At 28.2% G+C, this 115,343-nt stretch carries 100 protein-coding genes, 1 other RNA gene, 2 pseudogenes and 2 riboswitches (1 of these 105 running past the window's edge); of the genes and pseudogenes, 87 read left to right on the top strand and 16 right to left on the bottom strand.

From position 1 onward, the window contains the following. The first annotated feature begins 172 nt into the window (after nt 1–172). Complete coding sequence (locus I4V51_RS06645; protein WP_195987545.1) at nt 173–1,852, top strand: cell shape-determining protein; 1,680 nt, start codon at nt 173–175, stop codon at nt 1,850–1,852. Between the two features lie 31 nt (nt 1,853–1,883). Here the strand turns inward: I4V51_RS06645 and I4V51_RS06650 are convergent, their stop codons facing one another. Then, nucleotides 1,884–2,510, bottom strand: a complete 627-nt coding sequence (locus I4V51_RS06650; RefSeq protein ID WP_195987546.1) for a CoA pyrophosphatase — start codon at nt 2,508–2,510, stop codon at nt 1,884–1,886. A gap of 109 nt (nt 2,511–2,619) precedes the next feature. Between I4V51_RS06650 and I4V51_RS06655 the strand changes: the two genes are divergently transcribed. From I4V51_RS06655 to I4V51_RS06685, 7 genes are all read left to right on the top strand, one after another. Beyond that, entirely contained in the window at nt 2,620–3,135 is a 516-nt protein-coding gene (locus I4V51_RS06655; protein WP_195987547.1) for a SprT-like domain-containing protein, read from the top strand. 47 nt (nt 3,136–3,182) lie between these two features. Beyond that, nucleotides 3,183–3,455, top strand: coding sequence for a DUF1292 domain-containing protein (locus tag I4V51_RS06660; protein ID WP_195987548.1), 273 nt, complete (start codon nt 3,183–3,185; stop codon nt 3,453–3,455). A 17-nt stretch (nt 3,456–3,472) separates the two neighbouring features. Further along, nucleotides 3,473–3,874: a hypothetical protein gene (locus tag I4V51_RS06665; RefSeq protein WP_195987549.1), complete on the top strand. Its 402-nt coding sequence runs from the start codon at nt 3,473–3,475 to the stop codon at nt 3,872–3,874. Nucleotides 3,875–3,936: 62 nt separating this feature from the next. Continuing rightward, a non-coding RNA gene (gene ssrS / locus I4V51_RS06670) (6S RNA) lies at nt 3,937–4,115 on the top strand. A gap of 626 nt (nt 4,116–4,741) precedes the next feature. Next, nucleotides 4,742–4,933, top strand: a complete 192-nt coding sequence (locus I4V51_RS06675) for a DUF896 domain-containing protein (RefSeq protein WP_195987550.1) — start codon at nt 4,742–4,744, stop codon at nt 4,931–4,933. A gap of 16 nt (nt 4,934–4,949) precedes the next feature. Further along, nucleotides 4,950–5,864 (top strand): HPr(Ser) kinase/phosphatase, encoded by a 915-nt coding sequence (gene hprK, locus I4V51_RS06680; RefSeq protein WP_195987551.1) that lies wholly within the window; start codon nt 4,950–4,952, stop codon nt 5,862–5,864. Between the two features lie 13 nt (nt 5,865–5,877). Continuing rightward, on the top strand, nt 5,878–7,266 hold the full coding sequence (locus I4V51_RS06685; RefSeq protein ID WP_195987552.1) for an aminopeptidase: 1,389 nt from the start codon (nt 5,878–5,880) through the stop codon (nt 7,264–7,266). Between the two features lie 44 nt (nt 7,267–7,310). Here the strand turns inward: I4V51_RS06685 and I4V51_RS06690 are convergent, their stop codons facing one another. After that, nucleotides 7,311–8,141 carry a PHP domain-containing protein gene (locus tag I4V51_RS06690; RefSeq protein ID WP_195987553.1) on the bottom strand — a complete coding sequence of 277 codons (831 nt, stop codon included), beginning with the start codon at nt 8,139–8,141 and terminating at the stop codon, nt 7,311–7,313. Between the two features lie 214 nt (nt 8,142–8,355). Between I4V51_RS06690 and I4V51_RS06695 the strand changes: the two genes are divergently transcribed. From I4V51_RS06695 to folK, 7 genes are read left to right on the top strand one after another with little or no spacing between them, the layout of a single operon-like run. Next, on the top strand, nt 8,356–8,946 hold the full coding sequence (locus tag I4V51_RS06695) for an aminodeoxychorismate/anthranilate synthase component II (protein ID WP_195987554.1): 591 nt from the start codon (nt 8,356–8,358) through the stop codon (nt 8,944–8,946). Nucleotides 8,947–8,979: 33 nt separating this feature from the next. Beyond that, nucleotides 8,980–10,323 carry an aminodeoxychorismate synthase component I gene (pabB, locus tag I4V51_RS06700; RefSeq protein WP_195987555.1) on the top strand — a complete coding sequence of 448 codons (1,344 nt, stop codon included), beginning with the start codon at nt 8,980–8,982 and terminating at the stop codon, nt 10,321–10,323. Nucleotides 10,324–10,333: 10 nt separating this feature from the next. Beyond that, the gene (locus I4V51_RS06705) at nt 10,334–11,089 is read left to right on the top strand and encodes an aminotransferase class IV (RefSeq protein ID WP_195987556.1); all 756 of its coding nucleotides are present in this window, start codon (nt 10,334–10,336) and stop codon (nt 11,087–11,089) included. After that, nucleotides 11,082–11,633: a GTP cyclohydrolase I FolE gene (gene folE / locus I4V51_RS06710; protein ID WP_195987557.1), complete on the top strand. Its 552-nt coding sequence runs from the start codon at nt 11,082–11,084 to the stop codon at nt 11,631–11,633. The genes I4V51_RS06705 and folE overlap by 8 nt, the downstream gene beginning before the upstream one ends. 36 nt (nt 11,634–11,669) lie before the next feature. Beyond that, nucleotides 11,670–12,143 carry an HD domain-containing protein gene (locus I4V51_RS06715; RefSeq protein ID WP_195987558.1) on the top strand — a complete coding sequence of 158 codons (474 nt, stop codon included), beginning with the start codon at nt 11,670–11,672 and terminating at the stop codon, nt 12,141–12,143. Between the two features lie 13 nt (nt 12,144–12,156). Next, complete coding sequence (gene folP / locus I4V51_RS06720; protein WP_195987559.1) at nt 12,157–12,966, top strand: dihydropteroate synthase; 810 nt, start codon at nt 12,157–12,159, stop codon at nt 12,964–12,966. Nucleotides 12,967–12,974: 8 nt separating this feature from the next. Next, nucleotides 12,975–13,778, top strand: a complete 804-nt coding sequence (folK, locus tag I4V51_RS06725; RefSeq protein ID WP_195987560.1) for a 2-amino-4-hydroxy-6-hydroxymethyldihydropteridine diphosphokinase — start codon at nt 12,975–12,977, stop codon at nt 13,776–13,778. A 68-nt stretch (nt 13,779–13,846) separates the two neighbouring features. Here the strand turns inward: folK and I4V51_RS06730 are convergent, their stop codons facing one another. After that, on the bottom strand, nt 13,847–14,335 hold the full coding sequence (locus I4V51_RS06730) for a DUF4883 family protein (protein WP_195987561.1): 489 nt from the start codon (nt 14,333–14,335) through the stop codon (nt 13,847–13,849). Nucleotides 14,336–14,557: 222 nt separating this feature from the next. Between I4V51_RS06730 and I4V51_RS06735 the strand changes: the two genes are divergently transcribed. The 6 genes from I4V51_RS06735 to I4V51_RS06760 all read left to right on the top strand — a co-directional run bounded on the left by I4V51_RS06735 (nt 14,558) and on the right by I4V51_RS06760 (nt 20,221). Further along, entirely contained in the window at nt 14,558–15,586 is a 1,029-nt protein-coding gene (locus tag I4V51_RS06735; RefSeq protein ID WP_195987562.1) for a pyruvate kinase, read from the top strand. A 66-nt stretch (nt 15,587–15,652) separates the two neighbouring features. Beyond that, nucleotides 15,653–17,113, top strand: coding sequence for an amino acid permease (locus I4V51_RS06740; RefSeq protein ID WP_195987563.1), 1,461 nt, complete (start codon nt 15,653–15,655; stop codon nt 17,111–17,113). A 145-nt stretch (nt 17,114–17,258) separates the two neighbouring features. Continuing rightward, nucleotides 17,259–17,534, top strand: a complete 276-nt coding sequence (locus I4V51_RS06745; protein ID WP_243281427.1) for a hypothetical protein — start codon at nt 17,259–17,261, stop codon at nt 17,532–17,534. A 237-nt stretch (nt 17,535–17,771) separates the two neighbouring features. After that, complete coding sequence (locus I4V51_RS06750) at nt 17,772–18,434, top strand: hypothetical protein (RefSeq protein ID WP_195987564.1); 663 nt, start codon at nt 17,772–17,774, stop codon at nt 18,432–18,434. Nucleotides 18,435–18,721: 287 nt separating this feature from the next. Continuing rightward, nucleotides 18,722–19,918 carry an NADP-dependent isocitrate dehydrogenase gene (locus tag I4V51_RS06755; protein ID WP_195987565.1) on the top strand — a complete coding sequence of 399 codons (1,197 nt, stop codon included), beginning with the start codon at nt 18,722–18,724 and terminating at the stop codon, nt 19,916–19,918. A gap of 126 nt (nt 19,919–20,044) precedes the next feature. Further along, nucleotides 20,045–20,221, top strand: coding sequence for a small, acid-soluble spore protein, alpha/beta type (locus I4V51_RS06760; protein WP_070098824.1), 177 nt, complete (start codon nt 20,045–20,047; stop codon nt 20,219–20,221). A 111-nt stretch (nt 20,222–20,332) separates the two neighbouring features. Here I4V51_RS06760 and I4V51_RS06765 read toward each other — a convergent pair whose 3' ends face one another. Further along, nucleotides 20,333–21,562, bottom strand: a complete 1,230-nt coding sequence (locus I4V51_RS06765; protein ID WP_195987566.1) for an aminopeptidase — start codon at nt 21,560–21,562, stop codon at nt 20,333–20,335. 239 nt (nt 21,563–21,801) lie between these two features. Here I4V51_RS06765 and glsA point away from each other — a divergent pair, with 239 nt between their 5' ends. From glsA to I4V51_RS06820, 11 genes are all read left to right on the top strand, one after another. Further along, nucleotides 21,802–22,722, top strand: coding sequence for a glutaminase A (gene glsA, locus I4V51_RS06770; RefSeq protein WP_195987567.1), 921 nt, complete (start codon nt 21,802–21,804; stop codon nt 22,720–22,722). A gap of 57 nt (nt 22,723–22,779) precedes the next feature. Continuing rightward, nucleotides 22,780–25,392: a DNA polymerase I gene (gene polA, locus I4V51_RS06775; RefSeq protein ID WP_195987568.1), complete on the top strand. Its 2,613-nt coding sequence runs from the start codon at nt 22,780–22,782 to the stop codon at nt 25,390–25,392. Between the two features lie 9 nt (nt 25,393–25,401). Continuing rightward, the gene (coaE, locus tag I4V51_RS06780; RefSeq protein ID WP_195987569.1) at nt 25,402–25,998 is read left to right on the top strand and encodes a dephospho-CoA kinase; all 597 of its coding nucleotides are present in this window, start codon (nt 25,402–25,404) and stop codon (nt 25,996–25,998) included. Between the two features lie 24 nt (nt 25,999–26,022). After that, on the top strand, nt 26,023–26,565 hold the full coding sequence (locus I4V51_RS06785; RefSeq protein ID WP_195987570.1) for a lytic transglycosylase domain-containing protein: 543 nt from the start codon (nt 26,023–26,025) through the stop codon (nt 26,563–26,565). 310 nt (nt 26,566–26,875) lie between these two features. Next, nucleotides 26,876–27,478, top strand: a complete 603-nt coding sequence (locus tag I4V51_RS06790) for a flavin reductase family protein (protein WP_195987571.1) — start codon at nt 26,876–26,878, stop codon at nt 27,476–27,478. A 326-nt stretch (nt 27,479–27,804) separates the two neighbouring features. Next, nucleotides 27,805–28,146, top strand: coding sequence for a hypothetical protein (locus I4V51_RS06795; RefSeq protein ID WP_195987572.1), 342 nt, complete (start codon nt 27,805–27,807; stop codon nt 28,144–28,146). Nucleotides 28,147–28,320: 174 nt separating this feature from the next. Further along, nucleotides 28,321–28,662, top strand: a complete 342-nt coding sequence (locus I4V51_RS06800; RefSeq protein WP_195987573.1) for a hypothetical protein — start codon at nt 28,321–28,323, stop codon at nt 28,660–28,662. A 185-nt stretch (nt 28,663–28,847) separates the two neighbouring features. Next, nucleotides 28,848–29,174, top strand: a complete 327-nt coding sequence (locus tag I4V51_RS06805) for a hypothetical protein (RefSeq protein WP_195987574.1) — start codon at nt 28,848–28,850, stop codon at nt 29,172–29,174. 241 nt (nt 29,175–29,415) lie between these two features. Next, nucleotides 29,416–29,940 carry a hypothetical protein gene (locus I4V51_RS06810; RefSeq protein ID WP_195987575.1) on the top strand — a complete coding sequence of 175 codons (525 nt, stop codon included), beginning with the start codon at nt 29,416–29,418 and terminating at the stop codon, nt 29,938–29,940. A 323-nt stretch (nt 29,941–30,263) separates the two neighbouring features. Further along, nucleotides 30,264–30,422 (top strand): hypothetical protein, encoded by a 159-nt coding sequence (locus I4V51_RS21120; protein ID WP_243281429.1) that lies wholly within the window; start codon nt 30,264–30,266, stop codon nt 30,420–30,422. Between the two features lie 78 nt (nt 30,423–30,500). Continuing rightward, nucleotides 30,501–31,361 carry a 50S ribosomal protein L11 methyltransferase gene (locus tag I4V51_RS06820; RefSeq protein ID WP_195987576.1) on the top strand — a complete coding sequence of 287 codons (861 nt, stop codon included), beginning with the start codon at nt 30,501–30,503 and terminating at the stop codon, nt 31,359–31,361. A 53-nt stretch (nt 31,362–31,414) separates the two neighbouring features. On the opposite strand, the gene I4V51_RS06825 is transcribed toward I4V51_RS06820, so the two are convergent. The 3 genes from I4V51_RS06825 to I4V51_RS06835 form a co-directional block, all read right to left on the bottom strand. Beyond that, nucleotides 31,415–32,698, bottom strand: coding sequence for a D-alanyl-D-alanine carboxypeptidase (locus tag I4V51_RS06825; protein ID WP_195987577.1), 1,284 nt, complete (start codon nt 32,696–32,698; stop codon nt 31,415–31,417). A gap of 76 nt (nt 32,699–32,774) precedes the next feature. Continuing rightward, on the bottom strand, nt 32,775–33,500 hold the full coding sequence (locus I4V51_RS06830) for a type 1 glutamine amidotransferase (RefSeq protein ID WP_195987578.1): 726 nt from the start codon (nt 33,498–33,500) through the stop codon (nt 32,775–32,777). Nucleotides 33,501–33,514: 14 nt separating this feature from the next. Further along, complete coding sequence (locus I4V51_RS06835; protein ID WP_195987579.1) at nt 33,515–34,873, bottom strand: Mur ligase family protein; 1,359 nt, start codon at nt 34,871–34,873, stop codon at nt 33,515–33,517. 311 nt (nt 34,874–35,184) lie between these two features. On the opposite strand from I4V51_RS06835, the gene I4V51_RS06840 reads away from it, so the two are divergent. The 4 genes from I4V51_RS06840 (at nt 35,185) to I4V51_RS06855 (ending at nt 40,049) form a co-directional block, all read left to right on the top strand. Beyond that, the gene (locus I4V51_RS06840; protein WP_195987580.1) at nt 35,185–36,108 is read left to right on the top strand and encodes an alpha/beta hydrolase; all 924 of its coding nucleotides are present in this window, start codon (nt 35,185–35,187) and stop codon (nt 36,106–36,108) included. A gap of 89 nt (nt 36,109–36,197) precedes the next feature. Further along, on the top strand, nt 36,198–36,758 hold the full coding sequence (locus tag I4V51_RS06845; protein ID WP_195987581.1) for a TspO/MBR family protein: 561 nt from the start codon (nt 36,198–36,200) through the stop codon (nt 36,756–36,758). An 87-nt stretch (nt 36,759–36,845) separates the two neighbouring features. Beyond that, nucleotides 36,846–39,038, top strand: coding sequence for a type IA DNA topoisomerase (locus tag I4V51_RS06850; protein ID WP_195987582.1), 2,193 nt, complete (start codon nt 36,846–36,848; stop codon nt 39,036–39,038). Between the two features lie 231 nt (nt 39,039–39,269). Continuing rightward, nucleotides 39,270–40,049, top strand: a complete 780-nt coding sequence (locus I4V51_RS06855) for a ZIP family metal transporter (RefSeq protein WP_195987583.1) — start codon at nt 39,270–39,272, stop codon at nt 40,047–40,049. Between the two features lie 98 nt (nt 40,050–40,147). Here I4V51_RS06855 and I4V51_RS06860 read toward each other — a convergent pair whose 3' ends face one another. Continuing rightward, nucleotides 40,148–40,849, bottom strand: a complete 702-nt coding sequence (locus I4V51_RS06860; protein ID WP_195987584.1) for an LrgB family protein — start codon at nt 40,847–40,849, stop codon at nt 40,148–40,150. Nucleotides 40,850–40,853: 4 nt separating this feature from the next. Then, a complete protein-coding gene (locus I4V51_RS06865) occupies nt 40,854–41,243 on the bottom strand; it encodes a CidA/LrgA family protein (RefSeq protein WP_195987585.1) in 390 nt (129 codons plus the stop codon). A 169-nt stretch (nt 41,244–41,412) separates the two neighbouring features. On the opposite strand from I4V51_RS06865, the pseudogene I4V51_RS06870 reads away from it, so the two are divergent. Beyond that, nucleotides 41,413–41,679 (top strand): annotated as a pseudogene (locus tag I4V51_RS06870) (ABC transporter substrate-binding protein); the annotation flags it as partial. A 51-nt stretch (nt 41,680–41,730) separates the two neighbouring features. Here the strand turns inward: I4V51_RS06870 and I4V51_RS06875 are convergent. Further along, nucleotides 41,731–43,293 (bottom strand): recombinase family protein, encoded by a 1,563-nt coding sequence (locus I4V51_RS06875; protein WP_195987587.1) that lies wholly within the window; start codon nt 43,291–43,293, stop codon nt 41,731–41,733. A 329-nt stretch (nt 43,294–43,622) separates the two neighbouring features. On the opposite strand from I4V51_RS06875, the gene I4V51_RS06880 reads away from it, so the two are divergent. The 6 genes from I4V51_RS06880 (at nt 43,623) to I4V51_RS06905 (ending at nt 46,224) form a co-directional block, all read left to right on the top strand. Beyond that, a complete protein-coding gene (locus I4V51_RS06880) occupies nt 43,623–43,874 on the top strand; it encodes a hypothetical protein (protein ID WP_195987588.1) in 252 nt (83 codons plus the stop codon). A gap of 100 nt (nt 43,875–43,974) precedes the next feature. After that, nucleotides 43,975–44,133: a hypothetical protein gene (locus tag I4V51_RS06885; protein WP_195987589.1), complete on the top strand. Its 159-nt coding sequence runs from the start codon at nt 43,975–43,977 to the stop codon at nt 44,131–44,133. 174 nt (nt 44,134–44,307) lie between these two features. After that, nucleotides 44,308–44,694: a YopX family protein gene (locus I4V51_RS06890; protein ID WP_195987590.1), complete on the top strand. Its 387-nt coding sequence runs from the start codon at nt 44,308–44,310 to the stop codon at nt 44,692–44,694. Further along, the gene (locus I4V51_RS06895) at nt 44,691–44,843 is read left to right on the top strand and encodes a hypothetical protein (RefSeq protein WP_195987591.1); all 153 of its coding nucleotides are present in this window, start codon (nt 44,691–44,693) and stop codon (nt 44,841–44,843) included. Before I4V51_RS06890 ends, I4V51_RS06895 begins: the two co-directional genes overlap by 4 nt. A gap of 96 nt (nt 44,844–44,939) precedes the next feature. Then, the gene (locus tag I4V51_RS06900) at nt 44,940–45,341 is read left to right on the top strand and encodes a hypothetical protein (protein WP_195987592.1); all 402 of its coding nucleotides are present in this window, start codon (nt 44,940–44,942) and stop codon (nt 45,339–45,341) included. Between the two features lie 631 nt (nt 45,342–45,972). Next, the gene (locus I4V51_RS06905) at nt 45,973–46,224 is read left to right on the top strand and encodes a hypothetical protein (protein WP_243281431.1); all 252 of its coding nucleotides are present in this window, start codon (nt 45,973–45,975) and stop codon (nt 46,222–46,224) included. A gap of 190 nt (nt 46,225–46,414) precedes the next feature. On the opposite strand, the gene I4V51_RS06910 is transcribed toward I4V51_RS06905, so the two are convergent. Both I4V51_RS06910 and I4V51_RS06915 read right to left on the bottom strand, forming a co-directional pair. After that, on the bottom strand, nt 46,415–46,645 hold the full coding sequence (locus tag I4V51_RS06910; protein ID WP_195987593.1) for a DUF4318 domain-containing protein: 231 nt from the start codon (nt 46,643–46,645) through the stop codon (nt 46,415–46,417). Between the two features lie 93 nt (nt 46,646–46,738). Beyond that, the gene (locus I4V51_RS06915) at nt 46,739–47,776 is read right to left on the bottom strand and encodes a transglutaminase domain-containing protein (RefSeq protein ID WP_195987594.1); all 1,038 of its coding nucleotides are present in this window, start codon (nt 47,774–47,776) and stop codon (nt 46,739–46,741) included. A 394-nt stretch (nt 47,777–48,170) separates the two neighbouring features. Between I4V51_RS06915 and I4V51_RS06920 the strand changes: the two genes are divergently transcribed. The 13 genes from I4V51_RS06920 to I4V51_RS06980 all read left to right on the top strand — a co-directional run bounded on the left by I4V51_RS06920 (nt 48,171) and on the right by I4V51_RS06980 (nt 60,826). Then, nucleotides 48,171–48,956 carry an ABC transporter substrate-binding protein gene (locus tag I4V51_RS06920; RefSeq protein ID WP_195987595.1) on the top strand — a complete coding sequence of 262 codons (786 nt, stop codon included), beginning with the start codon at nt 48,171–48,173 and terminating at the stop codon, nt 48,954–48,956. A 92-nt stretch (nt 48,957–49,048) separates the two neighbouring features. Next, the gene (locus I4V51_RS06925) at nt 49,049–49,816 is read left to right on the top strand and encodes an ABC transporter ATP-binding protein (RefSeq protein WP_195987596.1); all 768 of its coding nucleotides are present in this window, start codon (nt 49,049–49,051) and stop codon (nt 49,814–49,816) included. Further along, nucleotides 49,809–50,609 (top strand): ABC transporter permease, encoded by an 801-nt coding sequence (locus I4V51_RS06930; RefSeq protein WP_195987671.1) that lies wholly within the window; start codon nt 49,809–49,811, stop codon nt 50,607–50,609. The genes I4V51_RS06925 and I4V51_RS06930 overlap by 8 nt, the downstream gene beginning before the upstream one ends. Nucleotides 50,610–50,792: 183 nt before the next feature. Next, entirely contained in the window at nt 50,793–52,445 is a 1,653-nt protein-coding gene (locus I4V51_RS06935) for a tetratricopeptide repeat protein (protein WP_195987597.1), read from the top strand. Nucleotides 52,446–52,677: 232 nt separating this feature from the next. After that, a complete protein-coding gene (locus I4V51_RS06940) occupies nt 52,678–53,778 on the top strand; it encodes a 6-phosphofructokinase (protein ID WP_195987598.1) in 1,101 nt (366 codons plus the stop codon). Between the two features lie 219 nt (nt 53,779–53,997). Further along, the gene (locus tag I4V51_RS06945) at nt 53,998–54,777 is read left to right on the top strand and encodes a serine hydrolase (protein ID WP_195987599.1); all 780 of its coding nucleotides are present in this window, start codon (nt 53,998–54,000) and stop codon (nt 54,775–54,777) included. A gap of 189 nt (nt 54,778–54,966) precedes the next feature. Continuing rightward, the gene (pyrB, locus tag I4V51_RS06950) at nt 54,967–55,887 is read left to right on the top strand and encodes an aspartate carbamoyltransferase (protein WP_195987600.1); all 921 of its coding nucleotides are present in this window, start codon (nt 54,967–54,969) and stop codon (nt 55,885–55,887) included. Beyond that, a complete protein-coding gene (locus I4V51_RS06955) occupies nt 55,888–56,319 on the top strand; it encodes an aspartate carbamoyltransferase regulatory subunit (protein ID WP_195987601.1) in 432 nt (143 codons plus the stop codon). A gap of 4 nt (nt 56,320–56,323) precedes the next feature. Then, a complete protein-coding gene (locus I4V51_RS06960; protein WP_195987602.1) occupies nt 56,324–57,526 on the top strand; it encodes a dihydroorotase in 1,203 nt (400 codons plus the stop codon). A 38-nt stretch (nt 57,527–57,564) separates the two neighbouring features. After that, complete coding sequence (pyrF, locus tag I4V51_RS06965) at nt 57,565–58,437, top strand: orotidine-5'-phosphate decarboxylase (protein WP_195987603.1); 873 nt, start codon at nt 57,565–57,567, stop codon at nt 58,435–58,437. Nucleotides 58,438–58,451: 14 nt separating this feature from the next. Beyond that, a complete protein-coding gene (locus I4V51_RS06970; protein WP_195987604.1) occupies nt 58,452–59,189 on the top strand; it encodes a dihydroorotate dehydrogenase electron transfer subunit in 738 nt (245 codons plus the stop codon). A gap of 21 nt (nt 59,190–59,210) precedes the next feature. After that, a complete protein-coding gene (locus I4V51_RS06975) occupies nt 59,211–60,107 on the top strand; it encodes a dihydroorotate dehydrogenase (RefSeq protein WP_195987605.1) in 897 nt (298 codons plus the stop codon). Nucleotides 60,108–60,175: 68 nt separating this feature from the next. Further along, nucleotides 60,176–60,826: an HAD family hydrolase gene (locus I4V51_RS06980; RefSeq protein WP_195987606.1), complete on the top strand. Its 651-nt coding sequence runs from the start codon at nt 60,176–60,178 to the stop codon at nt 60,824–60,826. Nucleotides 60,827–60,958: 132 nt separating this feature from the next. Here I4V51_RS06980 and I4V51_RS06985 read toward each other — a convergent pair whose 3' ends face one another. Both I4V51_RS06985 and I4V51_RS06990 read right to left on the bottom strand, forming a co-directional pair. Continuing rightward, complete coding sequence (locus I4V51_RS06985; RefSeq protein WP_195987607.1) at nt 60,959–62,383, bottom strand: alanine/glycine:cation symporter family protein; 1,425 nt, start codon at nt 62,381–62,383, stop codon at nt 60,959–60,961. A 236-nt stretch (nt 62,384–62,619) separates the two neighbouring features. Then, a complete protein-coding gene (locus I4V51_RS06990; protein WP_195987608.1) occupies nt 62,620–65,310 on the bottom strand; it encodes a transglycosylase domain-containing protein in 2,691 nt (896 codons plus the stop codon). Nucleotides 65,311–65,403: 93 nt separating this feature from the next. Here I4V51_RS06990 and yunB point away from each other — a divergent pair, with 93 nt between their 5' ends. The 7 genes from yunB to I4V51_RS07025 all read left to right on the top strand — a co-directional run bounded on the left by yunB (nt 65,404) and on the right by I4V51_RS07025 (nt 72,416). Continuing rightward, nucleotides 65,404–66,078 (top strand): sporulation protein YunB, encoded by a 675-nt coding sequence (gene yunB / locus I4V51_RS06995; protein WP_195987609.1) that lies wholly within the window; start codon nt 65,404–65,406, stop codon nt 66,076–66,078. A gap of 157 nt (nt 66,079–66,235) precedes the next feature. Beyond that, entirely contained in the window at nt 66,236–68,020 is a 1,785-nt protein-coding gene (locus I4V51_RS07000) for a peptidoglycan-binding protein (RefSeq protein WP_195987610.1), read from the top strand. A gap of 245 nt (nt 68,021–68,265) precedes the next feature. Then, nucleotides 68,266–68,646 carry a thioesterase family protein gene (locus I4V51_RS07005; RefSeq protein WP_195987611.1) on the top strand — a complete coding sequence of 127 codons (381 nt, stop codon included), beginning with the start codon at nt 68,266–68,268 and terminating at the stop codon, nt 68,644–68,646. A 42-nt stretch (nt 68,647–68,688) separates the two neighbouring features. Further along, nucleotides 68,689–69,663: an HD domain-containing protein gene (locus tag I4V51_RS07010; RefSeq protein ID WP_195987612.1), complete on the top strand. Its 975-nt coding sequence runs from the start codon at nt 68,689–68,691 to the stop codon at nt 69,661–69,663. A 251-nt stretch (nt 69,664–69,914) separates the two neighbouring features. Then, entirely contained in the window at nt 69,915–70,229 is a 315-nt protein-coding gene (locus I4V51_RS07015) for a PadR family transcriptional regulator (protein ID WP_195987613.1), read from the top strand. Nucleotide 70,230: 1 nt separating this feature from the next. Then, nucleotides 70,231–71,541: a DUF2812 domain-containing protein gene (locus tag I4V51_RS07020; protein ID WP_195987614.1), complete on the top strand. Its 1,311-nt coding sequence runs from the start codon at nt 70,231–70,233 to the stop codon at nt 71,539–71,541. A gap of 83 nt (nt 71,542–71,624) precedes the next feature. Further along, nucleotides 71,625–72,416 (top strand): class I SAM-dependent methyltransferase, encoded by a 792-nt coding sequence (locus I4V51_RS07025; protein WP_195987615.1) that lies wholly within the window; start codon nt 71,625–71,627, stop codon nt 72,414–72,416. A gap of 108 nt (nt 72,417–72,524) precedes the next feature. Here I4V51_RS07025 and hpt read toward each other — a convergent pair whose 3' ends face one another. Next, on the bottom strand, nt 72,525–73,052 hold the full coding sequence (gene hpt, locus I4V51_RS07030) for a hypoxanthine phosphoribosyltransferase (protein ID WP_195987616.1): 528 nt from the start codon (nt 73,050–73,052) through the stop codon (nt 72,525–72,527). 534 nt (nt 73,053–73,586) lie between these two features. Between hpt and hflX the strand changes: the two genes are divergently transcribed. From hflX to I4V51_RS07085, 11 genes and pseudogenes are all read left to right on the top strand, one after another. Continuing rightward, nucleotides 73,587–75,383 carry a GTPase HflX gene (gene hflX / locus I4V51_RS07035; protein WP_195987617.1) on the top strand — a complete coding sequence of 599 codons (1,797 nt, stop codon included), beginning with the start codon at nt 73,587–73,589 and terminating at the stop codon, nt 75,381–75,383. A gap of 318 nt (nt 75,384–75,701) precedes the next feature. Further along, entirely contained in the window at nt 75,702–77,147 is a 1,446-nt protein-coding gene (locus I4V51_RS07040) for an alpha-amylase (protein WP_195987618.1), read from the top strand. A 146-nt stretch (nt 77,148–77,293) separates the two neighbouring features. Next, nucleotides 77,294–78,706, top strand: a complete 1,413-nt coding sequence (locus I4V51_RS07045; RefSeq protein WP_195987619.1) for a PLP-dependent aminotransferase family protein — start codon at nt 77,294–77,296, stop codon at nt 78,704–78,706. Further along, nucleotides 78,694–79,341 (top strand): YigZ family protein, encoded by a 648-nt coding sequence (locus I4V51_RS07050; RefSeq protein ID WP_195987620.1) that lies wholly within the window; start codon nt 78,694–78,696, stop codon nt 79,339–79,341. Before I4V51_RS07045 ends, I4V51_RS07050 begins: the two co-directional genes overlap by 13 nt. A gap of 163 nt (nt 79,342–79,504) precedes the next feature. Further along, nucleotides 79,505–80,245, top strand: coding sequence for a YebC/PmpR family DNA-binding transcriptional regulator (locus tag I4V51_RS07055; RefSeq protein WP_195987621.1), 741 nt, complete (start codon nt 79,505–79,507; stop codon nt 80,243–80,245). Nucleotides 80,246–80,519: 274 nt separating this feature from the next. Further along, nucleotides 80,520–80,759 (top strand): hypothetical protein, encoded by a 240-nt coding sequence (locus I4V51_RS07060; protein WP_195987622.1) that lies wholly within the window; start codon nt 80,520–80,522, stop codon nt 80,757–80,759. Nucleotides 80,760–82,023: 1,264 nt separating this feature from the next. Continuing rightward, nucleotides 82,024–82,108: riboswitch (cyclic di-GMP riboswitch) on the top strand. Between the two features lie 165 nt (nt 82,109–82,273). Further along, entirely contained in the window at nt 82,274–87,388 is a 5,115-nt protein-coding gene (locus I4V51_RS07065) for a discoidin domain-containing protein (protein ID WP_195987623.1), read from the top strand. A 240-nt stretch (nt 87,389–87,628) separates the two neighbouring features. After that, a pseudogene (locus I4V51_RS07070) lies at nt 87,629–87,978 on the top strand (recombinase family protein). A gap of 378 nt (nt 87,979–88,356) precedes the next feature. Next, nucleotides 88,357–90,516 (top strand): 5'-nucleotidase C-terminal domain-containing protein, encoded by a 2,160-nt coding sequence (locus I4V51_RS07075; protein ID WP_195987624.1) that lies wholly within the window; start codon nt 88,357–88,359, stop codon nt 90,514–90,516. Between the two features lie 191 nt (nt 90,517–90,707). After that, nucleotides 90,708–90,805, top strand: a riboswitch (purine riboswitch). 110 nt (nt 90,806–90,915) lie between these two features. Next, nucleotides 90,916–92,019, top strand: a complete 1,104-nt coding sequence (locus I4V51_RS07080; RefSeq protein WP_195987625.1) for a BMP family ABC transporter substrate-binding protein — start codon at nt 90,916–90,918, stop codon at nt 92,017–92,019. Between the two features lie 219 nt (nt 92,020–92,238). Then, complete coding sequence (locus tag I4V51_RS07085; RefSeq protein ID WP_207745914.1) at nt 92,239–93,240, top strand: TDT family transporter; 1,002 nt, start codon at nt 92,239–92,241, stop codon at nt 93,238–93,240. Between the two features lie 78 nt (nt 93,241–93,318). On the opposite strand, the gene I4V51_RS07090 is transcribed toward I4V51_RS07085, so the two are convergent. Beyond that, nucleotides 93,319–93,819, bottom strand: a complete 501-nt coding sequence (locus I4V51_RS07090) for a QueT transporter family protein (RefSeq protein ID WP_195987626.1) — start codon at nt 93,817–93,819, stop codon at nt 93,319–93,321. Nucleotides 93,820–94,267: 448 nt separating this feature from the next. Between I4V51_RS07090 and I4V51_RS07095 the strand changes: the two genes are divergently transcribed. From I4V51_RS07095 to I4V51_RS07155, 13 genes are all read left to right on the top strand, one after another. Further along, complete coding sequence (locus I4V51_RS07095; RefSeq protein ID WP_195987675.1) at nt 94,268–94,498, top strand: hypothetical protein; 231 nt, start codon at nt 94,268–94,270, stop codon at nt 94,496–94,498. Nucleotides 94,499–94,595: 97 nt separating this feature from the next. After that, nucleotides 94,596–95,216 (top strand): hypothetical protein, encoded by a 621-nt coding sequence (locus tag I4V51_RS07100; protein WP_195987627.1) that lies wholly within the window; start codon nt 94,596–94,598, stop codon nt 95,214–95,216. Nucleotides 95,217–95,414: 198 nt separating this feature from the next. Then, a complete protein-coding gene (locus tag I4V51_RS07105; RefSeq protein WP_195987628.1) occupies nt 95,415–95,834 on the top strand; it encodes a hypothetical protein in 420 nt (139 codons plus the stop codon). Between the two features lie 200 nt (nt 95,835–96,034). Next, nucleotides 96,035–96,640: a Holliday junction branch migration protein RuvA gene (ruvA, locus tag I4V51_RS07110; RefSeq protein WP_195987629.1), complete on the top strand. Its 606-nt coding sequence runs from the start codon at nt 96,035–96,037 to the stop codon at nt 96,638–96,640. A 12-nt stretch (nt 96,641–96,652) separates the two neighbouring features. Next, nucleotides 96,653–97,684 (top strand): Holliday junction branch migration DNA helicase RuvB, encoded by a 1,032-nt coding sequence (gene ruvB / locus I4V51_RS07115; protein WP_195987630.1) that lies wholly within the window; start codon nt 96,653–96,655, stop codon nt 97,682–97,684. Between the two features lie 9 nt (nt 97,685–97,693). Further along, on the top strand, nt 97,694–98,719 hold the full coding sequence (gene queA / locus I4V51_RS07120; RefSeq protein WP_195987631.1) for a tRNA preQ1(34) S-adenosylmethionine ribosyltransferase-isomerase QueA: 1,026 nt from the start codon (nt 97,694–97,696) through the stop codon (nt 98,717–98,719). 30 nt (nt 98,720–98,749) lie between these two features. Further along, nucleotides 98,750–99,889, top strand: a complete 1,140-nt coding sequence (gene tgt, locus I4V51_RS07125; protein WP_195987632.1) for a tRNA guanosine(34) transglycosylase Tgt — start codon at nt 98,750–98,752, stop codon at nt 99,887–99,889. 154 nt (nt 99,890–100,043) lie between these two features. Continuing rightward, nucleotides 100,044–100,319, top strand: coding sequence for a preprotein translocase subunit YajC (yajC, locus tag I4V51_RS07130; RefSeq protein ID WP_195987633.1), 276 nt, complete (start codon nt 100,044–100,046; stop codon nt 100,317–100,319). A 54-nt stretch (nt 100,320–100,373) separates the two neighbouring features. Beyond that, entirely contained in the window at nt 100,374–100,751 is a 378-nt protein-coding gene (locus I4V51_RS07135) for a TIGR04086 family membrane protein (RefSeq protein WP_195987634.1), read from the top strand. A gap of 301 nt (nt 100,752–101,052) precedes the next feature. Then, a complete protein-coding gene (locus I4V51_RS07140) occupies nt 101,053–106,983 on the top strand; it encodes an alpha-amylase family glycosyl hydrolase (protein ID WP_195987635.1) in 5,931 nt (1,976 codons plus the stop codon). Between the two features lie 292 nt (nt 106,984–107,275). Then, entirely contained in the window at nt 107,276–111,961 is a 4,686-nt protein-coding gene (locus I4V51_RS21355) for a S8 family serine peptidase (RefSeq protein WP_195987636.1), read from the top strand. Nucleotides 111,962–112,199: 238 nt separating this feature from the next. Next, complete coding sequence (locus tag I4V51_RS07150; RefSeq protein ID WP_195987637.1) at nt 112,200–113,342, top strand: YibE/F family protein; 1,143 nt, start codon at nt 112,200–112,202, stop codon at nt 113,340–113,342. A gap of 307 nt (nt 113,343–113,649) precedes the next feature. Then, a protein-coding gene (locus I4V51_RS07155; RefSeq protein ID WP_195987638.1) for a CehA/McbA family metallohydrolase crosses the window boundary here: on the top strand, nt 113,650–115,343 show its start. 3,001 nt of this gene lie beyond the right edge of the window; only the first 1,694 of its 4,695 coding nucleotides appear in the window; it begins with the start codon at nt 113,650–113,652; its stop codon lies beyond the right edge, outside the window.

The raw sequence follows: 115,343 nt of genomic DNA on the forward strand, positions 1-115,343 counted from the left end.
TATGAGTTTAATAAATGGAGTATTTACTAAAGCTTAATAAAAAAATTAACAAAATTTTTAAATAATATTAATAAGTTATTAAATAACTTATTATAGAATAGTGTAAAACTTTAAAAAAAGTATTGAATTCAATTAAATATGCCTTTATAATTAGTATTATGGAGGGATAAAAATGAGATTTCAAAGTAATTTTAAACAATATTTAAAGTGGTTAATAGGGAGTTATTTAGCAATAGGATTATTATTAGCATTTAATAGTAAGCTTATTTTAGATGTTTCACTAAGTGCATTTATTTTAGTGGGACCATTTGTATTATGTACAGTAGCATATGGAGCAATGACACTAAATAAAAAATATATAAGTAGTGGTGTTGCGGTTGGAGTATTATATGTTGTAGCATTAGTAGCATTTAGTCCAATATTTATGCCAAGCACTCATAGAAATTTAATAGGAAATGTAGAAGAAATAGAATTTTCAAGTAAAATTGAACATATGGATTTAAAACAATTACCTATTATTGATAAAGAGTTAGCTTATAAGTTAGCAGATAAAAAGTTAGGGGAAATACCAAGCTTAGGTAGCCAGGTAACAATAGGGGATTTATCACTGCAAAGTGTAGATGGACAACTATATTATGTAGGTCCATTAGAACATTCATCATTTTTTAAATGGTTTACTAATAGTGATGGAACAAAGGGATATATAAAGGTTAGTGCAACCAATCAAAATGATGTACAATTAGTTACAGAATTAAATGGAGAAGAGATACGTTTGAAATATATTCCATCAGCATATCTTTTTAGTGATTTAGATAGACATGCTTACTTTAAAGATATGAAATCAGGACATACTGATTATAATTTTGAACTAGATGATGATGGAAATCCTTATTGGGTTATTACTAGATATGACAATGCTATTGGAATAACAGAACAAAAAGCGATAGGAACTGAAATAATAAATGCACAAACAGGTGAAACTAATATATATGATATAGAAAACACACCAAAGTGGGTTGATAGAATACAACCATCAACATATATCAATAATTACTTAAATAAATGGGGAGAGTTAGTTCATGGTATCTTAAACTTTAGTGATAAAGATAAGTTAAAGCCAACTCAAGGAATGAATATAATTTTCAATGATGATTCATGCTATTATTATACAGGAATAACTTCTGTAGGTAATGATGAAGGTTTAGTTGGATTTATGTTAACCAATACTAGAACTGGCGAAACAACAATGTACAAGACTTCAGGAGCTACTGAAGAGGCAAGTATGAAATCAGCTCAAGGTAAAGTTCAACAATATGGATATACTGCTACATTCCCATATTTAATAAATATACAATCAGAACCAACATACTTTATGACATTAAAGGACTCTAATGGACTTGTTAAGCAATATGCTATGGTTAACGTTAAAAACTATAATACTGTTGCAGTTGGAGATACTCTTCAATCAACATTAAACAGATATTTAGAAGCTTTAACTAACACAAATATTTCATTAGAAGGAAGTAATAGTGAAGAATCATTAGTTGGAGAAGTAGAAAGAATTGGTTTAGTTGTTAAGGAAGGTTCAAGTATTTATGATATTAAGATAAAAGGTGAAGAAAGTTTCTTCTCTGTATCTACAGAAACTTCAAGAGAAGTGGCATTAACTAATGTTGGAGATACTGTTTCACTTAAGTTTATAAAAGTAGGAGATGGAGAATACATTATAACAAATTCTTTTGAAAATTTATCTTTAGAAAATAAATCGACAGATAATGTAAATTCGGGAGAACAAACTGAAACAAAAGAAACTACAGAACCTACAGAAGATGGAACTGCAGATACAAATTAACAATAGTAAAGCTTGAAAAAACTACCACAAATTAATAGTGGTAGTTTTTTTCCTTTAAATAAGATAAAAAGTTAAGGAGAATTTTAGCGGTAATTCCCCAAATAACATAATTGTTATAAATATAAAATGGAACTTCATAAGAACCTGTGGAGAACTTATAAGCGTGTTTTTGAGGAATTAATTCATAAGGAAAGTTATCAGTAGGAGTAATGTTAACTTTATTAATAAAAGTATCTACATTTGTATTTAGTAAATAATCTAGTGGTACAAAAAATACTTCTTGAACTTCATCATAATTAATTTTAAGAGAGTTAATATCATTAATAAAAATCAAATAAGGATGGATAAGAGTATTATATGGGGAAATAAAAATATCTAATGGGGATATAACTGTAACATTATCCTCACATATACCTATTTCTTCACAAGTTTCTCTTATAGCTGTAGTAAGTGGACTTTCATCTTCTTCTATTTTACCTCCTGGAAAACAAACTTCATTTGGTTGATTACGTAATGTTTTAGATCTAACCTCAAAAAGAATGTGCAAAGAGTTATTACAATTAACAAGAGGGATAGTAACAGAAGCTCTTTTAAAGCTTTCCCACCCATTGATATAAGGAGTATAATTTGAAAAAATATTATTTATATTATCAATCATAAAAATCACCTAATTATTTATATTAATAAAAAAAATCCAATATACATAATTTAAAAAACAATTTATAATAAAAACATTGCAATTTATTATTATAATTTAGGAGTAAATTATGTATAAGATTTGGTCTATATCAGATATAAAGATAATTATAAATGAAATATCAGAAAAATGGAATTACCCATGTAATATAAAAATAGAAATATCCAAAAGAGCAAAAAAAAGAATGGGTGCTTTTTTTTATAAAAAGTATAATAATAAAATAGTTCCCTTAAAGTTTGTGTTTGCTGAGAATTTAACTAATGGAAGATATAATGAAAAGGTAGTTAAAGAAGTAATAATCCATGAGTATTTACATTATTATTGCAATACTATAACTAATACTAATAATGGACATAATAAATTTTTTAAAGATTGCTGTATTAAAAGTGGTATATCTAGTAGTACTACATTTAAATACAATAATATAACAGAGATGGATTTATCTAAATATAAGTATAAAATATATTGTAGTAATTGCAAAAAACTTGTATGTATGCATATTAGAAAAGATGCAGCTGAAAGAAAATTAAGATTATATGTATCTAAATGTTGTAATGAAAAGCTGTTTTGTGATAAGCTTTTATAGTAAATTTTTATAATTGTATAACATTAGAAGAAAAGGAGAATAGATTAATGAGTGAAGATATAAAAGACGTTCAAAATGAAGAAACACAAGTAATGACTTTCTTAGATGAAAACGGAAATAAGGTTCAATTTGAAGCTGTTGCTAGAATTTATTTAGAAGAAAAGGAATATTTATTACTAGCACCAATGGAAGATAAAGAGAGCGAAGACATCTATGTATTTAGAATAGATGAAGTAGGAGGAAAGCAAGAGTTAAATCTTGTTGAAGACGATAAAGAATTTATAGCAGTAAAAAAAGAGTATAATAAGTTATTATATTAATTATAAGGAGAAAAAAAGTGCAAGAATCACAAATTATAAAAATATTAAATGAAAATGAATTATCAGATGTAGAAGTATTAAAAAAAGATGATGATTTTGTTTTAATAAACTTTTATTTTGATTTTGACAAAGATGTACTAGATGCAGCAAAAGCATATTCTAATGAGGAGAGCAGTTTAGAAGAGTACAGCAAAGATTGGTATAAAGAATATTACTTCCCTTATCTTTATGATTTTGCAAATGATGAAGTCTTAGAGATAATAGAAGAAATAATAGAAGAATTAGGTATTGAAGGCGAAATGATGGCTATTCAGATGACTGAAAAAACTAGCGATTATGTACAGTTTATGACGCTATTTACCGAAGAAGATAGCAATATATCAATAGAAGAAGTAGTAAAGGATTACATGTCTAAATAATTTTTATAAAATGGTATAGATTACTATTGAACTTTTTATTTAATTTGATATAATAAAAGCATGAAATCCTGAGATGTGCGCTTAGCTTATGATGTTCAACCTACATTATATTTACGGGATTTGCAACAGGTTTGTGGATGTCGGGCTTCATAAGATCAGAAGATGGCAGAAGCAAATTGAGCAGAACCCACCTGCGAGTTGCAGGTGTGAATATTTAAGCGACCGGCATGTTGGGAATTAATTAGGATAAAACACCTCAATTTTGAGGTGTTTTTTTCATGTCATGCAGCTTTAGATTTAGAAATTGAATATTTATTTAAATGTTTTCTCTTATATTTCTTATAAATAAGATGTTGATATCGCCATACATGCTTGTCCAAACTTTGCGATATGTATATTACGAATTTGTTTTGAGGAGATAGAAATTTCAAAAGTAAATTTAAAGTTATCTTTTGTAGAATAATTTTATTTTTAAGACTTTTTTTATTCATAAAGCACCTCCTTTTGATATTAATTAACATTATATGGATTATTATACCATATATGGTAGAAAAGTAAAATAATATAATATTACAAAAAAATACAAAAGGACTCTTGAAGAAACATAAGTATCTTTAAGAGTCCTTTTGTAAATAATATATGATAGAAAGAAATTAAATATAAGGAGGTATTTTGGCGAATTTATCAAAAAAATGAAATATAAAATATTTAAAGTTGATATATAAAAGAAATAAATGTAAAATAAGATTAAGTAGGATTCTAAAGTTTAACTTAAACTAAAATAAAGGCTTAAAATTAAAATCCTTATTAATTCTGTAAGTTAAACTTATATAGTTAAATATTTATATAAAGGAAAGGAAGTAAAAAATGGATTATACAAAAGCAAAAATAGATGATGTTATAAAAAGAATAAATGAGTTATATAAAAAGAGTAAAGAAGAAGGTTTAACAGAACAAGAAAAAGAAGAACAACAAATTCTAAGAAGAAGATATATAGATAGTGTAAAAGCAAACTTTAGAGTACAATTAGAGGGCGTTGAACTTAAGAATAGAAAGTAATAGAGGGTGATGAATATTGTCAGTTACTGTAGAAAAATTAATTACAGATTTTGAGTTAGAAGTTTTAGTTGAAGGTGAAAAGGATGTAAAGATATCTGTTAACGATATAAATAGACCGGGGTTACAGTTAGCTGGTTTTTATAATTATTTTGCGCCTGAAAGAATACAAGTTATCGGTAAAGCTGAATGGAGCTTTTTAGATGATATGGGAATAGAGTTAATGAGAAAAAGAATAAATAAGTATTTTAGCTTTGACTCTAAATGTATAATTATAAGTAGGGGATTAGAACCACATGCTGAATTTCTAAAAGCAGCGAAAAAGTCAAAATCATGGTTATTAAGAACTAATATGGTTACAACTAAGTTTATAAGCAAGTTAACTATGTACTTAGCAGGAAAACTTGCTCCAGAAACAAGATTACATGGAGTTTTAGTAGATGTATATGGTATAGGTATACTTATAACAGGAGAAAGCGGAATAGGAAAAAGTGAAACTGCATTAGAGCTTATAAAAAGGGGACATAGACTAGTATCGGATGATGCAGTTGACATTAAAGAAATAGATGGTAGTTTAATAGGTACATCACCTAAGATAACTATTGGGATGTTAGAAGTTAGAGGTATAGGTATTATTGATATATCTTCATTATATGGATTAAGTTCTATATTACCGTCAAAAGACATAAATTTATTAATGCATTTTGAACATTGGAAAGATGATGGAGATTATGATAGATTAGGTATTGATAAGGAAACACAAGATATACTTGGCGTAAATGTTAGAAGATTAAGAGTACCTGTAAGACCTGGAAGAAATATTGCGGTTATAATTGAAGCTGCTGCAGGGAATTATAGACACTCATTAATGTCTGATGTTACACCAGTAGATATAATAGAACAAAGAATGTGTGAAGTTAGTGAAGAAGAATAAGGAGGGCTATATTATGGGTAAAGATGCTAAAAAAAATGCATGGCTAAAATATGATGAAAATGGAAAACAAGAGGTTTTCAGTTTTTGTGAGGGATACAAGAATTATCTTTCAGTAGGAAAAACAGAAAGAGAATGTATTCATGAGGCTATAAGATTAGCAGAAGAAAAAGGATATAGAGATTTAAATGAGATAATACAAAATAATGAAACCTTAAAAGTTGGGGATAAGGTTTATGCTAATAATAAAGATAAAACTTTAGCCTTATATTTAATAGGAAAAGATTCAATTGAAAATGGAATGAGAATTATTGGTTCTCATGTTGACTCTCCTAGAATAGATATAAAAGCAAATCCATTATATGAAGATGGGGATTTAGCTTTGATGGATACTCATTACTATGGTGGAGTTAAAAAATATCAATGGGTTACACTACCATTAGCTTTACATGGAGTTGTAATTAAAAAAGATGGAACTAAAATTAATGTTGTTGTAGGTGAAGATGATACTGATCCTGTTCTTGGTATTTCAGACCTTTTAATACATCTTTCAGGAGAACAATTACAAAAGAAAGCAGCAGATGTTGTTGCAGGTGAAGATTTAAATGTATTAGTTGGTAATATTCCACTTGAAGGAGAGGAAAAAGAGGCTGTAAAAGCTAATATATTAAAGCTATTAAAAGAAAAATATGACTTTGAAGAAGAAGATTTTATATCAGCAGAACTAGAATTAGTGCCAGCAGGAAAAGCAAGAGACTTAGGGCTTGATAAGAGTATGGTAATGGGATATGGACAGGATGATAGAATCTGTGCATATACTTCGTTAATGGCATTATTAGAGGTTGAATCAGTAGATAAAACATCAGTAATTTTACTTGTTGATAAAGAAGAAGTAGGAAGTATTGGTGCCACAGGAATGCATTCTAAATTCTTTGAAAACACTGTAGCAGAAGTAATGGATAGAAAAGGCGAGTATTCTGAATTGAAATTAAAGAGAGCTCTTCAAAACTCAGCAATGCTATCTGCTGATGTTACTGCAGCATTTGATCCAAATTATCCAGGGGCTTGTGAAAAGAAAAATACAGCTTATTTTGGAAGAGGTTTAGTATTTAGTAAATATACTGGTGCAAGAGGAAAAAGTGGTTGTAATGATGCAAATCCAGAATTTGTTGCTTGGCTTAGAAAAATTATGGAAAAAAATAATGTTGCATATCAAACAGCAGAACTTGGTAAGGTTGATCAAGGAGGCGGTGGTACTATCGCTTATATTTTAGCTCAATATAACATGGAAGTTATAGATTGTGGTGTTGCACTACAAAATATGCATGCTCCATGGGAAGTAGCTAGCAAAGTAGATATATATGAAACTAAAAACGGATATAAAGCTTTCTTAATAGAAGAATAAATATAAAGCTAACTAAATAAATAAGAGTTGCCATAAGGCAACTCTTATTTATTTAGTTTATTTAAAAACTTTTCTAGTCTATGTTCTTCTATAGATTGTGATCCTAAAATTCCATGTTTTGAGTCGTCTTCTTCATGACCATGAGAGTCAGAACCGCACGAAGTTAATATATCCTTTTTATCTACAATCTTTAAGAATTTTTCAGTATCTTCTTGGGTATTTAGCCCATATATACCTTCAATTCCATCAAAATCAAGATGAAGGACATCAAGTACATGTAATTTTTTTAATAAAACTGGATGAGCTAAAATTACAATAGCATTATAATTTTTTAATAATTTAATACCTTCTTCTGCATCTAATTTATTTGCTGGTATATATGCAGGACAATGATCACCAATAAAGTTATCAAAGATATATTCTTTTGAATAATTATAGCCTGCATCTATTATAGCTTTAGCAATATGAGGTCTTGCAATAGTATCTTTACCATTTTTAAGAACTTCATTAACGTCTATTTCAATATCGTTAAATTTCTTTAATCTTCTAACAATTTCATGAGCACGTGCAATTCTTTTTGCTTTTAAATCTTCTAAAAAATGATTTAAATCTGGATTTTTATAATCATCACCTCTGAAATATCCTAAAATGTGGACAGTTTCTCCTTTATAAGTTGTAGATAATTCTACTCCAGGAATAAAATGCATGTCTAATTTTGCAGCTTCAGATTTTGCTTCATCTATACCTGATAAAGTATCATGATCAGTTAATGCTAAATATTTAACTCCTCTATCGTAAGCTCTTTTTACAACATCTTTAGGTGAATATTTACCATCTGATGCAGTAGAATGTGTATGTAAATCGCATATAATCATAATAAATTTAAACTCCCTTCAAGTAAATGTTTTGTAGTATATAAAGCTATGATATAATTTATTCATTAATAATGCAATAATAATAAAATAACTTTAATTATTATTAAAAAGTAATAAGGTATTAGTAATATATTATTAATAATTTGTGCTTAATTAAAAAAAATATAGCTTAAAATTTAATAAATAAAAATATGAATGAGGTTGGAGGGATATAATGCTTTTAATGATTGATAACTATGATTCTTTTGTATATAACTTAGTTAGATACTTTGAAGAATTAGGAGAAGAAATTATTATTTATAGAAATGATAAAATAACTATTGAAGAAATAGAAAAAATGAATATAGATGGGATAATAATTTCACCAGGACCAAAGTCGCCAAATGAGGCAGGATTAAGTTTAGATATTATTGATAAATTTAAAGGTAAGCTTCCAATACTGGGAATTTGTTTAGGACATCAATGTATAGGGCATTACTTCAATGCTATTGTAAAAAAAGGAAGAGAACCTGTTCATGGAAAAATGTTTAATATAACTCATAATAATAAAGGGGTATTTAACAATGTAAAAAATCCTTTAAGAGTTACAAGATATCATTCTTTAATAGTAAGTAAAGAAAATTTTCCAGATATCCTTGAAATAACTAGTGAAACAGATGATAAGATAATAATGGGCATTAGACATAAAGATTATGATATATATGGAGTTCAATTTCATCCAGAAGCGGAAATGACTGAAGAGGGGCATAAAATATTAGAAAATTTTATAAAAATAACAAAAGAATTTAATAAAAAAAGTAATTAATACTAATGAAAGTATTATTAGGAGTGGAGTTAAGTGGGGTTAATTAAAACAGAATTTAGTAGTAAATTAAATGCATTTGAAGTATATAATTTATTCAAAGAAGAAAAAAATACTATATTATTAGATAGTTCAAAAGAAGATGAAAGACTTTCTAAATATTCCTTTATTGGACTAAATCCATTTTTAATATTTGAATTAAAGAATAAAAAGACATATATTGATGGTAATGAGATTAAAGGAGAGCCATTTAAAATATTAGAAAATCTAGTGAATGAGTATAAAAATGATGTTCAAGATGATATTCCATTATTAAGCGGAGCTATGGGATATATTACTTATGATAGTGGAAGAATATTAGAAGAATTACCGGATATATCTGAAGAAGACTTTAATATTCCAGATATGAAGTTTATTTTTTATAAAAATATAATAATATTTGATTTAATAAATGATAAAAAGTACATAACTGACTTAGATGGAAGTACTGAAAAAATACATAAAATTTTAAATAAAATAGATAATGGACATAAAATTAATGATGAAATAGTAGCTGAAAAAAGTAATAATATTTTTCACTCAAATTTTATTAAAGAGGATTATAAAAATGCAGTATCTAAATTAAAGGATTATATAGTGTCAGGTGATGTTTATATTGCAAATATGACTCAAAGATTTTGGTGTAATAATGAAGAGGATTCATTTGATATATATAAGAAATTACGAAGTATAAATAAAGCGCCATTTTCAGCATACTTAAATTTTGGTGATTTTCAAGTAATAAGTTCATCGCCTGAAAGATTTATTCAAGTTGTTGATAATAAGGCACATACAAGACCTATAAAAGGTACAAGGCCTAGAGGAAAAACTTATGAAGAAGATGAGAAAAATAAATTAGAATTGATAAATAGTGAAAAAGATAAAGCAGAATTATTAATGGTTGTAGATTTAGAAAGAAATGACTTTAGTAAGGTTTGTAAGCCTCATTCTGTTAAAGTAAGGGAAAACTTTAAGTTAGAAGAATATGCTACGGTCTTTCATTTAGTTTCTACTGTAGAAGGAGAGCTAAAAGAAGGTGTTTCGTCAGTAAAGTGCATTAAGGAGTGTTTTCCAGGTGGGTCAATTACAGGAACTCCTAAAATAAGAGCTATGGAAATAATTGAAGAATTAGAAGGTTTAAAAAGAAATATTTACACAGGCTCTATAGGATACTTTGATTTTAGAGGTAATTGTGATTTTAATATAGTAATTAGAACTATATTAAAGAAGAATAATAGGGCTTATTTTGGTGTTGGTGGTGGAATTACTTATGATTCAATAGAAGAGGATGAGTATAATGAAACACTAGATAAAGCAAAAGCATTAATGAGAGTATTATAGAAGGTAAATTATGAGAAAAGTTATATATGAAGAAGATAATATACAAATAGATAGTGGTGTGTTTTTTGGCAGAGGTGTTTTTGAAACTATATTAATAAAAGAATTACCTATATTTTTAGAAGCACATATAAAAAGATTAAATAATTCAATTAGGGCAATGAAGCTAGGAGAATTAATAAATATAGATGATGTAAAAAAGTTTATAAAAGAAAATAAAATAAAAAATAAAGCTTTAAAAATTACTATTACTGAGAAAAATCTAATTTATTCTGTAAGAGAAATAAAATATAAAGATGAAGATTATCAAAGGGGCTTTAAGACTAGTATTTCTAAAGTATTAAGGAATTCAACATCTAGAATAATAAATTTTAAAACTTTAAATTACTTAGAAAATATTATAGAATATGAAATATGTCAAAGAAATGGACTTAATGAAGCTATTTTCTTTAATGAGCAAGGATATCTATGTGAAGGGTGTACAACCAATATTTTTATTGTTAAGAATAAAAAAATATATACACCCCAAATTGAATGTGGCTTATTACCTGGAGTAATTCGTCAATGGGTTATAGATAACTTTGATGTTATAGAAACTAAAATAACAAAAGATGAACTATTAAATAGCGATGAAGTTTTCTTGACTAATTCATTAGTTGGGGTAATTAAGGTTTCTAAAATAGAAAACAAGCTATTTGACAGTAAATTAGTTGTAAAAATAAAAGAGCAATATGATAAGGCAATAAATGGAGGCGAAAAGTATGAATAAAGAAAAGATAATGGAAGGTGTAAGGTTAATACTAGAAGGTGTAGGGGAAGAGGTTAATAGGGAAGGATTAATAGAAACACCTGATAGAATAGCAAGAATGTATATGGAGATTTTTGAAGGAATAGGTAAGGATGCTAAGGATATATTATCAAAGACCTTTTCTGTAGAAAATAATGATTTAGTACTAGAAAAGGATATAACATTCTTTTCTATGTGTGAGCATCATTTAGTACCATTCTTCGGAAAAGTACATATAGCATATATACCAAAAGGAAAGGTAGCGGGACTTTCTAAGCTTGCAAGAACAGTGGAAGTATATGCTAAGAAACCTCAATTACAAGAAAGATTAACAACAGAAATTGCAGATGCAATAATGGAATATTTAGATGCAGAAGGCGCTATGGTTGTTATTGAAGCAGAGCATACTTGTATGACTATGAGAGGGGTAAAAAAACCAGGCGCTAAAACTATAACTACTACATATAGAGGAGTTTTTAAAGAGGATATTGAGCTTAGAAGAGAAGTTATGAATTTTATAAGATAGGATTATTTTGCAACTATTAACTAACTTGGAGGTAAAATGAATAATATTGATATAATAATTAACAATAGTATCTACAAGGAGTCTTTAGAAAAGTTAAAAAAGTATGAGCAAAACAGAGAGTTTTGTAATCATACTATAGAGCATTTTATTGATGTAGCAAGAATTGCATATATAATGGTTTTAGAACAAGATTTGAAGGTGTCTAAAGAAGTAATTTATGCGATAGGATTATTACATGATATAGGTAGAGTAAAACAATATGAAGAAGGTATACATCATGATATCGCTAGTGTAGATATGAGTAGAAAAATTTTAAAAGAAACAAGCTTTACAGAAGAGGAACTTAATGTTATTTTAAATGGAATAGCTAATCATAGAAAAGAAAGTGATAATAAGTTAGAAGAGATAATATATAGGGCTGATAAACTATCTAGACAATGTTTTAGTTGCAAAGCAGAAAAGGAGTGTTATTGGAGTAAAGAAAAGAAGAATTTTAAAATAACATATTAAGGAGGAAAAGGCGTTGAAGATAGGAAATAAAGAGTATAAGTTAGGTGAAAGAACTTATATAATGGGAATATTAAATGTAACACCAGATTCGTTTTCAGATGGTGGAAAATATAATGAAGTAGAGGCAGCTGTAGCTCAAGCTAAGAAGTTAGTAGAAGATGGAGCTGATATTATAGATATTGGTGGAGAATCAACAAGACCAGGAGCAGAATATGTAACTGAAGAAGAAGAAATAAAAAGAGTAGTTCCTATAATTAATGCTATAAAGAAAGAGTTAGATGTTACTATATCTATAGACACATATAAGAGCAAAACAGCAGAAGCAGCTGTAAAGGCTGGAGCTGACATTATAAATGATATTTGGGGAGCTAAATATGATAAGGATATAGCTAAGGTAGCAGCAGAGTATAATGTGCCAATAATTTTAATGCATAATAGAGAAGCTAAACCTTATGAAAACTTAATGAAGGATGTAATAAGTGATTTACAGGAAAGTGTTGATATTGCAATTGAAGCGGGAGTGAAAAAAGAAAATATAATTTTAGATCCGGGTATAGGATTTGCTAAAACATATGAAGAAAATTTAATGGTAATGAATAATTGTGAAGTTATAAAAACTATGGGGTATCCTGTGCTTTTAGGAACATCAAGAAAGTCTATGATTGGATTAACTTTAAATTTACCAGTTAATGAGAGAGTAGAAGGAACACTTGCAACTACTGTTATGGGAATAACTAAAGGAATGGAATTTATTCGTGTTCATGATGTATTAGAAAATAAGAGAGTAGCTGTTATGACAGATACTATATTAAAGGCAAAGTAGGGAAGGTTATGGATAAAATATATTTAAAGGATATTGAAATTTTTGCAAACCATGGAGTGTTTCAAGAAGAAAAAATATTAGGTCAAAAATTTATACTATCATTAGAATTATCATTAGATATTAAAGAGGCGGGAACAACTTGCGATTTGACTAAATCTGTTCATTATGGAGAGTTATGCCATAAGGTTATAGACATTTTTCAAGATGAATCTTTAGATTTAATTGAAAGTGTTGTAAATAAGGTTGCATGCTTTGTATTAGATAATTATTCAATGGTTAAGGCTGTTAAAGTGTTATTAAAAAAGCCATGGGCGCCTATTGGAAGACATTTAGATTATGCAGCAGTTGAAATTACTAGAGAAAGACATAATGCTTATATAACTCTTGGAAGCAATATAGGAGATAGGCAAGAAAACTTTAAAAATGCTATATCAAAGATTGAAGAGGTTAATGGCATAAAAATTACTAAAATATCTTCTTTTATAGTAACAGAACCATGGGGAAATGAAGATCAAGAAGAATTTTTAAATGGTGCAATTAAAATAGAGACATATTTAACGCCAAGGGAACTTATGACTGAGCTTCTTAGAATAGAGTTAGAGCTAGGAAGAGTTAGAGAAATAAAGTGGGGACCAAGAATAATAGATTTAGATATTGTATTATATGATGATGTAATAAGCAATGATGAGTTTATTATTTTACCACATCCATTAATGCATTTAAGAGATTTTGTATTAAAGCCGCTAAATGAAATAGCTCCATATGCATTACATCCATTAAAGAATAAAAGAATTTTTGAATTATTAGATTAAAAATAATACACTCAAAATAACTATAATTTTTATAGTATATTTTGAGTGTATTTTTATATGGTATTAAATTAGTTATTAGAGGTGGTTTTATTAATTATATAAATACAAAATGAATAAATATTATTTCTTATAGGGACATCATTCATAGTTATCATATCTTCTTGTAAATTTCCATCCCATGGGAAAAGTGTTATAGAGTTTTTATCATAGACATTTATAACATATTTTGATTTATCATCAAACTCAATTATAAGTTTATATTTAACTTTTTCATCTTCTAAGGTTAGCTCACTTACATAGTTATCATTATTTAAAGATTCTAAAAAGCAAGGAAGAATGTCTTTATCTTCTTCTGAAACATCATGGTATTCATAAAAGTTTACATCGAATACTTTAAGTGAGTAATTCTCACTATTTTTTATTTTTTCGTAGATTTCATCTGAATAATAATAAAGATTAGGTTTACTTCTAAGGTTTATGTATTTAGGATCATTAAAAACACAGCCAGAGAGAAGAGTAACTAATAATAATATACAAATAAACTTTAAGTATTTCATTTTATCCTCCCAAAAATGATTATATAAATAATTATTCTGTAAAAGTATTATTTAGAACAAAGTTAGTAGAGAAATAGATTTTTATTATTTTATAAACAATTTAATTATTATGATGATATATATAAAATATATAATTTAATTAAATATAAAAGTAACAATATGTAATAAAAAGAAAAAAATTATAATAGTATAATTTATAAGTAATATGTAGGTAGGATATTAATGAAAATAATTGCAACTATTGGACCTAACTCATCAAATAGAAGGGTTTTAGAGGAGTTAATTAATAATGGTGTAGATATTTTGAGATTGAATTTTTCTCATTTCTATGAAAGTGAATTTTTAAAAATATTGAATGATTCTAGAAGTATAAAAAAAGATATAACTATTATGGCAGATTTATGTGGAAAAAAAGTTAGAGTATATGAAGGTTTAAAAAGCATTTTTAAAGTTTATCCTAGAGATATAGTATACTTTTGTAGTTATGATGTATATTCACTTATTATTAATAATAATGAAAAAATTAAAATTATTCCACTTAATATAAAATCAGAAGTAATAGAGAAAAATGATATTAAAAAAATATCTATGAAAGATGGGACTATGAATTTTAATATTATTGATAAAGATAAGGTGTTTTTAAAGGCAGAAGCAAATGATATTGGCGTAATTAGAGGGGGAAAGGGATGTAATATTCCAGGGGCTTATTTAGGAGAAAATTTATTGAATAATAAGGATAAAGAAAATTTAAAGTGGGCTATTAATAATAATATAAATATAATTGGACAATCTTATGCAGAAAGTGCTAGTGAAATATTATATTTAAGAGAATACATAAAGAAACATAAAGAAAATTCAGAGGATATTAAAATATTTTCAAAGATAGAAACTATGATGGGATTGAACAATTATAAGGAGATAATGAATTGTAGTGATGGGATTGTTATTGCAAGAGGTGATTTAGTACCAGAGTGTGGAATTGAAATTTCGGTAGAAGAAGAATTTGAATTATTAATGAAATTAAGAAATGATAGGTATGATAAGGAAATAATAATAGCCACTCATATATTAGATAGCATGAAAAATGGATTAAATGGTAGTATAAGTGAAATAGAAAGTATATATACCTTTATAAATAGTGGGGTAACAGGATTTTTATTAGCAGGAGAAACATCTGTTAGTAAATATCCGGTAAAAACAGCTAAATTGTTAAATGATTTAATAAAAAGGTATAAAAAACATAATTATTAAAGTATAGACAAACTATTTCCTCCTATGTATTATAAAAAGGTACATCTATACTAAGGAGGAAATTTAATGAGTGAACAAGAGAAGAATCTGCGTTGGTATAATTTAGCCATGATGGCATTTGTATCAGTGTGGGGATTTGGTAATGTTGTAAATAACTTTGCAAATCAAGGGTTAACAGTAGTTGTGTCATGGGTACTTATAATAGGATTATATTTTGTACCTTATGCATTAATGGTAGGAGAATTAGGATCTGTTTTTAAAGATAGTAAAGGTGGAGTAAGTTCTTGGATAAGGGGAACATTTGGAACTACACTAGCTTACTTTGCAGGATGGACTTATTGGGTTGTTCATATACCGTATTTAGCACAAAAGCCACAAGCTGCTTTAATAGCATTAGGTTGGACTGTAAAGCAAGATGGTAATTTTATAAAAGGAATGGACCCTCTAGTAGCTCAATTATTGACCCTAGCAGTATTTCTATTTTTCTTATGGGTTGCTTCAAGAGGTGTAACATCTCTTAAAATGATAGGAACAATAGCAGGTATGTCTGTATTTGTTATGTCACTGTTATATGTTATATTAATGTTAGCCGCCCCATCAATTAGAGGGATACAACCAGCAACAATAGATTTTAGTTTTAAAAATATGATGCCGAATTTTAATTTTTCATATTTTACAACCTTGTCTATGTTAGTATTTGCGGTTGGAGGAGCAGAAAAAATATCTCCATACGTAAATGATATGAAAAATCCAAGTAAAAACTTCCCAAAGGGAATGATTACATTAGCTATAATGGTCGCAGTATCAGCATTACTTGGTTCAATAGCTATGGCTATGATGTTTGATGCTAATAATATACCAGCAGATTTAAAAATGAATGGTCAATATTATGCATTCCAAATGTTAGGCGAATATTATGGTGTTGGAAAATTATTTATAGTAATTTATGCATTAGCTAATTTATTAGCTCAAATTTCTGCACTAGTATTTTCTATAGATGCTCCATTAAAGGTTCTTTTAGCTGATGGAGATAGAAAATTTATACCTAAGGCATTAACTAAGACTAATAAGCATGGTGCACCTATTAATGGTTATATAATGACAGCTATATTAGTTGGTATATTAATAATAGTACCAGCTCTTGGTATTGGAGATATGAACTCTTTATTTGACTGGTTACTTCAGTTAAATTCTGTGGTTATGCCAATGAGATATCTTTGGGTATTCTTAGCATTTATAGGGCTTAAAAAAGCTTCTGATAGATATAAGTCAGATTATAAGTTTGTAAAAAATGATAAATTCGCTATGGGAATAGGGATTTGGTGTTTTGTATTTACTGCATTTGCTTGTATTATGGGGATGTTCCCAAGTAGCATTGAAGCATTTACTGGTGCTTGGTGGTTCCAAGTATCATTAAATATTATTACTCCATTTGTATTAATTGGATTAGGATTTATATTACCTATGATAGCTAAAAAAACAAATGGTAGCATAAATGAGGAAAATAGTTCAAAAAATATTGCATAAAAATAAGTAAAACTATTAAGGAAATTATATAAAGTATTAATAACCTCTTAAGAAAATATTTAATAACTTATATTGCAAAAAGTAATAATTGATAGTATAATGAGAACATAAGTTAAATATTATAGTGTAAATGAGGTTGAGTTAAATGAATAATTTAAAATCTTTATTGTGGACAATAGTTGGAATAGTAATTTTTATAGCGATAATTAAATTTTTTATATATCTTTTACCTTTTGTATTAGTAATAGGATTAGTTGGTTACTTAGTATTTAAAGGTAAAAAGGCCTTTAAAAAGAAAAAATATGATGATGAAACTTTTAGTACTTATAATCAAAATCAGAATGTTTATGAAGAAAGTAGTATAGATGATGACAGTAATGGTGAAGTAATTGATGTAGATTATAAGGAAGTAGATAAATAACATTTAAAAGTATTGTTTATTTATCTATAATTAATAGAGAAACATAAAAAAAATATTCAATATAAGAATTCAGCAATATTAAATTGCTGAATTTTTTTGTGTAATTTTATAGTTTATTTTATTGATTAAATATTTTTATTGCGGAATTGATAGAAAAAAGTAACATATTGTAAAAATTTAAATAAAATATAGTATACCAATAAATCAAAAGAAAAGAAATAAGGGGAGGAACCAAAGATGCCTATTATTCAAACAAATGTTGTGCTAGGTGAAGCAAGTAAAGTGTTTTTCGAAGAAGTAGAATTTGATTTTACAAAAATTTATCCAAGAGGAATATTTATGGTTGAGAATGTTACAGAAAAAGTTGACGTTAAACCATATGTTGTTGCTGGAAATACAATAATGTTTAATGCTTGGATAACTAAAAATGTAGCATATAAAGTAGCTGAAGCTGCTTATGTAGATGAAAATGGAATTCCAACAGTTGTTGGACCAATAAGACACATGACAAAGGTTATTCAATTTGGAGGATCTATAAATTTAGATTTAGAAGATGGTATAATTTTAAGAAAATCTGATAAAGCTGAAGTTTTATCAGCAGAAGTTATTGGAAGTAATAATGAATTATTATGCCCTGCTGAAATAACTCCAGGATATTTTATGGGACAACAAGTTGAAGAAACACAACAAACTAGAAGAGCACCACAATGTCACCATACAGTATATTCTGATTTAGAAGTTGCACAACAAGGCGTTTTACCAAGTTGTTCAGGACATTTTGAACCAAACTTATACCAATATGGAAAACTACGTGAAAAAATGGCAATAGAAATTCTTGTAAAAGCTGTTAGAGTAGAGCATATTGATGTTGATGCAGTTGATGATGAATTTTTATGCTAGAAAAATTTTGAGGTTTTTTTAAAAGAAATAATTTTTTAGGTAGAAGGGTTTTGCTATATAGCAAGGCCTTTTTAGTTATATAAAAAATATAGATGAAGGTTTAAATGAAATGCAAGAAAAAATATTATTAATTCATAAAAAAGAATAAAGATTTATTAAAATATAAATTATACATATAAAAATGCAAGAATTAAAATAAAATCCATCAAAAAGGTCTTTGAATAAAAGGAGATATATGGTATAATTGCTTTGAGATGTAAATAAATTCAAAACAAGGGGGCATATTTATGGAAAAGATTAAAATGACAACGCCATTAGTTGAAATGGACGGAGATGAAATGACTAGAGTTATTTGGAATATGATAAAAGAGGAATTATTAAATCCTTTTATTGAATTGAAAACTGAATATTATGATTTGGGGATAGAATATAGAAATGAAACTGACGACGAAGTAACAGTAAAAGCTGCAGAAGCTATAAAAAAATATGGAGTGGGAGTTAAATGTGCAACTATTACTCCAAATGCTGATAGAATAAAAGAATATAATTTGAAAGAAATGTGGAAAAGCCCTAATGGGACTATAAGAGCAATATTAGATGGAACAGTTTTTAGAGCACCTATAACTGTTACTTCAATAAAGCCTTTTGTAAGAACATGGGAGGAACCAATCACAATAGCTAGACATGCTTATGGGGATATTTATAAGAATGTTGAAATGAAAATTGAAGGAAAAGGAAAAGCAGAATTAGTTTTTACTGATTCAGAAGGGAAAGTGACTAGAGAAACTATTCATGATTTTAATGATAGTGGAGTAGTAATGGGTATGCATAATACTAACAAATCTATATCTAGTTTTGCAAGAAGTTGTTTCAATTTTGCATTAGATACAAAGCAAGATATTTGGTTTGCGTCAAAAGATACAATATCTAAAAAATATGATCATACTTTTAAGGATATTTTTAATGAAATATTTGAACAAGAATATAAGGAAAAGTTTAAGGACGCTAACATTGAATATTTCTATACATTAATTGATGATGCAGTTGCAAGGGTTATTAAATCTAAGGGAGGCTTTATTTGGGCTTGTAAAAATTATGATGGAGATGTAATGAGTGATATGGTTGCTACAGCATTTGGTTCACTTGCAATGATGACATCAGTTCTAGTTTCTCCAGAAGGATATTATGAGTATGAAGCAGCTCATGGAACTGTTCAAAGACATTACTACAAACATCTAAATGGTGAAGAAACATCAACTAATTCTATGGCAACTATATTTGCGTGGACTGGAGCACTAAGAAAAAGAGGAGAATTAGATGGAAATAATGATTTGATTTCTTTTGCAGATAAGCTAGAAAAAGCTTCTATCCAAACTATAGAAGATGGAGTAATGACTAAAGATTTAGCAATGCTTACTGAATTAAAGGAAGTTAAAACTGTTAACACATATGAATTTATAAAAGAAATAAGAAATAGATTATAAAAAAATCTACCCCTGAGGTGAATCTATATTTTGGGTTCTCATCAGGGGTAGAACCATATATTGTAAAGTATAATTTGTTTTGTTAGACATAAAATAAAGATAAATGTAATAAAGGAGGTAAAAGTAATGTCACATAAGAATAATAAAAACTCTAAAGATAATAAAAAGTCAGGTCAAAAGACTAAGGCTGAATTGCAAAAAATGAGAGTAGAAACTGCAAATGAAGTTGGATATTCTAAAGAATCAAGAAAGCTTGGAAAAGACCAGCCAAGACCAGATAGTGCTCAAAAGATAGGACAATAGTACATAATTAAATTTTGGAATGATAATATTAAGCCTAAAAAAATATATAATGAATAGTAAAAAAGGAGCGCTAAGCAAGAAACGCTCCTTTTAAGTATAAATATTTAGGTATTAAAATGTCCAGTTACCATTAGAGAATATTTGTACAGTTTCTCCGTTTTTATTAATACCAGTGATTTCAAGATCACTAGTTCCAATCATAAAGTCAACATGAATAACTGAATTATTAACTCCAATTTTTTCAAGTTCTTCTTCTGAGTATTTATCAGCATCTTTTACACAAGATTCATAAGCCCTACCAAAAGCTAAATGACAAGCAGCATTTTCATCAAATAATGTATTAAAGAATATTAGCTTTGAATTAGAAATTGGTGAATCATAAGGAACAAAAGCAACTTCCCCTAAATATTTAGCACCTTCATCACTATCAAGCATTTGTTTTAGAACGTCATATCCAGTTTCAGCAGTAAAATCTACAGCCTTACCATCTTTAAATGTAATTGAAAAATTATCAATTAAGTTACCACCATAACTTAATGGTTTTGAAGAGTATACTATACCATTAACTCCTGTTTTTTTAGGTAAAGTAAATACTTCTTCTGTTGGCATATTTGCATTAAAGAATATACCATTAACATCATCATCAGATCCACCTGCCCAAAGGTGACCTTCAGGAAGTTCTATGTTTAAATCAGTTCCATTACTGCTTTTTAAATGAACACTTTTAAAGTTGTTGTCATTCATGAATTTAACTTTTTCATCTAAGTAAGCATTATGTTTTTCCCAAGCAGTTACTGGATTTTCAGTATCAACTCTTACTGTTTTAAAGATAACATTCCATAAGCTTTCCATAGCTTCTTCATCACTTACATTAGGGAACACCTTTTTAGCCCATGAAAGTGTAGGTACTGATAATACGCACCAACGACATTTATTAGACATTGAGTTATCATAATACTCTTTTAAAGCTGATGTTCTAGCTTTTTGAGATGCACCTATTTTATCAACAGAGACTCCTTTTAATCCATCAGGATCATTTGCAGATATTGAAATAAAGCAAGCACCTTGTCTAGCATAAGAATTATAGCTTTCTGCCATCCAAGTGGGATAGTCAGCAATAGTTTCTAATGAACTATTTTCTAATTTTATTTTAGTAAGTTTTTGATCACTATAATGTACAATTACATCTTTAGCTCCAGATTTGTAAGCTTCTTCTGCAATAAGTCTAGCAAATTCAGCAGTTTCTATTGGTGATGTAATAACTAATATGTTATCTTTTTGAATGTTAACCCCTGTATTTACAGCAAGGGAAGCATATTTTTTTAATAAATTTTTATCCATTGTATAGCCCTCCTAAATATTAGTAAAATAATTATATCATAGTTTATAGTTAAAATATAATTCAAAACTAAATGATGGAAATAAAAAAATAATATGATAAGCTTATTATGTTAAATTAATATAAAAATAATTCAGAGATATGGTAGTTAATACCTTGTAAGAAAACGATAATATAACTATAATTATTACTACAATAATAAAATGAAACTCATTCTATTAAAGAAAAGGAAGAAGAACAAATGAAAAATTTATTAATTAACTTAGTAGAAAAAAATAAAAAATATACAGATGAGGGAAAAATCGCTTCATATATACCAGCATTACTAAAAGCTAATAAAGAAGATTTAGGACTTTGTATATATGATATAAAAAATAATGAAGAATATTGGGCTGGAGAAAGTGATATTAAATTTACAATTCAAAGTATTTCAAAAGTAGTAAGTTTAATAATTGCACTAAATGATAATGGAAGAGAAAATGTATTTAAAAAAGTAAATGTTGAGCCTACTGGAATGGGATTTAATAGTATAGTAAACCTAGAGATTAGAAATCAAGACAGACCGTATAATCCTATGATAAATGCAGGTGCAATAGTAACAACTTCTCTTATATTTGGAGAAAATGAAGAACATAAGCTGCAAAGAATATTAAATTTCTTAAGAAGAGCAACTAATAATCCAACTATAGATATAAATAGAGAAATATACGAAAGTGAAAAAGCTACAGGAGATAGAAATAGATCGTTAGCTTACTTTATGAAAAGTTCAAATATATTAGAAGGAAATGTAGAAGATATATTAGATCTTTATTTTAAACAATGTTCTATAGAAGCAAGTGCTAAAGATTTAGCAAGATTTTCAGCTGTTATTGCAAATGATGGTATAGCACCATGGAATGATGAAGTTTTAATTTCAAGAGAAGTATGCAGAATAGTTAAAACTATAATGGTTACTTGTGGAATGTATGATGCATCAGGGGAATTTGCAGTTCATGTTGGTGTACCAGCTAAATCAGGAGTAGGTGGTGGAATAATAGCAACGGTTCCAAGAAGATTTGGAATAGGAATTTATGGGCCAGCACTAGATGAAAAGGGAAATAGTATAGGTGGAGTGCATATACTAAAAGATTTATCAGAAGAATTAGAACTTAGTATATTTTAATATAAATATGATATAATTACTAAATAATAGTTTAAAAATATAACACTGGAGGAAAGAATGGAAAGATTACTGATTTTAGATTCAAACAGTTTATTAAATAGGGCATTTTATGCAATACCACCATTAACAAATAGTGAAGGAATTCATACTAATGCTGTTTACGGATTTACAAATATGTTATTCAAAATGAAGGAAGAAATAAAGCCAGATTACATAGTTGCAGCTTTTGACAGAAAGGCACCAACATTCAGACATAAAGAGTATGAAGATTATAAAGCTGGTAGAAAAAAAATGCCTCCAGAATTAGCAGAGCAATTCCCGCTTATTAAAGAAGTGCTTAATTTATTAGCAATTAACATATATGAGATAGATGGATTTGAGGCAGATGATATAATAGGAACATTAGCTAAATTTGCAGAAAGTAACGGAATTGAAGTTTTCGTAGTAACTGGAGATAGAGATGCTCTTCAACTTGCTAGTGATAATATTAAAGTAGTTATTACTAAAAAAGGTGTTACAGAAACTGCAGTATATAATAGAGAAGCTTTTGAAGCAGAGTTTGGTGTTACTCCAACTCAATATATTGATGTAAAAGGTCTAATGGGAGATAAGTCAGATAATATTCCAGGGGTACCAGGTGTAGGAGAAAAGACAGCATTTAAGCTTATTTCTACTTATGGTTCTATGGAGGGGGTACTTTCACATATTGATGAAATAAGTGGTAAGAAGCTTAAAGAAAACTTAGAAACTTATAGTGAACAAGCAATTTTTAGTAAGAAGCTTGCTACAATTATGACAGAAGTGCCTATAGAGTTTGACTTAGAGGATATTAAGAGTCAGGAAAATTATAATAGAGAAGAACTTAAAAAACTATTCTTTAAACTTCAAATGAAATCTTTACTTGCAAAATTACCAGGGGAAGATACTGAGGAAGAAAAGGAACAGGCAAAGGTAGAAATAAATGAAGTAAATACAATAGAAGCTTTTAGAGAAGCACTTAGCCAAAAAGAAGATATAGCCTTTATTTCATATACTACTTCAAATGCGAATCTTTATTCTAAAATAGAATTAGATAAATTATATATAAGCTATGGAGAAAAAGTAAGCTTAGTAGATTTTAAATTAATAAGCATGGGAAAGACTGTTGAAGCAATTAATATTCTTAAAACTTTTATGGAAGATAAAAATATTGAGAAAGTAATTCAGGATGGAAAAAACTTAATTACAATATTAACAAAGCATGATATCCAAGTAGAAGGATTTATATTTGATACAGTAGTAGCAGCTTATCTTATAGATTCAGCCAAATCTAATTATCCTTTAGAGGTATTAATTAACGAATATTTAATGAAGGAAGTAAAAGGTGAAGGTGATGAATTAATTTGCAATGCTATGGCAAGTATGAAAGAACTTTATGAATATTTAAAAGAAAGAATTAATAAAGAAGGAATGGATGAACTTTATTACGAAGTTGAACATCCGCTTATAGCTATTTTATCAAGTATGGAGGCTATAGGATTTAATGTAAATAGAGAAAAGCTTGATGAACTTGCTATTAAATTTAAAGAAGAGATTTCTAGAACAGAAAAAGAGATATTTGAACTTTGTGAAGAAGAATTTAATATAAGTTCACCAAAGCAGTTAGGTAAAATTCTTTTTGAAAAATTAGATTTACCAGTAGTTAAAAAAACAAAAACAGGATATTCAACAAATGCAGAAGTACTAGAAAAATTAATGGATAAACATCCTGTTATAGAAAAGATTATTTACTATAGACAAATAACAAAGCTTAATTCTACATATGTTGAAGGGCTTAAAAATGTTATAGATGAAGATGGTGCAATTCACTCAAGCTTTAATCAAACTGTTACTACAACAGGTAGATTATCAAGCACAGAACCAAATCTTCAAAATATACCTGTTAAATATGAAATGGGTAGAGAAATAAGAAAGGTATTTATACCAAAAGAGTCTACTGATGTATTATTATCTTGTGACTACTCTCAAATAGAGCTTAGGGTTCTTGCTCATATGGCAGATGATAAAAATATGATAGATGCATTTAATCATCATAGTGATATTCATACTAAAACTGCATCAGAAGTATTTAAGGTGCCAGTAGAAGAGGTTACATCTTTAATGAGAAGTAGAGCAAAGGCTGTTAACTTTGGTATAGTTTATGGAATAAGTGACTTTAGTCTTTCTCAAGACTTAAAGATAACTAGAAAAGAAGCTTCTGAATATATGGAAATATATTTTGATAGATATCCCAAAATTAAAGGATATTTAGAAAGTATTAAGGAAGAGGCTAAGGAAAATGGGTATGTCTTAACTGTTTTAAATAGAAGAAGATTTATACCGGAAATAAAGTCTTCAAATAAAATTGTTAAAGCTCTTGGAGAAAGATTAGCAATGAATGCACCAATTCAAGGAAGTGCAGCTGATATTATAAAGCTTGCTATGGTTAAAGTTTATAATAGACTAAAGAAAGAAAATTTAAATAGCGAAATGATTCTTCAAGTACACGATGAACTTATTTTAAATGTTAAAGAAAATGAATTAGAAATTGTTAAAGCTTTAGTAAAAGAAGAGATGGAAAATGTACTAAAGATGTCAGTAAAATTAGAGATAGATGAAAATATAGGTAATACATGGTATGAAGCAAAGTAGGGGGTAAATATGATTAAAATAGGATTAACAGGAGGAATAGGGTCAGGAAAAAGTACAGTTTCATTTATGCTAAAAGAAGCAGGATTTAATATAATAGATGCAGATTTAATAGCTAGAGATGTACTTGCAAAGTACCCAGAAATATTAGAAAGAGTTAAAATAGAATTTGGAGCAGGTTTTTTTGACTGGAGAGGGGAATTCCGTAGAAAAGAATTTGGAAATCATATATTTAGGTTTCCTAAACAGAGAAAAAAATATGAGGAAATAATATTACCATATATAAAAAGAGAGATATATGAAAATATAGATAAATTAGAAAAGAAAAAAGCAGATTTTGTTATTGTAGATGCACCTACATTAATAGAGAATGATTTGCATAAAGATATGGATTATGTTATCTTAGTTTGGGTAGATAATAATACACAAATTCAAAGAGTAAGATCAAGGGATACGTTGTCAAGAGATGAAGCTATAAATAGAATAAATTCTCAAATGCCTTTAGATAGAAAGAGAGATTTCGCTAATATAATTATTGAGAATAATGATACATTAGCTAAAACTAAAGACCAAGTTGACTTACTAATAGAGTTTTTAAAATCTATTTAAGCTATTTTAAAGTAGGGAGAGGGAATGAAGTTTAAGAAGATTATAATATGGCTTATAGTTGCCATTGTGATTTTAGTTTGTGGAAAGTATTGTATTAAAAAATATCTATATCCATATAAATATAGTGAGATAGTAGATAAATATAGCTATGAATATAATTTAGATCCATATTTAGTTTTAGCAGTGATAAAAACAGAAAGTAATTTTAATTCAAATGCTGAATCTAATAAAGGGGCTAAAGGATTAATGCAGATTATGGATTCTACAGGTGAATGGATTGCAAGTAAGTTAGAAGTTGATAATTTTAATACTAATATGCTTTATGACCCTGAAGTTAATATTGAGTTTGGATGCTGGTATTTAAATAACTTGTTAAAAGAATTTGATGATTTAAGCTTAGCATTAGCAGCTTATAATGGAGGCAGTGGTAATGTAACAAAATGGCTTAATGATCCAGAATATTCAAATGACGGACAAAACTTAACATATATTCCGTTTAAGGAAACAAAGAAGTATGTTGATAAGGTTAGTACTAGATATAATGTTTATAAATTTCTTTATGAGTAAAAGGAAGCCATAAGGCTTCTTTTTTTTGTGGAAAGTTTAAAGTTAAAAAATAAATTTAGCTTGCTACTTGTCAATGTATAAATTGCTTCGCAATTTATACATAATTATGTTATAATCGTTAAGATAATTTTGAAAAGGTGTGAAATGTTATGAAAAAAATGGAGTTTAAAGGTAGCGTAGTTTTAAACTCTATATAATTTATTTTGATAACATCTAGAAATAAAGATGGGAAAAATAAAGTTTTTCCTGTGGTATGTATTTGAACTTCACGCCATATATAAATACAATATTTTTAGAGAGGATGTAGTATATGAATAAAGTTAATTTTAAGGGAAGCGTTATGTTAAATCCTACTCCTGTAGTATTAGTAACAAGCGTTAATAAAGAGGGAAAAACTAATGTATTTACTATAGGGTGGGTAAGTACTGTGTGCACTAAACCGCCTGTAGTAGCTGTAGGGATAAGACCCGAAAGATTATCTTATGAGTACATAAAAGAAAGTGAAGAATGTGTAATTAATCTTACAACTAGGGATATGGTTAAGATAACGGATTATTGTGGTGTTGTAAGTGGTAAAAGAGAGGATAAGATATCTAAATTAGGATTAAAATTAAATTCTGGAGTTGCTATAAATACACCATCATTAGAGATTTCACCAGTAGCATTAGAATGTAAATTAAAATCTATAACTCCTCTAGGAACTCATGATATGTTTTTACTAGATGTAATAAATGTGAAGGTTAATGAAAATTTATTGGATGAGAAAGGGAAAATACATTTTGAAAAAGCTAATTTAATTGCATATTCTCACGGAGAGTACTTTGGGATTGATTCAAAGCCGCTTGGATCATTTGGGTATTCGATACGTAAAAAAACAGATAGCAAAAAAAGAAAAAGAATGCTGAAAAAGTAATAAAAAATAGAGATATAGGAATATTAGTATAATTGGTACTTTATCCTATATCTTTTTTTTATTTAGAATTAATTTATTTAATAATAGACACTTGAATTCTATTTTATATTTTGGAAAGAAGGATATTAAAGAAAGGTTTTATAGTAGAGACAAAAGGGCACTGTTAGGTGAAGAGGAGATGACTGAAGTAGCTTTTTTAGATACATATTAATTCTTATCTAAAAAAGTGAGGTAAGAATTAAATGAGAAATAATTGATTTTTAAAAATTGAATAACACGGTATGTAAATTTTAAATGTAGTAAATAATAATTATGAGGTGAATATTATGAGAAAAAAGTTAACCTATATAGCAATATTAACAATAACAGTTTTAATTTTTGCTACAAATAATGTATATGCAAATACTCCTATTTCTCCTATTGATACTGTTTATAAAGAAGGAATTTACAAACTTGATAAAAGTGATAAAGGAACATATAATTTGCAATACCGATTTCTTAATAGTGATAGTGATTCAGCAATTATTGTACTGGATAATAATGCCGGTATACTTTATAAAAATATAAACTGTAATAGAAAGTGTAATGCTGGTACAATAACAAATAAAGACACTATAATATTAATAACAGAAGGAGAAGTAGCATTATATTTTACTAAAGTAAATTAGAAAGTAAATCACAAAAATACCGTATTATTCAAAATGAATATGCGGTATTTTCTATTATTAATTCAATAAATTATTAGGAATTTGGAAGTAGTGTGAACTAAGTGATTTTTGAAAATTGAATAGTGCGGTATGTAAATTTTAAATATAGTAAATAATAATTATGAGGTGAATATTATGAGAAAGAAGTTAATCTATATAGCAATATTAATAATAGTAATTCAAATTTTTGCTACAAGTAGTGTATATGCAAATACCCCTATTACTCCTATTGATAGTGTTTATAGAGAAGGAATTTACAAGCTTGATAAAAGTGATAAAGGGACTTATAATTTGCAATACCGATTTCTTAATAGTAATAGTGATTCAGCAATTATTGTACTAGATAATAATGCTGATGTGCTTTATAAAAATATAAATTGCAATAGAAAGTGTAATGCTGGTACAATAACCAATAATGATATTATAATATTAATAACAGATGGAGAAGTAGCGTTATACTTTACTAAAGTAAGTTAGTGAGTAAATCATAAAAAATACCGTATTATTTAAATTGTGCGGTATTTTTAGTTTACAATTTAAATATATTGCTAACTGATTAGGGAAGTTTGTGCTTTGGAAATTGAATAGTATGATATTTACAAAATATGCTATAATTAATTTGTAATTATATTAAACTATGATGAAAGAAATTGGAGGATATTATGGTAGGAAAATATAAGGTAATAACTTTGTGTGGGAGTACTAGATTTAAAGATGAGTTCTTAAAAGTACAAAAACAATTAACTCTAGAAGGCAATATTGTTATTTCAGTAGGATTGTTTGGACATGCTGATGGTGAGTTTGGAAATGTAATTACTCCTGAAATTAAAGTAATGCTTGACGATATACATAAAAGAAAAATTGATATGTCTGATGAAATATATGTAATTAATAAAAATGGATATATAGGTGAAAGTACAAAAAGTGAAATACAATATGCTATAAAAACGGGAAAAAGGATCAATTATTTAGAATGTTATAATGCTTAATTTAAGATATTACGAAGATAAAATTAAATTTATTAAAAATACTATATTATTTTAATGATAACATGTTTGGTTTTAGGCTGGAAACTTTAAAATCACAGCGAAATTCGAACTAAAATTCACATTGCTATAAAATTAGTATTTAACTAGAGTTATAGCTGATTAAATTTTAAATATAATTTAAATCTAAAATTAACATATTGAGGTTATTATTGGATTTAATCTATTTTAATGAGGTGAAATTTTGATTATAGGTGCGGAAATTATTGGTCAGCCTTATTCTGGTGAATATAAAGAAGTTATATATGATATTCCATGTATACATTGGAAATCGGAATACTGGGGATGGGTGAGATTCACAAACCAAGATTATAGTGAATGGTGCGGGGATTTTAGAGGGAAAATATTGGGCGTAGAAATGTCTAAAAGATTTAATTCTATTCTAATACTCACCACAGACTGTTTGTTTGTATTAGATAAAACAACTGGAGAGTTAATAGATAATAATGTGAGGCCAGAATATGAACAATTAACTTTATCGCCATTAGAAGAATATATATTAGTCAGTTATGGTGAAATTTTAATCATTAAAGACTCTACTAACGATCTAGTTAAAGTAAATATCCCAAGTAATGTTTATTCAGTTAAATTTTTAGAGTGGCAGGGACATAATCTTATATTAAAATTTGAAGATTGTAATGGAATTGATATGTATTCAAATGTAAGTTTAGATTCAAAAACATATGAAATTGTATTAAATAATACATAATAAAATCTATTTAAAATGATAAAATATCATTATATAGAGATAAAAATATTACTATAGTATGAGTTTTCAATAAGATATATTTTTCAAGAATATAAAAATTATAATATAAATTTTTAATTTTGTTATAATTAATAATAATCTGAATGAAGAAATACGTGAGTAAAGTGAAGGTTGATATAAAATATAGAAAATTTATAATAAAGATATAAAAGAAGGAAATACAAAATAGTAAGTTGATAAAAATACTTCTATATATGATATTTATCTGATATAATTTTAGAGTTACCAAAACTAATAATATATTTTAATATTATTGTATTTATATGTGGCATGGAATAGTTTATACTGAAATATCTATGTCATCAATATCTATAAGAGATGAGACACTGTCTTATGAATATATAAAAGAAACTACGGAATTTATTGTTAACTTACCAAGTATAAATATGACAAAAGCTGTTGATTACTTTTTATATAGATAAAGATTTGATTTTAAAAAAAGCTTTAAAAATACAAGCAAAAGATAAAATAAAAGTGCTAAATAAAGAAAGGTTGGTTTTATGTTTATAATATCTTATAAATTACCATATGAAAAATTAGATTCTACAATTGAAATTTTAGCTATAAATGATATATATAATGTTTTTTATGAAAATCCATTAGAAATAACTACTGATAATTATGGGTATGGATATTTAGAAAAACAAGATGAAGAGATAATTTTAAAAGTTGCTTTTGAAGGTGAAAAAGAAGAATTAGAAGAGTTTAAAAATACTTTAAAAGAAGTTTTAAAAATGGATTACATAAATGTAGAAGAAAATAATCATGAGTATAATACATATGATTTTCCAGCAATACATTTAGATGACAAATATGTTATAGCAAGTCCAGAAGAAGAGTTTGAAGGAAAAACAAAGATTAACTTTATTTCACAAGGAGCTTTTGGTACTGGATTACATGAAACGACTCAAGATATATTAAGATTAATTTTAAATAAGTTAGATATAAAGGGAAAATCAGTTTTAGATATTGGAACTGGATCAGGAATACTTTCCATTGCATCTGCCATGTCAGGAGCTTCAGAAGTAGTAGCAGTTGATATAAGAGATGTTGAAGATGAGGTTATGTTAAATGCTTCATTAAATAATTTAAGCAATATAGAAGTTATAGTTGGAAATATATTAGATGATGAAGCTTTAGTTAAGAAAAATTTCGATTGGATTTTTATTAATATAGGTGGAGAAGAAACTAAGATGTTTATGAAATACATAAAGGAACACTTAAATAATAATGGAAATATATTAGTTTCAGGTCTTGTTGAATGGAGTTTTGATGAAGTAAAGAAAGATGTAGAAAACTACGGATTTAAGCTTATAAGCAGACATCAAACTAATGAATGGGTTACTGCAGTTTTTAAATAATATTTTAACATAAAAAAATGCTATGCAAATATTAAGTTTGCATAGCATTTTTTTTAATATCTAGAGAATCTACCTCTTCTATTTTTTCTACGTCTTCTTGAGTTAATCATTAATTTAATTACAACTAATATTAATACAATTATTAAAACTGTTATTAATAAACCAAGGATGTAAACTCCAAAATTAGCTTTTAATATTTGGCCTACAGTTAAATTAATAGAGCCTTTAACTGTTTGAGTATAGTTTCCTGCATTGAAAACTAAATTAACATTATTATTTGAAGCAACCTTCCAAGCATTTAATTCATTAGCTGGAACTTCAATTTTGGCATGTGAATCATTAAAGTCATTTTTGTAATATTCAATATTTTCATCTACTATAACTGGAACAGTTATAGTTTTTGTAGGACCAAAAAATCTGAATAATTTATAGTTTAAATCTACAGTTGCAACTTCATCACCAGTTGATTTATAAGCTGTTTTTTCAGCAGCATAACTATAATCTGCAATAGCTTGAGTATCCTTAAATACGTTCATTCCATCAGAGCCATATTCAGAACCAAGTACTACAGTTATTAAGTTTCTACCATTTTTGTTGTAAAAACCTACAAAACAATGTCCAGCCTTAGTTTCACGGCCTGTTTTACCACCCATATTTCCATCTACACCAATAGTTAGGTCTCTTGAATCTATATATACCTTTTTACCATCTAAAGTAACAGATGTCTTAGGTAATTCACAAGTTTCTCTTACCCAGTCATTTTCATAAGCTGCTTTACCAATAAGAGCTAAATCATAAGCAGTAGTAACATTGTGATTATTAGGATCAGTTTCTAATCCATTTGGACTAACAAAGTTAGAGTTAACAGCACCAATTTCTTTTGCTTTCTCATTCATAAGTGAAGTAAATTTTTCAACAGAACCGGCAACAGAATCAGCCATCATTACAGCAGTATCATTTGCAGAATAAACAAGAACTGCTTTCATTACATCATCAGCAGTCATTGTAGTACCTACTGGTATATTGTTTCCAAAGAAGTTTTGTAATGCAGTTTCTTTAACAGCAGCTGCATCTTCTGTATAAGGAATTGAATCATCTTTGCTTTTAGATTCAGCAAAAAGTAAAGATGTTAATAGCTTTGTTGTACTAGCAGGCGAACGTTGAACATCTGCATTTTTAGAATATATTATTTCACCAGTCTCTAAATCCATTGTTATAGCAGAGGCTCCAATTATTTGAGGCTCTGTAGCAGCAAATGCTTTAGTAGTGTTTAAGAATGGCACTACTAAAGTTAAGCAAATAACTAAAGTTAATGCTCTAAAAAACTTTTTTGTCATAAAACTCCCCGTCCTTTTTATCTAAGTAAATAATTTTTTTATATTTAGAAGAAACCATTTCTTCTATTGGTTAAATTTATTTGTTATTTAATCTAGTAATCATAACTTCTTTAGCTTTTAATTCCAAGCTATCATCCAATTTTTCTAAGGCAACTTCTGAATATTTAATTTCTAGTGCCATTTTAATAAATCTATCAGCAAGCTCAGGATTTTTTGCTAAAAGTGAGCCATGGAAATAAGTGCAGTAAGTATTTTTATATACACAACCTTCATATCCATCAGAACCATTATTTCCATATCCGTGAATACACTTTCCTAATGGTTTAAGTCCATTAAGATAAGTTCTGCCAGAGTGATTTTCAAAACCAACATAAGTTTCATTGAAATCTTCGTTATATATTACAGTATCTCCAATAAATCTAGTATCACCAGCTTCTGTGTATATATCTAATATACCTAAGCCTTCAATTTTTTCACCGTTTGGAGCTGTATAATGTTTACCAAGTAATTGATAACCACCACAAATAGCTAGTAGAACTTTGCCATTATTAATATATCTAGATAATTCTTCCTTTTTATTATTCATTAAGTCATCAGAAACTATTGATTGCTCATAGTCTTGACCACCTCCAAAGAATACAATATCATGTTCATCGGCATTAAATTCATCATTTAAAGACACATTTATAATATTAACTTTAATTCCACGTTCTTCAGCTCTGTGTTTTAAAATTAATATATTACCTACATCACCATAAACATTTAAAAGGTCTGGATAAAGGTGACAAATATTTAATTCCATAAAATCCTCCTATATTACCAAAGGTTTTTAATATATCCTTTAGAATGTAAATACTTTCTATAGTTTATCATTGCAGTATAAGTTGCAAGAATATATAATTTATTGTTTTTACCATCTTTAATTTTAGATGTTAGATTTTCATAATCTTCCTCGATAATAAGTTTTGAAGGCGAAATACCAGCAGTTTTTAGTCTTACTGCCATATCAAATGCTCTAAGTCCTGATACATATACCTCATCTAGATTAATATCTTTTAAATTTTCAAAATTAACATCCCAAATCCAAGATACATCTCTACCATCTGCATAATTGTCATTAAGCAAGAATGCGCAAGAGAATGGGTCTTTGTTAAGACATAAAGTATCTAATGCTTGATTATATCCAGCAGGATTTTTAACAAGTATAATTTTAACTTCTTTATCGTCAATATTTATTATTTCTTGCCTTCCGAAACTAGAGCTTTGACTTTCTAAAGACTTTTTAATTGTACTATCATCAACATTAAGTTCTTTTGTAATGGCATAAGCACAAAGAGCGTTATAAATATTATAGACACCTGATTGACCTAAGAAGATTTCTGTATCTCCAAATTTTACAGTAGAACTTTCAGAAGTTAAATCTAATACTTCATCAACACCATATTTTATTGCTGGATGAGTATACCCACAGCCTGTACAGTAGTAATCACCTAAATGATTATATGTAACAAAGTTATAGCTATATGGAGTTTTACAGAACTTACAGAATTTTGAGTCTGCATTTACATCTATAGTTTTATTTTCATTAATTGGTGTTTTAAAACCATAAAATACAAGTTCATTTTTTACATCTAACTTTCCTAGAAGAGATTCATCTCCGTTAAGTATAAGTTTACTTTCAGGAACAAGAGTTATACCTTCTAAAATTTTAGTAAGAGTAGTATATACTTCCCCGTACCTATCAAGTTGATCTCTAAAAAGGTTAGTTACTGTTATTATTTCAGGAGTAATATATTTTGTAATATATTTTAAATTCGCTTCATCTACTTCAATAATTGCATATTTATTTTCATCTTTGTTGAAAAATTTATAGTTTTCTACAAATGTAGTAACTATACCTGGGAAAAGATTTGCACCAGTATTGTTAGTTATAACAGAATATCCTTTTTCTTTAATGATGTTATAAATCATGCTTGTAGTAGTAGTTTTACCATTAGTTCCTGTAACTAAAACTACTTTATATCCCTTAGAAACTGTGGCTAATATATTACTATCTAGTTTTAAAGCCACCCTTCCTGGAAACGTAGTTCCACCTTTTAAAATGGTTTTAGTAAGAAATAATGTGAATTTTGTTGCTAATATACTTAGAATTGACTTAATACTAATTTCCTTCACCACCTACAATAATTTATTTACATTATTAACACTAATATTAAAATATAAACATTTCAAATAAATATAAGAAAATTATAATGATTTCCAATATTCATCTTAAATTCACATATATCTATCTTAAATGCCATATCAATACTAAAATAGTATAACACAAAGTTACGCTTTAACAAATCTATCTTTAAGCTAAATTATAATATTTTAATTTTAATAAGGGAAATTGTAAAAAAATAATTAAAAATATTTATTTCTAATTGACACTATAATAACTAAGGAGAATAATATAAATAAAAACTGAAAAGGGGAAAATAGTTTTGGAGAATTTTAGCTTTGTAGATAGATATGGAAAAGAGATTAAGTATTATAAATGGAGTGAAGTACAAAATCCTAAAGGAATAGTGCAAATTGTTCATGGTATGACCGAATATGCATTAAGATATGATTATTTTGCAAAGAAGCTTTGTGAAAATGGATATATTGTTTATGCACATGATCAAAGGGGACATGGAGAAACTTCACCTAAAGATGAAGAAAGAGGTTATATTGCAGATAATGAAGGATTTGATATTTTAGTTGAAAATGTAAAAGAACTAACAGATATTGCAAAAAAGGAAAATTCAAATTTACCTATAATATTATTTGGTCACAGTATGGGATCATTTGTTTCTCAAAGGTATATAGAACTTTATGGTAATGAAATTAATGGAGTTATTTTATCAGGAACTAATGGTAAGCCTGATAGTATTACTAAATTGGGAGCTTTAATTTCAAAAATAGAAATTATGTTTAAAGGAAGAGAAGCTAAGAGTAAATTAATGGATAAGTTATCTTTTGGAGATTTTAATTCTAATTTTAAACCTACTAGAACAGGTTATGATTGGTTATGTTCAGTAGATGAAGAAGTAGATAAATATATAGAAAGTCCTATGTGTGGATTTATTTGCAGTACATCATTTTATTATGATTTAATTAGAGGTTTGTGGAAAATTAATAAAAAAGAAAATTTGAATAATATACCTAAGAATTTACCAATATATATTTTTGCAGGAGATAAAGATCCGGTGGGTAATTTTGGAAAAGGTATAGTTAATTTGTATGATACTTATAAATCTATAGGAATATATGATTTGAATTACAAGTTATATAGTAATGGAAGACATGAGATGTTAAATGAAAATAATAAAGATCAGGTTATAAAGGATTTATTAGAATGGATTAATAATAAAACTACTGTTTAACAATTTATAATTGAATAAAACAGGGGAGGTAAACATTATTTCTTATTATGAAACATATATTTTAGTAGTAATAATAAGAGGTGATGGAGATGAAGAGGAAAAAGAAAGGTGAATTAAATAAGAAGCCTAAAAAGAGGAGACAAAATGTTATTAAAGAATTGTTTTGTGTAAATAATAAGTTTGAATTTCTTGGGTTATTAAAAAATATTGCAATGTCAGTTGGTGGAGGAATATTAGTTGCTTTATTAACTAAAAATTCTATGAGTATTTATAGTCAGTTAAAAAAGAGTATATTAACACCACCAGATATAGTCTTTCCAATAGTATGGACAGTATTATATATTTTAATGGGACTTGCTGCTTATAGAATATATATGAATAATAAAGAAGGAGAAAGTGATCATGATGGATACTTTTATTATTTAATTCAATTACTAATTAACTTTTTATGGGCAATTATTTTCTTTAATTTAAGATTATATGGTATTTCATTTATATTGATATTAATTTTATTAGTATTGGTTATAATTACGACTATAAAGTTCTTTAAAACAGATAAAATTGCTGGAGTATTAATGATTCCATATATTATTTGGCTAATATTTGCTAGTTATTTATCAGCATATGTTTGGATATTTAATGAGATGTAATTAAATAAATTTGAATTATAAAAATAAATATTATAAAATATAGACTTGGAAATGGAATATAGATACTGATTTAAGGAGAAAAATATTTTGAAAAAAGTAATTATAGCAGAAAAACCATCAGTAGCTAAGAATATAGCAGATGCATTTAAAATAAAGACAAGAAGAGATGGTTATTATGAAGGCGAAGATTATTTAGTTACTTGGGCTTTTGGGCATTTACTTCAACTATACGATGCTAAAGACTATGATGAAAATATGAAAGGATGGAGGATGGAAAAGTTTCCATTTATTCCTGAGGACTTTAGGTATAAGATAAAATGTGATAGTAGCAATAGGGAAGTTGTAGATAAAGGTGCTGAAAAGCAGATTAATACAATAAAAGGATTAATTGATAGGGAAGATGTTGATGGAGTAATTTCTGCCACTGACTATGATAGAGAAGGGCAAGTAATATCAGATGAATTATTTATTCATTACGATATTAAAAAGCCTATATATAGACTTCTACTTAATGAGTGGACGGAAGATGAAGTTAAAAAGGGAATGGCTAATTTAAAGTTAAATAGTGAAATGAAGCCACTTCAAGATGCAGGTATTGGAAGACAATTAGCAGATTGGACAATAGGAATTAATTTAACTTCAGTTGCTACTCTTCGTTATGGAGCAAGTGAAAAAAAGACTATTAACATTGGAAGAGTTTTACTTCCAACGTTGAAAATTATTTATGATAGAGACAAGGAAATTGAAAATTTTAAAGAATCTTCTTATTATAAATTATTAGTTAGTTTAAAATCTAAAGATAATGTAGAATTTGAAAGTCTTTATTATGAAAATTCTTCTGAAAAATTTGAAAAGAAGGATTATCTAGATAATTTATGCAAGGTATTAAAAGAAAAGCAAGCTGTAGTTGTTGAAAAGGAAATAGAAAAGAAGAGGGAGTATCCTCAAAGTCTTTTTAATCTTTCTAACTTACAAGGTTATATTACTAGTAAATATAAAGGTTGGACTTCAGATAAGGTTCTTAAAGTTGCTCAAGGATTATATGAAAAGAAACTTATTACTTATCCAAGAACAGCTAGTAGTGTATTAGAAGAGAGTCTAGTTGATAAGGCTAAAAAAGTTTTAGAAACTCATAAAAAGGGTCTTCCTTATGAAAGCGAAATTAAGTTTGTTCAATCAAAAAGAGTATTTGATAATTCTAAGGTAGAAAGCCATAGTGCTATTACTCCGACATATATTATTCCAAAAGGGTTAAGCACTGAAGAACAATACGTTTATACAGCAATAAAAAATAGATTTATAATGCAGTTTATGCCAGTTGCAGAGTTTGAAGAAACCAAGATTACTTTAAAGGTTAATGATGAAGCATTAAAGGGTGAATTTATTTCAAAAGGTAAAGTTGAAATAGTTAAGGGTTGGAGAGTAGTTGAAAAAATAGAAACAAAAGATACTATACTTCCTTTAGTTGAAAAAGGTGAAAGCTTAGATATTGTAGATAGCAAAGTTAATAAAGTAACTAAGAAACCACCTAAGCTTCATACAGAAAAAACACTTTTAAGAGTAATGGAGACTTGTGGTAAAGGCTTTAAGGAAGAAAAAGAAGAAAAAGATGATAGTGTAGATGATGAAAGTAATTCAGAGGAAATGATGCAGGCTATCTTAAGCGGATTTAGTATAGGTACTCCTGCCACAAGGGCTGAAACAATTAAAAAGCTTAAGGATATAGGGTACATAAGAACGAAAGGAAAAAGTCTTACTACTACAGAACTTGGAAGAACTATAGTAGAAATTTTCCCGGCAAAAGAGCTTTTAGACTTAGAATATACAGGGAGATTAGAAAAAACATTATCAGATATAGAAAAGGGTAAATTTAAAAAAGAAGATTTCTTAAAATTAATTTTTGATTTTACTACAAATTCTGTTGAAAAAATAAAGAATGATACATCTATGTTGCATAAGTTTAAAGTTGAGAAGCCAGAAGGTGCAGAAGAGGTAGGAAAATGTCCTGTTTGTGGTAATGCTATAATTGAAGGCGAAAAGGGCTTTGGATGTACTAACTGGAAAAATGGATGTAAGTTTACTATTTGGAAAAATGATAAGTTTATAGAGTCTATGGGAAAAAAGGTAACTAAGGAAATGGTTGAACTTTTACTTAAGAATGGAAAAGTAGGTTTTAGAAATTTAAAAAGTAAAAAAGGAACTTTATTCTCAGCTTATTTAAGATATGAAAAGGATGAAAAAACAGGCTATTATAGTTGGAAGTTTGAATTTATAAATTAATAATTCATAAGTGTAATAGATAGTGAAGCCTTGAAGAGGTGGTAGCTATCTATTTTTTTATAATAAAAAATGGATAGTGTATAAATAAGATTAATTTAAATTTTTAATATTTATTAGAAGTACAAAAATAGTAATTATTAAATAAAAAAATAAATATAGTAGCAAAAATAAAAAAATGGTAGTATAATATAGTTAGTGAGAATAATTATCAATTAAGAAAGAGGTGATAATATGAATACTTTAATTGGTATATTAATACCATTGTTAGGAACAACACTTGGTGCAGCATGTGTTTTTTTTATAAAAAAGGAGTTAAATCAATTAGTTAGCAAGTGTCTGCTAGGGTTTGCATCAGGTGTAATGATTGCAGCTTCTGTATGGTCTTTAATTATACCAGCAATAGATATGAGCTCTAATATGAATAAACTAGCATTTCTTCCAGCTGCAATAGGTGTTTTAGTAGGGATAATATTTATGCTTATACTAGACAAGCTAATACCCCATATTCATTTAGATAATGATAAACCGGAAGGGATGAAAAGTGAAAGGCTTAGGAAAACAACAATGTTAGTTTTAGCTGTTGTACTACATAACATACCAGAAGGGATGGCTGTAGGAATTGTTTTTGCTGGTGCAATGAATACAGGTGAAGCTATAACAATAGCGGGAGCTTTTGCACTATCGATTGGAATTGCAATTCAAAACTTTCCTGAAGGTGCTATTATATCACTTCCTTTGAAGAGTGAAGGAGTAAGTAAAGGAAAATCATTTCTTTATGGATTTGCATCTGGAATTGTTGAACCTATAGGCGCACTTTTGACAATTATATTTTCTAAGGCACTTACACCTATGATGCCATATTTTTTATCATTTGCAGCAGGGGCTATGATTTATGTTGTTGTTGAAGAATTAATTCCAGAAGCATCTAAGGGTGAACATTCTAATATAAGTACTATTGGATTTGCTATAGGATTCGTAGTAATGATGATTTTAGATGTAGCACTAGGTTAACTGAAGGAATTTAATTTATGAGGATATAAGAAATGAAAGCTTAAATAAAAATACCGTTGGAAAAAGTATTAATACTACTTTTCCAGCGGTGTTTATTTTTATATGAAAATAGATATTAGTGAGTAACAAATAGGTGCTAGAAATACAGTTATTATTCCAGCAACTCCAATAGATAAGGAGCTCATTGCACCTTCAGTTTCACCTATTTCTAAGGCTTTACTTGTTCCAACAGCATGGGAAGCTGTTCCAAGTGAAATTCCCTTAGCAATTGGATGCTTAATTTTTAAAATTTTAAATACTGTAGGTCCAACTACAGCTCCTATTATTCCAGAAACAATAATAGCAAGAACTGTTATTGATGAAATCCCACCTAGACTATTAGTAATTTCAATACCTATAGGAGTAGTAACACTTTTTGATAATAATGAAACAGTTAAACTATTATCTAATCCTAAGAAAGTAGATATAGAAATAACTGATAAGACACTAACTAAACTTCCTATAAAGATACCTGTAAAAATAGGAAGAAAGTTCTTTTTAAGTAAATGTAAGTTCTTATACAATGGTACAGCTAGTACAATTGTAGCCGGGCCTAAGAATACATTGATAAATTGTCCACCTTTGTTATAAGTATCGAAGTCGATATTAAAGATTTTTAAAAATGCAATGACAATTATAGTAGCTATTAAAAGTGGATTAAAAAGTGGAAATTTTGTTTTTCTATAAATAAATAGACCTATTTCAAAAGCTATTAAAGAAATAAAAATTCCAAAAAACATATTGTTAGTAAATAAATCCATTTAATTAAGCCTCCTTTTTATTTAGTTTATTTTTATCTTTTTCTTTAATAGATGTTTTATTACATATAAATTGAACTGTAACGCCAGTAACGGCTATAACAATTATAGTTGTTAATATGCATAAAAGTATTATTTTGAAAATACTACCTTTAAGAGAAACAAAGGATGTCATAAGTCCTACTGAAGCTGGAATAAAGAAAAATGCTAAGTGATCTAAAAAGAAGTTAGCTAAATTTTCAACTTTTTCAACTTTTATAATATTGGATGTTAATAAAACAAATAATAAAATCATTCCTATTATATTTCCAGGTACAGGTAAATTAAGAAGTCTTGAAATTATTTCCCCTGCAAAATATATAGAAAGAAGTAAAATAGATTCTCTAAAGAATTTCATTATAGAACCTCCTTTTTTTTAATACAGAAATACTTTAACACTAAAAAAATAAATAGTAAACTCCCATATAATCCGGAATAATTGAAACTACATTAATTAACAAAATATAACTATAAATCATAATATGAATCATAGTAATATAAATTAATTTAGTTAAAAAGGAGTAAGTATGAGTAAATTCCTAAAAAAATTGGCTGTTATTGTAGGGGTAGTAGCTATTGTTGGTGCTACTTTTGCAGGCTGTCAAAAGACAACCAGCAATGATGAGAAGACTACTAAAGAAAATATTAATAGTGAGGAATTGCAAACTGTACGATTAAATGAAGTGGTTAGATCCGTTTTTTATGCACCAATGTACGTAGCCATTAGTGAAGGTTTTTTTGAAGAAGAAGGTCTAAAAATTGATTTATCTACAGGTCAAGGTGCAGATACAACATATTTTAAATAACAACATATATCAATAATATATAAAAGGCTATAGAAATAACTATAGCCTTATTTTATAACCAACTTCATTAGTATCACTATCATAAGTAAAATATTCAATAAAGTTTGTTATTAAATTTCTTTTTGTTTCAATATCATCAATTAAATCAATTGAACTTTTGAAGCGTCTATAGTTTTCTAAAAGGGTTTGTTTATTATTATAATCATCTTCTAAATCAAACATAGATAAAGTTATTTCATTAATTTTTTTAGATATATTATCATTTTCTGATTTAATTTTTTTTATTTCAACTTGAATAATAGATAATATATCAATATCATTTATTAAGGCTAATTTTTTTATGAGGCCTTGTAGTAATTTATCATTTTCATTAAGATTTTTATTTAATGTTTTTAACTCATTTTTTAATTTAGAATTATTTGTTTCGGGTTTTGGGAAGTCTATAATTTTTTCTATATCAATGTTTTTGCATAAATTAATAATGAATTCTTCAATATCATCGGCATTAATCATTTTAGAATTACATCTATTAGATGCTCTATTTTTTAATTCACATCTATAACTTCTGTAGTATATTTCATGATTAGTTCTACTCCAAGAGCACATACTAGAACCGCATTTAGCACATTTTAATATTCCAGATAATAAAAATTTGTTGCCAGTTGATTTTCTTGGGGAAGATTTACTTTTAATTTCTTTTAAGATATTTTGACACTTCACCCATTCGGATCCTGAAATAATTCCTGGATGTTTACCAGTAGCAATTATCCATTCATCAATAGGATTTTCCCTTTTACCACCTTTTCTTTTGTTATATACCATCAGGCCATTATTGGGTGAGAGTTTTGTGTTTAGAAAGGAACGATTATTTTCAAAGTACTTTATGGCTTTAGAATCTGAACAGCAATATACAGGGTTCTTTAAAATTTGAAGGACTGTATTTCGACTAAAATCGCCTCCGTTTTTGCCTTTTATATAATTAGAGATTAAATGTCTTGCTATAGGAACAGTACTCTTATATTGAGGATATAGCCTATATATAAGTCTTACTATTTCCATTTCTTCTTCAATAACCTCTAACTTGTACATTTTTTTATTATTTTCTATGATTTGAACTGATTTAAAGCCTAAAGGTGGGGTTCCACCTAGCCAACGTCCAGTACGAGAAAGTTCAAGCATATTATCTTTTACTCTTTCAGCTATAGTTTCTCTTTCAATTTGAGCAAATGTAGCTGCAATATTAATCATTCCACGTCCCATAATACTATTTGTATCAAATTGCTCTGTAATGCTTATAAAAGCAATATTATTTTCCTCTAATATTTTATAAGTAGAAGAGAAGTCAGCTACATTACGAGCTATTCTATCTAACCTATAGCATATAAGAACGGTAAATCTTTTTAATTTTGCATCATTAATCATTTTAGTGAATTGAGGTCTATTAATATTTCCACCAGACCATCCTTCATCTTCATAAATTAAGAAATCTACTTCTTCATTTGTTGTATTATTAAAGTATTTTTTACAAAGTTCTATTTGATTAGAAATGGATTCACCTTTTTTAGTGGCTTTTGATTTTCTAGCATAAATAGCAACATTCATTTTATTCACCTTCGAGATATAATTTATTGTTTAGTATTAGATATTTCTTTAAGAGCCGTAATATTACCTATACTTTTAAGTAATCACCAATTTCTTCGGAAAGCATTAAATATTTAGGAGTTTACTAGAGTTTTTGTTTATGAAAATTACCTTATTATAATAATAACCACAGTCACCAACTAAGTTTAATTCAAATATTTAAATAGTGTAACTAGATGATTTTTCTAAAAGTTGAATAAATTGAAGTGAGTAAAAATTAATAAATACATTTTAACAATTAATACATTAAATGAATAGAATACTATAGAGAAAATAGAGAGGTGAAACAAATGGGGTTAGGGACAGAAGTATTTACAATACCGGGAAGTAAATTTAGAGCTGTTTGTATAAATCCAGTTGAAGATCCAGAAAAAATAAGAGAAATTAGTGAAAGATATTTCAAGGGATTAATGAATGCGTTAGAAAATCAGTTTGGAGAGTGTTGGGCAACTGTAATTATTAATAATGATGAGTATTTGAAAAAGTTAGGGTATGAGGGAGAAGAATTAGAAAAAATAATTTCTAAGAGAAAAGATAGGTGAAAAAGCATTGTATAACATATATTAAAAAAATGGACAGGCTGAAAAGCCTTGAAGATTAATAAAAATAACAAAACTTATACAAAGAGAGGATATTAGGAAAGTGGCAATAGAATTATTAAGAAAAGCTTTAGAAGATTCAATTGATTGTAATGGAATAAATAATCCAATAACTATTGAATTAAGAAATAGGCTCGAAAAAGAGATAAACAAAGAGCAAAAAGCTATTTATGAAAAATATAGAGATAAGAATATTTTATAGAGAGCAAGTTAACTTGCGAGCAAAATATTAATTAATGTTAGATAAATCAATAAAATATTATGGAATAAATGACATAGCAACAATTATATTAAGTAAAAGAAAAAGGATAAAAGAACTAGAATAAGCATTTATCTTCTAGGGATTTAAGTAGAATAAAATTAAGGGAGAGTTATTATGACAGAAATAAAATTTAAGATTTATGACAAGAATAAAAAGAGGCTTATAAGTGGAACCAGGTATAGTATAACAGGAGATGGAGAAATACAGTCATTTAATAGATATGAAATAACGGAAGGTACGATTAATAATAGGCATTTGAAACCTATTTTATATTCAGGAAAGAAAGATATTACAGGTAGAGATATTTACGAAGGTTTTATAGTAAAAAGAACAGCAGCAAAGTTAGGAGATGAAGAGATAACGGGAGTAGTTATTTTAGATGAGTACCAATGGTGGATTCAAAATCATAAAGAGAAAAGAGCTGTACCATTATTCTCGGAAGCTGCAGTAGATAGAATTATAGGAAATATATATAAATACTACGAGGAGATTAATATATGAAAAGTCTAAAAAAATTAACAAGAGAACAAAAAACATTTTTGCAAAGAAGAGAATTAAATTCAGACAATTATTTATTAGAAAGAGCAACAACAAAAGAGTATGTATTTTTTAATAATTATACAAAGGAATTAGAAGTTTATGAAAGGTAGTTAAAAGTTAATCGAAAAATTAATAATATTTTATTGGGAAAATATGTTATAATGAGCTTGCTATTGTAAATATCTTATTATTTAGGGGTGGGGCTTATGTTTAACTTGAATTTAAAAGATGAAGATATCTTAATGAAAATCACTGCAAAAAAAATAGTAACTAAAAAGGATGTTGTTGCTAATTTCGTAGGTAATCTTTTAACTGCTGCGGGTGGAGATGTTGCAGATAAAGTATGTTTAATATTAACTAAAGATATTCTTTATTTAGAATATAAAGGACATACAAGTATTGGATATGTTGAAGAAACAAGAAACGTTGAGAAGATATTATTAAGTGATTTGAAAGAATTCTTAGTAACATATAATAAAAATGAAGAATTAATAGAAGTAAAGACTGATAAAGAAAGCTTTTTATTTATTAAGGATAATACCAATGAAAAGTGTTTAGCTTTGGCTATGTCTAAATTAATAAATGATATTAATTATCAAGAATGTTAAAGTCTTTTTTTATAAATGTTAAAAAATTATATTGATTATTAATAATACCGTATTATTCAAAAAAGTGAATATGTACGGTATTTTTAATTTTGCAATTTAAATATATTGTTTGTTAAGTTAATGAGAAGTTTGTGATTATTGATTAATATTATTTATGGGGGAGGCAATAGCTATGATGGGAAGGTTAGATTTAAAAATAAAAGAAAAATAAATCTATAAAGAGAATAAGTTATTAACTAGAACCATGTATCAGGAGGTAACTTATTCTCTTCTCAGAGAAATATATTTCACATAAATAGGTTATGGAAATAAACTTATTATATTCATGGGAAAAGTTGGATGGTAATAAGGTTATTTTTTTATGAAAATTTTAATACTTTTAAGTATAGAATAAATTTATGGGAAATGAAATTTTAAAACTATAGTAATAACGAACAAGGAGCGGTGCTATTAGACTGGTTATTATTTTATACAAGAAAAGAAATTAAAGTTAGATAAGAAAAACTACGGCAAAAAATTAATAAAAATCAAGGAGATAATTTTAGTGTTAGAAGAAAAGTTTAATTTAGTTGAAAACATCCAATAAGATGTTGCAGAAATAAAAATTAAATTAGATAAGGTGGGGTAGTATATGAGTAAATTTACGGATAAGTTAATAAACTTATTTGAGGTAAAAAAGATTATAGCATTAATGATAATCACCGTATTTTGTATACTAAGCTTAAAAGGGGATATTGAAAAAGAGCAATTTACAACTGTAGCAATAATGATAGTGTCATTTTATTTTGGACAATCTACTGTAAAAGGAACAATTAAGCAAGCTACAGGAAATGATACAGATGAATCATCAAAAGTAAGTAATACAAGTGAACAAGATAAATAAAAAGATTGAAGAAGAGAATTATTTAGTCTATTGTTTTATTTGTATAAAAAATACTACTTTATATTGAGATATGTGCAGATTATCTTAAGTGATTTTAATTTTTTATTAAAAAATACGCATATTCATTTTGAATACTGCGGTATTTGAGTAATGTTAATACTTTTTATAAAGTGATAAATTAAATTTAATTTTAAGCTATTTCTTTACAAGATAAAACCCAGCAATTAATAATTTTAACACGCTGCAATTTTTTTGTAATTTCATATTTATGTCCATCTATTATAGATATAATTGGAGATGTTCTTTTTATAAACTCAAAAGATAAATTATTCCTTCCGCAATATTTTGCAATTGACATACAGATATCCTCATCGTTTTTTGGAATATCATCTAACTCAATTAAAAAACCCTTTTTTACCATTAGTTTCACTCTCCTAATAAATTTATTTGATTTATAATAATTTAAGTATATACGTCTTTTGGTTTTATTAATTCAATTACATCGGGGGGATATTTAATAGTCGAAATGATTACTAAATCTAAGGATATAGCTACCTTTTGAGAGATCCCCTTTTGTTTTTAATGGAAATACTTTACTTAAACCAACTTCTTTGGTTGGGTCTTTATAATACACAGTATCTCCAATAACAATTGCTACCCAAGCATGATTAAAAGGAGTACCACCATTAGATACTGTTCCAAGGCAAACATAAGATTCTATACCAACTTTACGACATAATTCAGATAGAATCATAGAAAGGCCTGAACAAACAGCAGATTTATTAGTTATAGAAGAAATTGATGAACTAAATTGAACTTCTTCATTTACTATATCGCCATAATTAGTTCCATATGTAAAAGAATCTGTATATTTCATATTATTAATAATCCAATTGCTAAAGTAATCAACAGCTTCTACCTGTGTTAGATCTCTAGGCATATTTAAAATTATATTTTCCAATATTGCATCAGTTTCAGTCTTAATTGAATCATATTTATTTATAAGTTCATTAGTAATACTTTCAAAAATGTTTTTTTTGTCATCATAGTTTGCAACAAACAAGTCATCAGAAATATCAAAATTATTTAATCTAGTATCATCTTTTCCTATATATATTTCTAACAATATTTTACTTATTTTATTTTCTTCAAGCTCATTATTATTTTGATTTGCTCCCCAATTAACAAGGTGGTTATCAGATGTAAATGGTAATGTAAATAATGAATAAAAATAGTTATTGTTATTATTAAATCTTATTGCATCAGCAATTCTAGATAAGTTATTAACTGATATATTTTCATCTAGAATAATTTCTCCACCTTCATAACTATTAAGTTTTTTAATTATCTTATTATAAACATTTTGTTCGATAGGTGTTAGTTGATCATAATAAAAATTTGTAGTTACATATTCATAGGTTAATGGTAATTCCTCAATATCATTTACAGATACATATTTAGATTTATTTTCATTAACTAGAGTAATTATAATTAGTAAAGTTATTATTATTATTATTAAAGAAATTACCATATGTTTTTGTTTGATTTTCATAACATTCCTCCTAAAATACAAATAATTTTTGTTAATAATAATATGTATAAAAATAGAACTTGTTAGAGATTTTCTTTTCTGTATTATATAAGCTTGTCACACAATAGTTACATAGTGCATGGTGAGATAATTTAATTTAATTAAGAATAAGTAGGTATTTGTTAAATTTTTATAAACATAATCCTTCTTAAATGATAACATATAATCCTTTACTTTCAAATAATAACTATTATTAACAGTAAAATAATGTTAAGTTTAATCTTATTCTTCAGATTTTAATTAGGTATAAATAATCTTCAAATAGATATTTCATAATTCGTAATTTAATATAGTTGCTCATGAATATTCAAATTATTTCCTTTGTTGTTATTTAGAATAAGTAGCAGATAAGACAATGCAACAATTATTAAGTGGTAATGTTGATATTGGTTTTTCAGGTCCAGAACAAGCGGTTTATATATATAATCAAGGTAGAGAAGATTATCCAGTAGTATTTGGACAACTTACTCAAAGAGACGGTTCATTTTTAGTTGGGAGAGAAGCAGAAGAAAATTTTGATTGGGCATCACTGAAAGGTAAAGAAATAATAGGCGGAAGACCAGGTGGAATTCCAGAGATGGCTCTAGAATATGTATTAAAAGAAAATGGGTTAGATCCTGCTACTGATGTTAATATGGTAACTAATGTTGATTTTACGGCTACTTCAGGAGCATTTAAATCAGGTACTGGTGACTATGTAGCATTATTTGAGCCTACAGCAACAATGCTTGAAAATGATGGTGGAGCAAGTATAGTAGCATCAGTTGGAGAATCAGCTGGTAATATAGCATATACATGCTTTTATACAACAAAATCATATATGGACGAAAATCCAGAAATATTACAGAAGTTTACTAATGCTATATATAAGGGACAACAATGGGTTAAGGAACATACAAGTGAAGAAATTGCAAAATCAATAGTTTCATATTTCCCTGGAACTGATGAAAAAGTAATAACACAAGTTATTGAAAATTATAAGGGAATTGATGCTTATTCAGAAAATCCTGTTGTTAGTGAAGATGGCTTAAATAAGCTTATGGATATAATACAAGGTTACGATTCAAGCTTAATAGAAAAAAGGCCTGATTTTAATACAATTGTAAATAATGATTTTGCAAATGAGGCTATTGGAAAATAGTTAGTTGTTTTAAGTTAGTAGTTAAGGTTAAAATTGTTACCTAATTTATTTCATTAACTACTAACTAATAACTAAGCCAAGGGGGGATAAAGGTGAGTCTCTTAGAGATAAAAAATGTAAATATGAATTATCATAAGAAAGATGGAGCAACAAAGGCTTTAAAGGATATAAATTTTACTGTTGATAGAGGAGAGTTTATAAGCATTATTGGACCATCTGGATGTGGAAAATCTACCTTATTAAATATAATTAGTGGGCTTTTACAGCCTTCTTCAGGTGAGATTAAATATAATGATCCAGAAGTTAAAAATAACTTAGATAAAATGGGTTATATGTTTCAAAAGGATTTTTTATTTCCATGGTTAACAGTGAGAGAGAATATAATGTTAGGCTTAAAGATAAAGAAGATATATACAAAGGAAAACATAGAATTTGCATCTGAATTATTAAAAAATTATGGGTTAGAAAAGTTTGAAAATCATAAACCAACAGAACTATCAGGAGGAATGAGACAAAGAGTAGCACTTATAAGAACACTAGCATTAAAGCCAGAAATATTATTGCTAGATGAACCATTTTCAGCTCTAGATTATCAAAGTAGACTAGCAGTTACAGATGATGTATATGAGATAATAAAAAAGGAAGGAAAAACTGCAATAATGGTTACTCATGATTTAGGTGAAGCTATAACAATGTCTAAAAGAGTAATAGTTTTGAGCTCTAGGCCAGCAACCATAAAAGACGATGTAAGAATTTCGTTTGAAAGAGATTATTTAACTCCATTTGATAAAAGAAAAGAAAAAGAATACAATGAGTACTTTAAGAAATTATGGGGGGAACTAGAGAATGCAAATGAATGAGGAGCATGAGTTATATTTAAAGAATATTAAAAGAAAGAAAGTTAAAATTACTGTTCTTAGGATAGCTATTTTAGTTGTATTCATTGCATTATGGGAGATTGCAGCTCAGCTTAAATGGATAGATCCATTTCTAACATCAAGTCCTAGTAGAATTTTTAATTCTTTAGTTAAATTTATAAATGAAGGAACATTATTAAGGCATATTTGGGTAACATGCTATGAAACTATATTAGGCTTTATTTTAGGAACTGTTCTTGGTGTTATAATTGCAATTTTATTGTGGTCATCAGAAACAGCGTCTAAGGTATTAGATCCATATTTAGTAGTTTTAAATGCACTTCCTAAAGTGGCATTAGCTCCTATAATTATATTTTGGGTTGGAAATGGAACATCGGCTATTATAACTATTGCTTTGTTAATTTCTATAGTTACAACTATAATAAGTGTTTTAACTGGATTTAAAGAAGTTGATAAGGGAAAGATACTGTTAATGAAGACATTTAGAGCAAGTAAATGGCAAATATTAAAATATTTAATTTTTCCTGCATGTATTCCAGTTATAATATCAGCTCTAAAAATTAATGTAGGTTTATCTTGGGTTGGAGTAATTATGGGAGAATTTTTAGTTGCTAGAGAAGGACTTGGCTTCTTAATTATATATGGTGGTCAAATAGCACAACTTGATATGGTAATGATGAGTATAGTTATCTTATCACTTATTGCTTTTGTAATGTATGAAATAGTGGCAGTTATTGAAAATAAACTTTGCAAAAAAGATGATTCATATAATTAAATGATGAGATAATTTAATTAGGAGTTAAAGTCTATTTTGTAGAATTTAACTCCTGATTTATTGAAAATTACAAATAATATTCTACAAATTTTTTTGTTTTTTTAATAAATAATTGAAAAATGCTGATGATTTTGATAATATTATAATACATAATAAAAAATATTAAACCAATATGGAGGTTTTATGGAAAGAAAGAAAAACGACTCCTTAAAGGAAAATAAAAAGGTAAATAAAGAAAATAGATATATAGGATCGATAGTAACATTAGTTCTTTCATTAGTTTTTGCATTTGTAGTATTAGTATCAATACAGACTATTATGGGAGAGAAAACAGTATCAATAACAGATAATAAGGCTGAACAGTATTATTACGATGGAAAATTGGATGAGGCTATTAATGAGTATACGACAATGCAAAATGATGATAGTTGGCCAATTTGGATAGTTAAAGCAGCTGAAGTTTACTCTGTACAGGGTGATGTAACTAAATCAGACAACTTATTAAGAGAAGCAATGGTAAAAAGAGATAAAGTAATGTTAGAAGATGGAGATAAATACATAGAGCAAGATAAGGAATTAATTAATAAAGTTGTATTTACTTTCTATATAAATAATGAGTTAGATCAAGCAGAAAGTTTAGGAGAATATTATTTAAGTACATATAGTACATATAAACCATTATTAAAAACTATGTTTGGAATATACTTAGCTAAACAAGACACTAAGTCAGCAGAAGGAATAGTTAAGTCATATCCAGTTAATGAAGAAGATGCTTATGATTTAGCAGTTTTAGCTAAAATGGAAATGATGTTAGGAAATTATGATGATGGATTATCTAATTTAAAAAAATCTTATAATTTAGATAAAAATGAAATTAAGTCTTTTGATGTTATAATGGAAACTAGCGAATTTGATAAAGATAAATTATTAAATAAGCTTGAAGAATTATCAAAAGAAGAACCGGAAGAAGAAGTATATAAAGTTTGGATAAATGAGATTAATATGTTAGATAGCTCAAATATGAATTTAGATGAAGCTATAACTAATGAAATTAATAACAACATTAATATTGAAGCTTTAGATAAAGATTCATATGTTTATAATTATGCGGAGGCATGGAATTATTATAATAAAGGTCAGTATGATAAAGCATTAGAATATTGTAATGCTGCAATTATAGCTAATCCTGAATATGAAAATACTTTTGGTATTTTAATGCCTAAAATATTAATTGCAAATGGTAATTCTGATAAAGTTGAAGGGTATTTTAGAACAGCTATATATAATGAACCATTTAATTATAATTTAATTACAAGTATAGCAAAAGTATATGAAAAAGATATGAAAAACTATAATAAAGCTAAGGCATGCTTAAACTTTGCTTTATTATTAAATAAAGCTAAAGATGCTTTATATTATGATTTAGCTTTTATTGACATGGATATGGAAAATACTAATGAGGCTATTAATGCTTTAAATGAAGCAATATCACTAAATAAAGATTATTATAAATATTATAGAACTTTAGGAACTGTATATTTTAATGATAAAAATTATGAGAAGGCAATTGAAAATATAAGAAAAGCTTATTCATTAAATGAAAAAGATGTTTTATCACTTAATAATGCTGCTTGTTATTATATTATGGTAGATAAAGATATATGGAGAGGATATTCTAATATAGAATCTGCATATAACGACATGCCAAGTGATTTAGATCAAGCTTCAAAAGACTTGATTACAAAAAACTATGAAAAAATTAAAAAAGTGTATGATAAGTATGTAAATGATGAAAGTACAGTTATTGAAATTAATGATTTAAAATTATCATATTAGTTATATTAAATAAAAAATAAGATATAAAAGGTGAATTCTACGGAATTCACCTTTTATATTTTATTTATAGAAAAAGTTAACAAAAAAATGCTTTCCAGATATTTGAATTTGTGATATTATAATAGAAGAATAAATATTCTGAATTTTATGAATAAGAATGTAATAATAAGAAATTTAACGGGGAAAAATGCAGAGAAGTTTATTAGGTAATCGGGTAGGGAGGTATTTTCAAATGGAACAAAGAATTAAAAAAATAGCTTTATTAACAGGTGGTGGAGATTGTCCAGGATTAAATGCAGTAATAAGGGCAGTAACAAGAACAGCAATATTAAATTATGGTATTGAAGTAATTGGATATAAATTTGGATATAGAGGATTATATAATAATGATTTTATTCCATTAACATTAGATACAGTATCAGGAATCTTACATAGAGGAGGTACTATTCTTTATAGTTCAAATAAAGATAACTTATTTGATTATCTTGTTGAAGAAAATGGAGAAATGGTTAAAAGAGATGTTTCTGATGTAGCTGTAGAAAATTTAAAAAAAGAAGGAATTGACGTATTAGTTGTTATAGGGGGAGATGGTACTCTAACATCTGCAAGAGATTTTGCAAGAAAAGGTGTTAATGTAATTGGAGTTCCTAAAACAATTGATAATGATTTAGCATCAACAGATGTAACTTTTGGATTTAATACTGCAATTGATGTTGTTACAGAGGCTTTAGATAGACTTCACACAACAGCAGAATCACATCATAGAATAATGTTATGCGAAGTAATGGGAAGAAATGCAGGGTGGATAGCATTAGAAGCCGGTATAGCTGGTTCAGCAGATATTATTCTATTGCCAGAGATTCCATATGATATTAATAAAATTGCTGAAAAGGTAAAAGAAAGAGAAGCTCAAGGAAGAAACTTTACTATTATAGTTGTTTCGGAAGGGGCCAAGCCTAAAGATGGAGAAGTTGTAGTAGCTAAAATTGTAGCAGATAGCCCAGACCCTATAAGGTTAGGTGGAATAGGAAATAAGCTTGCGGGAGATTTAGAAAAATTAATTAAAGATCATGAAGTTAGATGTACAGTATTAGGACATGTTCAAAGAGGCGGAAATACATCAACATATGATAGAATATTATCTACAAGATATGGAGTGGCAGCTGTTGAGCTTATGATAGAGGGTAAGTTTGGGGAAATGGTTTGTTTAAAGGGTGATACAATAAGTAGTGATTCTTTAGAAAATGTAATTGGGCAAAAAACTAAGCATGTCAATATTGACGGAGAATTAGTACAAGTTGCGAAAAAAATAGGAATTACTTTTGCTGAATAAAGAATAATATAATAATATTTTAAATATTATTAGTGGTAAGTGGAAATAATATAGGGGTAAGTTTTTTAGACTAAACTATATATTTTAAACTTACCACTATTTTTAATATAGAGAATAATGGAAATTTTTTAGCAGGAATACTTCAAAATATTCTGACAATATGTTATACTTATATTAAAGTAAAAGAAATATTTGAATTAGTGGATTTAGGAGGGTATTATGAAAGAAATAAAGAAATATTTAGAATCAAGAATTGGGAAATATAGCTTCTTTTTTGAAGATTTAAAAAGTGGATATGTGTATGGATACAATGAAAACGTTTCTATGACAGCTGCAGGATGTATGAAGCTTCCAATTGCTGTTTCATTAATAAAAGCCGTTGAAGGTAAAAAAGTTGATTTTATGGATAAGATAAAAATACAAACTTCAGATAAGGTATATGGAACTGGAATAATACATGAGTTTAATGAAAGAGAATATACAGTATTTGAACTTATGGTTATTATGTTGATTCAAAGTGATAATACAGCTGCTAATAAAATTATCGATATAGTTGGTATGGAACAAATAAATGAAGATATCATAGCTATGGGATTAAAAAATACTAGATTGAATAGAAAGACAAATGATGAAAGAGTATCTATAGAGGATATCGAAAACATAACAACAGCTTATGACTTGTCTAGAATATGGAAGCATTTAGCTAATGGAACTTTCTTAAGCAAAGATAACGGACAAATGCTCATAGATATTTTAAGAAGGCAGCAGATAAAAAATAAATTAGCCCTATATATTCCAGATGATTTAAAGATAGAAATATCCAGTAAAACTGGTGATAAAAAAGGTGTTGAAAATGATACAGCATATTTAGAATTGCCAAAAGGAAAATTTGTATTCACTGTTTTATCACAAGAAATACCTAATAGTGTATATGGAACAATATCTTTAGCTAAATGTGGTAAAATGATGTGGGATGGAGTTATGAATAACTGGAATTAAAAATATATTGACAAATTTTTAATGAAATGATATTCTAACACAAAGAACCTTTAAAGGAATCCGAGAGATTCATAAGGAAGTTGTAATAATACCCATATTGTAAGATTACTATACCTTCCTTATATTATAAGGAAGGTTTTTTGTATTCTTTAAATTTAACACTGTGATGTTAAAAAGGAGTGACAATAAATGAAAAATAAACATTTAATAAGTCCAATGGACTTTTCTAAAGAAGAACTTAATGAAATTTTTGAATTAGCAGAAAAAATAATTTCAAATCCAAAAGAATTTTCACATATCTGTGATGGCCAAATATTAGCTACACTTTTTTATGAGCCAAGCACACGTACAAGATTTAGTTTTGAAGCTGCAATGATGAGATTAGGTGGGAAAATACTAGGTTTTTCAGAACCAAACTCAACCTCAAGTGCAAAAGGGGAAACATTAGCAGATACTATAAGAATGGTTTCTATATACTCTGATATAATTGCAATGAGACATCCTAAAGAAGGGTCAGCTAAAGTTGCAAGTATCTATTCAGCAGTACCAGTTATTAATGCAGGAGATGGTGGACATCAACATCCAACTCAAACATTAACAGATCTATTAACTATAAAATCACAAAAAGGAACTTTAGAAGGACACAAAATAGGACTTTGTGGAGATTTAAAAAATGGACGTACAGTACAGTCATTAATTGCAGCTATGTCTAGATATGAGGGAACAGAGTTTATTCTTATATCTCCAAAGGAGCTTGTAATACCAGAATATATTAGAGAGGAAATATTAAAGAGAAATAATATTTCTTTTAGAGAAGTAGAAAATATAGAAGATGTTATAGATGAATTAGATATTTTATATATGACAAGAATTCAAAAAGAAAGATTCTTTAATGAAGAAGAGTATTTAAGATTAAAAGATTCTTATATATTAGATAATGAAAAAATGGCAAAAGCAAAGGATGACATGATTGTAATGCATCCACTTCCGAGAGTAAATGAAATCGCAACTGAAGTAGATGATGATAAAAGAGCAGTTTACTTCAAACAAGCAGAATATGGAATGTATGTAAGAATGGCTTTAATTGTTAAGTTACTGGGGGTAATGTAAATGCTACAAATAACTAGTATTAAAAATGGATTCATGTTAGATCATATAAAAGCTGGGATGGGAGTTAAAATATTTAGATATTTACATCTAGATAAGCTAGGACATCAAGTTGCATTAATAATAAATGCAGATAGTAAAAAAATGGGAAAGAAAGATATAATAAAAATTGAAAATATAGAAGAGATAAATTATACGGTACTTGGATTATTATCACCTGGTATTACTATTAACGAAGTTAGAAATGAAGTAATAATTAATAAGATAAAGCCTGAATTGCCAGAGAGTATTCAGGATATATTAATATGTGAGAATCCAAATTGTATAACTTCTCAAGAAAATTATATACCTCATAAATTTACATTAGTTGATAGAGAAAAAGGAAGCTATAAATGTGAATATTGTGAACAGATAATAAATCCTAGCGAGGTGTAAAGAAATGAACTTATTAATAAAAAATGCTAATATCATAGATGCCTACGAAAGTTTTAGTGGTGATGTATTAATTATAGATGGAATAATATCAGAGATAGGAAAAGAAATAAATAGAGATGGAATAGAGGTAATAGATGCTAAAAGATTAACTTTAATGCCATCATTTATAGATACACATGCGCATTTCAGAGATCCAGGTTTAACTCATAAAGAGGATATGGAAAGTGGATCAAAAGCAGCAGCAAAAGGTGGATACACAGGGGTTTGCCTTATGGGGAATACAAATCCTATATGTTCAAGTAAAGAAGTTGTTGAATATGTAAGAAATAAAGCTAAGGAAGTTGGTTTAATAGATGTACATCAATGTGTTTCAATAACAGAAAACTTTGGTGGAAAATCAATAGAGCATTTAAATGCGTTTGATGATGATAAAGAATTAGTAGCAATAACTGATGATGGTGTTGGAGTAATGGATTCTAGCATTATGATGAAAGCTATGGAGAAGGCGAAGGAAAATGATTGGATAGTTATGTCTCATGCTGAAGATAAAACTTTCTCTAAAATAGATATGAGAATAGCTGAAGATTTAATGACAATAAGGGACTTATACTTAGCTAAAGTTACTGGTGCTAGATTACATATGGCACATGTTAGTACAGTAGAATCTATTGATGCAATAAGAAGAACTAAAAGTGAAGGTGCAAATGTTACTTGTGAAGTAACACCACATCATATAGGATTAACAACAGAAATAAGTAATTATAGAGTAAATCCTCCTATAAGAGAACAAGAAGATGTTAATGCCATAGTAGCAGGAATTAAAGATGGAACTATTGATTGTATAGGAACAGATCATGCCCCTCATACTGAAGAAGATAAGCAAAAGGGTGCACCAGGGATGGTAGGACTTGAGACTGCATTTAGTATTTGCTATACAGAACTTGTAAAAAAACACGGTATTTCTATAAATAAATTAAGTGAATTAATGTCAAAAAATCCAGCCAATATTCTTGGAATGAATAAAGGAACAATAACGGTAGGAAAAGATGGAGATTTAGTGTTAGTTGATTTAAATAAAGAAATAGTTGTAGATAAAGAAAATTTCCTATCTAAAGGGAAAAATACTCCATTCCAAGGAAGAGAGTATTATGGGGAAGTTGTAACGACTATAAAAGCAGGAAAAGTAATATATAGTAAGAATGTTTAAGTTCAGTATAGTTTAAGAAGTGAAAGGGAGTAAGTTTTATGAAAAGTTTAATAATGGATAAATTATATAAAAGAGTTGAAGAAAGAGGCGTTGTTTGTTTAGGATTAGATACAGCAATTGAATACATACCAACTCATGTTTTAGAAGGAAAATCTATTGAAGAAGCAATATTTGAATATAATAAAGCAATTATAGATGAAACTTTAGATGTTGTAGCTTGTTATAAAGTACAAATTGCATATTATGAAGCTTTAGGATTAGCAGGGCTTATGGCATATAAGAAAACTTTAGATTATTTAAGAGAAAATGATGCTATTATTGTTGCAGATATAAAAAGAGGAGATATAATGGCAACTGCTACTCAATATGCTAAAGGTCACTTTAGTGGAGATTTTGAAGCAGATTTCATAACTTTAAGTCCTTATATGGGTATGGATAGCATAGAACCATACATGCCTTATATGGAAAGTGGAAATAAAGGTGTCTTTGTACTTGTTAGAACTTCAAATCCTGGAGCAGAAGATATAGAAAATATAAATACTAAAGATGGAAGCAAGGTTTATAAGGTTGTTGGAGATAAGCTTACTAAAATGGGTGAAACTGTTAAAGGTGAATGTGGGTATTCTGCAATAGGTGGAGTTATAGGATGCACTCATGTAGAAGAAGGTAAAGAAATAAGAAACAGATATAAAGATATGTTCTTCTTAATTCCTGGATATGGAGCACAAGGTGGAAAAGCAGAGGATGTAGCTTTATACTTAAGAGATGGAAATGGTGGAGTTGTAAATTCATCAAGAGCAATTCTTTTAGCATATAAGAAGGAAAATAAACCGGAAGAGTTTGCAGCATGTGCAAGAAGAGAAGCTATAAGAATGAGAGATGAAATAAGAAACGCAGTTAATAACCTATAGGAGGAAAAGAGTTTATGAAGTACACACAAGGTAAAATATTATTAAATGAAGAAATCCAAAATGGAATATATAAAATGGTTGTTGAAGATAAAAATGAAGCTAAAGCAGGTCAGTTTTATATGTTAAAGCATAATGGAGCAACATTACTTCCAAGACCTATAAGTGTTTGTGAAACAAATGGAGATACTTTAACTTTTGTATATGCAGTAGTTGGAGCTGGAACAAAGGAATATGCTGATTTAAGAGTTGGTGATTCAATAAGCTTAAATGGTCCATTAGGAAATGGATTTAATGTAGAAGAAGACTTAGGTAGAGTTGCATTAGTAAGCGGAGGAATTGGAACAGCTCCAATGCTTGAGGTTTCTAAAAAGTTAAGACAAAATAACCCTAATATAAAGATGGATCTTTATGCAGGGTTTAGAGATGATATATACTTAATAGATGAAATAAAAGAATATGTAGATGAGGCTTTTGTTTCAACTAATACTGGTAAGCATGGACATAAAGGATTTGTAACTGAAATTTTAGATTTAGATAAGTATGATACAGTTCTTTGCTGCGGACCAGAAGTAATGATGAAAAGAGTAGTAGAAATGTGTAAAGAAAAGCAAGTTAAAGTATATGTTTCAATGGAAAAGCATATGGCTTGTGGAGTAGGTGCATGTCTTGTGTGTACTTGTAAGACTAAAGACGGTAATAAAAGAACTTGTAAAGATGGTCCAGTATTTGATGGATATTATGTAGAATTATAATAAACCAAAGGAGAAGATAAAATGTTAAAAGTTAATATAAATGGATTAGATTTTAAAAACCCAGTAATAGCAGCATCAGGAACTTTTGGTTTTGGAGCAGAATATAATAATTTTTATAATGTAGGAATTTTAGGTGGTATATCATCAAAGGGATTAACATTAAATGAAAAAGCAGGAAATGATGGTATAAGAGTATTTGAAACTCCATCAGGAATGATGAATTCAGTTGGACTTCAAAATCCAGGAATAGATAGATTTATAGCAGAAGAGCTTCCTAAGATGAAGGAATTAGGTACTAACATTATTGCAAATGTTGGTGGTGGATGCATGGAAGATTATGAAATTGCATTAGAAAAGCTAAGAGGAACTGATATAGATATGGTAGAGCTTAATATATCATGTCCTAACGTAAAGAGTGGTGGAATGGCTTTTGGAATTAAATCTGAAGTAGCTTATGATGTTGTTAAAAAGGCAAAGGCTATAGTTGATAAACCTCTTATGGTTAAATTATCACCAAATGCTGAAGATATAGTAGATATGGCTATAAAATGTCAAGAAGCAGGGGCAGATTCATTATCTCTTATTAATACATTAAAAGGATTAGCAATAGATCCATATAAGAGAAAAGCTGTATTCAATAATGTATATGCAGGAGTATCGGGGCCAGCAGTTAAACCAGTAGCTTTAAGAATGGTTCACGAAGTAGCTAAAGCTGTAGAAATACCTGTTATAGGTCTTGGTGGTATAACTACAGGAATGGATGCTATAGAGTTTATGATGGCAGGTGCATCAGCAATTCAAATAGGAACAGTTAATTTCTTTAATCCAATGGCAGGAAAAGAAATAATTGAAGAAATGGAAGCGTTCTGTAGACAACAAGGAATTAGAGATATTAACGAAATAGTTGGAATAATATAACATAAAAAATCACTATAAATAATAAATATTTATAGTGATTTTTTATGGGTTAATAGGGGGAGTAATAAATGAAAAAGTATATATTGTTTGATTTAGATGGGACTCTTACGGATCCTAAAGTAGGAATAACAAAGTCTGTAGATTATGCATTAAATAAGTTTAATATTAAAGTAGATAATTTAGATGAGCTTTGTAAGTTTATAGGTCCGCCATTAAAGGATGCATTTATGGAGTATTATAATTTTACGGAAGTGCAATCAGAAGAGGCTATTAAGTATTATAGAGATTATTTTTCAGAAAGAGGAATTTATGAAAATTTTGTATATGAGGGTTTAGAAAATATGCTTAAGTTATTAAATGATAATAATAAAATTTGTATAGTAGCAACTTCTAAGCCAACAGTTTTTGCAGTAAAAATACTTGAGCATTTTAATTTAAATAAATATTTTTCTTTTATATGTGGAAGTAATATTGATGGGACAAGAAGTAAAAAGAAGGAAGTTATTCAACATGTAATTGAAAGAAATAAGATAAAAGATTTATCACAGGTTATAATGGTAGGAGATAGGAAACATGATGTTTATGGAGCTAAAGAGATAGGTTTACAATCTGTAGGAGTTTTATACGGATATGGTGATTATGATGAGTTACGTAATAGCGGTGCTGACTATATAGTTAATAACATTAAAGAGCTAAGTAATTTACTTATACAGATGTAAATAGATAATTAAGAGTTTTCTATATTAATTTTAAAATAAGTTGGAGATTTATTTATTCTCTTATTAGGATACTTTTAATGGGAAGAAAAAATATGAATCAAAACTAAAAGTTTTGATTCATATTTTTTATTTTTAGGCAATAGCCTCATTTTCATTATCTCTCCATTCTTCAACTTCATCACCAAGTTCAGGAATTGAAGAAGCATAGAATACTGGATCTTTTCCAGCCTTCTTTTGAGTTGAATAGTCTTGGAATGCTTTTATAGCAATTTTACTTAATAGAACAATTGCGATTAAGTTTAGAATTGCCATTAGCCCCATAAATACATCGGCAATGTTCCAAACTAAATCCATAGATGCTACAGAACCAAATAAAACCATAGCAGCTACTAAAATTCTATATCCATATAAGAATAATTTGTTGTTAGATATAAATTGTATATTTGTTTCACCATAGTAGTAGTTACCTATAATTGAACTAAAGGCGAATAGTAGAATACAAATTGATATAAATGTTCCTCCCCAAGGACCAACTTGAGAAACTAAAGCCATTTGTGTTAGTTCTATACCCTTTACTGATCCATCTAATGGTGCTCCAGATAAAAGAATTATAAATGCTGTAGAAGTACAGATGATTAATGTATCTGTAAATACACCTAATGTTTGAATTAAACCTTGCTTTACAGGGTGAGAAACTGTTGCAGTAGCAGCTGCGTTTGGAGCAGATCCCATACCAGCTTCATTAGAGAATAGACCTCTCTTTATACCTTGTAATAAAGCAGCACCTATACCACCACCAACTACTTGCTTAATACCAAAAGCACTTTCAAATATAGTTTGGAATAAAGATGGTATTTCTTTGAAATTCATAATTATTATAAATAAGGCAATTACTATGTAGGCTACAGCCATAATAGGAACAAGTATACTAGAAATTTTAGCAATTCTATTTACTCCACCAAAAATTATTATTAATGTTAAAACTGTTAGTATAATTCCAATTATAAGTTTATTTGCATTAAAAGTAGAGTTGAAAGCTGTAGCAATTGTGTTAGATTGTACAGAGTTAAATGCAAATCCGAAACACATTATTATAAGAACAGAGAATGTAACTCCCATCCATTTTTTCTTTAGTCCCTTTTCCATGTAGTAAGCAGGACCACCTCTAAAGCTATCACCATCTTTAACTTTATAAATTTGAGCTAAAGTAGATTCGATAAAAGCAGAAGCTGAACCTATTAAGGCAATAAGCCACATCCAAAATACAGCACCAGGTCCTCCTATTGCAATGGCAGAAGCAACTCCAGCTAAGTTACCAGTACCAACTCTTGATGCAGTACCTATACAAAATGCTTGGAAAGACGAGACTTCTCCTTTTGATTTATCTTTTGAAGATGAGCCTTCTCCAAGTAGTTTAAACATTTCTTTAATATTAGTAAATTGAACGAACTTAGTTTTAAAAGTAAAGAAGAATCCTATAGCAATTAGCATAGCGATAAGAATATAAGTCCATATGAAGTCATTAACTAATAACACTTTTTCATTTAAAAATTCCATGATAAAGTATCCCCCTTTTTATTTTTTCATTTGATTTATTTAATATGTACTTTATTAAAGTATACAATGAAAAAATAAATAATGCAAGAGGGTTAATTGATTAATTCATAAAATGAAATCAAGTCAATCAAAATACAATAAAAAGAGAAAAAAATGAAGTGTGTCCTGCAAGATTATTCAATTATTTAAAAAATGAATATAAAAAAGGGCAGTCATTTAAAATGACTGCCTAAAAATTAGTTAAATAAATTATTTAACATACCAGCTAAAGGATTTCTTTGGTCGTTATTATTTTCATTATTATCTGGATTTTCTCCAGGATTAGGTACTGTTCCAATATCCTCATCTGGTGTATTAGTAGTTGCTTTTATAGTTAACACTACAGTTTCACCAGTATTTATTTCAGATGTAAATGAAGTTAAAGTATATTGACCTGGATTAATAGAACCAGAAACTGATAAACCATTAAATGAGTATTTAATTCCTCTGTTATTTAGTATAACAATTGCATCATATAGGTCCATATTTGATCTTAATCCTATTTGAGATAAACTAATTTTCTCTTCAGGTTTAGTATCATCTTGCTCTGTAGGCACTACAAATGGATAATCATCAGCATTAGGATTCGCATTTGATTTTTTGATAAATACTTTATTAGCAAGAAGTCTTGCAGGAGTGTTATCAGTTGCTAACTTATTGTTAGAACTGTTAACAGCAACTAGTACATGAACATCACAAACTGATTTAGGTTCTGTTCCTTCAATAAAGTATTCTGTTTTAACTCTATTTCCTCTTTGATCTTGATAACACAAGTCAGTAGGGGATTTACCAGAGTCCTTACAAACTTTTGCTTGAACAAGTCCAGATGGAGCTTCTATATCTGCGTAGCCTAAACCGGAGTGTACAACATTCATTACTTTACCAAATAATGATGCAGCACTACCACTGCTACCACTCATTTTTTGAGGAATATCATATCCAATCCAAATTGATCCTGAATAATAAGGCGTTATTCCTGCAAACCAGAAGTTATCTGAATTATCAGTTGTACCAGTTTTTCCAGCTACAGGTATATCGTTAAATTGAGCCTTACTTGATGAACCTTTTAAGATATCATAAAGTATAAATGATGTTTGTGGAGAGAATAGAGTAGTAGCCTTTGGCTCTTTTTCTAACAAAATATTACCACTAGCATCTTCAACTTTTGTGTAAAGAGAAGGTTCATATATAACACCGTTATTACCTAAAGCACCATATGCAGAAGCTAATATAGTTGTGTTTCCACCATCACGATTACCTTTAGGTTGCTCAAATTGACCAAGTGCTAATGCTGACATTGTATGGGATTCAGGAGCGTATTTTAATCCGGCTCTTTCACCATACTCAATTGCTGTATCTAAACCTAACATATCAACTGTTTTGATAGAAGTTAAGTTCTTAGAGTAAGTCAATGCTTCTCTTGCAGTAACAAACCCTGCCATTGAACCATTAGCATTTCTAGGGTTAACATCTCCAAAGTTATATTTTTTTATAATTTCAGATGAAACAGAAGTATCATCTAAAGGAGTACCAGCTGTTATAAGCTTAGTATCTATTGCTGGCCCATAAATAGTTAAAGGCTTAGTTGTAGAACCAATTGATTTTAAATCAAAATAAGCTCTATTAATTGAAGTAGGCGGTTGATTCCCACGTCCACCAATAAGTACTTTCACTTGACCAGTTTTATAATCTATTACTGTAGCAGATGCTTGTAGTTTAGGTACACCATCATTATCTGTAGGATCAGAAGATGTATCATCAACTTGTAAATTAGTTCTTTCATCTAAAATACTTTGAACAGAATTTTGCATTTCAGTATTTAAAGTAGTATAGATTTTTAATCCACCATTTACAAGTAGTTTATTTACTTCATCATCTGTATACTTGTACTTTTCTTTTAAGTCACTCTTTACCTGCTCTAAAGCTGGATAAACAAACCATTCTTGATTTACACCATAATCAGTATCTAATTTAGAAAAATTAAATTCATTTGCTTCAGCTTGAGCATAAGCTGTATCGAAATCTTCTTTTGAAATATATCCTAGTTCTAACATTTTACTTAATACAGTTTGAGTTCTTCTAATATATCCATTTGGATAATTTGTAGCACCTGTATTATAAGCACTATAAGTTGTAGGAGCTTGAGTAATTCCTGCAATATAAGCACATTCAAGTAAAGTAAGGTTCTCAGCATTTTTTGCAAAGAAGTATCTTGAAGCAGCTTCAACACCGTAAATATGCCCGCTAAGAGGGATAGTATTTAAATAAGAACGAATAATTTCTTCTTTACTTAATTTTTTATCTAGCTGAACAGCTAAGAATATTTCTTTAATCTTTCTATTAACTCTATCTAGTGGTGTTGACTCAGCAGAAGCCTCTGTTGCTAGAACAGTATTTTTTATTAACTGTTGAGTTATAGTAGAGGCACCATGAATACCATTTTGTTTACCTAATATAACCATAACATCTCTTGCGGCAGCGCCTAAAATTCTTTTAACGTCAATACCTCCATGATTCATAAAACGTTCATCTTCAATAGATATATAAGCATTAATTAAGTTTTGAGGCATTTTCTCATAAGGGATAATATATCGTATTTCGGTAGATGGTAAGTCATCTATAAATTCGCCTTGGTCATCAAATAACATTGAAGGCTGATTTAAATTATAAATAGCATTCACATCTAATGGTGGGGTTGTTTTAATAACTGCAACAACATAACCAACGCCCACAACACCGACCAATAATCCTACTATTAAGATTGTAAGGAAAAAGTATTTAAAAAATCTTTTAATTTTTGATGGCTTTTTCTTAGGTTTTTTATTAGCACTTTTAGATTTTGCTACTTTTTCGGTTGGACCTTTTGATTTGTTAGAATCTTTAGCCATTTGTTCCTCCTTTTATTTATATTTAATATAATATTCTATTTAATTATAGCATATTAATTATAATAGTAAAATAATAAGTACTCAGGTGATAGTTTGAGATATTATACAAAGAGGCCCAAAACTCATGGTAATATGAATTTTAAGCAATGTAAAATACCGTCTAAATTAATAATGATTATTATTGTGATAGTTTGCTTTAATTCTATGATATACATTTTTGGAAAAAGAATACTTCCAACTGTACTTAATATTGGAGAAATTAAAATTAAATCTGAAGCCGTTAAAATTATTAACGAAGAAAGTGTTAATGTTTATTCAGAGAATTTTAAATATGACGATATAATTGATATAGAGAAAGATGCAGAGGGCAATATAACAATGATACGAGCAGATACTGTAAAGCAAAACTATTTAGCATCTCAAGTTGTTTTAAAATGTGATGAGAAGCTTTCAGAGATGGGAGATTTAGGTGTTAAAGTTCCATTGGGATATTTAACTAATAATGTGATGTTTTATAATATGGGACCAAAGATAACAGTTAAAATGCAACAAGTTGGAAATATTACTACATCTTATGAGTCAGCATTTGAGAGTGCAGGAATAAATCAAACTAGACATAAGATATATTTAAATCTAAATGCTACAATGAGAGTAATAGTACCTTTTAATAGCAAGGAGATTGAGGTAAGCTGTCAAATACCGGTTTCAGATACTGTTATAGTTGGCAAAATTCCAGAGACAGCAATAAATATGAATGGAGCTAATTAAATAAAAAGGTCTATTAAATAAATTAGTTTAATAGATCTTTTTTTGTTTATTTTTAAGGGATATTCTAGAAAATAATAGAAGTAAATAAGTAATGAAGCACATACAAATTTAAAATTAATATATTAATAAGGAATTAATAATATATGAGGGAAAGAAAATGGCTATAGGAAAATTAGAGTTTAGTTTATTTATTGGAGAGGAAGCTATACCAGTAACAGAAGCAGAGATTATAATATTAAATACAGATACGTCTCAAATAGTAAATAATAAAGTTTTAAAAGTTGATAAAAATGGTAAAAGTAAAAGGATAAATTTATATACTTATGATAAATATCTTTCAGAAGAACCAGATGCTGAAATTAAGCCATATAAAACGTATGATGCTATAGTAGTAAGTAATAATTTTCAAAATAAATATATAAAGGGAATTCCAATTTTTGCTGGAGTCACAGCTATACAAAAAGTTCAAATGAGACCAAAGGTAAGAGGAATAAATGGAATAGATTTTATTGATATTCCTCCAAATGCTTTACTTGATGAAAGAAATCAAATAGAGGAAAAAACAGAGGAGAATGATACTAAATTTATACCGTCATCTAAAATACTAAAAGAAGTTGTTATACCAGAATATATTACAGTCCATTTAGGATCACCATCATCTTATGCACAAAATGTTACAGTTCCTTTTACTGATTATATTAAAAATGTAGCATCAAGTGAGATTTATCCAACATGGCCTAGAGAAGCTTTAGCTAGTAATATCTATGCTGAAATATCTTTTACTTTAAATAGAATATATACTGAGTGGTATAGAAGTAGAGGATATGATTTTGATATTACAAATTCTACTGCATATGATCATTATTTTGTTAATGGAAGAAATATATACGATACAATAAGCAATGTTGTTGATGATATATTTAATGAATATATAAGTAGAAAGGGGTTTAAAGAGCCACTACTAGCACAATATTGTAATGGTACAACCGTAACTTGTGATGGTTTATCTCAATGGGGAACGGTATCATATGCAAATAATGGGGACAATGCTTTTCAAATATTAACTAAGTACTATGGAAATGATATTGAAACAAGAAAGGCTGATTACGTTCAAGGAGCTATAGAGTCTTATCCAGGAAAAGCTTTAAGGGTAGGGGATAAGGGTGAATCAGTTAAGGTTATACAAAGACAATTAAATAGAATAAGAAAGAATTATCCTGCTATACCCCAAATAAATGATGTAAATGGAGAGTTTAATGAAGCCACAAGGAATTCAGTAAGAGAATTTCAGAAGATTTTTAATTTAACTGCAGATGGAATTGTTGGTAAGCAAACATGGTATAAAATATCTCAAATATATGTTGGTGTTAAAAAGTTAGCAGAACTACAATCAGAAGGAGAAGCAATAACTATACCACAAGAAATACCTACAGAAATATTAAAGTTAGGATCAACAGGAGAGAATGTAAAGATACTACAATATTTACTAATATGTATAGGTGCATTTTATGATAGTATTCTGCCTGTAACTATAAATGGTAATTTTGATACAAAAACACAAGAGTCAGTAAAGTCATTCCAAAAGGCCTTTGACCTTATTCCTGATGGAATAGTTGGACCTCTTACATGGAACAAGCTTCTTGAAGTATATAAAAGTATTGAACCTTATATCTTGACTTCTTCAGGACAGTTTGTTAGATATCCAGGCTATTTAATTAAGAAGGGTAAACGAGGGGAAGAAGTTAGATTAATTCAAGTATGGTTAGATGCTGTAAGTAATGTATATTCTGCTATACCAAGTGTTTCTGTTGATGGTATATTTGGAGAAAAAACTAAGGAATCTGTTATGAAATTTCAAAGATGGGCAGGTTTAGTTGAAGATGGAATTGTAGGTAAAATAACATGGGATAAATTATATGAAGCATATAGGAAAGTAATTTAAAATTAATGGAAGAAGTTAGTTAATACTAAATAACTTCTTCTTTTTTCATTAAAATAAATATTCTTAGAATTTATTATATAATATTTTTATTGAAGATTAGTTAATTGAGTGTATATTAAAATATTTCTACATATATCTAGTGAGATTTTTATTAAATAGTGGGTGTTTTAAATTTATAGTATATATATTATAAATAAATGTAGTATATTAAAAGTAATATAAAAATTACAGTTAGGAGAGAGAAAATGATTAAAATAGGGATAATTGGTGAAGTTAAGGATATTGTTAATGAAAATAATATTGCAAAAACTTTAAGAAGCGGTGAACTAAGAGTATATGCAACTCCTGCCATGGTTGCACTTATGGAAGAGGCAGCTTATAAAAGTATTCAAAGTGAATTAGAAGATGGAAAAGGTACCGTTGGAACAGTTATGAATATAAAACATATAGATAGTACTCCAATTGGAATGGAAGTAACTGCAAAGAGTGAATTAATTGAAGTTGATAGAAGAAGATTGGTATTTAAGGTTGAAGCTTTTGATGAGCGTGGAAAAATTGGTGAAGGTATTCATGAACGCTTTATAATTGATAATGAAAAATTTCAAATAAAAACTGATAATAAGTAATTTTGTATAGTAAAGATTATTAGTAGAGTGGGGGGATATAGTATGAAGATTATAGACACTATATATGGTGAATTTAATATTGAATCTATTTTTGAAGAATTAATTAGTACAAAAGAAGTACAAAGGTTAAAAAATATTCACCAAGGAGGAGCTAGTTATTTAGTAAATCCTAAGTGGAATGTTACAAGATATGAGCATTCAATAGGAACAATGATATTTATAAGAAGTATGGGTGGCTCCATAGAAGAACAGATAGCAGGCTTATTACATGATATTTCACATACTGCATTTTCTCATGTTGTAGATTTTGCCTTAAAAAATAATGATGAAGACTATCATGAAAAAATATATGATACTATTATAAATCGATCTGAAATTCCAAAAATATTAAAGAAAAATGGTTATGATTATAAGGATATACTTTTCAATGAAGAAAAATGGACTATTCTTGAAAAATCAGCACCTAAATTATGTGCAGATAGAATAGATTATACATTGAGAGATATGTATCATTACGGATATATAACAAAAGAAGAAATAGATAAATTTTTAAAATCTTTAGAAGTAATAGATGGAGAAATAGTTATAAATTCTATTGAAGCTGCAGAGTGGTTTGTAAAAACTTATTATAAGGAAGTAATAGGATTTTTTATGAATCCATTAAATGTATATGCTTATGATAAATTATCAAAAGCAATAAAACTATCATTAGATTTAAATGAAATAATATTAGATGATTTAATGAAGGAAGATAAGTATGTTTATAAATTATTAGAACAATCAAAATCTGAAGAAGTACATAAGTTAGTATCATCATTAAATTATGATGTAAAATTAGTAGAAAGTAAATTAGACTATGACATATATCAAAAACAAAAGTTAAGAATTATTGATCCTACTATAAAAATAGGTGATTCACTTTGTAAAATTTCAGATAGGTCTAATGTAGCAAAAAGCTTAACAGCAGAAGCTTTACAGAAGGCTAATGAAGGAATATTTATAAAAATTGTTACATAAATTAAGTACAAAAAATGATGCTCTAAAAAAAGAGCATCATTTTTTATTATTAATATTATATAGGGTTTCATAATATATCATGAAGTAGATGGTAATTTAAATAAATTCTTATTTTTCATTAAGGAAAATCTTTTGATAATCCTAATTAAGAAGATAACACCTTAGTAATTAATCATATTAGTTGACAATAACGATACTCGATATTACAATAAAGGTATAATAGCGATACTCGATATTGGAGGTGAGATTAAGTGGCTAGAGAGCAATTTCAAAACTTAACAGAGCCTATGTATTATATATTAATGTCACTTTTAGAAGAAAGATGTGGAGTAGACATTATGGCTGCTGTAGATGAAATTTCAAAGGGAAGAGTAAAGGTAGGTCCGGGAACATTATATGCATTACTTGGAAAATTTGAAAAGGAAGATATGATAAAAGAAACAGAAGTAGTAGGAAGAAAGAGAAGTTATATAATTACAGCTAAAGGTTTAGAAATATTAAAAGAGGAATATGAAAGATTAATAACTTTAATTAAAGATGGAGAAAGATTTTTGGGGGAAAGATAAGATGAGATTGGGAAAAACTAAATGGGTATTATTTAAATTTTTGCCATATGAATATAGAACTTTAGAAAAGTACTTAGAAAAGATGGCACTTGAAGGTTGGAAGTTAGAAAATATGAGAGGATACTTTTTAAAGTTCAAGAAGATAGAGGGTATAAGGTTAAAGTACTCTGTTGATGTAATGGATAAGGTATCATTCTTCGATGGAAAAGATTGTTCGACTGCTTTGGAGTTTAGGGAGTATTGCAAGGAAGCTGGCTGGGATTTTATATGTGAAAGTGATAAAATACAGATTTATTGCAGTAAAAGTGAAGAAGATAATATACCTATTCATACTGATGAAAAGGAAAAGTATGATAGTGTTTTTAAAGCATCTTTAAAGTATGTTCTTTTAAATATATTTATTATATCTTTATTTTTATTTACTCAATATACAGCAACAATAGGAAGTTATAGTGCAGATTTTTTAGCTGATGATTTTAGAATGAGTACAGTTTTAATTATATGTATATGGGCAATAGAAGAGTTTATAGGACTTATTAATTTTATAGTTTGGGCAGTTAAAGGTAAGATAAATTTAAAAAAAGGGGAGCATGTACAATATAAATGTAATATAGTAAGCAATATTAATTTAGCTATTGATATGCTAATGGTAAGTGCAATTTTATTATATACACTATATTTTATGGGAGGTGAGAAAAACTTAGTAGGGAAATTATTAGTACTAATTTTACCATTAATAATAGTAATTTTTACGATTATGGATTTTATAAGTCATAGTAAATATACAGATAAGAAAAAGAGAGCAATTAATATAATAAGTTTCGTAGTTATAACATTTCTTACAATATTAATAGTTACAAGAATGGTTTTAGGATCTGCATTTTATAGTAATGAAACAAATGAAAAGGAATATCTTTTAACTTTAGAAGATTTTAATGATGAAAGTAAAGATGACAAAGAAAGATTTATAATTGAAGATGAAGGAATATTAGCATCAACATTGCTGTATGTTAATGATGGTAAAAATGGGGATTTTAACTATCAACTATTTCAAAGTGAATATAATTGGGCAGTAGATTATTGTTTCAATAAGAATATAGAAAATGTTGGTGAAGGTAGAGAGTACTTAGAGATGGATACAGATTTACCATCAGAAGTTAAGGTATATAAGATTCAAGAGATAGATAGATTTATGATAGTTTCTAGTGATAAGATAATTGAATTTGCATATGATAATAAGAATTTTACTGAAGCAGAATTATTAAATAAGGTTTATGAAGAGGTATTTGTTGATAAAAGCTTTAATAATTAATGAAAAAACGCAAATAACTTTAAAATATATAATATAATGAATAAGAAGAATATATAACAAATGAAGAAAGATAGAGTGAAAAAATGAAGATAGCAGTAACAACTACAAGAGAAGCAGATGAAAGTTTGAATTTCAAAGCAAAGGGAATATCTAAAGATTTAAATATATCATATATAAAAAGAGAAAATTTTAGTATTAAAAAAACTATTCTAAAGGAGCAAGTAGATTATTTATTAGTAGTTGAAAAAGATAAGCTTGTCATAAAAGGATTAGATAGTACACTGTTTTGGCATCCTAATATGTCCGAGCTAAAAATAAAATCAATAAAACAAGGTAATAAAGAAGCTATAATAGAGGCAATTCAATTAGAAGAAGGAAATAGTATATTAGATTGTACATTAGGTCTTGCAGGGGATTCACTTATATTTTCAACTATAGTTGGAAAGAATGGAGTAGTTATAGGTACAGAAGTTAATAAGTATATAGCTTATTTAAGCAAGAGTGGTTTAGAAAACTATAGTGAAGACAGCGTTGAAAAAAATGTAAAGAATATAACAGTTATTAATGAATCATATGAAAATTATCTTTTAAAACAGTCTGATAATACCTTTGATGTAGTGTATTTTGATCCTATGTTTAAAGAACCCAATAAAAAATCAACAACTATAAATTCATTTAGAGATTTTGCAGATCATAGAGGGTTAACAAAGGAAATTTTAAATGAAGCACTTAGAGTATGTAAAAAAAGAGTTGTTATTAAGGAAAGACGAGGAGCTAATGATTTTGAAAAGCTAGGGATAGAAAAGTGCTATGGAGGTAAAAAAGATGGTTCAATTATTTATGGAGTAATTGAAAAGAATATATTAGAAATGTAATTGAAATAATATGATTTCTATATCCAACTAGCAAGATAATTAACAGAGGAAGCTTTGAAAAAAGCTAGTGAATGCATTGCAATCACTAGCTTTAATTATGTTTATATATTATTTACTTTCCCAATTAAATACATAAGGAACATTTCTGTAGAAACCTTCATAATCTAATCCGTAGCCTACTACGAATAAATCATCAATTTCGAAACAGCAGTAATCAGGTTTTAAATCAACTTTTCTTCTAGATGGTTTATCTAATAATACACAAGTTTTTACTGATCTTGCTCCTAATTTTTTAACATGGTTTATTACAAATTCCATTGTATAACCAGTATCTATTATATCATCAACTATTATGACATCTAATCCTTCTATATTATCTGGTATATCATTTACTACATTAACAGTACCAGAGCTAACTTCACTATGACCATAGCTTGAAGTTGTCATAAATCCTACTTTAGCCTTTAAATCTAATGCTTTGAAAATATCAGCTCCAAAAACAAAGCTTCCTCTTAATAATGGTAAAACATATACTTCTTTACCTTCATAATCTTTAGTTATTTCTTTTCCTAATTCTAAAACTCTTTCCTTAATTTGCTCTTCAGAAAAAAGAATATTACGTTTTTTATCTTCCATGTATAACGCCTCCGCTACAATATTTATATTATTATATGAAAAAAAGCTTTTAAATAGTCAATTTTATAAAGTCAACTAAAAATATTAGCTTGACGAAAAATACTATAATAATATAAATTTTAACAATGTTTTTGATTTTTTGCAACTTAAAATTGAGTAAGGATATGATTAAAGAGTAAATATAATAAATGGTAAAGAAAAATGCGCAACATAGTAATTAAATTTATATAAATTTTAATAATTTAAATAGCTTTAAGAGATAAAACTACAATGTGTAGATTAGTTAGATTAAATAAACTTAAAACTACAAATTTAATATATGTAGAACAAATTTTAATAATAAAATAATTTAAAGGTGATGTAGTAAACCCCTTTAAATGTAAAGTGAGTTTACATTTACATTAGAATAAGATACAATATAGTGAAATATTGAGTAATTATAGTATATGTAGGAAGATATTAAATAGAAAATAGGAAATTAATTTTACATCTTTGGTATATACTAAATAAGAATGCTTTAGTTGAGGTGATAATATGATATATGGAAATATAGAAGGTGTAAAAAAGTCAGCTATTGAAGAATTAGAGAGACTTTATAAAGCTAAATGTCCAAAGGATGAAGTTTGTTCAATTGAAATAATTGAAGTTATTTCAAGGGTTTCATCATTCATAGAAAGAGAAATAAGTGTTGCAATAGATAGAAGAGGTAATATTAGAACTATAGCCATTGGAGATTCTACTTCAGTAGAAATAGAAACTTTAGATATAAGAGAAAAAAAATTAGCTGGAGTTAGGATAATTCATACTCATCCAAATGGCATGAGTAATTTATCAGCATTAGATATTAGTGCATTATTAAAATTAAAACTAGATGCTATTGTAGCGATTGGTATTTATGATGATAAAATACTAGATTGTTCATTAGGTATGTTAACTGTATCAAATGATACTTTAGATTATGAAGAAACAGCACATATTCCATTAGAAGAAATTACAAAGATACACATACTAAATAAAATAAGCTATATTGATTCTTTAGTTAAGGAAAAAGATATAGTGGAAGATAATGAAGAAAAAGCAATTTTAGTTGGTTCTGATACGAGAGAAAGCTTAGAGGAACTTAAAGAATTAACAAAGGCTTGTGATATTCCAGTTCTTGAAAGTGTGTATCAAAGCAGAAGCAAAATTGATGCTGCATTTTACATAGGGAGAGGTAAGGTTCTAGAAATTGCCCAGTTAAGACAAAAGTTAAGAGCTAATGTAGTTGTATTTGATGATGAGCTTTCAGGATCTCAAGTAAGAAATTTAGAAGCTGCTATAGGTGCTAAAGTTATAGATAGAACTACTCTTATTCTTGAAATATTTGCTAGAAGAGCTAAGAGTAGAGAAGCAAAAATTCAAGTTGAGCTAGCACAGCTTAAATATAGAATGAGTAGACTTCAAGGGCTAGGAACAATTATGTCAAGAACTGGTGGAGGAATTGGGACTAAGGGACCTGGAGAAAAGAAACTTGAAACTGATAGAAGACATATAAAAGAGCAAATTTATGATTTAAATGATGAATTAAAGAAAATTAAGAAAATAAGGGAAACCCAAAGAGAGAAAAGAAATAAAGAAAGCATTCCAAAGGTGTCTTTAGTAGGATATACAAATGCAGGTAAATCTACTTTAAGAAATGCTCTTTGTGATGTAGCAGCTCAAAAAGAAGTTATAGGAAAAGAAAAGGTTTTTGAAGCTGATATGCTATTTGCAACATTAGATATAACTACAAGAGCAATAGTACTTAAAAATAAAGGTGTAATTACTTTAACAGATACTGTTGGATTTGTAAGAAAGCTTCCCCATGATTTAGTAGAAGCTTTTAAATCAACTTTAGAAGAGGTAATTTACTCAGATCTTTTATGTCATGTAGTTGATACATCAAGTGATACTGCTTTAGAACAAATTAAAGCCGTTGAAGAAGTATTAGAAGAATTAGGTGCAAAGGATAAAAAAACATTACTTGTTTTAAATAAAATAGATAAAGCTACAGAAGAACAAGTTAAAGCTGTGAAAGAAGCTACAGCTGAATATGAGACAATAGAAATTTCAGCAAGAGAAGGAATAAATTTAGAAGAGTTATTAAATCAAATAGAAGAAAATCTTCCTTATAAGATGAAAAAATGTGAATATTTAATACCATATGAGAGAAGTGACATGAACTCATTCCTACATAGAAATGGTAGAGTATTAGAAGAAGAATATAGAGAAGATGGAACTTTTATGATTGTTGAAGTTGATGACGAAAGTTATAATAAAACAAAAGATTACATCATAAATATATTAATGTAATAGTTAATAAGAACTACTTAAGATTAAGAGATTTTAACATTCTATAGAAATAATATTCTAAGTTAAGGTTAAAATAAGTTATCTATGCTAACAGAGGCAGATAAGGTCTTGTTTTAAGTATGTTCTTTTTAACATAGGTTCTGATATTGTTAACGAAAAAATATAAATGTTTTAAGGTGCTACTTATAGAATATTCATAGGTGCCAACGAAATGATTTGTATTTAGCAATATCGGAACCATTTTTATTTTAAATAATTTTATTATAAGAAGGTCTATTTAAACCTTTAATAACTCGGGATTGAAGTGGGGGAGAGTGAATGGTTAATGGAACAATAATGGAATACTTTCAATGGTATTTGTTACCTAAATGTAAGTTGTGGAATGAAATAATTAAGGATGCAACTAATTTGCAACATCTAGGTATAACAGCGGTGTGGATGCCACCAGCATATAAGGGAATTGGTGGTGTATATGATGTTGGATATGGTGCATATGATTTATATGATTTAGGAGAATTTAATCAAAAGGGAACTATTGAAACTAAATATGGGAGTAAGGATGAATATTTATCTGCAATAAAAGCCCTAAAAGAAAAGGGTATACAAGCATATGCAGATATAGTTTTAAATCATAAAATGGGTGCAGATGAAGTTGAAGAAGTGATGGCAAGTGAAGAGGAGTTCTTTAATAGAAATATTCCTATAAGTGGGAATAGAATAATAAGAGCGTGGACTAAATTCACTTTTCCAGGAAGAAATAATAAATATTCTTCTTTTAAATGGAATTGGAATGACTTTGATGGAATAGATTATGATGATAAAACAAAGAGAAGTAGTATTTATAAGTTTTTAACTAAGGAGTGGAATAGTGGAGTAGATAGTGAAAATGGAAATTATGACTATCTTATGGGAGCAGATTTAGATTTTTCTAATAGAGAAGTTGTAGAAGAATTAAAAAAGTGGGGAAAATGGTATGTAGATTTTACTAAGATTGATGGGTTTAGACTTGATGCTGTTAAGCATATTAGTTATGGCTTTTTTGTAGAATGGTTAGAACTTTTAAGGAAAGAAACAGGTGAAGAATTGTTTGCAGTAGGAGAATATTGGCATCCTAATGTAGATGTTCTATTAAATTATTTAAAAAACACTAAATATGTTATGTCTTTATTTGATGTACCATTACATTTTAATTTATATGAGGCTTCACGTAGTAATGGAGACTTTGATATGAGAAATATATTTAATGGGACCTTAGTAGATAGATATTCAACTAAGGCTGTAACTTTTGTAGATAATCATGATACTCAATTAGGAAGTTCATTACAATCTTGGGTAGAACCATGGTTTAAAGTGATAGCCTACTCTTTAATATTGCTAAGAATAGGAGGATATCCATGTGTTTTTTATGGGGATTACTATGGAATACCTAGTCATGGATATTATGGAATAGGTGGTTATTTAGATTTATTATTAAAAGCGCGGAAAAATTTTTCTTATGGTGAACAACATGATTATTTTGATGATAGAAATATAATTGGATGGACAAGAGAAGGAATTAGTGAATATAAAAATTCAGGACTGGCAGTTTTGTTAACTAATAAGCTTGGTGGTGAAAAGAAAATGTATGTTGGAAAGCATTTCTCGGGAAATAAGTTTAAAGATTTACTTTTAAATTTTAACGAAAGAGTAATCATAGATGAAGATGGTATTGGTAATTTTAAAGTTAAAAACGGTAGTGTATCTGTTTGGGTATTAGATAAGTAATAGTTATATTTTTGGAAGAGACCTTAATGAATATATTAAATGGAAATCCATTAAGGTCTATATTTATGGAGATTTGACTATATTTACTATATTTTCTATAATTAAATGTATTAATACAATTCATAAATAATAATTGTGAGGGGAATATGGAGAAATATAGTATTGAATTTAATGATTATGAACCGAAATATACTCAAATTGCAGATAATATAAAAAGATTAATAAATTCAAATGTGATAAAGGATGGAGATAAATTACCACCAATAAGAGGATTAGCTAAGGAGTTAAAAGTAAACAATGTTACAATAGTAAGTTGCTATGATAAGCTTGTAAGTGAAGGCTATGCTTATCAAAAGATGGGATCAGGAACATATGCAAAGAAGAGAGAAATTACTGATCATTTTAGAAAAGAGTACTCTAAGGAAGTTAAGCTAATAAAAAATAATTATGATGAAAATATAATTGATTTTACAGGTGAAAGTTCTAGAAAAGTTAATTTTCCTATAAATGAATTTAAAAAGGTAATAAATGAAGTTTTAGATAGAGATGGTGCAGATGCATTAATTAAGGAAGAGCCTTTTGGATATACAAAGCTTAGAGAAACTATAAATGAAGTCTTTTGGAGAAGTTCATTAAATATAGAGAACTTATTAATAGTATCAGGAGCGCAACAAGGTATAGATATTGCATCTAAAGCAATATTAAATATTAATGATAATGTTATTGTTGAAAAACCAACTTATGCAGGTGCATTATCTGTATTTAAGTTTAGAAGAGCTAATGTATTTGAAATGCCTGTAGAAGAGGATGGCATAAATATAAAAAAACTTGAAGATATATTAAAGAAAAATAAAATAAAGTGTTTTTATACTATGAGTTATTTTCAAAATCCAACAGGAATTAGTTATAGCTTAGAGAAGAAACTTAAAATATTAGAACTGGCTGAAAAATATGATTTTTATATAATAGAGGATGATTATTTGTCAGAGTTAATATTTGATGATAATATAAAACACGAGCCTTTTAAGGTTTTAGATAAAAATGATAGAGTAATTTATATAAAGAGTTTTTCAAAAATATTCTTACCAGGTATAAGACTTGGGTATATTATATGTCCTGAAAATTTTAGAGAAAGTATTCAAAACTCAAAAATTAATACAGATATTGCAACATCAACATTAATGCAAAGAGCTTTAGAGATGTATATTAAAGAGGGCTATTGGATTGAATATATAGAAAATCTTAGAAATGAATATATAAAGAGATATGAGTTAATGAAAAAGCTAATTAATGAAAAGCTTAAAAAATATATAGTATTTTTTGATCCAAAAGGTGGGTTAAGCTTTTATTTAAATATTAAAGATAAAGAAATAAAATCAAAGGAATTGTTTTATAAGCTTAAATGTAAAAATGTTTATATTACTCCAGGGACGTTGTTTTATAAGGGGTCAAATGTTGGAGAGCAATATTTTAAGATTAGTTTTTCTCAAGTTAATGAAGAAGAAATAATAAGTGGAATTGATATAATTAAGGAGGAACTAGAGAAATGGCATATATAACGATAAGAGAATATGGAGAAGATAGCTTTATTGAAAAGAAATCAGAGTTTATTGGATATGCAAAAAGAGTTGAAAATGAAGAAGAGGCCAAAGCATTTGTAGCTGAAATAAAATCAAAGCATAAGCAAGCAAGACATAATTGCTGGGGATATGTTATTGGTGAAAATATGGGTATTCAAAGATATAGTGATGATGGAGAGCCACAAGGGACAGCGGGGATTCCAATTTTAGAAGTAATGAAAAAATCAAATATAACAGATTGTGCAGTTGTTGTAACAAGATATTTTGGTGGGATATTATTAGGGGCTGGAGGATTAACAAGAGCTTATACTAAAGGTGCTTCTATTGCATTAAAAGCAGGAGGAGTAGTAGAAAAGGTTCAAGGTGTTAAGGTATCACTTACTTTAGAGTATGATATGATAGGAAAAGTTCAATATTTTTGCGGACAAAATAATTGGCATATTGAGGATACTGAATATACAGATAAAGTTATAATACATATACTTGCGGAAGTGTCTGTAGCAGAAGAAATAGAAAAAGAAGCTATAGAAGCAAGTAATGGAAAGATAATAGTTGAAAAAAGTGAGCCAGAGTTATATTTTAAAGAAGAAAATAGATTATATAGTATAATATAATTTATTATAAGGAAAATTATTTATTTCGAGTGGTAGATATAAGTTTGATTCATAAAATTAAATTTTAAATCTCATTTAAGACAAAATTGTTAAATAATTTTCATTATGGTATAATATAAAAGATTTTTATTAATAGATTTGAAAGATTTAGGAGGATGAAATAATGTCAGGACATTCAAAATGGCATAATATACAAAACAAAAAAGGTAAAGCTGATGCAAAAAGAGGGAAAATCTTTACTAAAATTGGTAGAGAATTAATGATAGCTGTTAAAAATGGAGGTCCGGATCCTGATAGCAACCCTAAATTAAGAGATGCAATAGCAAAGGCAAAGGCATCAAACATGCCAAATGATACAGTACAAAGATCAATAAAGAAAGCTTCAGGAGAATTAGGAGCAGTAGATTATGAAAGAATAGTTTATGAAGGATATGGACCATCAGGTGTTGCTGTTATAGTTGATACTTTAACTGATAATAAAAATAGATCTGCAGGTAATGTAAGAAGTGCTTTCACTAAAGGTGGCGGAAATATGGGAACTACAGGTTGTGTAGGATTCATGTTCCAAGAAAAAGGTGAAATTGTTATAGAAAAGGGAGACCTTGATGAAGAAGAATTAATGATGATGGCTTTAGATGCTGGAGCTGAAGACTTCAACAGTGATGAGGAAGAAGTATTCATAATTACAACTGAACCAGAAGATTTTGGTACAGTAAGAGAAGCTTTAGAAGTCGAAGGATTAGAATTCTTAGAAGCAGCAGTTAAAATGATTCCAGATACATACACTGAAATCGATGAAGATGCAGCTAAGAAGTTCCAAAAAATGTTAGACTTACTTGAAGATGATGATGATGTTCAAGAAGTTTACCACAATGCTGAATTCCCAGAAGGATGGGATGAATAAGCCGTTTAGAGGTACTCAGAACTTAAAAAAATCATTTGATAATGGTATTTACACTTTCAATATTGATATACATAGTGTATCAATATTGAAAGTGTTTTTTTGTTTTTAGAAGGTTTATTAAAAGAGTATAAATATGATATGCAAGTGAGGAATTACAGTAAAAGAACAATAAAAACTTGCTATAATTCAACTCTTAAATTTATTACATATTGTAAAACAGAATTTGATGTTGAAGAGATAGAAGAGTTGATTCCTTTTTGATAAAACAAATTATTTGGCAGAAGCTTTTAATGAAAATTTAGATAGACAGGCACAACAGATACTGATGAATAACATAGTTGATAAGGCAAAAGAATTAGACTGCTCGCATCAATTGATATCCAAAAGAGCAATTAATCTAGAGAGTAAGGGATTATTAGAAAAACAGCAATTATATATTGATGGGGATACTAGAAAAGTTTATAAGATTACGGATAAAGCAAAAACTATATATTTTAGTTCCAATAAGTCTTAAAGAATGCGGTGTTATAACTTAACAGAATTGAAAATGAGAAGGAGATTAATATAGGTTCACCACCATGAAAAAATATAAACAATTAATGTTCGTGTTTTATAGCCATAAAACTTTTAATGAAATATTTCAAGATAAGTTTAGTAGAAATACGAATAAAAGTATAATTGATAGCAATAATGTACAAGCTATCTATAAGCCTATATAATAAGAGTAATATAATACCAAATCTATATAAGTAAGGCTAAAAATAAGAAAAAATATAAAAGAATTAAACTGGAAAAAAAGTTCGATAGAATCAATTTCTAAAATAATACATATTTTCGGATTGATGAAAAATTTTAGAGATAAAGCTGAGCTTAAAAGATATTATGAATATATGGTAAATCATTGCTAACATCTTTTTTACTTTATTTTTTCTAGGAGTTCTTTTATGTGTTGAACCAATTTCTTAAGCAGTAGTATTTAATTTTTTAAGTCAGTAATACTATTGACTAGCACTAACATTATTATCTTTACGATAACTTTTGAAATTAATACTGCTTGCTTCACAAGTGGTTATACGTTCGGCCAATATTTGAGCTAAGTTACTTTTTATTGACATAAAAAATAATATTCACTATAAATTAATTTCTATATTTATAGTGAGTGATGTAGTTAAAAACAATTATAGATGTCATATTTTGAATCACTTACATTCTTGATATGACTATAAATATTAAATTGCGAGTGGAGTATAAAAAAGTTTTGCAATTTGTAGGGAATACGACCGAGAGAATAATTACAAGGGTTGGAGTTGCTTATTGCTTGGAAGATGATAAAGATTATCTTATTGGTGAAATATTTGATGTTTAAGGAATGGCAAATGATTATATTTCAGAGAGTTTGGTTGGTGGTTATCCAGTTAAGTTAGGGATTAAAAGTGGTGATGATTAATATATGGAAACTCAACTTGCACTTTGGAATAGTTATAAAAGATAGAGTGTTTATGATTTTCAAAGTGATAATAAGGATATTTTAAAAGCTATAAGAAGTATTTATGAAAGGTCTAAGTTAGTTGACTTAAGAAAGGTTGAAAGTTTGTTTATAGAATATTATTTAAAATGGTAAAAAACAGAGTTGCAAAGTTGAAGAAATTTAATATTTATATAATTATAAAATTATTATAGAAGAATGTTGTTGGTTATAATATGTGAAGCATTAAAAAATCAAAATTAAATTTATAAAAAAAGTTGCGGTGTATGGGTAATTATGGTAAGCTTAAGGAGAATTGAATAGGCAAACCTAAAGAAATTTAGGGACGCAAAGCTATAGGGACTAAGGTTTAATAACTATGTCAGCCAGTTGCCAAAGAGTGCATTATACTTTTTGTTAGTTAAATTTAAATTTCCATAAGATATATCTATTTGGTTGTATTTTTATTTAACAAAATACTTTGTGTATTTATTTAAGCTACTCTTTTAGGGTAGCTTTTTTAATGTACTTTTCTTGGGAAAACTTTAATGGGGGGAAAGCATATGTTAAAAAGAAAATTAGCAACACTTATCTTAGCAGCTACTATAACTAATTTAGTTGCTACACCAGCTAATGTTTTTGCACAAGACTTAAGAAATGGAGAGGTTGTAAAAACAGTAGAAGATCAAAGTTCTCAAAAAGGAATTGATGCAATTGTATCAAATTTTGGAGTTAGTGATGAAAACCTACAGAAATATAATGAAGCGTTTAAAATTGATAACTCTAAAATAATAAGAGCATCAAATACAGGAGGTACATCAAATAAAACAAATATAAATAATGTATTAGATGGAAGAGTAGATACATTTTGGGAATCAGGAAGCGTAAATACTAGTACATATAATAATGAAGTAGAATTTGAATTTGATGAAACAGTTACAATAAATAGAGTAGTTTATTCAGCAAAAAGAGGAACAAATAGAGGATTTATTCAAGAATTTGAAATTTATGCTTCATCAATAAGTGAAGGTGAATTTGAATTAATATCAAAAGGACAAGCTACACCAACACAAGAAGCAGTAGAATTTAAGTTTAACCCAACTACAGTAAAGAAAATAAAAATTGTATATAAAAAGGGTGTTGAAGGATGGGCAGCAGCATCTGAGTTTGGATTCTATAAAGAAGATTCAGTAAAAAATAAGGTTCAAAGATTATTTACTGATAACACATATTCTGTAGTAAATGAAGAGTTTAATACAATAGATAAGATTGAAGCTTTAGAGCAAGAAGTAAAATCACATGTGTTATACAGTGATTTTAAAGAAGATATTGATAATGCTAAGCTTTTAATACAAAGGGGAGAAGTTGTGGCAACTGAAGCTAAGGTGTCAAAGTTTAAAGCAAGTGGAGATAACTTAGAAAGTTACAATAAGCAATTTAAGGTAAGTAGAGAAAGCATAATAAAGGCAAGTAATACAGGTGGAACATCAAATCAAACAAGAATTGAAAACGTATTAGATGGAAATTTAGATACATTTTGGGAATCAGGAAGAGTAAATACTAGTTCATATAACAATGAAGTAGAGTTTGAGTTTGATGAAGTTAAAAGAATAAATAGAATTGTTTATTCTACAAGAAGAAATATGAATAGAGGATTTGCTCAAGAGTTTGAGATTTATGCTTCACCAACAACTAAAGGAGATACTTTTAAATTAATATCTAATGGTAAAGCTAATGTAACTCAAGATACTTTAGAATTTGAGTTTGATCCTACAGATGTAAAGAGAATAAAATTTGTATATAAAAAGAGTGTAGAAAATTGGGCAGCAGCATCAGAATTTGGATTCTATAAAGAAGATGTTATACAAGATAAAGTAGAAAGATTATTTACAGATGAAACATTAAGTAAAGTATCTGATGAATTTAATACGATTGAAAAAATTAATGCTTTAGAAGAGGAAGTAAAATTACATCCGCTATATGAAGTATTTAAGGAAGATATAGAAAATGCAAAAATACTTTTAGAGCAACAAAAAAATGATGCTACAAAAGCAGATATAAGTAGATTTGATATTTTTTATGGTAATAGCTTAGATAACTATAATAGTAAGTTTAAAATGGACAATGCTAATATATCTAATATATATACTAATGGTGGAAATTTTGGAAGATATGCTGCCGATAGAATGTTAGATGGAGACATAAATACATTTTGGGAAACTGGTAAGCATAACTCAGATAGCTTTAAAAATGAAATAATATTTACATTAAAAGAAGCTACAATTTTAGATAGAATGGTTTATAGATCAGCAGGGAATATAGTTGGTTTTGCAGAAGATTTTGAAATATGGGCATCTACTACAACTAAAGGAGATACATTCCAGTTAGTGACTACAGGACAAGTAAATAGAACTAGCGATATGATGGAATTTAAATTTAATCCTACTAAATTTAAAAGAATTAAGTTTGTATATAATAAATCATATGGTAATAATGCAACAGCATCAGAAGTAATGTTTTATAAAGAAGATATAGTATCTAAAAAGATAAGCAGTATATTTACTGATGGAACAATGAGTAAATTAAAACCTGAATATAATAATATGGAATCTATTATACAATTAGAAGCAGAGGTTAATAACCATCCATTAAGAGAAATCTATATGAAGATAATAGAATTAGCTAAAGAGATATTAGAAGGAAATGTTAATTACTCTGAAAATACATTTACATTAAAACAGCTTGGTGATACTCATTCAAAAGCAACTAGACAATTATCTATGTCAAGCTTAGGGAATGATTTTCAGTCAACAGGTATAGTTGCAAAGCCTGGAGAGGTGTTTAATATTTATGTTGAAATTGATGATGGAGCTCCAACACCAGAAATAGTATTTACTCAACAAGAAGGTCATTATGGAAATTGGAGAAGAAATTATAAATTAAAAAAGGGGTTAAATACAATAGTAGTTCCAAAGATATATGATGAAAGATGGAGTCAAAAGAGTACTCCAGGTGGAGCAGTATATCTAGTAAATAAATATACACCAGATAATCAAGGAAAGGCTCCAGTAGTTAGAATTGAAGGGGGAGAAAAATTCCCGCTATTTAACGATGGTGATAATGTAGAGAAATTCTTAGAAGAGCTAAAGGTATATACAGAAAAATTAAATCAAAATCCAGATACTATGGTAGATATATTTGAATATAACTCAAAAAGAGTTATGTTTACTGGTACAGCAAAAGCTGCATATCAAGTTTATATAAACGAAGGTGTAGATGTTAATGAAAGTATTAATGTATGGAATGATAATCTTGAACAAGGTTTTAAATTTGCAGGATTAAAGGATGATCCAAGTGATCCAGCTAATGATTCTACAAATATTAGAGCTACAATGAGATTAATGCAACCTTTTGGGTCAGCTTATGCTGCAGGTGATCATATGGGATATCAAAGACATGTAATGCCTGTATTCTTAAGAACTGATATATCAAGTATAAAGAGTATAGTATGGGGAACAATGCATGAGACAGGTCACCAAATGGATATACCTGCAAGAACTTGGGGAGAAATAACTAATAATATGTGGGCAAACCAAGCTGCTATAAGAACTGGAAGAGGAGACTCTGTAGATTATAATTCTATTTATAAAAATTTGGCTCCGGAAGAAAGCTTAAAAGGATTTGAAGAGTTTGGTTACTTTGAAAAGCTAGGAGTGTTCTGGCAGTTACAAATAATGAAGGATACTTATTGGGCAGAACTTGAAAGTATGTATAGAGAAAGAAAGCCTAGTGTAAAAGATTATCAAGAAAAGAAAGATATATTAGCTAAGTACTCATCAGAAATAATGGGAGTAAATTTAACTAAATACTATGAAAAGTATAAATTCACTTTATCAGAAGAATGTAAGGCAGAATTAGCTAAATTACCTGATTTGGATGTTAAACCATGGTATTTACACACTACTGCTATGAATTATGCGGGTAATGGATTTAATAATGATATTAATATTTCAGTAAAATCTACTTTAGATGAAGCTAATAAAACTGCTACTTTAAAATTTAATATAGATGAATCAAATAAAAATGATTTATTAGGATATGAAATTAAAAAGGATGGCAAGGTTATAGGATTTACTGTAGGAAATAGTTTTATTGTAAAAGATGTAGATGTAAATCAAAATGCTAGCTATGAAGTAATTGCTTATGCAAAAGATTTATCAACAACTAAGGGAATAGTAGTAAATACATTCACACCTTCATTAATAGTTAAACAAGATACTATTTCAGTTGCCGTAAATGAGCAGATTAATTATAAAGAATATGTTAAGGCATTAAATTATTTAGGTAAAGATATAAGTAGTAATATACAGTTTGAAAGTGATGTTAATTTAAATAAAGTAGGAATTTATAATGTTACTTGTACTGTTACAGATAGAGATATTACTGTAAGTGATAATATTAAAGTAGAAGTGGTAAGTGGATATGACTATCTATCAGATTATGAGTGGAAAAGTGCAACTACAGGATATAGTCCTAGTCCTGCAAGAAGAAATAAAAATATAAAAGTTAGACAATTGGGTGAAATAAAAACTTTTGAAAAAGGTTTTGGAGTTCATGCAAATGGAAAGATAGTATATGATTTATCAGATAAAAATTATGAAAGATTTGAAGCAATACTTGGAGTAGACATGGGAATAGTAGCTCAAAATAATACAAGTATAGAGTTTAAAATTATTGCAGATGGACAAGTTCTAGCTTCTACTGGTATTATAAAGCATGCTAATGATGCAGTTTACGTAAATGTTCCTATAGAAGGTGTACAGGAGTTAGTATTAGAAGTTAGTGGTGGGAAAGATGGAATATCTTGTGACCATGCAGTAATAGCTAATCCAAAACTTATTAAGCATAATGTCGAAGAACAAATTAATAGAGAAGAATTAGATTCATTAATTACAACTATTAATGGATTAAATGGTGAAGATTATACGGTAGATAGCTTTAATAATTTACAAGTTGTTTTAGCAAATTTAAATGAAGCGTTACTTGATGGTTATAATCAAGAAGAAGTAAATTTACTAACTTTAGATTTAAGGAAAGCTTATGATGCTTTAGAAGAAAATGTTGATTTATCTAAGGTAATAAATATTCCAGATTCTAATTTAAAGAATATTATAAAAGAAGAACTGGGATTAACAGGGAATGATATAACTATTAGAGATATGCATGAATTAATTACATTAACATGTGGATTTAAAAGAGATAGCATCAGAAGCCTAGAAGGATTACAATATGCTAAAAACTTAGAAGTATTAAATATTTCAGATAATGAAGTAAGAGATTTATCACCACTTAAAAATTTGAAAAAATTAACTATGTTAAACATAGAGCCACAGTTTATAGTTAATGGAATGTTATATGAAGATAATAAAAATATTACATTTAAAGATGGTGTGATAAATAGAAAGGGAGAAAAAGTTCTACCTAAAGAAATAGCAATATCTAATAATGTTACTAATGAAGAAACAACATTTAATATACAAGATGTAATAAAAGAAGATGGAAGCATATCATTTACTACAGAAAAGTTAACTGTTGGTTATTATAGTTTAGTTTTAGTATATGAAAATAAGGAAGATAATCATAGTGTATACTCTTATTATATGTTCCAAGTAAATTAAATTTTAATAAAAAATATAACTGAAAAATTACTTTTCAGTTATATTTTTTTTGATTTATTAAGGAAGCACCACTTTACAAGTAATTAAAAAATAAATTCTAGAAAATATAATGAGCTAAACATTCAATCCCTGGACAAACTAATCATAAGCCCAAAATACAACTAAGAACAGGAGTGTATTTGGCTTTATGATTAGTATTAATAATAAATCAAAACTAATATTCAAAAGTGGGGTAAACAAATGAGTAAAGTTGTAGGATATTGCAGAGTTTCTACAAAAGGTAAGCTTGAATGGAATTCTATTGAAGAACAAAAGAGAAGTATTAAAGAAAGATATTCAAATGCAGAAATAGTTGAAGAAAGTTATAGTGGAGTAAAAGAAAGACATTTAATGATGTACTATCATCACTTCAAGAAGGAGATACATTGGTAGTTACTAAACTAGATAGGTTCTGCAGGACTACAAAAGAAGGATTGGAGTATATAGACAAACTTATGAGTAAGGGTGTTAATATACATATTCTTAATATGGGCCTAATAGAAGATACTCTATTCTATGAGATATACACATTAAAGAGTAGGGGGATATGATGTTATAGCAAGAATTTCAGATATAGAAGTGTTAAAAGAAAAATTAGTAATTGGTTATATTGAGTGTAAAGAATTATAGAAGTTAGATAAACAAGAAAAGTTGAAGGGGAATCCATTAAAGGTATTTGAGACTTGTTTTAAGAGAGTTTGCAAATTTGATAAACATAAGATTGGGAGAAAGGGCTATTATAACATAGAAGAAGTATTTATAATTTTATAAAAAATAGTATTATTAAAATATATAAATGTGGTAATTATTAAAAAAAAGGTATACGAATATTATAAAAAGTATTGTAAAAAATATTCGTATATTGTAAAATTCTTAATATACAAAAAGACATAGGGCTATTTGTCTTGAATATTTTAAGGGGGACAAAAATGTTAAAAAATAAAGGTAAATTAATTGCGCTTATAACTACACTTACTATTAGTGCTGGATTAATAACACCAGTAAAAGTGGTTAAAGCAGATGAAATTAATGTTGAAGTAGTTCAAAATATTGAAAATGAAATTTTAAGTGAAGAGGAAAATAGCGATAGTAAATCTTCAAATAAAGTTGTAGAAATCTTAAGCTTTAATGATTTTCATGGAAATGTATTAGAAAGTGGAAAAAATATTGGAGCTGCAAAGTTAACAGGGATTATAAAAGAATATCAAAAAAGAGATGAAACAAGTGATACATATGGGGTAGCCACAGTTTCAGGTGGTGATATATATCAAGGAACAGCAATTTCGAACATATTATCAGGAGAACCTGTTAGTAAAATGCTTAAAGAAATTGGAATAGTAGCATCTGCTATAGGTAATCATGAGTATGATTGGGGTTCAGATAAAATAAAACCATGGGCAGAGGAAGCAGGCTTTAAGTTTGTAGCTGCAAATTTAATTGATGAAACTACTGGAGTAGCACCAGAATATGCAGAGCCTTATGTAATGACTAATGTTGATGGAATTAACATTGCTTTTATAGGTATTGCAACACCAGAAACATTAACAAGTACAAAAGCAGAAAATGTTGTAGGATTAAAATTCTTAGATATAGTTGAAACAATTGATAAGTATTCAGAAATTGTTAGAGCTGAAGGTGCAGATATAGTAGTTGCATTAACTCACTCACCAGCTTTAGAAAATAGTGATGGAAGTATAACTGGTGAAGCAGCAGAAATAGCGAAAAACGCTGCTGATATTGATGCAGTAGTTGCTGCACATAATCATAAGTTTGTTGATGGATTTGTAAATAATAATAATACTGGAAAAGATGTACCAGTTGTTCAAGCAGGATATAATGGTAGAGGATTATCAGTAATTACATTTACCTTTGATGAGAATGAGGAAATATTAGGTGTAGAGGCTAATACTAGACAGTTTTATGCTGAAAGTACTACAAATGAATTTCCTATAGATAAAAATGTTGAACAAACTATAGCTAAATATAATGAACAATTAGCACCAACATTATTAACAGAAGTAACAGAATTAAACTTTGATTTAGATCACGATAGATATGCAGGGGTTACACCTCTTGGGGTAACGGTTGCAGAGGCAATGAGACAAGCGGGTGGAACACAAGTAGCAATTGCTAATGGTGGAGGAATTAGAGCACCTTTAACAAAAGGAACATTAACTCTTGGAGATATGTATACAATATTACCATTTGATAATAATGTAGTTACAATGAAAGTAACAGGAGCTAAATTAAAAGAGTTAATTCAACATGGAATTAATCCAGATGGATTTGGATGGGGACAATATTCAGGTTTAACGGTATGGTATGATTCAGAAACTGATGAAATAACTTCAATGAGATTATCAGATGGAACTAAAGTTGAAGAAGATAAGTATTATACTTTAACAAGTATTGACTTCTTAATGACTGGTGGAGATAGTTATAACTTTGATGGTCATATTGATCCTGTTATTATTGGAGAAATGAGAGATATTGTTATTAATCAATGGGAAAATGGTATTGATAAGTTGAATTATAATTTATTAATTGATGGTAAAGATACAGCAGTTATTCCAGAAGCTATGTCAGGTATTATAGATACAACTATAGTTACATTAATAAATGGTGACGGAAGTTATGAAAGTCCATTGGAAATGAAAATTAATGATGTTGAAATTAATAAGATAAAATCTTTCTTAAATAACTTAAAGCAATTAGGTAATATAGAAATTGAAACAGAAGAAAATGGTGAATACACAGTATTCAAAATAAAGATTTCATTAGCTGATAAATCATTAGAAAATCTTTATATTACATTTAATGTAGATAATACATCAGTAGAAATCATAGAAGCAGTAAATGAATTAAAAGAAAATAACTCAGTTGATCCTAATCCAGAAGAAACTCCAGAAATAAAGCCAGAAGTAGTTCCTGGTGGAAATGGAAATAATACAGGAAGTAATAATACTGAAGGTGTTAATAAACTACCTCAAACTGGAGCGCCAATATCTTCTATTCAAGTTATACTTATAGCATTAGTTATAACAAGCGTTGGGTTTGTATTTTTAAAGAAAAAAGAGAATATTGCATAAAATATTTTATATATTAAGAAAAGGAACATATCAACTTTGATATGTTCCTTTTTATGTATAATTTTTAAAGGTTAATTTTTATTAAATAAGCGAATTATTTTAAAATAATCTATAAAAAAGTTCGAATAGATGGAGAAAAATGTTGAAATTGAGAATTATATAATATATAATGCTGAAAGGAGTTCGGATGGAACTTTAAAATAAAAAAGACTCATATAAGTCCCTAATAAGGTGGGATGTTTCTACAGGAAGCCTTAAATTTCCGGCTATGAGTGGACTTGATATGTATGAAGCTATAAACTTACTTAAGTTTAAGACATATTAATTTCACTTAAAGTTAATGTAATTTTTATGGTTTTCATTATTTGAAGTCAATATTCAATATAGGAGGAAATAATAATGAAAAAAAAATCAATTGCATTAGTACTTTCTGCATTAATGCTAACTAGTTTAGTCGGGTGTGGAAATAGTACAAGCACTGCTTCAAGTGGTGGTAATGAAATAACTGTGGGAATGATTACAAATTCTGATAGTATTGATGACAAATCATTTAATCAAAGTACATGGGAAGGAATAAAAGAAGCAGAAAAAGACTTTAATATTAATGTTAAGTATTTAAAGCCAGCAGGTACTACTGAATCAGATTATTTAACAGAAATAGCTAACTTAGTAGACGGTGATTTTAATACTATTGTAACTCCAGGATATAAATTTGAAACAGCAATAATGAAGGCACAAAATCAATATCCAAATACTAAATTTGTGCTTATTGATGGTACCCCAAACAACGGGCAAGAAGGAAATGGTTTTGAAAGTAAGGTTGGAGAAAATACTGTATCTATATACTTTGCAGAAGAGCAAGCAGGATTTTTAGCAGGCGTTGCTACAGCTTTAGAGTTAAAGAGTGGTGAATTAGGATTCATTGGAGGGATGGAAATACCATCAGTACAAAGATTCAATTGGGGATTCCAACAAGGAGTTACTTATGCTAATGAAAATTTAGGAACAAGTATGAATATAAGTTCAGAAAATGTAGTTTATGAAGGGTCATTTGAAAATGTTGCAGCTGGACAACAAATTGCAGCTCAAATGTATGGAAGAGGAGTAAAAGCAATATTTACGGCAGCGGCAAGTGTTGGTGTAGGAGCTATTAATGAAGCTAAAACAAGACGTATGAATGGTGAAGATGTATGGATTATAGGTGTTGATGTTGATCAATATTCAGATGGTATATATGATGAGAAAAATAATAAATCAGCTATTTTAACTTCTGCAACTAAAAAGCTTAATCAAGTTTCTTATGATATGATCAAAGCAGCAGTAGATGGTAATTTCCCAGGAGGAGAAACTTTAACATTTGATGCTTCAAATGATGGAGTTGGTATTCCAGAAGAAAATCCAAATTTAAGTGAAGAAACAGTTAATAAAGTTAATGAAGTTTTAGAAATGATTAAAAATGGAGATATAATTATAAGTAATGAACAAGGTTCTTTAATAAAATAGTTTATTAAATACCTTCATATAATATATATAATGTAGATAGATAAAGCTGAAGATAATTCAGTTTTATCTATCTTTTTTATTAGATTTATTTATGAAGTTTTCAATTAGAAAATACTTATATAAATTTTAAAAAGTGAGGAATACTAGTATAGAATTGTTGAAATTTCAAACTGAAACGAAGGTGATTTTATAAAAAGATATTTAGCAAAGTTAAAAAACTTGCATATTGGAATAAGTGGAACATGTTTGGCCTTTATAACACTTAGTAATTGTTGGATAATAAAAGATATTAAATATTTAAAACCTTTATCAATAATATTAGCTATAATAATGCTTATATTAATGCTATTAAGGTTGATTCTATATCCAAAGGTTATGTATAAAGAGTTAAGAGATCCTGTTATGGGAACTTTCTATCCTACAATGGGAATGGTTACTTGGTTGGTTGCATCATATTTTTATCCGCATTTACCAATCCTATGCAGTATATTATGGTTAGCAGCTGTTATTTATCATTATTTTATAGTGGTTTTTTATACAGTTATTAGAGCGAAGGAATGGAATTTTAATAATATAATGCCAACGTGCTTTATTGTATATACAGGTATGATAACTGGAAGTGTTGCAAGTAAAGGAATGATAGGATTTTATATACCAGAAATTGCACATTTTATGCTTATGTTTGGATTTATATTTTATACTGTATTATTACCTATTGTTCTATATATAGTATTTAAAAGTGAGATTTTAGATGATCATAAATTACCTACAGTAGGAATAGTTTGTTCTCCAGCACCACTTGGAGTAGTTGGAATATTAAGTATACAATCTAATCCTAATATATATATGCTAATATGGTTAATAGTAACTGGATTAATTTTATTAGTTGTTGTTTACAGTTATATAATTAAATTATTTAAAGAAGGATTTAAACCAGCATATGCATCTTTTACTTTCCCATTAGCAATAGCTACTTTAGCAGCTTATGATTTGTCTATATATTTTATAAATGGTGGATATACTGTATTAGGAAATATATTTGAGTTATTAGGAGATATAGAAATATTTATTGCCACATATGTTGTATTATTTATATTATTAAACTTTATTAATATGTTTATTAAAGCAATAAATCCTAAGCTTGGAGAAGAATTAGAGGAAGAAGAAGAAATAATAAAAGGTTCTATTTGTCCAGAAGATGATGATAATAATGCAATTTAAAATTATATAACAAATGGATTTATATCATAAATCCATTTATTATATAAAAAAAGGACAACCTAATGTTGTCCTGAATAATTATTTAAATGTCATTGCATTTTTTAATCTAGAGCCTGCTAATAGGAATAAAGGAACTCCTATGCAAGTAATTACAACTAATTCTCCTAATGCAACTTGTCCCATAGATAAAACTAGTGGTAAACCATATAACATATTTAGCATCCAACCAATTATAAGACCATTAAATATTGTAGGCCAAATAGATGCTATTAGAAGCTTAGCTTTATAATTTTTTACTATCTTACCAGTTAAATAAATAGCATAAACACTAATGAAAGTTGCTAGTGTTCCTAATATTACATCTAGAGGACCATTAGGACCTAATAAATTAGCAATTAAACATCCAAGTGTTAATCCACCTATGTATAATGGATCAAAAACAGCTAGTAAAACTAAAACTTCAGAAATTCTAAATTGAACTCCCATGTAAGATAAGGGGGCAATTGCAACAGTTACAACTGCATAGATAGCTGCAATGATTGCAGTTCTAGTAAGTCTTTTAGTTAAATCATTTTTCATTTTGAAAAACCTCCTAATAAGAATTATTAGGAACCTAAGGCTGATAATAGTTAGGACCTAGTAGTTATAATTTAGTAGTTTTATGGATGAAATCTATTGATATAAATTTAAAATTAAATCTACTGAAATAATTACTAATTCTTAGCTATTATTTTAAGTATAAACTTTTACCTAGTTTTGTTTAAAGACAGGAGGTTCCCGAACTGTCTATATTACAAACATAAATTATACGCAATAATATAGTATAAATCAAGAGGAAGAAATTTATAATAAAATAAAAAACAAATAATTTTTATTTTTTTGTGGTTAACTATTAATATTAATCATAATATAGTAAGAGAATTTCATTTTTAGCTTATTAGATTGAAAATAAAATAATATATAGATGGAGTTAAAAAAGTTAATATTTAATATAGAAGAGGTTTTATTGTATAAAGGGGGAGTTTTTGTGGAATTTTTAAATGATGAATTAAAAGAAAAATTCGAAAGTCATAAAAATAAGATACAAGAGAATATTGATATGGGAAAAAATATGGGAGTAAATAAAATTAGTGCAATCCTTGCCATGGATGATGAAAGTGAAGAAATTCAAAGACAATTAGTAAGCTGGTTATTATTAGAAGGATATAGAATATCTCTTAAAAAAGAGGATTATAGTATATTAACGATTGAATGGTAAAAGCTCAATGTGAGCTTTTATTTTTTTGTAAAAATTTTTTAAAAGTATGAATATCATTTGTAAAGCTGTCAAGAATTATAGCTAAGGAGTGATGTTTATGAATAGTAAATTTAAAAATAATGAAGATAAATATATAAATAAGAAATTAGCAATAATTTCAGGCGTAATTGTTTTTGCTATTGTAGGTTGTTTTTTTGCTACCTATTTTATAACTGATAGATTAACCAATCCTAAATACGTTAAGAATAATGGTGAAGAAGAAAAAACAGTATACAACAACACTAAGGCTTTAGATGATAATATGGTTCTTATTTTAATGAATGAAGGGGTTGTTGAAAAAGAACAAAGTATTTCTGAATTTAAAAAAGAAAATTTTATTACAAGTGAAATTAGCCAACAGTTTATTGTGAATTTTTTCGAAGCAAATGGATATAGTCTAGAAGAATTACAAGATGAAAAGGTAGTTTTTAATAAGGATGGAGCAACTAGTGTATTGCAACCTAATAAATATTATATAGGTGAAAAAGATGGCTACTTTGCAATTTATAAAACAGATGCAGATGGAAAACTAACAATTGAAAATGAAGATGATGTATATAGAAATAGTAGACCTATTAGTTTTTTAAAAGGTGAAGATTTAGATGAAATAAAAAAAATGAAAAATTGTTATGATACAAAAGATGAAGCAATTGAAAAGTTGACTGCGTATATTTCATAATGCTTATCCCATATAATCACTTTTTAAAGTGGTTTTTTAAATATACCCTTAAATTATATATATTTTTATATGAAGAGATTATAAATAGAATTTGGTTTTTATTTATAATCTCTTTCATTATAGGAAAATAGATGCTTGTATAACATTCTACATAAGAGGAGAAAATATTAATGAAAGCAACTAAGGAGGCGAAGATATATGAGTATTATGCCAAATTTTGAATATTTATTAGTTATGCCTAGTGGAAACATAAAAGGTTTTAATGATGAAGAAACAGCAAAAGCATATATTAATAACTACTATTATTTCAGGACAAGAAATAATGATGTAGTTGGCGCATATGAAGACTTAACAGAAGATTTTGATGATATCGCTGATGTAATTTGCTATAAAATAGGAGTTGAAGAAGGAAAATGTAGGCTATATAACACAAGAGAAATAATAGAAAAGATACAAGGTGAATTTATTTTTCAAGATGAAAAGGAAGATTTGATTTCAAAGCTATTATACAAGCCTAATGAAATAAATACCTTTGATTATGCAATAGATAATATATTTACTAATGCAGATTCTATTGATATTATGGAGCCTTATGGAGATCCAATTACAGGTCAATAACAGTGTAAAGAGAAAAGAGTTATGCTATTTATATATTATAGGAATAGCATAACTCTTTATTGTTGAAAAATTTAAGTTTAAATGATAAAGTATAAGGTAGACTAAAGAAGTAATTGTGTTGATATACAGTTTGAAATATAAAACTTAATTAGGAAAGCACAAATATAATCTAATTATTAATTAGATTAAGGGGGATGAAAATGTACGAATATATTAAGGGAAAATATATTGGAATTAATAAGGATTATGTTATTATAGAGAATAATGGGATAGGATATAAGATTTTTACTTCAGGAGCAACAATGGCAGAAATGCCTAAGGTATCTGAAGAAGTACAATTATACCTAGAACAAATAGTAAGAGAAGACTTTATTGGATTATATGGATTTAAAGATAGAGAAGAATTAGAAATGTTTAAACTTCTTATCTCAATAAGTGGAGTAGGTGCAAAGGCAGCTTTATCCTTATTATCAATAAGTAGAATAAACAATTTAAAATATGCAATAATTATGGAAGATGATAAACATCTTTGCAGGGCACCTGGAATTGGTAAGAAAACTGCAGGAAGAATAATATTAGAACTTAAAGATAAGATTAAAACAGATGAAGTTTCTGAAGGCGTTGATATTCAACAAGGGTTTGAAGATATGGCACCAAGTAATGCAAATGCAATAGGTGAAGCGCTTGGAGCATTATTAGCACTTGGATATTCAGAAAAGGAAGCAGAAAGTGCCTTAAAGAAAGTAAATAGAGAAGAATCTGTAGAAAATATTATTAAGGAATGTTTAAGAGTATTAATGGGATAGAGGTGATAGATTTTGGAGAGAATTATCACACCAGATGAAATTCTGGAGGATGGAAATAATGAATTAAGTTTAAGACCTCAAAAGATTAATGAATATATAGGTCAAGATAAAGTTAAGGAAAGACTTAATATTTTCATTACGGCAGCTAAAAGAAGAAATGAAGCATTAGATCATGTATTGTTATATGGACCACCAGGATTAGGTAAAACTACATTAGCAAATATAATTGCAAAAGAAATGGGTGGAGATTTAAAGATTACTTCAGGTCCAGCAATAGAAAGAGCTGGTGATTTGGCTGCAATATTAACAACATTAAAAGATAATGATGTTTTATTTATTGATGAAATTCATAGATTAAATAGAAGTGTTGAAGAAATATTATACCCAGCAATGGAGGATTATGCTTTAGATATAGTTATAGGAAAAGGAGCAGCAGCTAAATCTATTAGATTAGATTTGCCACACTTTACTTTAATTGGAGCTACAACTAGAATTGGTATGCTAACTTCCCCATTAAGGGATAGGTTTGGTGTTCTTTGTGATATGGTATATTATACAGAAGAGCAATTAAAGGAAATAATTGTACGATCTGCTTTTGTACTAGGATGCAATATAACTGAAGAAGGAGCATATGAAATTGCGAGACGTTCTAGAGGGACACCAAGAATTGCTAATAGACTATTAAAGAGAGTTAGAGACTATGCTGAAGTATATTCAGATTCTTTGATTAGTTATAAAGAAGCAAAGGCAGCGCTTGAACTTTTAGAAGTAGATGCTCAAGGTTTTGATAGGGTTGATAATAAAATATTAGAAGCTATTATTGATAACTTTAACGGGGGACCTGTAGGTATTGAAACATTATCTTATTTTATTGGTGAAGAACTAGGAACGATAGAAGATGTTTACGAACCTTATCTTCTTCAAAAAGGATTTATTGTTAGAACCGCTAGAGGAAGGACAGCTACAGATAAGGCATATAGTCATTTAGGAAGAGAAAGAGGTAAAAAAGTTGCAAAAAGACAAACAAGTTTTTTTGAAAGTTAGGAGATATATATGAAAACAAGTGATTTTGATTTTTACTTACCAGAGGAGCTTATAGCTCAACATCCATTAGAGAAGCGAGATTATTCTAGATTAATGGTTTTAGATAAGGCTACTGGAGAAATAGAACATAAGCATTTTTACGATGTTATAGAATATTTAAATTCAGGAGATACATTAGTTTTAAATAATACTAGAGTAATGCCTGCTAGACTTATAGGAGAAAAGTCAGAAAGTGGAGGGAAAATTGAGTTTTTACTTCTAAAAAGAATAGAAGGAGATAAGTGGGAGTGTTTAGCTAAGCCGGGAAAAAGAGCTAAGATAGGAACTGAATTTACTTTTGGAGAAGGTAAATTAAAGTGTACGGTTGTAGATATTGTTGAAGAAGGAAATAGAATAATAGAATTTTCTTATGAAGGAATATTTGAACAAGTTTTAGATGAACTTGGAGAAATGCCGCTTCCACCATACATAACAGAAAGACTAGATGATAGAGAAAGATATCAAACAGTTTACTCTAAGGAACAAGGTTCTGCAGCAGCTCCAACAGCTGGATTACACTTTACAAAAGAGCTTTTAGAAAAAGTAAAAGAAAAAGGTGTAAATATTGCGTATGTTACATTGCATGTAGGGCTTGGAACATTTAGACCTGTTAAAGTAGATGATGTAAATGAGCATGTTATGCATTCAGAGTTTTATCATTTAGAAGAAGAGGATGCAAAAATAATTAATGAAACCAAAAAAAGAGGAAATAAGATTATATCTGTTGGAACAACTTCTACAAGAACTTTAGAAACAATTGGTGATGAAAATGGTTTTGTTAAGGCACAAAGTGGTTGGACTAATATATTTATTTATCCAGGATATGAGTTTAAAGTAGTTGATAAACTTATAACTAACTTCCATTTACCAGAATCAACATTAATAATGTTAGTTTCTGCTTTAGCAGGAAAAGAAAAAGTAATGAATGCTTATAATGAAGCTGTAAAAGAAAGATATAGATTCTTCTCTTTTGGAGATTCAATGATAATAAAATAATAAAAACATAAGTTAAAAGGACGTGAAGTTTTGAGTAAAAGATATACGCTGTTAAAAAAAGACGGTAAAGCAAGAAGAGGTAGATTTGAAACACCTCATGGAACTATTGAAACACCAGTATTTATGAATGTTGGAACTTTAGCTGCGATTAAAGGTGGAGTTTCTTCAATGGATTTAAAAGAAATAGGATGTCAGGTTGAGCTTTCAAATACATATCATTTACATTTAAGACCATCTGATAGAGTAGTTGCTAAAATGGGCGGATTACATAAGTTTATGAATTGGGATAGACCTATATTAACTGATTCAGGTGGATTCCAAGTATTCTCACTATCATCTATGAGAAAAATAAAAGAAGAAGGAGTTTATTTTAACTCACATATAGATGGTAAGAAAATATTCATGGGACCAGAAGAATCAATGCAAATTCAAAGTAATTTAGCATCAACTATAGCAATGGCTTTTGATGAATGTATACCGAATCCATCAACTAGAGAATATGTAATAAATTCAGTTGCAAGAACAAATAGATGGTTAGATAGATGCATAGCTGAAATGAATAGATTAAATTCATTACCAGATACAATAAATAAAGAACAAATGCTTTTTGGTATTAACCAAGGTGGATGTTATGAAGATATAAGAATTGAACATGCTAAGCATTTAGCAACACTAGATATGGATGGATATGCTATTGGTGGTTTAGCAGTTGGAGAAACTCATGAAGAAATGTATAGAATTATTGATGCAGTTGTTCCACATCTACCAGAAGATAAGCCAATATACTTAATGGGAGTTGGTACTCCAGAAAATATAATAGAAGCCGTAGATAGAGGGGTTGACTTCTTTGATTGTGTTCTTCCAGCTAGAAATGGTAGACATGGTCATGTATTTACAGGTCAGGGTAAAATAAACTTAATGAATGCTAAGTTTGAATTAGATGAAAGACCAATAGATGAAGGCTGTCAATGTCCTGCATGTAAAAATTATACAAGAAGTTACATAAGACACTTATTTAAAGCAAAAGAAATGCTTGCTTTAAGACTATGTGTATTACATAATCTTTACTTCTATAATAAGTTAATGGAAGACATAAGAACTGCTATTGATAATGGAACTTATAGTGAGTTTAAAGAGCAAAAGCTTAGAGAATGGAATATAAAAAAATAAAGTTATAAAAACAGTTTTATGAATAATTTATTAAGTTTAGCATATAGAGTATTCATAGAATTGACATATAATTTTAAATAAAGTATAGTATTTAATGCATAGTAAAAATTACAATGTATTATTTTTTACATAAATGAGAAGGGAAGGGATTTTAATGCCACAATTATTAGCTACATTATTACCTTTAGTTGCGATGTTCGCAATTATGTATTTCTTATTAATTTTACCAGAAAAGAAAAGAACTAAGAAATATAATTCAATGTTATCAGAGTTAAAAGTAAATGACGAAGTTTTAACTAGAGGTGGAATCATTGGAAAAATCATAACAATTGAAGAAGACCAAATGGTTATCCAATCAGGTCCAGATAGAGTTAGATTTAGAGTAACTAAAAACTCAATAGCTCAAAAATTAAATAAAGACGTTGCATAATAAAGAATATTACCCCCTTTTACTTCATAGAATGAAGTAAAAGGGGGTATTCTTATGGAGTGGAAAGATTATTTTAACAATGTTCTAAAGGGAGTTGTTGGAGCAGTTGCAGTAACTACTATATTAACTGCCATCTATTCATTAATTATGAACTTTGTAGATTTTAGCTCTGGTATAGATAGCGCTATTAATGTTACGTTAACAAGTATTAGTTTAATATTTGGAACAATATTAGCAGCAAAACTATATGGGAGAAAAGGATGGTTAGTAGGACTTTCAGTTGGTGTATTATTTTACATAGCTTTATATGCAATAGGAGTTTTATTCGGAGCAGAGGCTACTTTAGGGCTATATGATTTGATTAAATTTTCACTTTGTGCTTTAGTTGGTATTCTTTCAGGAATGCTAGGAATTAATTTAGGAAGAGACTAAAAAGAGGTTGTATAAAACATAACTATGAATATAATAAATATATTCATAATAGTTTTATACAATCTTTTTATGTTTAACTAATAATTATACTATAAAAGGAATAGATAATAAATAGAATAAAGAAAAATTTGTAACAAACTACAAAAAATAAAAAAATATAGAAAAAGTTATCGTAATGATTTACAATAATAATGTAAAGTGAATTTAGAAATAGACTAATTAACAATTAAATGGTAACGGTTTCTGAAAGTTGAAATAGTATATTAGACTATTTTTAAATTGAAAATTGGGAGGAGATTTTATGAAGAAAAATGGAGTTTTAAAGTACAAATGGCAAGTATCAATAATGACATTAGTATTCTTTTGTCTAAGTATGGTACCGTTTCCTAACAATGCTATTAGTGTTTTGGCAGAAACTGTACTAAGAAGTCCTGTAATTAATAGTGATGGAACAGTTACGTTTAATTATCAAGGGAATGGAACAGAAGATGCTGTTAAAGTAAAGGGAGAGTTTAGTGGTTGGAATACAATTGATATGGCTAAAGGAGAAAATAATATTTGGACAACCACTGTAGAAGGAATATCAGGAATAAATGAATATGGAATTGTAACATGGTCTCCAGACACAACAGAGCAAGCTTTAGGAGATTGGAAGGGTGATCCGTTAAACACATATAAAAAAGGTAATAACCCAGCTGTGGTAGTTAATCCACAATTAAGTAATGGGAAGGTTACATTATATTACTTAGGCAATGGAACAGAGACTAGAGTAGCTGTTAAAGGTTCATTTGATAAGGATTGGGGTGTTTTACATGAAATGACTAATGAAAGTAACTCAAATATTTGGTCAGTAACTATGGATATAGCACCAGGTAATTATCAATATGGTATAGTAACATGGTCTCCAGATACTGTAGATCAAGAATGGGGAGATTGGAAAGGCGATCCTATAAATCCAAATCATGAGAAAGAGGGAGATTTTACTTCTAATGCAATACTTACAGTTAAAGGTGAGTCAGTATTAAAAAGTCCGCAAATTAATGATGATGGTACTGTAACGTTTAGAGCTGAATATGAAGGTGACGATTTATATTTAATAGGTTCAATGGTTGAGTGGAATACATCAAAAGAAATAAAAATGGAAAAGAATTCAGATGGAATTTTTTCTACAACAATTAAGTTAGAACCTGGAACTTACGAATATAAATTTAAACCTAATCCAGGAGATAATTGGGATGGAGCATTTATAGATCAATTAAATACTGAAGTAGCAAATGGAAATTCAGTTGTTATTGTGCCAAAAGGTCAAGAAAAGAAAGTTGTAAAGGTTAGATTCATTAAAGACGATGAAACTAAATACGAAAACTGGGGATTTTGGACATGGTATCCTGGTGAAGGTGGAAAATTTGTTGAATTTGATTATGTAGATAAAGAAGGGGCATATTCTTTATTAGAATTGCCTTTAGGTGTAACTTCAGGTGAACTTGGAATTATAGTTAAACAAGGACAAGATTGGAGTAATAAAGCAACTGGAGATTTAAAATATGAAATTTCAGAATTAAATAATGATAATAATGAAATTGTTGTAACTTATGGCGAAAAAGAAAAGCCAAAAAGTATTGAACAAAGAGCATTTATAAAAGAATACCAAAAACTTACTGTAAATATTCATTATAAAAGAAATAAAAAAGATTATGATAACTGGAATTTATGGACATGGTTAGAGGCGGTAGAAGGAGCAGAAGGAGAAAAAGTAGAGTTTGCTTCAGAAGATAGTTACGGAAAAGTAGCAACTAAAGTATATGAAAATCTAGTTAATTATAATAAGGTAGGTTTCATTGTTAAGAGAACAGAGGGTGACAATGAATGGGCTGAAAAAGATGTAGATAGTAATAGATTTATTGATTTAAGACATGTATCTAATGATGGAACATTAGATATATATGTAGCTCAAGGTAAAGAAACATTTAGTTATCATTCACCAGTAGCTTCCAAGGAGATAACTGATTTAGATGGACAGGTTAATGGGGATATGTTATACCATAATACTTGGGACAGTCTTTACAAATATCCATTTGGAGCAGTTGAAGAAGGAACAGATGTAACAGTTAGAATGCATGCTCAAAAGGGTGATTTACAATATGCTAGAGTATTAGTTAGAAATACAAATACTAATAGATCAGATCTTTACAATATGGAAAAAGTGTCGACTATAACAGTAGATGAAGAAGAAGTTGATATATGGGAAGCAACATTTACTCCAGATGAAATAGGAGTTTATGGATATAAATTTATTGCTGGAGATGGGGATACAGCAAAATATTACGTTGAAGATGGTTATGAGGGTAAAACAGGAACTGTTGGAGATAAGAATGGATTATTTTTCCAATTAACAGTTTATGATAAGGATTACCAAACTCCTGATTGGATGAAAGAAGCAGTTGTATATCAAATATTCCCAGATAGATTTAATAATGGTGATACTTCTAATGATGATACAAAGACAAATGCAAGAGGAGAAGAACCTATTGAAGTACCAGAATCATGGAATTCGCTTCCTGATAATCCTAGATTAGGTGAGAAGAATATGGCTGATATTGATGGTGCATATTCTGGAGATGGAATATGGTCAAATGATTTCTTTGGTGGAGATATTAAGGGAATTCAAGAAAAATTAGATTATTTACAAGGATTAGGTGTTAATACATTATACTTAAATCCAATTTCTATGGCAGCATCAAATCACAAATATGATGCAACAGATTATAAATCTTTAGACCCTATGTTTGGAACTGAAGAAGAGTTTAAGTCATTTACTAAGGAATTAAAGAGTAGAGGAATGCACTTAATTGTTGATGGTGTATTTAATCATGTTGGTGATGATTCAATTTATTTTGATAGATATGGTAAATATGATACTGTTGGTGCTTATGAATATTGGGAATATGTATATGATACGATGAATAATGAAGGTTTAACAGAAGAAGATGCTATGACTAAAGCAGAGGATTATTTTGTTAAATCTGGACAAAGATTTAGTAAAGAAAAGTGGCACTTATGGTTTAATATTAAAAACTCTAAAGTTGATGTTGGAACAACAAATGAAAGATATGATTATCAAGGCTGGTGGGGATATGATTCATTACCAGAATTCAAATCATTAACTAAAGATGAGGCTATTGAATTAGGTTTAGCAAGTGAAAGTGATGAGTTTGTTAATAAATCTAGTGAATGGAATAATAAAGAATTAGTTGATTATATCTATAAAGATGAAGATTCAGTAGCTAAACAATGGGTTGATTGGGGAGCAGATGGATGGAGACTAGATGTTGCTAATGAGGTTGATACTGTTTTCTGGAATGACTTTAGAGAAGTTATGAAGGAACATAATGAAGACACACTTATTTTAGGTGAAATATGGGATGATGCTTCAAAATACTTTGTTGGTGATCAATATGATTCTGTAATGAACTATAGAATTAGAGCGGCTTTAATTGATTATTTAAAAAATGGTAATGCTACTAGATTAAATGATACATTAATGGCTGTTTACGAGGATTATCCAGAAGAAGCGTTTTACGCATTAATGAATTTAATGGGATCACATGATGTTGCAAGAGCTATATATGTACTAGGTGGTGGAGTGGATTCAGATGAAAGAGCTGAGTTTAGCAATTATGATAAAGCTTTAGGAAAACAAAGATTAAAGCTTGCAGCTTTATTTGAATTTGGATATGCAGGAGCACCTACTATTTATTATGGAGATGAAGCCGGTGTTACAGGTTCTAAGGATCCAGATTGTAGAAGAACTTATCCATGGGGAAGTGAAGACGAATCATTAGTAAGCTTCTATGAGGCTATTGGATCAGTTAGAGAAAATAATAAAGAGTTATTCTCTTATGGAGATTTAAAAACTTTATATACTGGAAATGAAGGGGTGTATGTTTATGGAAGAAGCTATGAAGATTCACATGCAATAGTTGCTATTAATCCTACAAATACTGATGCAAAAGTAACTATAGATTTAAAAGAGTTTACTGGAAATGGAACAAAATTTGTTGATGGATTAGATTCTTCATATAAACTAACAGTAAAAGATGGAAAGGCAGAAATTACTATTCCTGCAATGACAGGAAGAATGATGACAAGTACTAATGTTATAAAGCTACCAGATTCAGTTACTAAGGTTACAGGTACAGAAGGTAATGGAGAAGTAACTTTAAAATGGGATGCTGTAAAAGATGCTAAGGAATATAAAATTTATTCTTCAAGTTTTAAAGGTAGTTTACAAACAGAAGTAAAGACAGTAAAAAATACTGAAGTTACAATTGATGGACTAGTAAATGGTAATAGATTATATTTTGCAGTAAGTGTAATAGATAAGGATGGAAATGGATCAGTGTTAACTTGGAGTGATGAATTAACTCCACATTCAAAGATTACATGGATTGGAAATCTAAGTGATGTAAAAGCCGATAAAGTTGATATTTCAACACCGATAAATATTAATGCTGAAGTTTCTATAGAGAATATTTCTAATGAGGAAGGTGCTTCATCAGGTTTAGTAGGAAGATTATTAGTTAAGTATCCAGGAGATAAGGAGTTTACAGTAGTTAAAGCAAATTACTCTGGTGAGGCTGGAGATAATGATATGTTTACTGCTTCATTTATAGCGAATAAGCCTGGAAAATATGAATATAAATATGAATTTACTACAAAAGGAAATTATGGATTTAATGATGAAAATTCAATAAGCTCTACAGAAGTTAAAGTTTTTGAATTATCATTAGTTGAAGATGGAATTCCAGCAGATGCAATAGAACTTAAAACTCCAGAGGAGCAATCAGGAGAAGTTAATTTAAATTGGAGTGTTGTTGGAAACGATAATATTGCTTTATATGAGATTGTAAGAAATGGAGTTGTTATTGCAAGAGTTCAAGATGGCTCTATAGTATCTTATAAGGATACAGATGTTAGAAATAAAACAGAATATAAATATGAAGTAATAGCATATACAAATGGAGGAAAATCTGTTAAATCAAATGAGGTTACTGTTACTCCTGATTTAGTAATGGTAGAAGTAACATTTAAATTACATGCGCCTTCATATACTCCTCTTGATGCTACTATAACTATGCCAGGAGCAATGAATGGATGGGATGTTAATTCATGGGAAATGAGTAGAAATGGGGCTGTTACTGCTGACTGGACTTATACTATTTCAGTTTTAGAAGGTGAAACAATAGAGTATAAGTATGTTAAAGGTGGAGAATGGAATCAAGAAGCATTAATGAATTACTCAAATCCAAAAGCCGCAAATCAAAGTAAGTATGGGTGTACAACTGGTGAAGGTGGAAATGAGAAAATAACTGTTGTAAATCAAGGCGATGGGAAAATGTTAGTTGAAAATGAAGTAGTTAGATGGAAGGATATGCCTGTAGTAGTATTAGATCCTTCAAATGGAAGCTATACTAAAAATGACAGCATTACTGTTAAAGGTAATTCAATGTTAGATCCTAACTTAACAATAAATGGTGAAGCTGTTGCTGTTGATGAAAATGGTAACTTTGCACATGAAGTAAAATTAAATGTTGGTAAAAATAATATAGCAATTCATATTGAACCAACTGAAGAAAATAAAAATAATCCTGATATATTTAACAATAATGCAGAAGCTATAGGTTTTGCAACTAAGGATTTAGAGTTAGAAATTACTAGGTTAGGAGAAGGGGAAGAAATTCCAGAACCAGTAATTAATGTAGAGGATAAGATTATTAAATTAGGTGATACTTTTAATCCTTTGGATGGTGTAACAGCAACTGATTCTTTAGGTAATGATATTACTGAAAAATTAGAAATTGTAGAGAATACTGTTGATACATCAAAAGAAGGGGCATATAAAGTTATATATAAAGTTGTTGATGATAATGGTAGAGAAACATCTAAGGAAATAAAGGTAACTGTAACAAAGGATGAAGAAGTTGAAGTGCCAGGCGATGAAGATACTTCTGATAAGCCAGGAGTTGATATAAAGCCAGATGGTGGAAATCAAAATAATAATAATAATAATAATAATAATAATAATAATAATAATAATAATAATAATAATAATAAACCAGGGAATATACCTCAAACAGGAGGAACAAATACAATTTATTATGTAATTATTGCATTAGTATTAGTTGCTGGAGGATCATATTTTATATTAAAAGGTAAGAAGAAATTAAAATAATAATTTATGTATTATAATGCCAATAGGAGTAGTTCTTATTGGCATTATTTTTGATTTATAATAATAAAATTAAAATAAACATCTTACAAATTGGGCAAATATTTACGAAAGCAAGAGCTTTTCATAATTTATTGTAAAAAAAAGATGATAAAGTATTGATGAAAGCAAATAAAAGTTATACAATATACATGATATATACAATACATCCAATATATTACATATGTTTCATATATTGTATATATTGCGTAAAATACATAATCTACATATATAAAAAATAAAAGGGGGAGGTTATATGAAAAAAAGAAATTTAAGGGTTATGTCAATTATTGTGACTACAATTATGTCTATAACATTATTGGCATCAAACAAAGGTACAGAAGCAAATGCATATACTTTAAATGAAAGTAAAAATGCAAGAAAAACTTTATTGAAAAATTTGGAAAGTAAAATTTTAAATGGAGACAAGTTCTCAAATGTGGAAGGGGTAGAAAAAGATAATGAAAACTCAACATTAGATGAGTTAAGTAACCCTGAAGAAAGAGTAAGAGTAATAGTTGAATTAACTGAAACTCCAGCAACTTTAATGCTAGAAGATGGAGTACAACCAACAGAAGAGATGGTTGAGGAGGTAAAAGAAGCACAAATACCTATTCAAGAAGAGGTAATGAACGAAACAGGCGAGGAAGTTAAACATACTTTCGGAAACCTTATTAATGGATTTTCTATAGAGGTAAAAAGAAAGGATATAGAAAAAATTGAAGAGGTTGATGGAGTAGCAAGTGTTAAAGAAGCAAAGGCTTATTATCCATCAGTAAATTCAGCTAAAGAGTTTACTGAAGCCTTAAGAGTTTGGAATGATTATGGATATAAAGGTGAAGGGTTAGTGGTGTCAGTAATAGATACAGGCATTGATCCAAGTCATAAGGATATGAAATTAACAGATCCATCAAAAGCTAAATTGAAAAAAGAAAATACGAATATAGGATTAGGGAAGTTTTACACAGATAAAGTTCCATATGGATATAACTTTGCAGATAAAAATGATGAAATTGTAGACTTAACTGGTAGTATGCATGGTATGCATGTTGCAGGTATAGTTGCTGCAAATGCTTCTCAAGAAGAAGTTAATAATAATAACGGGGTACAAGGGGTAGCACCAGAAGCCCAAGTGCTTGCGATGAAGGTATTTACAAATAATCCAGAAATAGAATCAGCATTTTCGGATGATATAATAGCAGCATTAGAAGCATCAGTAGAATTAGATGCGGATATTATAAATATGTCTTTAGGTTCTGATGCAGGATATAGAGATGCTGAAGATCCAGAGCAAATTGCTATAAAGAATGCAACAGATGATGGTGTAATATGTGTAGTTTCAGCAGGAAACTCAGCTACATCATTAAATCCTTATATAGCAAATGGTGTAAGCGATACAGGAGTTGTTGATTCACCAGGACTTGCAAGTGATGCATTACAAGTGGCTAGTAGCGAAAATTCAATAATTACTTTACCAGCGTTAGAAGCAAGAATTGGAAATGAAACTAAGTTAATTGGTTATACTCAATGTGATGTTAATCCAACTGAAGTTTTTTCTTCAGAAAATAAACTAAGTATAGTGGATTGTGGGTTTGGTAAACCAAAGGATTTTGAAGGAAAAGATTTATCTGGAAAAGTTGCTTTAATAAGCAGAGGTGATATTTCTTTCGTAGAAAAACAAATAAATGCACAAGTGGCTGGGGCAAGTGCGGTAATCGTTTGCAACAATGTGGATAGTGATGCTTATATTAATATGGCTACTGACAGCAGCATTAATATACCCGTAATATTTATTACGAAAGAAGATGCAGATTTTTTAAAAAATGCTCCGTTAAGTAAAACTACAATATTATTTAAAGGAAGGGTTGTTAATATAGCAAATCCACATGTAGCATTAATGTCTGATTTTACTTCATGGGGACCAGCCCCTAACTTAGAGTTTGCTCCTCAAATTACAGCACCAGGTGGAAATATTTATTCAACTTTAAATAATAATAGTTATGGAGCAAAAAGTGGTACATCAATGTCAGCGCCACATGTTGCAGGTGCTACAGCTTTAATTATTCAAGGATTAAAAGATAATGGAATTGAACTTGAAGGAAGAGAGTTAGTTGAGTTTGTTAAGAAAACAATTATAAATACTGCAAAAACTTTAACTGAAACTAATGAATTTGGAGATGAAAATATTCCATATTCCCCTAGAAGGCAAGGTTCTGGAATTATTCAAGCTAAAGAAGCAATAAAAAATAGAGTATTAGTTACTGACGAAAGTGGACAAGCAACAGTTTCATTAAAGGAAATAGGAAATACAACATCATTTAAGTTGACTTTAACTAATTACAGTGATAAAGAGGAGAAGTATACTGTAGAATCATTAGGTGATGTATTAACTGCCTTTACTCCAACTATGAGAGGGAAAAATATTATAAATGGAACTATGGCATTTGACAAGACATTAGAAGGAGCAAGTTTAGTATTTGATAATAAAAAGGTTACTGTGCCTGCTAAGGGAACAGCTGATATAAATGTTACATTAAGTGTAAAAGAGGGAACAGTATCAAATAATTTTGTAGAAGGATTTATAAAATTTATTGCAGAAAACGAGGATACTCCATCATTAGTAGTTCCTTACATGGGTTATTATGGTGACTGGAGCGCAGATACTATAATAGATGGAGTTTCATGGGATAAAAAATCAATTATAATATCACCAAGTTTTGTAGCAACGGAAGTGTTAGGAGAATATAATTATGCTGGTTATGATGGAAAAGATGATGATGGTAATATTATTATAAATCCAGAAAAAATTTCTATTTCACCAAATGGTGATGCTTTAGGGGATGAATTCTTTCCAGCATTATATTTCTTAAGAAATGCAAAAGAAATTAAGGTTGATTTATTAGATGAAAATAGAAAAGTAATTGCTAAAGATATTGTTAAAGGAATAGATTTTAGAAAGAAGATATTTAGTGGTAAAGGTGGCACAAAGGCATCGGTATCTAGTGATATTGCTTGGGATGGTAAAGTATATAATAAACAAACTGGTAAACAAGAAGTTGTAGGAGAAGGACAATATTATTTAAATTATAAAACTAAAGTTGATGGTGATAATACTTATTATCAAGATTTTATTATTCCTGTTAAAATTGATTTAACAGCAATTCAATCTAAATTATTATCAAATACAGAATCTGAAACAACAAATTATAAGTTGGAATTGAATTTTAATGGTGAATTAAAAAGTGGTAGTTTAAATCAATTAATTATTTCAGTCAATGGTGAAGTGTTAAGTGATGAAATATTGGCAAATGCAGTTGTTAATGAAGATAAGTATAATCTTGATTTAACATTAACTGATGATTCTGTTAATACTATAGAAGTTTTAACAATGGATAATGCTTATAATGTTGGTAATGACATTTATAATATTACTGTTGGTAAAAATGAAGCAAGTGTTAAACTAATTAATTTTCCAGATTCAGATTATTTAGCTAGCAATGAATTATTAGTAGAAGGTGTTTATTCTGGACCTGTAGATAAGATATTAATTAATGGAGAAGAACCAGATATAAGAGAAAATGGGAAGTTTACTAAAATAGTAACTCTTGAAGAGGGGGAAAATACTGTTAAGCTTTATGCAAATGATACTTCAGGAAATATAATAGCAAATTATAGTAATAAAGTATACTGTGATATTACAGCACCAACGTTAAATATTTTTACACCAATTGTTGATGAAGACGGAATTTTAGCTACATCTAAAGATAAAGTTATATTAAAGGGATCTGTATCTGATAAGTCAAATGGTTATTCTTTATACTTAAATAATGAAAAGAAAATGACAGTAAAATTAAATGAAAATAATGAAGAAACTAACTATAGAGAATTTGAGTATGAAGTTCCTGTTGTAGATGGAGATGTAATAATATTAAAGGCAGTAGATTTAGTTGGACATGAAACGGTTAAGAAAATAAAGATAAAAATAGATAAAAATATACCTATTGTAAATATTAAAGGTGTAGAAAATAATAGAGTATATAATAAAAATATAAAGCCGGAGATATCAGTTGATCCAAAAGAAGCTATGGTAACAGCGACTTTAAATGGAAAAGATTATAATTTTAATGAAATAAACGAAGAAGGCAAGTATGAATTAATAGTTACGACTGTAGGCATTACCGGGGTAGAAAATAAATTAGTTATAAATTTTGTTATTGATAAAACAGCCCCTATTGTAACAGTTAATGGGTTAGAAGATGGAAAAGTTTATAATAAAGATGTAATACCAATTATAAAGATAGAAGATGCAATAAAAGTTTCAATAAAGTTAAATGGAGAAGAATATGATAAATCAGCAATAACTGAAGAAGGTAAGTATGAATTCATAATCAAAGGGGTAGATGAAGCTGGTAATGAAACAGAGGTAGTGTATAACTTTGAAATAGATAAAACGGCTCCAAAAGTTACTGTTGATGGGGTTATAGATGGTATGAGGTATGATAAAGATGTAAAACCAATTATAACAGTTAATGAAGATACAGAGTTAGTAATGACTTTAAATGGAGAAGAGTATATTGGAAATGAGATAAAGGATGAAGGAAATTATGTATTAAAAATAGTTGCTACGGATAAAGCAGAAAATATAACTGAAGTAGAATATGAATTTTCAATTAAATATCCAAGTTCTTCAAATAAAAACCCAACTCCGACACCAACACCAATACAAGGAACAGGCAGTAAAATAGCTTTAGGAGTAGTAAATGATGATAAAAATAATACAGATAAGGGTAATGAAAACAAAGGAAATGTAAGTGAAAATAAAATTACTACAATACCTAAGACTGGAGGAACTAATAGTATTTATGTTATAGGAGCAGCATTATTATTAGTAGCTAGTGGAATAGTTATGGAAGTTAAAAAGAAAAGAAAAGAAAAGAAATAAATAGTTTAAGGAACATACCTTCTTAAGGGTATGTTCTTTTATTATTAATAAATATAGGTTTAACATAAATTTATAATTGATTATTATAATGAATTGTATAAGTATTTTTTGAGTGAGTATTATTATATAAAATGAAAATACGAATATTATATAGAAAAATATATAAAATAATTTACCTTTTTTAATATATGTAATAAAATATAGATAAATAAAGTATGTTTCAAATTAGGGGGAAAGTATGAAAAATCTAAAGAAGAATGTTATTCCAATTATAGGGGTGATAGTATGTAGCTTGATATTGATAAGTTTATCAAAGTTTATATTTAAAGGTGGATTTTTAGCTGATAAGTATAATAAGGGAATGGAATACTATAAAGGTGAGGTAGTAGACATTGTTGAAGAAAGTTTACAAGCTGATGAATTTTTAGAGGATGTAGAGGTAGGCTTTCAAACAGTAGCAATAGAAATAAAGGATGGTCCGTTAAAAGGACAAGAGTTTGAAGTGGGGAATCCAGTAAGTAGGTTATATAATATTAAAGTTAATGAGGGAAGTAAGGTAATAGTTGGTGTATATGATAAAAATGGGGAAAATGTTGTAACGTTATTTAGTTATGATAGGAGTAATGTTATTTATATACTAATTGCTCTATTTGCAATAGTAGTAATTAGTATAGGTGGAGTTAAAGGTGTAAAATCACTAGTTTCTCTAGTTTTCACATTGGTTTGTTGTGTATATTTAATGTTACCACTTCTTCTTAAAGGGGTAAGTCCCATTATTGCAGGTATTCTAATGGCTATATTAAGTATAACTGTAACATTATTATTAGTTTCAGGCATGAATAGAAAAACAGCTGCCGCTATATTAGGAACTATTGCAGGAGTTATAATTGCAGGCGTTATTGCTTATTTATTTGGACATTTAAGTAATCTTTCAGGAATAACTATGGAGGATGCAGAAAGTTTAATGTATATAGCAGAAGATACAGGATTGAAAATTAAAGGGTTAATGTTTACGGGTATATTAGTTGCATCACTAGGAGCAGTAATGGATGTAGCTATGTCAATTTCTTCAGCTATATTTGAAATGAATAGTATAAATGAAAATGTTACATATAAAGAATTATTTAAAAGTGCAATGAATATTGGAAAAGATATTATTGGGACAATGACAAACACATTAATTTTAGCCTTTGCTGGTGGATCATTAAGTGTTTTAATTTTAATATATTCTTCATCTATGCCATATAATAAAATGATAAATTTAGACGTATTAGGAACTGAAGTGATACAAGGATTAGCGGGTAGCATAGGAATAGTTTTAGCTGTACCAATTACGGCATTAATAGGTAGCTATTTATGTAAAAAGGGTAAAAGTAAATAACATGATTTGAAAAAGAAGCTTTTGATATAAGAAATTTCGCGAGAAAAAACTTATTCATAAAGCTTTTTTTATTTGGAAGCTTTCATTTAATAAAAATTAATTTAAATAAGTTATATTATATCTATAATGTAAAAAATATACATAAAACATGAAAAAAGACGAAGTTTTTATAATAAAGTTAGGAAAAAGAACAAAAAATACGAAATTTAGCATAAATTTAACAAGTTTAGTATTCCAAACGTTCGTGTTCTGTGTTAGAATAATGTTCGTAAAGAAATAAAAATTAATTTAAATAGGGGGACCTAGAATGAAAAATAAGAAATTAATTGCTTTAGTAATAGCCGCAACTATGACAACTGGATTAGTAACTCCAGTTAAATCAGTTAAAGCTGAAGTTGCACAAAGTATTGTTATTAGTGAAGTATATGGTGGTGGGGGTAATGGTGGAGCTACTTACAGAAATGATTTTATTGAATTATATAACCCTACTACAGAAGTTATAGATTTAACAGGATGGAGAGTTGAATATGCTTCTAAAGCAGGTGCTTTTGGGCAAAGTACTGATTTAAATGGAAAGATTGCTCCAGGGGGATATTGCTTAATACAGCAAGCAGCCGGAAATGCTGGAACAGAAGATTTGCCTAAAGCTGATGTTGTTGGAAATATCGCAATGTCAGGTTCAGAATGTAAGGTGAGATTAGTAAATAATAATGGAGATGTTATCGATTTAGTTGGAATTGGTTCATCAGCTAATGAGTATGAAACTGCACCAACTGAAAAAATGTCAAGTACTACAAGTGTACAACGTAAAGATAATTATGGAAATAATACTGGGGAAACTAATGGTTGGGATACAAATAATAATAGCTTAGATTTTTATACAGCAGAACCAAGTCCAAGAAATAGTGAATATGTAGCTGAAGAAATAATTGAAGGTTTAGTTTCAATAGAAGAAGCTAGAAAATCAACTGAAGCAGTATTAGTTAAAGGGATAGTAACTTTTAAAGAAGCTTCAGGAGGTTCATATAACTATGCAATTGAAGATAAAACTGGTGGTATAGCTTTAAGAGGTGCTGAAGGTTTAGAAATTGGAGATGAAGTAGTAGTTACAGGAACACCATCAGAATTTAAAGGGTTAGTTCAATTAAATGGATACACTTTAAATAAAAATAATGGACAAAAGATTTTCCCAGACGGGAAAATAGCAACAATAGCTGATATTGTAGATAATAATGGTGGAGAAAATTATGAGTCTCAAGTAGTTAGAATAACTGATTTAACTGTAAGTTCTATAAATTTAACTGGTAATACAATTTTAAAGGATGCTAATGGAAAAACTATTAATTTATACAAAGCTAATGATTTAGGTGATATAAAAGTTGATGATAAGGTTGAAGTTGTTGCAACATTATCACAATATTCTAATGATGGTAATGGTGGATATCAATTAAGAATAAATAATTCATCACAAGTTATAAAGATTGAATCAGAAACTCCGGATGTACCTGAAGAGCCAGAAGTTGATAAGGTTGGACCAAAGGTAATTAAGGTTACTCCAGGAAATTCAGCTAATTTAGGTGAAAATAGAAGACCTGAAATAACAGCTACATTTGAAGATGAGTCTGGTGTGGATATGAATACTGTTAAAGTTACATTTAATGGTGAAGATGTTACATCTAACTTAGTTAAAGAAAAAAATACAGTTAAATATTCAGTCAAAGAAGATTTAGCTGATGGAAAATATGCTGTTAAAGTTGAAGTTAAGGATACATTAGGAAACTTAACTACTAAAGAGTGGAAGTTTACAGTTGGTGCTGTAGAAAGTAATCTTTATTTTGGACAACTTCACTCACACACAAACCTTTCAGATGGACAAGGTACAATAGATGAAGCTTATACTTACGCTAGAGATAATGCAAATGTTGATTTTATAGCTGTTACAGATCATAGTAACTGGTTTGATAATGATACATCAGCTAATATGGGGGACGGATCTGCAAG

Source organism: Clostridium sp. D53t1_180928_C8 (assembly GCF_015667795.1).
GTDB lineage: Bacteria > Bacillota > Clostridia > Clostridiales > Clostridiaceae > Clostridium.

Excerpts from the sequence above, each read along its gene's own strand:
- I4V51_RS06895 (WP_195987591.1), top strand. The coding sequence starts at position 44,691 with ATGAAAAGTCTAAAAAAATTAACAAGAGAACAAAAAACATTTTTGCAA.
- I4V51_RS07050 (WP_195987620.1), top strand. The coding sequence starts at position 78,694 with ATGGCATATATAACGATAAGAGAATATGGAGAAGATAGCTTTATTGAA.
- I4V51_RS21120 (WP_243281429.1), top strand. The coding sequence starts at position 30,264 with ATGTGGCATGGAATAGTTTATACTGAAATATCTATGTCATCAATATCT.
- I4V51_RS06740 (WP_195987563.1), top strand. The coding sequence starts at position 15,653 with ATGAGTGAACAAGAGAAGAATCTGCGTTGGTATAATTTAGCCATGATG.
- glsA (WP_195987567.1), top strand. The coding sequence starts at position 21,802 with ATGAAAAATTTATTAATTAACTTAGTAGAAAAAAATAAAAAATATACA.
- I4V51_RS06795 (WP_195987572.1), top strand. The coding sequence starts at position 27,805 with ATGAGAAAAAAGTTAACCTATATAGCAATATTAACAATAACAGTTTTA.
- I4V51_RS07000 (WP_195987610.1), top strand. The coding sequence starts at position 66,236 with ATGGCTATAGGAAAATTAGAGTTTAGTTTATTTATTGGAGAGGAAGCT.
- I4V51_RS06955 (WP_195987601.1), top strand. The coding sequence starts at position 55,888 with ATGCTACAAATAACTAGTATTAAAAATGGATTCATGTTAGATCATATA.
- I4V51_RS07150 (WP_195987637.1), top strand. The coding sequence starts at position 112,200 with ATGAAAAATCTAAAGAAGAATGTTATTCCAATTATAGGGGTGATAGTA.
- I4V51_RS07040 (WP_195987618.1), top strand. The coding sequence starts at position 75,702 with ATGGTTAATGGAACAATAATGGAATACTTTCAATGGTATTTGTTACCT.
- I4V51_RS06915 (WP_195987594.1), bottom strand. The coding sequence starts at position 47,776 with ATGAAAATCAAACAAAAACATATGGTAATTTCTTTAATAATAATAATA.
- I4V51_RS06880 (WP_195987588.1), top strand. The coding sequence starts at position 43,623 with ATGGGGTTAGGGACAGAAGTATTTACAATACCGGGAAGTAAATTTAGA.
- I4V51_RS06935 (WP_195987597.1), top strand. The coding sequence starts at position 50,793 with ATGGAAAGAAAGAAAAACGACTCCTTAAAGGAAAATAAAAAGGTAAAT.
- I4V51_RS21355 (WP_195987636.1), top strand. The coding sequence starts at position 107,276 with ATGAAAAAAAGAAATTTAAGGGTTATGTCAATTATTGTGACTACAATT.
- folK (WP_195987560.1), top strand. The coding sequence starts at position 12,975 with ATGGATAAAATATATTTAAAGGATATTGAAATTTTTGCAAACCATGGA.
- I4V51_RS06755 (WP_195987565.1), top strand. The coding sequence starts at position 18,722 with ATGGAAAAGATTAAAATGACAACGCCATTAGTTGAAATGGACGGAGAT.
- I4V51_RS06745 (WP_243281427.1), top strand. The coding sequence starts at position 17,259 with ATGAATAATTTAAAATCTTTATTGTGGACAATAGTTGGAATAGTAATT.
- I4V51_RS06945 (WP_195987599.1), top strand. The coding sequence starts at position 53,998 with ATGAAAGAAATAAAGAAATATTTAGAATCAAGAATTGGGAAATATAGC.
- I4V51_RS06715 (WP_195987558.1), top strand. The coding sequence starts at position 11,670 with ATGAATAATATTGATATAATAATTAACAATAGTATCTACAAGGAGTCT.
- I4V51_RS06730 (WP_195987561.1), bottom strand. The coding sequence starts at position 14,335 with ATGAAATACTTAAAGTTTATTTGTATATTATTATTAGTTACTCTTCTC.
- I4V51_RS06990 (WP_195987608.1), bottom strand. The coding sequence starts at position 65,310 with ATGGCTAAAGATTCTAACAAATCAAAAGGTCCAACCGAAAAAGTAGCA.
- ruvA (WP_195987629.1), top strand. The coding sequence starts at position 96,035 with ATGTACGAATATATTAAGGGAAAATATATTGGAATTAATAAGGATTAT.
- I4V51_RS06695 (WP_195987554.1), top strand. The coding sequence starts at position 8,356 with ATGCTTTTAATGATTGATAACTATGATTCTTTTGTATATAACTTAGTT.
- I4V51_RS06735 (WP_195987562.1), top strand. The coding sequence starts at position 14,558 with ATGAAAATAATTGCAACTATTGGACCTAACTCATCAAATAGAAGGGTT.
- I4V51_RS07135 (WP_195987634.1), top strand. The coding sequence starts at position 100,374 with ATGGAGTGGAAAGATTATTTTAACAATGTTCTAAAGGGAGTTGTTGGA.
- I4V51_RS07105 (WP_195987628.1), top strand. The coding sequence starts at position 95,415 with ATGAGTATTATGCCAAATTTTGAATATTTATTAGTTATGCCTAGTGGA.
- pyrB (WP_195987600.1), top strand. The coding sequence starts at position 54,967 with ATGAAAAATAAACATTTAATAAGTCCAATGGACTTTTCTAAAGAAGAA.
- I4V51_RS06760 (WP_070098824.1), top strand. The coding sequence starts at position 20,045 with ATGTCACATAAGAATAATAAAAACTCTAAAGATAATAAAAAGTCAGGT.
- I4V51_RS07025 (WP_195987615.1), top strand. The coding sequence starts at position 71,625 with ATGAAGATAGCAGTAACAACTACAAGAGAAGCAGATGAAAGTTTGAAT.
- queA (WP_195987631.1), top strand. The coding sequence starts at position 97,694 with ATGAAAACAAGTGATTTTGATTTTTACTTACCAGAGGAGCTTATAGCT.
- coaE (WP_195987569.1), top strand. The coding sequence starts at position 25,402 with ATGATTAAAATAGGATTAACAGGAGGAATAGGGTCAGGAAAAAGTACA.
- I4V51_RS06830 (WP_195987578.1), bottom strand. The coding sequence starts at position 33,500 with ATGGAATTAAATATTTGTCACCTTTATCCAGACCTTTTAAATGTTTAT.
- I4V51_RS06845 (WP_195987581.1), top strand. The coding sequence starts at position 36,198 with ATGAAGAGGAAAAAGAAAGGTGAATTAAATAAGAAGCCTAAAAAGAGG.
- pyrF (WP_195987603.1), top strand. The coding sequence starts at position 57,565 with ATGAAAAGTTTAATAATGGATAAATTATATAAAAGAGTTGAAGAAAGA.
- I4V51_RS07005 (WP_195987611.1), top strand. The coding sequence starts at position 68,266 with ATGATTAAAATAGGGATAATTGGTGAAGTTAAGGATATTGTTAATGAA.
- I4V51_RS06660 (WP_195987548.1), top strand. The coding sequence starts at position 3,183 with ATGAGTGAAGATATAAAAGACGTTCAAAATGAAGAAACACAAGTAATG.
- I4V51_RS06800 (WP_195987573.1), top strand. The coding sequence starts at position 28,321 with ATGAGAAAGAAGTTAATCTATATAGCAATATTAATAATAGTAATTCAA.
- I4V51_RS06675 (WP_195987550.1), top strand. The coding sequence starts at position 4,742 with ATGGATTATACAAAAGCAAAAATAGATGATGTTATAAAAAGAATAAAT.
- I4V51_RS06685 (WP_195987552.1), top strand. The coding sequence starts at position 5,878 with ATGGGTAAAGATGCTAAAAAAAATGCATGGCTAAAATATGATGAAAAT.
- I4V51_RS06825 (WP_195987577.1), bottom strand. The coding sequence starts at position 32,698 with ATGACAAAAAAGTTTTTTAGAGCATTAACTTTAGTTATTTGCTTAACT.
- I4V51_RS06790 (WP_195987571.1), top strand. The coding sequence starts at position 26,876 with ATGAATAAAGTTAATTTTAAGGGAAGCGTTATGTTAAATCCTACTCCT.
- I4V51_RS06875 (WP_195987587.1), bottom strand. The coding sequence starts at position 43,293 with ATGAATGTTGCTATTTATGCTAGAAAATCAAAAGCCACTAAAAAAGGT.
- I4V51_RS07080 (WP_195987625.1), top strand. The coding sequence starts at position 90,916 with ATGAAAAAAAAATCAATTGCATTAGTACTTTCTGCATTAATGCTAACT.
- I4V51_RS06980 (WP_195987606.1), top strand. The coding sequence starts at position 60,176 with ATGAAAAAGTATATATTGTTTGATTTAGATGGGACTCTTACGGATCCT.
- I4V51_RS07045 (WP_195987619.1), top strand. The coding sequence starts at position 77,294 with ATGGAGAAATATAGTATTGAATTTAATGATTATGAACCGAAATATACT.
- I4V51_RS06645 (WP_195987545.1), top strand. The coding sequence starts at position 173 with ATGAGATTTCAAAGTAATTTTAAACAATATTTAAAGTGGTTAATAGGG.
- hflX (WP_195987617.1), top strand. The coding sequence starts at position 73,587 with ATGATATATGGAAATATAGAAGGTGTAAAAAAGTCAGCTATTGAAGAA.
- I4V51_RS06750 (WP_195987564.1), top strand. The coding sequence starts at position 17,772 with ATGCCTATTATTCAAACAAATGTTGTGCTAGGTGAAGCAAGTAAAGTG.
- I4V51_RS06930 (WP_195987671.1), top strand. The coding sequence starts at position 49,809 with ATGAATGAGGAGCATGAGTTATATTTAAAGAATATTAAAAGAAAGAAA.
- I4V51_RS06690 (WP_195987553.1), bottom strand. The coding sequence starts at position 8,141 with ATGATTATATGCGATTTACATACACATTCTACTGCATCAGATGGTAAA.
- I4V51_RS06705 (WP_195987556.1), top strand. The coding sequence starts at position 10,334 with ATGAGAAAAGTTATATATGAAGAAGATAATATACAAATAGATAGTGGT.
- folE (WP_195987557.1), top strand. The coding sequence starts at position 11,082 with ATGAATAAAGAAAAGATAATGGAAGGTGTAAGGTTAATACTAGAAGGT.
- I4V51_RS07090 (WP_195987626.1), bottom strand. The coding sequence starts at position 93,819 with ATGAAAAATGATTTAACTAAAAGACTTACTAGAACTGCAATCATTGCA.
- I4V51_RS07065 (WP_195987623.1), top strand. The coding sequence starts at position 82,274 with ATGTTAAAAAGAAAATTAGCAACACTTATCTTAGCAGCTACTATAACT.
- I4V51_RS06985 (WP_195987607.1), bottom strand. The coding sequence starts at position 62,383 with ATGGAATTTTTAAATGAAAAAGTGTTATTAGTTAATGACTTCATATGG.
- I4V51_RS06975 (WP_195987605.1), top strand. The coding sequence starts at position 59,211 with ATGTTAAAAGTTAATATAAATGGATTAGATTTTAAAAACCCAGTAATA.
- I4V51_RS06785 (WP_195987570.1), top strand. The coding sequence starts at position 26,023 with ATGAAGTTTAAGAAGATTATAATATGGCTTATAGTTGCCATTGTGATT.
- I4V51_RS06650 (WP_195987546.1), bottom strand. The coding sequence starts at position 2,510 with ATGATTGATAATATAAATAATATTTTTTCAAATTATACTCCTTATATC.
- I4V51_RS06910 (WP_195987593.1), bottom strand. The coding sequence starts at position 46,645 with ATGGTAAAAAAGGGTTTTTTAATTGAGTTAGATGATATTCCAAAAAAC.
- I4V51_RS07140 (WP_195987635.1), top strand. The coding sequence starts at position 101,053 with ATGAAGAAAAATGGAGTTTTAAAGTACAAATGGCAAGTATCAATAATG.
- I4V51_RS07055 (WP_195987621.1), top strand. The coding sequence starts at position 79,505 with ATGTCAGGACATTCAAAATGGCATAATATACAAAACAAAAAAGGTAAA.
- I4V51_RS06900 (WP_195987592.1), top strand. The coding sequence starts at position 44,940 with ATGTTTAACTTGAATTTAAAAGATGAAGATATCTTAATGAAAATCACT.
- I4V51_RS07075 (WP_195987624.1), top strand. The coding sequence starts at position 88,357 with ATGTTAAAAAATAAAGGTAAATTAATTGCGCTTATAACTACACTTACT.
- I4V51_RS06860 (WP_195987584.1), bottom strand. The coding sequence starts at position 40,849 with ATGGATTTATTTACTAACAATATGTTTTTTGGAATTTTTATTTCTTTA.
- I4V51_RS06865 (WP_195987585.1), bottom strand. The coding sequence starts at position 41,243 with ATGAAATTCTTTAGAGAATCTATTTTACTTCTTTCTATATATTTTGCA.
- I4V51_RS06960 (WP_195987602.1), top strand. The coding sequence starts at position 56,324 with ATGAACTTATTAATAAAAAATGCTAATATCATAGATGCCTACGAAAGT.
- hpt (WP_195987616.1), bottom strand. The coding sequence starts at position 73,052 with ATGGAAGATAAAAAACGTAATATTCTTTTTTCTGAAGAGCAAATTAAG.
- I4V51_RS06940 (WP_195987598.1), top strand. The coding sequence starts at position 52,678 with ATGGAACAAAGAATTAAAAAAATAGCTTTATTAACAGGTGGTGGAGAT.
- I4V51_RS06890 (WP_195987590.1), top strand. The coding sequence starts at position 44,308 with ATGACAGAAATAAAATTTAAGATTTATGACAAGAATAAAAAGAGGCTT.
- I4V51_RS06655 (WP_195987547.1), top strand. The coding sequence starts at position 2,620 with ATGTATAAGATTTGGTCTATATCAGATATAAAGATAATTATAAATGAA.
- I4V51_RS06765 (WP_195987566.1), bottom strand. The coding sequence starts at position 21,562 with ATGGATAAAAATTTATTAAAAAAATATGCTTCCCTTGCTGTAAATACA.
- I4V51_RS06855 (WP_195987583.1), top strand. The coding sequence starts at position 39,270 with ATGAATACTTTAATTGGTATATTAATACCATTGTTAGGAACAACACTT.
- I4V51_RS07010 (WP_195987612.1), top strand. The coding sequence starts at position 68,689 with ATGAAGATTATAGACACTATATATGGTGAATTTAATATTGAATCTATT.
- I4V51_RS06820 (WP_195987576.1), top strand. The coding sequence starts at position 30,501 with ATGTTTATAATATCTTATAAATTACCATATGAAAAATTAGATTCTACA.
- I4V51_RS06970 (WP_195987604.1), top strand. The coding sequence starts at position 58,452 with ATGAAGTACACACAAGGTAAAATATTATTAAATGAAGAAATCCAAAAT.
- I4V51_RS07020 (WP_195987614.1), top strand. The coding sequence starts at position 70,231 with ATGAGATTGGGAAAAACTAAATGGGTATTATTTAAATTTTTGCCATAT.
- I4V51_RS07100 (WP_195987627.1), top strand. The coding sequence starts at position 94,596 with ATGAATAGTAAATTTAAAAATAATGAAGATAAATATATAAATAAGAAA.
- yajC (WP_195987633.1), top strand. The coding sequence starts at position 100,044 with ATGCCACAATTATTAGCTACATTATTACCTTTAGTTGCGATGTTCGCA.
- polA (WP_195987568.1), top strand. The coding sequence starts at position 22,780 with ATGGAAAGATTACTGATTTTAGATTCAAACAGTTTATTAAATAGGGCA.
- I4V51_RS06805 (WP_195987574.1), top strand. The coding sequence starts at position 28,848 with ATGGTAGGAAAATATAAGGTAATAACTTTGTGTGGGAGTACTAGATTT.
- I4V51_RS06905 (WP_243281431.1), top strand. The coding sequence starts at position 45,973 with ATGAGTAAATTTACGGATAAGTTAATAAACTTATTTGAGGTAAAAAAG.
- I4V51_RS06920 (WP_195987595.1), top strand. The coding sequence starts at position 48,171 with ATGCAACAATTATTAAGTGGTAATGTTGATATTGGTTTTTCAGGTCCA.